Genomic DNA, 111,161 nt, shown 5'->3' with positions numbered 1-111,161 from the left:
CGAACAGTGCCCTGCGTGAACGGGCGGTGAGTCTCATGGTGAAACGCCTTTCGGACGAGGCATGAACGACAGGGAGGTCAGTGGCGCGCCGAGCCCGAGCGGGCCTTGTGCATCTCGTTGGCGACGGCCGCGACGAGCAGCACGGCGCCGACGGAGACCGGCTGGTAGTTGCTGGAGAAGTCCAGGAGGTTCAGCGCGTTGGCGACCACGCCGAGCAGCACCAGGCCGAGCGCGGTGCCGAGGACGGTGCCGTGCCCGCCGGCCAGCGAGGTGCCGCCGATGACCACCGCGGCGACCACGGCCAGTTGGAGCGAGAGCCCGGCCGTGCCGCCCGGGCTGGAGGAACCCAGGCGGGACAGCAGCATCAGGCCGGCGAGTCCGGAGAGGGTGCCGGTGAGGCCGTACAGGGTGAGCTTGCGGGCGGTGACGTTGATGCCGCTGAGACGGGCCACGTGCTCGTTGCCGCCGATGGCGAAGGCGTCCCGGCCGAACACGGTGAACCGCATGACGAGCGCCGTCACGGTCAGCACCAGGACGGCGACGATCAGCAGATACGGCACGCCGAGCACCTTGTCGTTGCCGAGCGCGGACATCCGGGCGCCGATGGAGAGGGTGGAGCCGTCGTGGACCAGGAGCGCGACGCCGTCGAGCAGGGTGGCCGAGGCCAGCGTCACGACGAACGGCGCCACGGCGGTGAAGGTCACCACCAGCCCGTTGACGAGTCCGACGGCGGTGCCGAGCAGCAGCGCGACGACGACGGCGTAGCCGGTGGGCCGGCCGTCGGCGAGCAGCCTCGCCGACACGGCGGCCGTGACGGCGACGTTGCTGCCCATCGAGAAGTCCATGCCGCCCGCGGTCATGAGCAGGGTGAGCCCCGCGGCGAGCACGGCGTTGACGCTCACCTGGCCGAGGATGTTGACGATGTTGCGGTCGGTGGCGAACGTCTCGCTCTGTACGGCGGTGAACACCACGACCAGGACGAGCACGGCGATCAGCCCGGCGTGCGGCAGATCGCGCACCCTGCCCGGGGTGAAGCGGGACGGGGGAACCTCGGGCGGGTCGGACACGCCGGGGGCATCGCCAAGTGTCTTTGCGCTCACTGCGGTTGACCTCCGAGGGCCGTGGCGACGAGTTCGTCGCGGGTGATGGCGGTGATGTCGTGTTCGGCGACCGTGCGGCCGGCGCTCACGACGACGACCCGGTCGGCCAGTCGCATGACCTCCTCGGCCGAGGAGGAGGCGAGCAGGACGGCCACTCCCCGGGAGGCGAGGTCGTCGAGGAGGGTGTGGATGTCGGCCATGGCCGCGATGTCCACGCCGTTGGTGGGGTCCTCCAGGAAGCACGCGGCCGGTGAGGTCTCCAGCCACTTGCCGAGCAGCACCTTCTGCTGGTTGCCGCCCGACAGCGCGCTCACCGGCGGGTTGCCGGACAGTGCCCTGACTCCGTAGCTGTGGCGCAACGGGGCGGCCCGGCGGGCGAGTCGGCCTCGGCGGTGCAGACGGCGGCGCGCGAACCGGTCGTCGGCGAGCATCAGGTTCTCGTCCAGCGACATGCCCGGGACCAGGCCCAGGGTGCGGCGGTCGCCGGTGACGCAGCGCAGGCCGCTGGCGAGCGAGGCCGGGACCCGGCCGAAGGGCACGGCCCTGCCGTCGACGTGCAGGGCGCCGGCCTCCGGGCGCCGCCGTCCGGAGAGCAGGTCGAACAGCCGGGACTGGGCGTCCCCGGCGGGCCCGAGGACGGCGACGATCTCGCCCCTGCGCACCTCGACGGTGAAGTCCCGGATGGCCCGGCCGTGACTCAACCCCCTGACGGCGAGGCCGACCTCGTCCTTCGGCAGGGGGCGTTCGGGGCGGGTGGAGACGACGTCCCGGCCGACCATGGCGCGCACGAGTCCCGCGTCGTCCAGCTCGGCGGCGGGCGCGCTCGTCACGACGGCGCCGTCCCGCAGGACGGTGAGGCGGTCGGCGACGGCCATGACCTCGTCGATGTAGTGCGAGATGTAGACGACGGCGACGCCCTCGTCGCGCAGGGTGCGCACCAGGGCGCGGATCCGGTGGGCGTCCTTGGCGCTCAGACACGCGGTCGGCTCGTCCAGGATCAGCACCCGGCCGCCGCGCCGCACCTCGCGGGCCACCTCGACCATGGTCTGCTCGGCGACGGTGAGCGAACCGGCGGCGCGCTCCACGTCGACGGCGATGCCCAGGGCGGCGAGAGCCGTGCGGGCCTCTTCCCTGACGGCCTTCCACCGCACGGCAGGCCCCCGCGTCGGCAGGTCGCCGAGCAGGATGTTCTCGGCGACGCTCAGGCCCATCGCCAGCTCGCGGCGCTGCGGCACCGAGGAGATGCCCAGCCGGCGCGCCCGGCGCACCGTCAGCCCGTGCTGCTCCCGCCCGTCGACCTCGATCGTGCCGGCGTCGGCCTGGTGGACGCCGGACAGCACCTGCACGAGGGTCGACTTGCCGGCGCCGTTCATGCCCATCAGGGCGTGGACCTCGCCGGAGTACAGGTGGAGGTCGACGCCTTTCAGCGCGGCCGCCCCGCCAAAGCTCTTGGTGACGCCCCGGGCGCGCAGTACGGCGGTCACGGCCGGTCGCCCTCGGGGGTCACGCGGCCGTGGCCGCGGATGTCGGGGAAGGGCGGCTCCTTGTCGGCCTGGAGGTCCACCTGGAAGGTGTTCAGGCACATGCCGAGCATGGTGAAGTTGCCGAGCGCGCCGATGGTGTCCACCAGGCCCTTGGGGCCGAAGTGCTCCAGCGCCGCCGCGAAGGTGGCGTCGGTGACGAAGTGCTCGTCGAGGATCTCCCGGCAGAACCGGTAGAAGACCTGGTCCGCCTCGTTGTCGAAGACCGCCTCGCGCTTCTCGGCGATCGCCTTCACGGCGGCCTGCGGGACGCCGGCCTCGACGGCCTGGTGCACATGGGCGTTCCAGGAGTACTGCGCGTCCCAGTTGCGGGCGGCCATCAGCAGGGTCAGCTCGCGCAGATGCCGGGGCAGCGAGCAGTCGAAGCGGGCGAACGCGCCGAGCGACTCGGCCCGTTCGCACATCTCCGGGCTGTGCAGCCAGACCCGGAAGGGACCGCGCACCGCGCCGCGGCGGCCGGCGATCCGCGCGGCCAGTTCCTGCTGCCGCGCATCCATTTCCTCTTCGTCGAGAACGGGGAGCCTCATCCGGCCGTTACCTGCCTTTTCTTTCCGGCGCATGACGGGCACGGGTCGTGAATCCGTGCGGTGCCAGGAAGGTACAGCCGTGTCCGAGAAGCTCACCCACCTCGGAGCGCAACGTAAAACTGCACGCCGGAGGCCCCCCATTCACCGGACGGCGACCTAACGTCGTCCGGCATGACCACCATCATCAAGGCCGCGTCCGTCCCCCTGCTCGACCGCGGCGGCGCGGTCGTGACGACACCGCTCGTCACCACCTCGTCGGCGAACGGGGAGAACCGGATCACCAGCGGGATGAGCGTCTACCCGGTCGGTTCCGGAGCCCCGCTGCACTCGCACAACTGCGACGAGCACGTGACGATCCTCGAGGGCGAGGCGGAGGTGTGGGTGGACGGCGAGACGACGAAGCTGCAGCAGTACGACACCACGTACGTGCCCTCCCCGGTTCCGCACCTGTTCCGCAACACCGGCGACCGCCCGCTGCGGATCCTGTGGGTGTACTCCTCGGGCCGGGTGACGCGCACGTTCACCGAGACCGGCCGGACGGTGGAACACCTGTCCGCCCAGGACCGGATGGGCTCCGACGACTGAGGAGGGGCCCGGACCGGCCGGGGACGGCCGTCAGCGCACCGACGCCCTGACCGCTTCCGCGACGACCGCGGCGACCGAGGCCGGTTGCGCGACGAGGAGAAGGTGCCCCGCGTCGGGCACGGTGACCGTGCGCAGGTGCGGGAAGGCCGAAAGGCCCTGTCGCTCCCCGGACCTCAGGCCGGTCCCGCCGCGGTCGCCGCGCACCACCCAGGCGGGCACCCGGACCCGCGCAGTCTCCGCGGTCGGCGAACCCCCCGCCACCGTCCCGGCGCGGGCCTGCGCCGGACACGCCGGACGCCGGCCCCCGCACCTCGTGCGGTGGCCGGCGTCCGTCCTCGCCCCCGGTGACTGCCGTGCGTCCGTTCGCTCAGTGGGCGCCCACCAGCTCCTGGTCGGCGCCGCGCGGAGTCTGCCGGGAGCTGCGGAGCGCGGCGATGCCGATGAAGACCATCGACGACAGGCCGGCGATCGCGAACGCGGTGAAGCCCCAGTCGCCGTTGTTCGAGGCGAGCAGCTGACCGCCGAGCCACGGACCGAAGACGGCGCCGAAGCGGCCCATGCCGGACGTCCAGCCGACGGCGGTGGCCCGGTTGTCCGCGTCGGAGCGGATGGAGACCGTGGCGTAGATCATCGTCTGGGCGCTGTTGAGGAAGACACCGGTGAAGAAGACGACGATCATCGTCACGCTCATCGGCATGTGGATGCTGAGCAGGAACACGCCGGCCGCGGTCAGCGCGAACCAGACGGCGGAGATGCGCGGGGCGCCGAACCGGTCCGCGGCGCGCCCGGCGACCAGCATGCCCACGATGCCGCCGAGGTTGAAGACGATCACGAAGGACAGGGCCGACCCCAGCTCGTAGCCCTCGGCGCGCATCAGCGTGGGCAGCCAGGTGGCGACGCCGTAGACGAGGAGCAGTCCGCCGAAGGAGGCCAGCCAGTACAGCAGGGTCTGGGTCCACTCACCGCCGCGGAAGAGGTTCTTCAGCGCGTTCCAGCGGTCGGCGGCGCCCTGCTTGCCGGACCTGTCGGCGGGCAGTTCGACGTCGTAGCGGGTGGCCAGCTCCTGGGCCTCTCCGGTACGGCCCTTGGCGACGAGGAAGCTCAGCGACTCGGGCAGCAGCTTGGCGAGCACCGGGGCGAAGAGCAGCGGGAGCACGCACACCCAGAACGCGGCCCGCCAGCCGACCGGGTCGATGAGCCACTTGGCGACGTAGGCGGAGAGGATGCCGCCTGCGTGGTGGGCGGTCATCAGCAGGCCGATGACGAGGGCGCCGCGGCCGCGCGGGGCGTAGTCGGAGACCATGCTGATCGCGGTGGGCAGCAGGCCGCCGAGGCCCACCCCCGCCAGGGTCCGGCCGAGGCCGAAGATCTCGACGCTGCCCGCCATCGCGCACACGCCGGAGGCCAGCGAGAAGAGGACCACGCAGCCGACCATCAGGTTCTTGCGCCCGATCCGGTCGGCGACGGTGCCCGCCGTGAGGGCGCCGATCAGCATGCCGAAGGTGGCGTAGCTGCCGAGGTCGCCGGCGGTGTCCGGAGTGAGGCCGAAGGTCTTCGTCTCCAGCAGGTGCGGCAGCACCGAGCCGTAGATGAACATGTCGAGGCCGTCGAAGAGCACGGCCAGCCAGCACAGACCGACGACCAGGAGGGCCAGTCTGCTGCCGCGGGCGGACAGAGCGGGGGAGGAGGACATCGTTGTTTTCCTCTCGTCCAGGAGACGTTTCCTGGAGGGGACTGGTGAAGAGGGCCGGCGCGGCTCGTGCGGCTGACCCGGTGTGCGCAAGACGCTAAGGATCAGCCCAGATAGAGTCAACACTTTTGTCAACAATCTCATCGACAATCCACTGATCCGCTGGTCCGATGCCCTGCGCACCCGGGCGACAGGGTCAGCTCACGGGCGGGGTGCCGTGCGTGTGGAACGACTCGATCGTCCGCAGACCCCAGGCCTGCCCCTTCTTGCGCTCCTCCTCGGTCCAGGTGACGAGCGGCCAGTCGGGGGCCAGGACGAGGCGCGTGAGCGGGTTGCACAGCTCGATGCGGTTGCCGCCGGGCTCGTAGACGTACAGGAAGAACGTCTGCTGGATGGCGTGCTTGTGCGGGCCGGTCTCGATGAACACGTTGCTGTCGATGGCCAGGTCGGCCGCCCGCAGGATGTCCTCGCGGGTGTCGGTCGCGAAGGCGATGTGGTGCAGCCGCCCGGAACTCCCGGTCCAGTCCGAGGTGTAGACGACGTCGTACGACTTGTTCGTGTACGTCAGCCAGCGCGCCGCGACCGTCCCCGTGTCGAGGCGGATCTGCTCGGTGGGGCGGGCGCCCAGCAGGTTCTGCTGGAACTCCGAGTTGGCGAGCACGTCGGCGGCGAGGAAGTTGATGTGGTCCAGGCGCCGTACGCCCACGCCCCGGTTGGGTTTGGCCTGCGGCTGGTTCTTCAGCGCCGGCCTCAGCTCGTCGGGCGCCCGGTAGTACTCGCTCTCCCAGTACAGGGCGTGCTCGTGGCCGTCCGGGTCGGTGGTGACGTACAGCTTGCCGAGGCCGGGTTCGTCCTCCGTCCAGTGACCGGTGCCGCCCGCCGCCTCGATCGCCGCGACCCGGCGCCGGAGGGCCTCCTCACCGGAGGTGCGCAGGGCCAGCCGGCCGAGGCCGGGTTCCGCGCGGGCGGTGAGCACCAGGCTGTGGTGCTCGTAGTCGTCGAAGGTCCGCAGGTAGACCGTGTCGCCGTCCTGACCGTTGACCGTGAGCCCCAGGTAGTCGGTGAAGAAGCCGACACTGGCGTCCAGGTCCGGGGTGAAGAGCTGGGCATGGCCGATGTGGGCGATGTCGCCGAGCGGCGGAGTCATCGTTGACCTCCAGGGGAGCGTGCGGGCAGGGGGGCCGTCTCGGCGGACCTGGGAAAGACGGTGCCGTCGAAGATCTTTCGGGCCGTACGCACCACGGCGGTACGGCGGGCGGAGGGCAGGCCGTCGGGGGTCGACCCGAGGCTGCTCTCGATGTCCAGGAACCCGGTGGGATGTTCTATGCGGACACGGTCGCTGCCGGCGTCGATCCTCGCCAGTTCCGCCCCCACACCGCCTTCGATCCGCAGGCCCGCCGCGACGCCGGCCGCGCCGAGCACCCCGATCGAGGGGTGGCAGCGCACCGGGATGAAGGTGCGGGTGGTGACCGCGCCGTCGCCGCGGGGCGCGGCGAGCAGCGTGACCTTGGGCACGGTGGCGTCCGAGACGTCGCCGAGGCCCATCAGCCGGCCCGCCGCCAGGCGGATCCTCCGGAGGCGGTCGGCGAGCGCGACGTCCTCCTCCAGGTCTCTGGGCAGCTCGTAGCCGGTGACCTCGAGCGAGGTGGCCGCGACGAGCACCGTCGGCATCCCGTTGTCCACACAGGTCACCGGCACACCGTCGATCTCGTCCCGGACGTTGCCCGTGGGCAGCAGCGCACCGGCGCCCGGCGGGAACTCGATCACCACGGGCGCGGCCGTCCCCGGCACCCCGGAGATCGAGGCGGCGCCGGTGTAGTCCACGCGGCCGCCCGGCGTCGGAAAGGTCGCCGTCGCGTAGTCGCCCGAGTTGACCATGCGGATCCGGACGGCGGTCTCCTCCTCCCCCGCGGCGACGAGCCCGCGCTCCACGGCGAACGGTCCGACACCGGCGAGGATGTTGCCGCAGTTCTGACGGTCGCTCACCTCCGGCCGGTCCACGGCGACCTGGAGGAAGAGGTAGTCGACGTCGGCCTGCGGGTCGGCTGACGGCGACACCACGGCCACCTTGCTGGTGAGCGGGTGCGCGCCGCCCAGGCCGTCGATCTGGCGCGCGTCCGGACTGCCCATGACCCGCAGCAACAGCGCGTCCCGCAGGGCCGGTTCGGCGGGGAGGTCGTCGGCGAGGAAGTAGGCGCCCCTGGAGGTGCCGCCCCGCATCAGCAGGCAGGGCAGCTCCTCGGGCAGGGAGGTCACGACGACTCCCCCGCGTACGCGTCGTACGTCTTGTACTCGACGCCGAGCCGCTTCAGGGTCTCCCGCAAACCGTAGCGGTCCAGGCCGAGTTCGCCGTCGAGGAAGGCGGCACGGGAGCGCGCCTCCTTGGCCTCGCGGGCCTCGGAGGCCGCCACGGTGGCACGGGCACGCTCACGGGGGACGACCACGACGCCGTCGTCGTCGGCGAGGATCACGTCGCCCGGACGGATCACCTGGCCGTCGATCGCGATCGGCACGTTGACCGAGCCGCCGGTGGCCTTCACGGTGCCCTGCGAGGACACGGCCCGCGACCAGGCCGCGAAGCCCATGTCCCGCAGCTCCTGGGTGTCGCGGATGCCCGCGTTGGTGATCACGCCCCGCACCCCGCGCCGCTGGAGCGCGGTCGCGAAGAGCTCACCGAACATGCCGTCGGTGGACGGCGAGGTGGTGGTGACGACCAGGATGTCGCCCTCGCCGCACTGCTCGACGGCGGCGTGGATCATGAGGTTGTCGCCGGGCCAGCTGAGCACGGTCACGGCGGTGCCGGCGACCCGTACGCCCTGCTGGATCGGGCGGATCCGCGGGCTCAGCAGGCCGGTGCGGCCCAGCGCCTCGCCGACGGTGGCCACGCCGAAGCCGGCCAGCGCGTCGACGTCCTTCAGCTCCGCCTTCGGCGGGTCGGTGACGATCACGCCGCTCACGCCAGCTCCTTCGCGATCTGCGGGTAGGGACGCATGTACGCCTCGGCCATGGTCTTGTGCGCCAGACCCAGGTTCGGGCCGGCGTTGCGCTTGAGCTGGACGCCCCGGCGCACGGCGAGGTCGGTGTAGTAGTCCCACAGGTGCTGCTGGGCGCCGAGGCACTCCATCGCCTTGCGTTTGGTCTCCCACACCTCGGTGATGTCGAGCAGCACCTCGGGCCTGAAGCCGCTCATCTCCGGCTGGTGGGGCTCGAAGTAGAAGACCGGCGGCGCGCCGATGATCTCGCCCTCGCCCGGGTAGCCGATGGCCTGGGCGAGCACCCTGGCCTCCAGCGCCATGCGGTTGGCGGCCGGGTGGTCGCCGTTGTACGGGTCCTCGGTCGGGTGCGTCAGCACCACGTCCGGCTGGGTGTCCCGGTAGACGGCGACGAGCCGGTCGGTCAGTTCGGCCGTGGCGACGAGCGGATAGTCGCCGGCGTCGAAGAAGCGGACCTCGGCGCCCAGCGTGGCGGCGGCGCGCTCGGCCTCGTCCCGGCGTATCGCCTTGATCTCGTCGAGCTTCCTGCCCTCGCGCCACGCCTTGGCGGACTCGCCGCGCTCGCCGAAGGTCAGGCACGCGATGGTGACCTTCTCCCCGCGGGAAGCGGCCAGGGCGATGGCGCCGCCCGCCCGCCACACGAAGTCGCCGGCGTGCGCGGTGACGACGAGGGTCGATCGTGGTGGGCTGGCGGGCGCGTTGGCCTGGGTCATTCTCAGATCTCCTTGGTGACAGGTGGGCGCCCGCCCCGCGCAGCCGTGATCAGTCGCGCAGCGCCTCGATCACGCTGGTGAGGTGGGCGCGGACGGCCGTCTCGGCCGCCTGGGGGTCCCTGGCCCGGATCGCTTCGATCATGGTCAGGTGCTCGTTCAGGGATTGCTGCGGCCTTCCGGGCCTCAGAGCCAGCTGAAAGCGGTGGCGCACCAGTTGGGCGTTCAGCCGCTCCAGCAGCTCCTGCGCGGTCCGCTGGTCGGAGAACTCCCGGATGCGGAGGTGCAGTTCGTGGTTGAGGTCGGAGTAGGTGACCGGCTCGCCGTCGGCGACTGCCTTGGTCATGGCCGTGCCGAGGTCGGTCAGCTCGATCAGCTGGTCGTCGCTGGCCGCGACGGCCGCCTTCGCCGCGCACAGTCCTTCGAGGACCATGCGGCACTCGGTGATGGCGACCGCTTCGTCCACGGTCACCACCCGCACCCGTGAGCCGCGGTTGCGGATCCGTTCGACGAGCCCCTGGGACTCCAGATCGATGAGTGCCGCGCGGATGCTGGCCCGTGTCACACCGAACTGCTCGGCGAGCTCGTTCTCCACCAGCCGCTGGGCCGGCGCCATGTCGCCGTGCAGGATCGCCTGCCGCAGCTGCGCGAGCGCATGCTGTTTGGCCTGCTCCCCGGTGCTCGGACGGGCTTCTTTCGGCATGGTTGCCCTCCCTGAGTGAGTGCCTGTCGAACCTAAATCTAGCGAAACAAGATTGTCAACAATTTTGTCCGCCGTATTGCGCGCGTGCTTCCGCCGCGCCATGTTCCCACCGAACGGGCACGGCGCGGACGGTGCGGGTTACTTGATCAGCGCGTTCGCCACGACCCACGATCACGGCGCAGGCGGTCACCAGCGGCCAGGCGGCGTCGTAGCGGCGGCTGCCGCGGGAGGTGTGCCCGTACTGGCTGAGCGCGGCGACCATCGAGCCGGCGAGGACGGCTCCATGGACACCGCCGAAGAGGAGAGCCTCACGCCTGTCGTACCGGCGCGGTTCGCGCGCCGGCGCCGTGCCGTCCGCCACGGGCTCCACGATCACCCCGCCCCGCAGGGGCCGCCCATCGTGACGAAGTGTCTTCCCGGCTGGGCCGGCAGTCCACAAGGTGTCCACGCCCGGCGGACGTACGGCCTCGCTAGGGTCGCCCCATGAGCACCGACAGCGGCCTCGACGGCCCCCCGCCCCACAGCTTCGTCGTCCACGTCCCCGACGCCGGCCTCGAACCCGAGCCACTCGACCCGGGGCAGATCGTCGCCGGCACCCCCGAGGTGACGGGCAAGGTGGTGTGGGAGTCGGCGGACGGGCGGCACATCAGGGGCATCTGGCAGATCACCCCGGGCGTCGTCACCGACACCGAGGCGGACGAGCTGTTCGTGGTGATCAGCGGGTCGGCCACCATCGAGGTCGAGGGCGGTCCCACGCTCGCGGTCGGCCCCGGCGACATGGCGGTGCTGCGCGCGGGCGACCGCACGACCTGGACGGTCCACGAGACGCTGCGGAAGGCCTACGCCGTCACGCTGTGACCGCGGGCGGGCGTGCCGTGGTGCCCCGGACCTCCAGGACCGGCGGGGCCAGCTGGACCCGTCCCTCTCCGCCCGGCTCCTCGATACGGTCGAGCAGACAGCGGGCGGCCCGGCGGCCGACCTCGTGACCGGCGCCGTCCACGGTCGTGAGCCACACATGGCGCAGCCGGGAGATGCCGGTGTTGTCGTAGCCGACCACGGACAGGTCACGCGGCACGCGCAGGCCCAGTTCCCCAGCCGCCGACAACACCCCCACCGCCGTCATGTCGTTGACGGCGAACACGGCCGTGGGCCGGTCGGCGCGGGCGAGCAGCCGCACCGTGGCCCGGTAGCCGCCCTCCTCGGTCATGTCCCCCGCCTCCACCAGCGCCACATGAGCCGGTCCCGCCGCCCGCATGGTCGCCTCGAAACCGCGCCGGCGCAGGTCGGCGACGGCACCGTAGCCCGTCAGATGGGCGATGCGTCGGTGGCCGAGTCCGACGAGGTGCTCGGTGACCAGGCGGGCGCCGTACTCGTCGTCGTTGGCCACCACGTCCACCCCGGCCGGCACCGGCTCCCGGGCCGCCGCGACGACGACCGGCATCCGGGCGGCGACGGTCTCCAGCGCCGCCGGGTCGGGCAGCGTGCCGACCACGACGAGTCCGTCCGCTCCCAGGTCCAGGAAGGGCCCCGCCGGGTCCTGACCGACGCGCCGGTGCAGCCGGGCGTCGCCCAGCAGCATGTGCAGGCCGCCGGCGTGCAGCAGCGAGTTGAGGCCGTCCAGCAGGTCCACGTACCAGGGGTTGCGCAGGTCGTGCAGCAGGACGCCGACCAGGGGCGTCCCGCCTTCCGGGCGAGGCCGGGGCTCGGGCAGGGCACGCCGCTCGCCGAGGCTGCGCGCGGCCTCGTTGGGCCGGTAGCCCAGCTCGCGCACGGCCCGCAGAACGGCCTCCCGCTTCTCGGCACGCACCTGGTCGGAGCCGCGCAGCACCAGGGAGACCAGCGACTTGGACACTCCGGCCCGGTCGGCGACGTCACGGATGGTCGGTGGTCTCATGATTGGACCGTTCCATGTGGCGTACCGGTTGTCAAAGGGTCGTCGGAGCCTTGACACCCTGGACAGACGGCCCGCAGGGTGGCCTGGTCAGCGGATGGAGCGGTCCAAGGAAGGGCTGTGGTGACTGCCATGGTGGACGGGCTGGGAGTGGCCGTCGTCGGGTTCGGCTGGATGGGCCGGGTGCACACCCAGGCGTACGCGCGCGTACGGCACCACTACCCGCGGCTGGCCCTGCGCCCGGTGCTGATGACCGTCGCCGAGGAGGTGCCCGGCCGGGCCGAGGCGGCCGCCGAGCAGTTCGGCTTCGCCTCCGCCACCCGGGACTGGCGCGAGGTGGCCGCCGACCCGCGCGTGCGGGCCGTCAGCATCACCGCGCCGAACTTCCTGCACCGCGAGATCGGTGTCGCGATGGCCGAGGCCGGCAAACACCTCTGGATCGAGAAGCCGGTGGGGCTCGCTGCCCCGGACGCCCGGGCGGTGGCGGACGCGGTGGCCGAGGCGGGCGTGCAGGGCGCGGTCGGCTTCAACTACCGCAACGCGCCCGCCGTGGAGAGGGCCCGCGACCTGATCGCCTCGGGGGAACTCGGCACCGTCACCCACGTCCGCATCCGCCTCTTCAGCGACTACGCGGCCCACCCCGACGGCGCCCTGACCTGGCGGTACGAGCGGGAGCGGGGCGGCAGCGGAGTACTGGGCGACCTGGCCTCGCACGGCGCCGACCTGGCCCGTTTCCTGCTCGGCGACATCACGTCCCTGACCGCCGACACGGCGGTCTTCGTCCCCGAGCGGGCCCGCCCGACGGGAGCGACGGCGGGCCACAGTCTCGCCGTCGGCGGCGAACTCGGCCCGGTCGAGAACGAGGACTACGTCAACTGCCTGCTGCGCTTCGCCTCCGGCGCCCGGGGCGTGCTGGAGGCCTGCCGGGTCTCGGTCGGTGAGCAGAACAACTACGGCTTCGAGGTGCACGGCACCGAGGGCGCCGTGTTCTGGGACTTCCGGCGGATGAACGAACTCGGCGTCAGCCTCGGCACCACGTACCAGGACCAACCCGTCAGCACGGTGTACGTCGGTCCGGGCGACGGCGAGTTCGGCGCCTTCCAGCCGGGCGCGGCGAACGCCATGGGGTACGACGACCTGAAGGTGGTGGAGGCCTACCGCTTCCTGCGCTCGGTCGCCGAGGGCACCCCCTACGGGGCGACGCTCGCGGACGCGGTGCACAGCGCGACCGTGCTGGAGGCGATGACACGCTCCGCGGAGAGCCGCTCCTGGGTGGACGTACACCCGTAGGGGTGGCGACAGGACCACCCCCGATCCGGTTCCCAGGCCCAGGGACGGTGCGCCCCGGGAACGGCAGGCTTCAGGGGTCGGCGGACACGTGCACGAGCACGCGGCCGCCGGCACCGGACCCGTCACACGGAGAACTCGGGGGATCCCCATGTCCGAAGCAGTCGCCCGTCGCCTGACCGGCCTCGCCGCCGTCGTCGCCGCGCTCGCCCTCATCGTGCAGGTGCCGCTGTACTTCATCCACTCGGGCCCGCCGCCGGACTCCAACGTGCTGTCCCGGCTGCTCGTCGGGATCGTCGCGCTCGCCTGCCTGGTCGTGTTCGTGACGGCGTTCCGGGAGCTGGTCGCACGCGTCGCCCCGGACCGTGCGTGGGCCGGCTCGATCGCCTTCGCCGCAGGCCTCGTCTACGCCACGGTCACCCTGGTCTCGATGGGGCTCGAGGCGGGCGCGGTCATCGCCGTCGACCACCCGATCGACCCGACCATCGACGTCAGTGGCACCTACATCCTCTACGGGTCGATCTCCCGTCTCATGCTGGCGCTCTTCCTGACCGCGCTGGGCCTCGCCGTCGGCCGCACCCGTCTGCTGCCGCGCTGGACCGGCCGCTCGGCGTACGTCCTGGCCGGGATGAACCTGGCCTTCGTGCCCTCGCTGTTCTTCGGCAACGACCCCGCGTTCTTCTACGCGGCGAACGGCTGGGGCACGACCGCCCTGATGGGCGCCGTCCTCAGCTACTGGCTGCTGGCCCTGGGCGTGTGCACCTACCGCAGCGCGGCGCGCTCCGCCCCGGCGGCCGGGACGCCGGCGCCGCGGCACTGAGAGGCCCGCGCAGCCCGCGTCCCGGCGGGCGGCCCGGCATCAGCCGGCCGCCTGCCGGGGCGGCATGTTGTAGGGGGTCACCACCTGGATCGCCGACGGCAGCGTGGGACCGGCCGGCGGCAGCGCGCCGTGCGCCCGCATCACGGTGTGGCAGGCCTCGCGCACGTCGTGGCGCAGGTCGTGGTGGAGAACGGCGGACAGCCGGTGCCCGCGCAGCAGCCGGGTGTTGTCGTGGTCGAGGTCGTGCGCGACGAACACGGCGCACTCACGGCCGAGGTCGGCGAAGGCGCGCAGGGTGGCGTCGTTGCCGCCGCCGATGGAGTAGACGGCGCGGATGTCCGGATCGCGTGCCAGCGCGGCGCGGACCAGCTCGTACTGGGTGACGTCCAGCCCCTGTCCCTCGGCGATCTCGACCAGCGTGCGCTCGGGATCGCGGGCCCGCATCACGCTGCGGAAACCCATCTCGCGCTCCTCCTCGTTACGGAAGAAGCCGCTGCTCAGACTGGTGAGCACATTGCCCGGACGGTCACCGAGCCACTGACCCATGAGGTAGGCGGCGGTCGCGCCGGCGGCCCGGTCGTCGATACCGACATAGGCGAGGCGGGCGCTGGCCGGCAGGTCGGTGACCAGGGTGACGACCGGGATCCCGGCGGCGACCAGCCGGCCGACGGCGGCGTTGATCTCGGGGACGTCCGGCGCCTTGAGGATGACCCCCTGCGAGCCGCGCCGGGCTATCCGGTCGAGGGTGGCGACCTGCTCCTGGACCGGTCCGGTCTCACGGAAGTGGAAGCGGGAGCGCAGGACGGCAGGGTGCAGCGACGGCAGTTCGGCCTCCAGGGCGGCCCGGACGGCGGTGCTGAACCGTTCCGGCGCCTGCATCACGATGTCGACCATGAAGGTGCGCCCGACGAGCCTGACCTGGGTGCGCTGCCGGTCCAGGTCGGCGATGGCGCGCCGGACCTCCTGCACGGTGGACTCCCGCACGCCTCCCCTGCTGTTGAGCACCCGGTCCACGGTGGCCTCGCTCAGACCGGCCTGACGTGCGATCTCCCGGATGGGGAACGGATGGCCCACGGAAAGCTCCCAGGGGATCTGCTTGAAGGGTTTTTGATGGTCGCCTGCTGGTTGTTCGACGGGTTTGTCAGGACAAGAATGGCAGCACCGAGCCGCCATTGCCATCGAAGGGACGACGATGTCCTTCACCTCCGTGCGAGGCCACACCTGGCTGACCGAGCAGGACTGCGACCTCGACACCTTCCGCCCGCTGGTCGAGCGCACCACCGACCTCGCGGACTTCCCGCACGCCTCGGCGGTGCAGGGGAACGTCCTCGTCTACGACAGCGACCGCCTGCGGGCCCCGGGGACGGCCCGCGCGGTCCGCGCCGAGCTGGTGCGGGCCCTGAGCGACGGGCCCGGAGTCGTCGTCTTCCGGGACGCCTTCCCCGATCCGGCGGTCGTCGACCGGGCCACCGCCGTCTTCGACGCGCTGATCGCCGAGCAGCACGCCTCGGGCACGACCGCCGGTGACCACTTCGCCCGGCCCGGCGCCAACGACCGCGTGTGGAACGCCCTGGAGAAGGCCGCCCTGCGGGACCCGGAGGCGTTCGCCGACTACTACGCCAACGACATCCTGGCGCTGGTCTCGCGGGCCTGGCTCGGCCCGGGCTACCAGATGACCTCCCAGGTCAACGTGGTCAACCCGGGCGGCGCGGCGCAGAGCGTGCACCGCGACTACCACCTCGGCTTCCTCTCCGACGAGCGGGCCGCCGCCTACCCGGCGCACGTCCACCGCCTGTCCCCCGTGCTCACGCTCCAGGGCGCCGTCGCGCACTGCGACATGCCCGTGGAGTCCGGGCCCACGCTGTACCTGCCGTACTCGCAGACCTACGAGCCCGGTTACCTCGCGTGGCGACGGCCCGAGTTCCAGGAGTACTTCGAGCAGCACCACGTCCAGCTGCCGCTGGCGAAGGGCGACGCCGCGTTCTTCAACCCGGCCGTCTTCCACGCCGCCGGCGCCAACCGCACCACCGGGGTGCGCAGGATGGCCAATCTGCTCCAGGTGTCCTCCGCCTTCGGGCGTGCGATGGAGACCGTGGACCGGGAGGCGGTGGCGAACGCCGTCTACCCGGTGCTGCTGGAGCGCCGGGCGCAGGGCGTGGGCGAGGAGTGGCTGGAGCATGTCGTCGCCGCGAGCGCCGAGGGCTACCCCTTCCCCACCAACCTCGACAGCGACCCGCCGGTCGACGGCCTCGCCCCGCCCGCGCAGGCGGACGTCCTACGGCGAGCGCTGCACGAGGAGTGGACCCCGCAGGCACTCCGGGACGAGCTGCGGGCCGGCGCCCTGCGGCGCACGAGCTGAAAGGACCTCCCTTCCATGGGACTTCTCGACGACAAGGTCGTCCTCGTCAACGGCGGCAGCCAGGGCGTCGGCGCGGCCGTCGCGCGGGCCGCGGTCCGCGAAGGGGCCCTGGTCGCCGTCACCGGGCGGCGGCCGGAGCCGGGCGAGGCCCTGGTGGCGGAGCTGACCGCCGCCGGCGGCAAGGCGCTCTTCGTCCGGGCCGACCTCTCCGAAGCCGGGCAGGCGAAGGGGGCGGTGGCCGAGACGGTGGCCTGGTACGGCCGTGTCGACTGTCTGGTGAACTCGGCGGGGCTGACCTCCCGGGGCACGCTGCTCGACACCACGCCCGAGCTGTTCGACCAGCACATCGCGATCAACCTCAAGGCGCCGTTCTTCGCCATGCAGGCGGCGGTCGCGGACATGCTGGCCCGCGAGGCGTCCGGCACGGTCGTCAACATCATCACCTCTTCGGCCCACGGCGGTCAGCCGTTTCTCGCGCCGTACGTCGCCGCCAAGGCCGGCCTGGTCGGTCTGACCCGCAACGCGGCGCACGCGCACCGCTACGACCGGGTCCGGATCAACGGACTCAACATCGGCTGGACGTCCACGGAGGGCGAGGATGCGACCCAGAAGGCCTTCCACGGCGCCGGGGACGACTGGCGCGAGCAGGCCGCCGCACGACTGCCGATGGGCAAGCTGGGCCAGCCGGACGAGATCGCCGACTTCGTGGTGTTCCTGCTGTCCGACCGGTCGGGCGTGGTCACCGGTTCGGTGATCGACTGGGACCAGAACGTCCTGGGCGGCCTGGACTGACGACAGGACCCTCCCTGACATCGAACGTCCCTGACATCGAACTCCCTGACATCCGAGCCCGCCCGGGCACCAGAGCCCGCCCGGGATCGGGACCCCGCCCAGGCACTCCGAGTCCCACCAGGCACCTCGGTACCCCCCAGGAACCCCGAGCCGTCCGGGCATCTGGATCCGGCCCAGGCACTCCGAGCCCGTCCGGCGATCGAGGACGAGCCCGGAGGGCGACGGGGCCTGGGGCGGAGCCCCAGCAACAGACAGCAACCACCACACCAGGAAAGCAGCGGAGCGCATGCGCATCGGAATCCTCGGCCTCGGCCGCATCGGCGCCTTCCACGCCGAGACCCTCTCCGGACTCGACGCCGTCTCGTCGCTCGTCGTGGCCGACCCCTTCGCGGAGGCCGCCAAGAACGCCGCCGAGCGGTTCGGCGCCGAGGTCGCGGACTCCGCCGAGGCGGTGCTGGCCGCCGGGGTGGACGGCGTCGTCGTCGCGGCGGCGACGGACGCCCACCCGGGCCTGATCCTGGCCGCCGTCGAGGCAGGCATCCCGGTCTTCTGCGAGAAGCCCGTCGCCAGGACCATGAGCGAGGGCGTGGAGGTGCTCCGGGCCGTCCAGGGCAGTGCCGTCCCCATCCAGATCGGCTACAACCGCCGCTTCGACGCGGGCTTCGTCGCCGCGCGGGCGGCCGTGACGGCGGGCGAGCTGGGCAAGCTGCACACGGTCCGTTCGACCACCCTCGACCCGGCCCCGCCGCCGGCCGCGTACGTCGCCGCCTCCGGGGGCATCTTCCGGGACTGTTCCGTGCACGACTTCGACATCATCCGCTGGGTCACGGGCCGCGAGGTGACGGAGGTGTACGCGGTGGGCGGCAACCGGGGCGCCGACTACATCAAGGAGGCGGGCGACGCCGACACCACCGGCGCCATCCTCACCCTGGACGACGGCACGATCGCAGTGGTCTCCAACTCCCGCCACAACGCCCGTGGTTACGACGTCCGGATGGAGATCCACGGCTTCACGGACTCGATCGCCGTCGGTCTGGAGGACAAGCTGCCGCTGCGCTCGGTGGAGCCCGGGGTGACCTTCCCGGCCGGTACCCCGCACGACTTCTTCATGGACCGCTTCACCGCCGCCTACCGCGCCGAACTCACCGCGTTCACCGAGGTGGTGGCCGGTACCCGCACCTCCCCCTGCACCGTCGAGGACGCCCTGGAGGCGGGCTGGATCGCGGAGGCGTGCACGCTGTCCCTGCACGAGCACCGGCCGGTGACGATCGCGGAGGTCCGCGCCTCCTGAGCCCGCTGCCGGACGCACCGCCACGTGAGGGGCGGGCGGGGAGACACTCCCCGCCCGCCCCTCACCGGTTTCGCGGCTTCACCGGTTCACAGGCCGTAGCGGACCGCGAACTCGTCCGGGTCGTAGGCGTCCCGGGCCGGGTCCCGCGGGACGGCCGGCCGCTCCTCGACCATGTCCTGCGGGCGTACCCGCTCGGGCAGCGCGCCGAACCGGGCCCGGCGCCGGACCTCCGCGGTGCCGGCCTGCTCTTCCTCCTGCATCTCACCCTCCCCGTCCACGACCGCACATACCTCGTACCGTCTGAACGTCCTCACCTGGCCGCTGGTTCCGCCGGCAGATTGAAGATGTGGTCCGGGGAGACGATCGTGGTGATCGCGTCGCCGAAGAGGGTGCTGGGCTCCTCGTTCTTGTAGTTGATGTCGGTGTTCAGCACGACGACGAGGGTCGCCCGCGCCGACGGCAGGTAGATGGTGAGGGACTCGTAGCCGGGCAGCGAGCCGTTGTGGCCGATCCACCCCTGCACGTTGAAGATGCCGAGACCGTATCCGGCGCCCGGAATGGGCGTCGCCGGTGTGATCAGACGCTGCTTCTGGGTGGCGGGGCTGATCATCCGCTCACCGTCGGGCAGCACGCCCGTGGCCACGGTGCGCGCCCAGACCCGCAGGTCCTCCAGCCGGGAGATCATCGCGCCGGCCGCCCAGCCCCAGGACGGGTCCCAGTCCGCGGTGTCCTCGACCTTCCCGGTCGCGGTCTGGTTCGTGTAGCCCTGGGAGTGCGGGGTCGGGAACTCGTTGCCGGTGGGGAACAGGGTGTGGTCCAGCCCCGCCGGGTCCAGGACGTGCTCCTGGATGTAGTCGTTGAGATGCTGACCGCTCATCTGCTCGACGACCAGGCCCAGCAGGATCAGGTTGGTGTTGCAGTAGTAGAACTTCTCCCCCGGCGGGAACAGCACGGGGTGCTTGAAGGAGTAGTCGAGCAGCTGCTGCGGGGTGAAGGGCCGCTGCGGGTCGGAGGTCAGGGCCTTGAAGAAGGCCTCGTCCTGCGAGTAGTTGAACAGCCCGCTGCGCATGCCGGCCAGCTGCCGCAGGGTGATCTTGTCGCCGTTCGGCACTCCGTCGATGTACTCGCCGATGGTGTCGTCGAGGCCGATCTTCCCCTCGTCGACCAGCTGGAGGACCGCGGTGACGGTGAACGTCTTGGTCTCGCTGCCGATACGCATGGAGAGACCGGGGTCCATCGCCCGCCCGGTGCTCTTGTCGGCGACGCCGAAGGACTTCACGTACTGGCCCTTGCCGGGCGTCCAGATGCCGACGCTGACGCCGGGGACGTTCGCCTGCTTCATGACCCGCTGCACGGCCTCGTCGACCTGCTGCTGCACGGCCGGGGTGAGTTCGACGACGCCGTCCCCGGACGAGGACGGGGAGGGTGGCTCGGTTCCGGTGGCGGCCGTGGGGGCCGAGGACGGCAGCGCCGTCGCCGCACCTCCCGCGGCCGGCACCACCAGCGCCCCGACAGCGGCGGCTACGACGATCCCCCGGCGCATGCGGATACACGGGTGTGTCATGGGCTCGCTCCTGTATGAGGAGGTTTCCGCCGCAGGCCCAGCCGCACCAGAGGGCACGGGCCGCATGCGGCCCAGCACCACCACGATACGAGCGCGGGCGCGCCGCCGCCTGTCGGCGACGGCGCGACGCGCCCGGTGACCGGGGGCCGCGGGCTCAGACCCCGCAGGAGCGCAACGACTTCCGGGTGCGCACCGCGAGGGGCAGCCGGTCCGGCTCGCACGCGCCCATGTCCTGCTCCACGGTCGCGGTCGCGGTCGCGGTCGCGGACGACTCGACGCCGAGCCGCTGCGCCGCTGCCCCGCGATCGCCACCGGCTCCAACTCCGCCACATCGGACGGACGTTCACACACCCCGCGCTGCATGACCGGGCCGGAGCTCTCGACGTGGTCCTCGGTGTCGATGTGCGAGTCGATGTGCGAGTCGATATGCGAGTCGGCGTGCGGCTGGACGAGGAGGTCCGGGCCGCGCGTTCAGGGCATCCTCTCCCCGGGATTCACCACGGGCGCGGTCAGGTCCTTCTCCTCCGGGAGCTCCTCGACGTCGACTCCCCGCACCTGCGCCAACTCGTGCTTGAGAGCGGCGAGTTCGGTGCCACCGGCCATGTGGTTGGTGAGCTCTTCGAGGCTGACCTGGTCGCGGGAGGCGGAGAGCTCCATGGTGCCCAGGCGCAGAACGCTGAAGTGGTCGCCGACCATGTAGGCGTGGTGCGGGTTGTGGGTGATGAAGATGACGCCGAGGCCGCGGTCGCGGGCGGCGGCGATGTACTTCAGCACGACGCCGGACTGCTTGACGCCGAGGGCGGCCGTCGGCTCGTCCAGGATGAGGACACGGGCCCCGAAGTGGACGGCGCGGGCGATGGCCACGCACTGGCGCTGGCCGCCCGACAGCGTCCCGATGGGCTGTTCGAGGTCGTCGAGGACGATGCCCATGTTGCGCAGTTCCTCGTCGGCGGTCTTCTTCATCCTGTCGATGTCGAGCCGGCGCACGGGCCAGGGACCCTTGGTGAGTTCCGAGCCGAGGAAGAAGTTGCGCCACACCGGCATCAGGGGCACCGTGGCCAGGTCCTGGTAGACGGTGGCGATCCCCTTGTCGAGGGCCTCGCGCGGAGTGGCGAAGCGCACCGGGGTGCCGTCGACGAGGAACTCGCCCTCGGTGTGCTGGTGCAGTCCCGAGACGATTTTGATGAGCGTCGACTTGCCGGCGCCGTTGTCACCGAGGACACAGGTCACCTGGCCGGGGCGGACGCCGAGATCGACCCCGTGCAGGGCCCGGATGTTGCCGTAGGACTTGCCCGCGTTGCGCAGTTCGACGAGTGGACTGACACCGTCCTGGGGGGCGGTGTCCGCGAGGACGGCGCCGTGTGTGCCGGTTCCGTTGGTGGTCATGGGGGTCACCTCCGGGTGGCCGTGCGCTGGACCCACAGATTGATCAGGACGGCGCCCAGGAGCATGACGCCGAGGAAGGCCTTGAACCAGTCGGGGTTCCAGCCCGCGTAGACGATGCCCTGCTGCACCATCCCGAACATGAACGCCCCGAAGACCGGGCCGATCGCCGAACCGGCGCCGCCGGTCAGCAGACAGCCGCCGATGACGGCCGCGGAGATGTAGATCAGCTCCTGGCCGACGCCCTCGCCGGACTGCACGGTGTTGAACGTGAACAGCTGGTGCATCCCGACGAACCAGGCCCCGAATCCGACCAGCATGAACAGCGAGATCTTGGTGAACGTCACGGGCACGCCGACCGCCCGGGCGCTCTCCTTGTTGCCGCCCACCGCGAAGATCCAGTTGCCGTACCTGGTCCGCAGCAGGACCCAGGTGGCGATGGCCGCGAAGACCAGCCAGTACACGATGGTGATCTTGACCTGGACACCGCCGACGTCGAAGGACGAGGCGAAGATCTTCTTCGCCTGGCCGAAGCCGTCCATGTCACTGATGTCGTCGGTGGCCACGTTGGTGGTGATCAGCTTGGTCACCGCCAGGTTGACACCCTGGAGGATCAGGAACGTGCCCAGCGTGATCAGGAAGCTCGGCAGCCCGGTCCTGACCACCATCCAGCCGTTGAGGAAACCGATCCCGAGGGAGACCAGCAGGGCGACGACGACACCGACCCACACGTTCATGGTGAGTTGGTAGCTGAGCATGGACGCGGTGAGCGCCGAGGTGATGACGGCGACACCGGCCGACAGGTCGAACTCGCCGCCGATCATCAGCAGCGCGACCGGCAGCGCCATGATCCCGATCGTCGACGACTGGTACAGGATGTTGGCCATCGAGCTGCCGTCGCGCACCGGCGGCGCCGCGATCAGGAAGAACACGTACACCGCGACCGCGCCGAGGAACACGCCCACCTCGGGCCGCGCCAACAGCCGCAGAGCCAGCGGGCGTTGCTTGGTCCGGCCGTCGCTCTCCTTGCGGCCGGGGGCCGGCGGTGTGGTCACCGCCGGCTCGGCATGGTGGGTCATGCTCATCACCGGGTGCCCTTCGCGGCGAACGAGGCGACCGCGTCGACGTTGGTCTTGTCCACGAAGGCCGGACCGGTCAGCACCGGCTGCTCGCCGCCGCCCATGTAGTTGCCGTTGTTCTTGTAGAGCCACAGGGAGTCGATCGCCAGGTAACCCTGGAGGTAGGGCTGCTGGTCGACGGCGAACGCGATCGTGCCCTTGTCGATGGCGCTCGTCAGGTCCTTGTTGAGGTCGAAGGTGGCGATCTTCGCCTTGCTGCCCGCGTCGGCCTTGGACTGCACCGCCGTCAGCGCGAACGGGGCGCCGAGGGTGACGATGTAGTCGATGGCCTTGTCCTGGCTCAGCTTGGCGGTGATCGTCGACTTCACGGACGGCATGTCGGTGCCGTTGACGTACAGGGTCTCCGTCGTCCCCGAGAACGTCTTCTTCACACCGGCACAGCGCTGGGTGAGGCCGATGTTGCCCTGCTCCTGGATGACACAGACGGCCTTCTTGGCGCCCTCGGAGTTGAGCCGGTTGCCGAGCGCCTCGCCGGCCACGGTCTCGTCCTGGCCGAAGAACTCCATCAGACCGAGGTTCTTCCACTCGCTGACACCGGAGTTGAGACCGACCACCGGTATCTTCGCGGTCTTCGCCTTGGCTATGACGTCCTTCAGCGCGTCCGGCTTGGCGAGGGTGACCGCGATGCCGTCGACCTTCTGGTCGATGGCGTTCTGGATCAGGGTGGCCTGGTTCCCGGCGTTCGGGTCGGCGGAGTAGACCAGCTTGACGTTGTCCTTGGCGGCGGCCGCCTCGGCGCCCTTGCGGACGATGTCCCAGAAGGTGTCGCCGGGCGACTGGTGGGTCACCAGGGCGACCGTCATCTGCGGGGTGCTCGCCTTGCCCGCGGAAGCGCCGTCCGCGCTCTCCTCGGACTTCTTGCCGCCGGAGTCGCTGGAGCAGCCTGCGAGGGTCAGGGCCACCGCCGCGGCCATGGCCACGACCGGGGCGATTCTGCTCGAGCGGAAGGGAGAAGAGCTGTCCATCTTTCCTGCACCTCACTGTGCGACGGAGAAAACGCCGGGAAATGGGAAGGCGATCGCGGGGATCCGGGGCCCGTTTCTCATCAGATTGGGGCCATGGGGCCGGATCCGCGACTGTTCAGGTGTCTCGGACCCGGCGTGCGCTGCTTGATGCCGGATCCAATCCCTTGACGGGCTCACTGTCAATACTTTGTTAAGACATCATTTCACGATCAGGTCCGAATGTAAGTACAAACTCTTGACATGTGGGTCCCCGGGACCTACACCTGGGAGACGCCAGGCCCCGATCACCATGGAGGAGCGTCGCACATGGCCGAGTCGGCCCAGCCACTGGACCTGATCACGGTGGGTGGAACCGGGATCGATCTCTACCCCTTGTGCCCGGACGTACCCCTCACCCGGACGGAGACGTTCGCGGTGCACCAGGGCAACAGGCGCACGGGGACCACCGTGGGACTCCTCGCATCCGGCTGATATCCGGCCGTTTGTCCGGCCGCCTGTCCGGCCGGTCCTGGCCGATCCTGCCGACGACGTCCGCCCGCTCCCCCGCTCGCTCGCCGACCCGACCCCACCGACCCGAGGAGGCGCCCGATGGCGAAGACCGGCGACCGATCCCGTGCCGTGCCCGGCTCCGCGCTCGCCCTGCTGCATTTCGCCCTGGACCGCACCAGCCCGGTGCCCCTCTACTACCAGCTCGCCCAGCAGCTGGAGGCGGCGATCGAACAGGGCGCGCTCGCCCCGGGCGATCTCCTCGGCAACGAGATCGACCTGTCGACCCGCCTCGGCCTGTCCCGCCCGACAGTCCGCCAGGCCATCCAGTCCCTGGTCGACAAGGGACTTCTGGTGCGCCGGCGGGGAGTCGGCACCCAGGTCGTGCACAGCCAGGTCAAACGGCCGCTGGAACTGAGCAGCCTCTACGACGACCTGGAGGCGGCCGGACAGGGGCCCACGACCCGTGTCGTACGCAACGAACACGTGCCGGCGACCGCTGACGTGGCCGCCGCGCTCGGCGTCCCCGAGGGCGGCGACGTCGTCCGCCTGGAACGGCTGCGCGCCACGCACGGACAGCCGGTCGCATTCCTGTGCAACCACCTGCCCGCAACGCTCCTGGACCTCGACACGGAACGCCTGGAGTCCACCGGCCTGTACCGGCTGCTGCGCTCGGCGGGCATCACCCTGCACAGCGCCCGCCAGACCATCGGTGCCCGCTCCGCCACCGCCGAAGAGGCGGGCCTCCTCGCCGAGAAGGAGGGGGCGGCCCTGCTGACCATGCAGCGCACGGCGTACGACGACACCGGCCGGCCGGTCGAGTACGGGACGCACGTCTACCGCGCGTCCCGGTACGCGTTCGACTTCCAGCTCCTGGTCAGATCCTGAAGGCCCTGAGAACCCTGGGGACCGGCAAGTGCCGCCGAGTACCGCGGGGACCTACCGCGGGGCCATGCGCAGGGCGCCGTCCATGCGGATGGTCTCGCCGTTGAGGTAGTCGTGGTCGACGATCGCCAGGGCCAGCCTGGCGTACTCCTCGGGCCGGGCCAGGCGGCGCGGGAAGGGCACGCCCTCGGCGAGCGAGGCGCGGAACTCGTCCGAGACCGTCGCCAGCATCGGCGTCTCCACGATCCCCGGGGCGATGGTGCACACCCGGATCCCGTACTGCGCGAGGTCGCGGGCGGCGGGCAGGGTCAGGCCGACGACCCCGCCCTTGGAGGACGAGTAGGCGGCCTGGCCGATCTGGCCGTCGTACGCGGCGATGGAGGCGGTGTTGACGATGACACCCCGCTGGCCGTTGGCGTCGGCCTCGGTCGCGGCGATGGCCTCCGAGGCGAGCGCGAGCACGTTGAAGGTGCCGATCAGGTTGATCTGGATCACCTTGGCGTACAGGCCCAGGTCGTGGACGCCCTTCTTGCCGAGGATCCGCGCGGACGGGCCGATCCCGGCGCAGTTGACGACCGTGCGCAGCGGGACACCGGAGCCCGCCGCGGTCGCGACGGCGGCGCCGACCTGCTCGGGGTCGGTGACGTCGGCGGGCACATAGGTCACGCCGGGCACCTCGGGCGCCTTGTCGATGCCGTCCTTGAGGTCGAGGGCGAAAACCTGGGCACCGCCCTCGGCGAGCGCCTTCGCGGTGGCCGCGCCGAGGCCGGACGCACCGCCGGTGACAAGGGCGGCGGTGTTCTCGAGCTGCATCATCACTCCTTGCCGAGGACGGTGAGCACACCGCCCTCGTCACGGTCCAGCGCACGGGAGATGATCATGCGCTGGATCTGGTTGGTTCCTTCGAAGATCTGCATGACCTTGGCCTCGCGCATGTAGCGCTCCACCGGGAAGTCGCGGGTGTATCCGTACCCCCCGAGGACCTGCACGGCGTCCGTGGTCACCTTCATGGCGTTGTCCGTGGCCACGAGTTTGGCGATCGACGCCTCCCGTGTGAAGGGCAGGCCGAGATCCTTCAACCGGGCGGCGGACAGCGCGGTGGCCCGCGCCGACTCGATGGCGGCGCCCATGTCGGCGAGCACGAACGCCAGTCCCTGGTGCTCGATGATCGGCTTGCCGAAGGTCTCCCGCTCCCGCGCGTAGCGCACCGCGTGGTCGAGGGCCCCCTGGGCCAGGCCGGTGGCGACGGCCGAGATGCCGAGGCGGCCGCAGTCGAGGGAGGCGAGAGCGATCTTCAGCCCCTGGCCCTCCTGACCGATCCGGCGCTCGACGGGCACCCGGACGTCCTCCAGCCGCATGGTCGCGGTCGCCGAGCCCGTCAGGCCCATCTTCCGCTCCGGCGGGTCGGCGCTGAGCCCCGGGGTGCCGGCCGGGACGAGGAAGCAGGAGATGCCGTGCGCGCGGTCGTCGGAGGTGCGGGCCATGACCGTGTAGAAGTCGGCGTAACCGCCGTGCGTGGTCCAGGCCTTGGTGCCGTTGAGCACGTACTCGTCGCCCTCGCGGACCGCGCGGGTGAGCATGGCCGCCGGGTCGGAACCGGCGTGCGGCTCGGACAGGCAGTACGCGCCGAGCAGCTCGCCGCCCAGCAGGTCCGGCAGCCACTCGCGCCGCTGTTCCTCGGTGCCGAAGCGGGCCAGCGGGAAGCAGGACAGGGCGTGCACGGAGATGCCCACCGCGACGCTCGACCAGACCGCGGCGACCTCCTCCAGCACCTGGAGGTAGACCTCGTACGGCTGGTCCGCCCCGCCGTCCTTCTCCGCGAAGGGCAGTCCGAGCAGGCCGCTGCGCCCGAGGGTGCGGAAGACGTCCCGGGGGAACGTCCCGTCCGCCTCCGCGTCGGCGACCCGGGGTGCGAGTTCCTTGGCGGCGAGGGTGCGCGTGAGCTGGATGAGCTCGACGGCTTCCTCGGTCGGCAGGGCACGAGTGGCAGGCATGGTGACCTCCACGTAGGAGTACCGGTGAGTACTGGGAATGATACTGGAGTGCGTACGAAAGTATCATCCAGAGTACGCCGGCGGGGCCGTCCATGGCATCCGAGGCATCCGGCGGCGACCGGAAAAGGGTCCGCGTCAGGAGGAGACGGCGTGCACGATGAGCGACGCGAGCTGTTCGTAGGCCTCCGCGTCGGTCAGCCCCGTCCGGGTCTTGAGCTCGCCCTGCTGGATCTGGCGCATGGTCGCGGCGGCGACCTCACCGACGAAGGCGGTGTTCACCTCGCGGAAGGCGCCGTCCGAGACGCCCTCGGCGATCAGCCGGCGCACCCGCTCCGCGGCCATCCGCGTGTTGGCCTCGTACACCTCGCGGGCGGGCGGGAAGTCCGCCACGTCGTCGAGGAACCGGCGCGAGAGCGGGCGCAGCTGTTCGGCCACGGCGGTCAGGTACGCGCGGACGCGGTCCGAGGGGTCGACGGTCTGCGCCACCCGCTTCTCGACCGCCTCGGTGGCCCCGCGAAAGTAGTGCTTGACCGCCTCCACGACCAGCCCCTGCTTGCTGCGGGCGAGCTGGTACAGGGTCGTCTTGGAGCAGCGCAGCCGCTCGGCGAGGTCGTCCAGGGTGAGGTCCGAGAACCCCTCCGCCGTCAGCAGCGCGACGAGACGTTCCAGCAGGTCGGCCTGTCTGGCGGTGCGGCGGGGGGACGGCATGATCCCAGCGTAGCCTCCCCGGTTACCGCCGGGTCGCCCAACGGGACGGCGCACGACCGGCGCCCGCCCGGCCCGCGGTCGCCGCCCGTTCGCCGCCCGTTCGTCAGTGGGCGGCGTCCAGCCGGGAGCGCTGGTCCGCGGTCAGCTCCAGGTCGACGGCGGCCAGGTTCTCCTCCAGTTGCGCCACCGAAGACGCCCCGGCCAGCGGCACGATCGGCGCCTCCCCGCCCAACTGCCAGGCCAGCACGACCTGGTTGACGCTCGCGCCGGTCTCGCGGGCGACCTCGCGCAGCACGGCGAGCCGGGCCGGGGTGCCCGGGTGGTCGTAGTCCGGCGGCAGGGGCTTGTCCCGCCGGGTGTAGGCGCCGGCGAGCAGCGGCGAGTAGGCGACCAGGGTGAGGCCGGGCTCGGCCCGCAGGTAGCCGAGGAGTTCGGGGCCGGCGTGCCCGAGGCTGCCGTCCGGGAAGAGTTCGCTGGGGACGTCGAACCGCGGGCGCAGATGACTGTGCTGGTACTGGAGCACCTCGTAACCGGGCACTCCCGCCGCGGCGGCGAGGGCGCGGGCCCGCTCCACCCGCCACATGGCCTGGTTGCTCACCCCGAGCAGGCCGGCCGTGCCCTCCGCGACGAGTTCCGCGAAGGCCTCGACGGTCTCGCGCTGCGGGACGGCGTGGTCGTCGATGTGGGCGTAGAGCAGGTCCAGCCGCTCGACGCCGAGCCTGTCCCGGCTGCGTTCGGCGGACTCGCGGACGACCTTCGCGGAAAGCCCCTCCGCGTTGTCGGTGTAGCTGGTGCCCGGCGCCAGCGGCCGGGCGCCCAGCTTGGTCGCGACGACGATCTCGTCGCCGACGCCCCGGCTGCGCCGCCACCGGCCGATCAGTTCCTCGCTCTGGCCGCCCTGGCCGCCGTCGACCCAGAAGGCGTAGTTGTCGGACGTGTCGACGAAGTTCCCGCCGGCCTCGACGTACCGGTCGAGGATCGCGAAGGACGTCTCCTCGTCCGTCACCGACCCGAAGAGCATCGCCCCGAGCGCGAGCACACTGACCTCGCGACGGGTGGCCGGGTCGGTGCCTATGGTGCGGTACCTCATGCTGGATCCTCCCGTTCGGCCGGTGTCCTCCGGCCCGAACGGGAGTCTTGCGCTTGAAGTGCGCTTCAGGGCAAGGGCTGTTTCCGGACCGCGAGACGGCCGATGGGAGCGGCAGGGCGCCCCGAACGCACCGAAGCCGCCTTCTCATCGAGAAAGCGGCTTCCGACCTGCCGTGAAGCTGGTCGGGACGACAGGATTTGAACCTGCGACCCCTTGACCCCCAGTCAAGTGCGCTACCAAGCTGCGCCACGTCCCGGTGCGCTTCGCACGGTGTTCGCCGTGTGATCGCGCGAACAGCACTTTACCCCACACCGGGCGGTGCGCCGTAGGGGGCCCGGGCGCGGGACAATCGCCGTATGGACCGTTTGGACAGCACAGGAGGCACGAGCGGCGGCCGGCCCGCCGGGCCCCGGGACCGGGACGGCGAGGGCCGGGCGCGCAACGCCCGGCCCCGGGACGGGCTCGGTCGGCCCCTGCCGTACGGCACGCCCGGTGTGGAGCGGCAGCCCGAGGGGGTCGTCCGCACCCCGGAGGCGACCGTCGTCGAGGCGCAGACCCTGCTGGACGCCGGGAAGCCGTTCCACGCGCACGAGGTCTTCGAGGACGCCTGGAAGTCGGGCCCCGAGTCGGAGCGCGCCCTGTGGCGCGGGCTCGCGCAGCTCGCGGTGGGCCTGACCCACGCCGCGCGGGGCAACCTCACCGGCGGGGCGCGGCTGCTGCGGCGCGGCGCCGGGGCGGTGCGGGAATGGGCGGCCGACGCGGGACAGGACCGGCCGTACGGGATGGATCTCGCCGCTCTGGCCCGCTGGGCGCGCGAGCTGGCGGACACCGTGGAGCGGACCGGCGCCTCCGTGGACGCGCGGGCCCGGGCGCCCCGGCTGCGCTGACCCGGCCCCGTCACTGTCGGTGGCGTACGGCAGACTCGGGGCGTGCGAAAGATTCATGTCATCGGTATCGGCGCGGGCGACCCCGACCAGCTGACCCTCCAGGCGGTCCGGGCGCTGCGCAGCACGGACGTGTTCTTCGTCCTGGACAAGGGCGAGGTGAAGAGCGACCTGACGCGGTTGCGTCACGACATGCTCGACACGCACCTGCCGGAGGGCGCCTACCGGGTGGTCGAGGCCCGCGATCCGGAGCGGGACCGCGGGGCCGGCGGCGCGGCCTACTCCCCCGCCGTCGGCGACTGGCGCAGCGCCCGCGCCGGGATCTACGAGCGCCTGATCACCGAGGAACTCGGCGAGGACCAGAGCGGCGCGTTCCTGGTCTGGGGCGACCCCGCGCTCTACGACAGCACGCTGGCCATCCTCCAGGAGGTGCTGGCCCGGGGCGCGGTGGCCTTCGAGTACGACGTGGTGCCCGGCATCAGCAGCGTCTCGGCGCTCGTCGCCCGGCACCGCACGGGTCTGAACCGGGTGGCGCGTCCGGTGCAGATCACCACGGGCCGGCGGCTCGCCGAGGGCTTCCCGGAGGGGGTGGACGACGTGGTGGTGATGCTGGACGCCCACCAGACCTTCCGGCAGTACGCCGATCAGGACGTCGACATCTACTGGGGCGCCTACATAGGCACCCCGGACGAGATCCTCGTCTCCGGTCCGATCGCCGAGGCCGGCCCCCGCATCGAGCGGCTGCGCGCCGAGGCGCGCGCCCGCAAGGGCTGGATCATGGACACCTACCTGCTGCGCCGCGACCCGGGCCGGGAGTAGCCTCCCCCGGGCGGCCCGGCCCCGCGTGCGCGGCGGGGGCGCCGGTGTGAACGTGACCTCGTGACCGTCACCGAGGAAGTCGCTCCGGCCGCAGCCCAGCCGCCCGTCCTTGACCCGCGTCGACGGAACATCGTCTTCGGGACGATCGTGCTGGGGATGCTGCTGGCGGCGCTGGACCAGACGATCGTCGGCACGGCGCTGCCGACGATCGTGTCGGACCTCGGCGGGGCCGCGCACATGTCGTGGGTGGTCACCGCGTACCTTCTCGCGGAGACCGTCGCGACCGTGCTGGTCGGCAAGTTCGGTGACCTGTTCGGCCGCAAGGTGGTCTTCCAGGTCTCGGCGATCGTGTTCATCACGGGATCGTTCCTGTGCGGCCTGGCGACCGACATGTCGCTGCTGATCGCCTGGCGGGCCATGCAGGGCGTCGGCGCGGGCGGCCTGATGGTGACGGCGATGGCGCTGATCGCCGACGTCATCCCGCTGCGCGAGCGGGGCAAGTACCAGGGCGCCATCGGGGCCGTGTTCGGCGTGGCCACCGTCATCGGACCGCTCCTCGGCGGGCTGTTCACCGACCATCTGTCCTGGCGGTGGGCGTTCTACGTCAACGTGCCGATCGCGATCGTCGTCGTCTTCGCGGCCGCCCGCACCATCCCGGTGGTGAAGTCGGCCGTCCGGCCGGTCATCGACTACCTGGGGATCGCGCTGGTCGCGGTCGGCGCGAGCGCGCTGATCCTGGCGACGAGCTGGGGCGGCAACGAGTACGCATGGGACTCGGGCGTCATCATCGGCCTGTTCGCGGGCGGTGCCGTCGCCCTCGCCCTGTTCTGCCGGGTCGAGACGCGAGCGCGGCAACCGATGCTTCCCATGCGGCTGTTCGGCAACCCGGTCTTCTCCGTCTGCTCGATCCTCAGTTTCGTCGTGGGCTTCGCGATGCTCGGCGCGCTGACCTATCTGCCGACCTACCTCCAGTACGTCGACGGCGACTCCGCCACGGTCTCGGGCGTGCGCACGCTGCCCATGGTGCTCGGTCTGCTCATCGCGTCGGTCTTCAGCGGCAACGTGGTCAGCAAGACCGGGCGGTACCGGCTGTTCCCGATCGTCGGCTCGGTGGTGATGGGCGCCGGCCTCTATCTGATGTCCCTCATGGGTCCCGGCACGGGGGCCTGGCTGGAATCGCTGTACATGTTCGTGCTCGGCACCGGCATCGGCCTGTCCATGCAGGTGCTGACGATCGCCGTGCAGAACACCGTCGAGTACGCCGACCTGGGCACCGCCACCTCCGGGGTCACCTTCTTCCGCACCCTCGGCAGTTCCTTCGGCACGGCCGTCTTCGGCACCCTGTACACCAACTCCCTCGCCCCGAACCTGAAGGAGGGCATCGGGGCGGCGACGTCGGCGGCGGCGGGCAGCGTCGACTCGGCGACCATCGCCGCGGCGGCGACCAGCCCGGAGGGCCTGCACCGGCTGCCCCCGGCCGTCGCCGACCCGATCGTGCACGCCTACGCGGACACCATCCAGACGGTGTTCCTGTGGACGGTGCCGGTCGCGGCCGTCGGCTTCGTCGTCGCCCTGTTCCTGAAGCAGGTCGAGCTGCGCGACAGCGCGCGGCTGAGCTCCACCGACATGGGAGAGGGGTTCGGCCAGCCGTCCGGCGCGGACTCGCGACGGGTGCTGGAGGCCTCCGTCGCGAAGATCATCGGTGGTACCGACGCGGACACCGCGCGCCGGATCGTCGAGGGCTCCGACACCCGTCTCGACGTGGCCGGGGCCTGGGCGGTGATGCAGGTCGAGCTGTTCACCCGGATGGTCGGCCACACGAGCCTCGGACTCGTCGCCGCCCGTCGGCAGCTGCCGCCGGAGGTGCTGCTGCCGGTGTTCGACCGCATGGTCGACGAGGGCTATCTGACCCGCCACGGGTCCCTGCTGTCCCACACGGCGGCAGGCACCCGCGAGGCCGGGGTGATCACCCGTGCGTGGGGCGAGTGGCTGGAGGAGCGGGTGGCCCGGGACATCGGCCGCCCGGCGGGCGGGGACCTGCGGGCGGCGGTGGACACCATCGCCAAGCGGCTCCTGGTCGAGGATCTCAACGAGGGTCTGGCCCGGCGCCGGCCCGCACCGGAGCCGGCGGCCGTCGCGGCGCCCTGAGGACCGGCTGCCCGGGCCGTACCGCTAGCGCAGCAGGAGCTGGAGGCCGCCCACCACGGTCGCCGCGATCACCAGCCGCTCGAAGAGCCGCTGGTCGATACGGGGCACGGCCCACCTGCCGAGCAGCGCGCCGGGGACGACGAACACGACGAGTGCCGCGTCCAGGAGGAGCGAGTCGGCGTCGATGAGTCCGAGGCCCGCGCTGAACGGGACCTTCGAGACGTTGACGATCAGGAAGAAGAACGCGGAGGTGCCGAGGAAGCCGAGTTTGCGGAAGCCGGCCGAGAGCAGGTACATCGACATCACCGGGCCGCCGGCGTTGGCGACCATGGTGGTGAAGCCGCCGAGGACCCCGTAGGAGCGGGCCTTGAGGCGGCCGGACCGGGTGACCACGGCGTCGGGTTCGTCGCCCGCGTCGGCCGTGCGGCGCCGCCGGACCGTGACACCCGCCATCAGCAACAGGATCGCGCCGATCGACGTGCGCACCAGCGCGTCGTCGGCCCGGATCAGGAACACCGTCCCGACGACCACGCCGGCCGCGACCGCCGGGAACAGCCGCCACAGCGTGGGCCAGTGGGCGTGCCGCCGGTAGGTGAGGACGGCGAGGACGTCGCCGGCGATCAGGATCGGCAGCAGGACGCCCGTGGAGGCACGGGCGGGCAGGATCGCCGCGAAGATCGCGAGGCTGACCGTGTTGGCCCCGCTGACGGCGGTCTTGGAGAAGCCGACGAGCAGGGCCGCGAGAGCCAGCGCCGCGAACTCCCAGCCGGTGATGTGCCACAGATTCATCGTGTTCATGCGGAGACCGATGCTACGCACGCCCACCGGACGGCCCGGATCCCGTCTCGCCTGGTGGTTGTTCCCGGCCGCCGGCGCCGGTGCCGTTCAGTGCCTCTCCACCAGTACCGCGCTGCCCTGTCCGACGCCCACGCACATCGTGGCCAGCCCGCGCTCCGCTCCCGTGCGGCGCATCCGGTGCAGGAGGGTGGTCAGGATGCGGGCGCCCGAGCAGCCCAGCGGGTGGCCGAGCGCGATCGCGCCGCCGCTGGGATTGACCAGGCCGGGGTCGATGCCGAGCTGGTCGACGCAGGCGAGCACCTGGGCGGCGAACGCCTCGTTGAACTCGGCCTCCTGGACGTCGTCGACGCTCCAGTCGGCCCGGGCCAGCGCCTTGCGGGTGGCCGGAACCGGTCCGATGCCCATCACGTCGGGGTGGACACCGGCGGAGGCGCCGGCGACGTAGCGGCCCAGCGACTCGAGACCCAGTTCGTTGAGCGCCTCCTCGCTGACCAGGAGGAGCCCGGCGGCGCCGTCGTTCATGGGTGAGGCGTTGCCGGCGGTGACCGTGCCGCCCTCGCGGAACACGGGCTTCAGCTTCGCGAGCTTCTCCGGTGAGGTGTCCTCGCGGATGCCCTCGTCGGCGTCGACGACCACGCCGTCCGGGCGCCGCACGGGCAGCAGTTCGTCGTCGAAGTGGCCGTCCTTGCGGGCCAGCGCCGCCCGTCGGTGGCTGCGCAGGGCGAACTCGTCCTGGCGTTCACGGGTGATGCCGTACCGGGTGGCGACCTCCTCGGCGGTCTCCCCCATGGCCAGCATCCCGTGCAGGTCCTCCATGGCGGGGTTGACCAGGCGCCAGCCGAGCCGGGTGTCGACGGTCTCGACGCGGTGCGGGAGGGCCTCGTCGGGGCGGGCCAGTACGAAGGGGGCGCGGCTCATCGACTCGGAGCCGCCGGCCAGCACGATGTCGGCCTCGCCCGCGGCGATCGTGCGGGCCGCGGTCGTCACGGCCTCGAGCCCGGAGGCGCACAGCCGGTTCACGGTGGCGCCGGGCACGGTCGCGGGCAGGCCGGCCAGCAGCGCGGCCATCCGGGCGACGTTGCGGTTGTCCTCGCCCGCCTGGTTGGCGGCGCCCCAGTAGACGTCGTCGATACGGGCCGGGTCGAGCGCGGGCACCTCGGCGACCAGGCCTCGGATGACGGTCGCGGCGAGATCGTCGGGCCGTACGGAGGACAGGGCCCCGCGCAGTCTGCCGACGGGGGTGCGGCGGGCGGCCGCGAAGTGGACGGGACGCACGTCAGGACTCCTTGATTAGCACTGCTAGTTTTCGACTATAGTCCCCGGTCCGATCCCCTGGGAAGATGCCCGGACGCCTTCGCCGACGCAGCAGGAGGAGCGATGACCGAACACGTCCTGAGCGGGACCCGCGGCGCGATCGCCGTACACGGGTGGTCCCCTCCGCGGCCCCGCTGCCTCGCTCTGGTGGTGCACGGCTACGGCGAGCACGCAGGCCGCTACGGGGAACTCGCCGACGTCCTCACCGGGCACGGCGCCGCCGTCTTCGCCCCCGACCACATGGGGCACGGCAGGTCGGCGGGCGAACGCGTGGCGATCGAGGACTTCGAGGACGTGGTCACCGATCTGCACGCCGTGGCGCGACTCGCCCGGGCCGCACACCCGCGCCTGCCCCTGGTCGTCATCGGACACTCCATGGGCGGCCTGATCGCGGCCCGGTACGCCCAGCGGTACGGGGACACGCTCGCCGCGCTCGTGCTGTCGGGGCCGGTGATCGGCGGCTGGGAGCTGCCCGGACGGCTGCTGGCGCACGAGGAGATCCCCGCCGTCCCCGTCTCGCCGGCCGCCCTCTCCCGCGACCCGGCGGTGGGCGCGGCCTACGCGGCGGACGAACTGGTCTGGCACGGGCCGATGAAGCGGCCGACGCTGGAGGCGTTCGTACGGACCCTGGAGACCGTGACCGAGGGCGGCGACATCGGCACGCTGCCTCTGCTGTGGCTGCACGGGGACGACGACCGGCTGGTTCCGCTGCCCGGCAGCCGGACCGGCGTCGAGCGGCTGAGCGGCGGCGCGGCGACCGAGCGGATCTACCCGGGAGCCCGGCACGAGGTGTTCCACGAGACGAACCGCGGCGAGGTGTTCGCGGACGTGACGCGCTTCCTGGACAGTGTGCTCACCGCCTGAGACGGAAGGCGGATGCGGCTGTTTGCGGTGGTGTGACCGGGGCACCCGCGCCTGCATGGAGTGGTTGCGCAGTGCCGCCTGTGTGGGCGAGGACCCCGAGCTGTTCTTCCCCGTGGGCACGAGCGGACCCGCCCTGCGTGACGTCGCGGCGGCCAAACGCGTCTGCGCCCGCTGCACGGTGCGTGCCGAGTGTCTCTCCTACGCGTTCGCGATCGGACAGACCTCGGGCGTGTGGGGCGGGACCGGCGAGGAGGAACGCGCGGAACTGCTCCGTACCGCCAGACACGACGCGACGACAAGGAGCACCGCATGACTGTCGTGAAGAGCCCTCTGCCCGAACCGGCCCGCCAGGTCACCTTCGACGCGTTGCAGACCACCCTCGTGGACCTTCTCGGCCTGTCCCTGATCGGGAAGCAGGCGCACTGGAACATCGTGGGACCCCGGTTCCGCTCGATCCACCTGCAGCTCGACGAGGTGGTCTCGACGGCCCGTTCGTACGCCGACACGGTCGCGGAGCGCGCGGCGGCGCTGGGACTGCCGCCCGACGGCCGCCCGGAGACGATCGCCTCGGCGTTCACCCTGCCCTCGCCGAAGGACGGCTGGGTGCGCGACGAGGACGTCGTCCAGGTGATCGCGGAGACGCTGGGAGCGGCCATCACGCGGCTGCGGGAGCGGATCACGGCGACCGAGGAGGCGGACCCGGTCACCCAGGACCTGCTGATCGGCATCACCGCCGAGCTGGAGAAGCAGCGGTGGATGTTCGAGGCGGAGAACTGGCCGCGCGAACAGTGATCCACGGAAGGAGCGAGGGAACGTCATGACCGACGCACTCGAACTCGACGCGCTGTGGGAGGACTTCCACCGCGTGGTGAACATGACCTCGCAGGAGCTGGCCGCCTGGCTGCGGGTACGCGACGCCGACGAGAACGCCGAGCCGCTGCCCGAGGAGGCGGGGACCCCCACCGGGCAGCATGTGCTGGCGATCCTGCAGAAGCGGCGCACCGACCTGACCGACGACGACGTCCGGGTGATGTACAGGGTCGTGGACACCGTCGACGCGCAGGCGGACCCGGAGAACGAACCCGGCGCCGGGGACACCCGCGGACGCCACCGTCTGATGACGATCGGCCACGATCCGCTCAAGCCCTGAGCCCTGCGCGGGCCGCCGCGCCTCAGCCGGTGAGCCGGGAGAGCGCCGCCGACACCAGGGTGCGCACTCCCGGCACCAGCACGGACAGGTCCGGCGCGAACAGCGGACTGTGGTTTCCCGGCACGCCCGCGACCTTCTCCCGCACGTCCTCCCCCGGCGCAGCCTCCCACAGGGGCGCCGGGGTCGAGGTCACGTACCAGTAGTCGTACGGCACGCCCGCCGGGGCGAGCAGGGAGAAGTCCTCGCTGCCCAGCGCCTGCCCGAAGTCGAACACCGTGTCCGCGCCGAAGAGTTCACGGTGCGCCGCGGCGATCTCCGCGTCCAGGGCGGCGTCGTTGACCGTGTTGGGACAGCCGGAGCGGACCGTGACCCCGGGCGGGACCGGGCAGCCCGCGGCGGCGCACTCCCCCTCGACCACCCGCCGGATCACGGCGAGGACCCGCTCGCGCACCCGGGTGTCCCGGGTGCGCACGTTCAGTCCGAGCAGCGCCTCGGCGGGGATGATGTTGGAACTCGTGCCGGCGTGGAAACTCCCCACCGTCACCACGACCGACTCGCCGGCGGCCACCTCGCGCGCGACCACGGTCTGGAGCCTGGTCACGACGTACGCGGCCGTGACCACCGGGTCGACCGTCGACTCGGGCCGCGAACCATGGCCGCCGACCCCGTGCACGACGACGTCGATGTCGTCCGAGGCCGACAGCGTCAGGCCGGGCGTGTGCGGATAGGACCCGGCGAGCCCCGGCGCCACATGCTGGCCGAAGAGCACGTCCGGGCGTGGGAAACGGGCGTGGATCCCGTCCGCGACCATCGCCGCCGCACCGCCCCCGGCCTCCTCCGCGGGCTGCCCGACCACCACCAGCGTCCCGGACCAGACCTCGCGGGCGGCGGCGAGCGCCTCGGCGGCCGCCGCCAGCCAGGTGACGTGCAGGTCGTGGCCGCAGGCGTGCATCAGCCCGTCGACGGTCGAGGCGTACGGCAACCCGGTCGCCTCCCGCACGGGCAGCGCGTCCATGTCCCCCCGCAGCCACACCACCGGCCCGTCGCCGTTCGCGAGCACCGCGACGACGCCGGTGCGGGCCACCCCCTCCGTCACCTCGAACCCCGCCGCGCGCAGCCGCAGGGCCAGCTTCGCGGCGGTGCGGTGTTCCTGGAAGGACAGCTCGGGGTGGCGGTGCAGGTCCTGGTAGAAATCCGCCAGCCGGCCGGGTTCGAGTCCCGACGTGATCTCACGGGCCAGGCGGGCGACGACGGCCGGTTCGCTCATACCGTGCAGCCTAGGAGAGCGGTGCCGCCGACCGCAGCCGACGGGCGCGATCGGTCGAGCGGTCGAGGAGCCCCAAATGCCGACGGCACGGGCACGTGCACGTGCGGCCCGGCCGGTGGCCCGGGACCGTCCGGCGATCAGAGGTCGAGCAGGCGTGTGACGGTGCGCAGCACACCGTTGTCGTTGTTGGAGGGCGCGAGGTGGCGGGCCCGGCGGACAACCTCCGGGTGGGCGTTGGCCATGGCGAACGACCAGTCGGCGGCGTCCAGCATCTCCAGGTCGTTGAGGTAGTCGCCGAACACCATGGTCTGCGCGGGCGTGATGCCCAGCTCCCGCTGGAGGGCGCGCAGCGCGGCACCCTTGTTCGCGGTGCGGTTCATGACGTCGACCCAGTGCTCGCCGGAGACGACGACCTGGTGGGTCCGCGCGAACGGGGCGAGGGCCGGGGCGGTGGTCCGCTCGGCGGACCCGAAGTCGAAGAGGGCGACCTTGATGATGTCGTCGTCGACGGCGGTGACGTCCTCGACGACCCGGTGGCGCACGTAGTAGCGGCCCACCTCGGCCAGGAACGCCTCGTCGGCCCGCTCGACGTACGCGGACCGCTTCCCGCAGACGACGGCGCCCACGTCGGCGCCGTCGGCCGTGAGGCCCCGTACGGTCTCCCTCACTCGCGCGACCACTCCCGGCGCCAGCGGATCGGAGCTCAGTTCCTCGCCGTCGCGCACCACATAGGTGCCGTTCTCCGCTATGAACACCATCCCCTCGGCGACCTCGGCGAACTCCGCGGCCAGGGTGGCGTACTGGCGTCCGCTCGCCGGGGTGAACAGCACCCCGCGCTCCCGCAGCCGGGCCAGCGTCTCCCACAGCCCCTCGGGCACCTTCTTGTCGTCGTCGAGCAGCGTGCCGTCCATGTCGGTGACGACCAGCCGGATGTCGACGGGACCCGCCGGGGACGCGGTCGGGCGGGGGGCGTGCGAGTAGGGCATGGCCTGCTTCCTGTACGGGATCACCGGATTTTCACCCTACCGGGGACAACGGTGATCATCCGGCGGCACAATGGCGGACGCAGGCCCGTGACACGGGCAGGACGTGAGAAGGGGCGGTCGGGTGAGCGGGTCGGCACGGCTGGACACCAGCGTCGCGCACAACGCGCGGGTGTGGAACTACTGGATCGGCGGCAAGGACAACTACGAGGTCGACCAGCGGGTGGGCGAGCACGTCGCCGGGATGTTCCCGCTGATCCGGGAGATCGCGCGGGCGGACCGCTGGTTCCTGGGCCAGACGGTGCGGTTCCTCGCCGAGGAGCGGGGGGTACGGCAGTTCCTCGACGTCGGCACCGGACTGCCGACGGCCGACAACACCCACGAGATCGCGCAGCGCGTGGCGCCCGGGTCGCGGATCGTGTACGTCGACAACGACCCCATCGTGCTGGCGCACGCCCGGACGCTGCTGACCGGCACCGCCGAGGGCGTCACCGACTACATCGACGCCGATGTGCACGACCCGGCCCAGATCCTCGAACGCGCGGCGGGCACCCTGGACTTCACCCGCCCGGTCGCGGTGATGATGCTGGGCATCCTGAACTTCGTCCTGGACTTCGAGGCGGCCCGGGACATCGTCCGCAAGGTCATGGCCGACGTCCCCTCCGGCAGCTACCTCGTGCTGACGCACCCGACCCACGACAGCGAGGTGGGCGGCGAGGGCCAGATCCCGGCGATGAAGTTCTGGAACGAGAACGCCACCCCGCCGATCACCGCCCGCGGCGGCGCCGAGATCGCCGCCTTCTTCGAGGGCCTGGAGCTGCTGGAGCCCGGCCTCGTGTCCTGCTCGCGCTGGCGCGGCGAGGCCGACTCCCTCGCGGTGGTGCCGCAGTACGGCGCGGTGGCCGTGAAACCCTGACGCACGTACGGCACGCGACGGACGTACCGACCGTGGAGGACGTATGACCACCCTTGCCGATCCCGTCCCCGGCGGGCGCCCCGGAGAGGTCGAGCGTGCCGACGCGCTCGGCGGCGAACTGGCGGCGAGAGGCGTCCACGGGATCGTCCTGGCCTATGTCGACACGGCGGGCATCGGCCGGGTGAAGACGATCCCCACGGCCGGGCTGGCCTCGGCGGCGGCCTGGGGCGTCGGGATGTCGCCGGTGTTCGACACCTTCCTGGCGAACGACCACATCGTCGCGACCGACGTGCTGGGCTCCCCCGACGGCGATCTGCGTCTGTACCCGGACCTCGACCGGCTGGTGGCCCTCGCCGCGCAGCCCGGCTGGGCCTGGGCGCCGGTCGACCGCGTCACCCAGGACGGGGAGCGGCACCCCGGCTGCTCCCGCACCTTCCTGCGCCGCGTCGTCGCGGACGCGGCCCGCGGACACGGTCTCGCCTTCAAGGCGGGCATCGAGATCGAGTGGTCGGTAGGCCTCGACTCGGCGCCCGAGGGGGAGTTCGTCCCGGCGGCCACGGGACCGGCGTACGGCGCGACCCGGCAGGTCGAGCTGAGCGAGTACACCGCCGAACTGCTGGCCGCGTGCGCGGCGCAGGGCGTGGACGTCGACCAGCTCCACCCGGAGTACGCGCCCGGCCAGTTCGAGATCTCCGTGGGCGCGCTCGACCCGGTGGCGGCGGCCGACCGCAGCGTCCTCGTCCGCCAGACGATCCGCGCGCTGGCCCGGCGCCACGGCCTGCGGGTGTCCTTCTCCCCCGCCGTCGTGGCGGAAGGGGTCGGCAACGGCGGGCACATCCATCTCTCCGCCTGGCGCGACGGCACGAACCTGCACGCGGGCGGGGCGCGGCGGCACGGCATGACGGCCGAGGCGGAGGCGTTCACGGCCGGAGTGCTGGCCCGGCTTCCGGCCCTCACGGCGGTGACCGCGCCCAGCCCGGCGAGCCGTCTGCGCCTCAAGCCGTCGCAGTGGGCCGGGGTGTTCACCGCCTGGGGCCTGGAGACCCGCGAGTGCGCGCTGCGTCTGGTGCGCGGCACGGCGGGGCGGCGCGCGGAGCAGGCGAATCTTGAGGTCAAGCCGGTCGATCTGGCCGCCAACCCGTACCTCGCCCTCGGCTGTGTGATCGCCGCCGGGCTGGCCGGGCTCGCGACCGGCGCCGTCCTGCCCGAGGAGACGGAAGGGGATCCGGCCCGGCTCGGCGCCGTGGAGGCCGCCGCCCGGGGCGTGCGCCGGCTGCCGGCCTCGCTCGCCGGGTCCCTCGCCGAGTTCCGCCGGGACGAGGTGCTGCGGACCGCGCTCGGCCCGGTCCTCGCCGACGCGGTGAGCGCCGTACGGCAGGGCGAGATCGACGCCGTCGACGGGCTCGACGACGAGCGGGTGGCCGCGGCCTACCGCTGGAAGTACTGACATGACCGGCGGACCGGTCCACGAGGCCCTCGCCGAGCTGGACCTGGTGGACCATCACTGCCACGGTGTCGTCCTCGACCCGCTGGACCGGCCGGCCTTCGAGGCGCTGCTCACCGAGGGCGACCGATGGCCCGGCGTCTCGCCCTTCGACACTCCCGCCGGGGTGGCCGTACGCCGCCACTGCGCGCCGCTGCTCGATCTGGAGCGGCACGCCCCGGCCGACGTCTACCTGGCCCGGCGGGCCGAGCTGGGCCCGCGGGAGGTGAACCGGCGGTTCCTCACCGCCGCCCGGACCGGCGTGTTCTGTGTCGACACCGGGTTCGCCCCGCACCGCGTCACGACGCCCGCCGAGCTGGCCGGGGCTGCCGGTGCCCGCCGACCGGCGGTCGCCCACGAGGTCGTCCGGCTGGAGGCCGTCGCGGAGGACGTGGCCGCGCGGGGCGTCGAGCCCGACGGGTACGCCGACGCGTTCCGGGCCGCCGCCCTGGACGCGGTACGGCGGCCGGGGGTGGTGGCGGTCAAGTCGGTGGCCGCCTACCGGACCGGCTTCGACCTCGACCCGGCCCGGCCCACGGACGCCGAGGTCACCCGGGCCGCACGGCGCTGGAGGGCGGACGGCGGACGGCTGGCGGACCCGGTGCTGGTCCGGCACCTGCTGTGGACGGCCGTCGACCTGGGGCTCCCCCTGCAACTGCACACCGGCTTCGGCGACAACGACATCCGGCTGCACCGGGTGGACCCGAGCCGTCTCACGGACTGGCTGCACCTGACGGCGGGCACGATCCCGGTGATGCTCCTGCACTGCTGGCCCTACCAGCGCCAAGCCGCCTATCTGGCCGCGGTGTTCGAGCAGGTCTACCTGGACGTGGGGCTCACGCTGCATCATGTGGGTCCCCCACGAGCGCGGGCGGTGCTGGAGGAGGCGTTGGAGATCACACCGTTCCGCAAACTGCTCTACAGCTCGGACGCCTATGGTGTGGCGGAGTTCTACGGGCTCGGCGCGCTGGCGTTCCGCAGGGGACTGGGAGATCTGCTCCAGGACCGGGTGGACGCCGACGAACTGAGCCTGCCCGACGCGCTGCGCCTGGCACGCTGGGCCGGAGCGGACAATGCCCGCCGGGTCTACCGGCTTCCCGACGGACACTGAAAGTATGATCAAGCAATGTCTGACTTGACCGAAACCACGCCGGGTTGGCTGAGCTCCGACGAGCTCGAGATGGCGCGCGCCCGTATGCCGATCCTGTACGTCGAGGCCGTGCCCGTGCGCGTCGACGACAGCGGCGAAGTCACCAGCGTCGGCCTGCTGCTGCGGATGGGACCGGACGGCAATGTCAGCCGCACGCTGGTCTCCGGCCGGGTTCTGCACCACGAGCGCGTCCGGGACGCCCTGTTGCGCCACCTGGAGAAGGACCTGGGCCCGGTGGCGCTGCCCCGGGTGCCCACCTCGCTCCAGCCGTTCACGGTGGCGGAGTACTTCCCCACGCAGGGCGTCACCCCGTACCACGACCCCCGTCAGCACGCGGTGTCGCTGGCCTACATCGTGCCGGTGACCGGCGACTGCCGTCCTCGCCAGGACGCACTCGACCTGGTGTGGTTCAGCCCGCAGGAGGCCGCCTCGCTCGCGGTGCAGAGCGAGATGCCGGGCGGGCACGGGTTCCTGCTGCGGCAGGCGCTGGCCCACGTCGGCCTCTCGGCCTCCTGAGCGTGACACCCGCGCCGTCCGGCCGTCGCGCCCTGGTGGGCGCCGCGCGCAGTCGTCCCTGCACGCTGGTGGTGTGCAGGGGCTGCTGCTGCGGCGACGCCGGCAAAAACCCCGGCTACGACCACGGCTGGCAGCTGGAGCGGCTGCGGGCGGCCGCCGCCGACTCGGCCGGCGCCTTCGAGGTCCGTACGACGGACTGCCTCGGCCCCTGCGACCGGGCCAACGTCATCGTGGTCCAGCCCTCGGCCGACGGGCGCCGGGCCGGCGGCCGGGCCACCTGGGTGGGCTTCGCCATGGACGACGACTGCACGGACGAGATCCTGAGCTGGGCGGCGGCGGGCGGCCCGGGCATCGCGGCGCCGCCGGTCACGCTGGAACTGCAGTTCATCAGCCCGCCTCGGGAGCAGCGGGTACGCGGCCGACGTTGACCCCGCCGCGGGTCGGCCGGCGCTCCCACCGGGCCGGACGAGGGCGGGGCGGCCCGCTCGTCGGTGTCATGGCCCTGGGCACGATCGTGTCCGGGGCGACCGGGCCGATCCGCCAGGTCCTCGAGGCCGCCGCCCCGGGCAGCGCGCCGTACCGGTCCTTCTCGCTCCCGCCCGGCCGGAGGGGGCAGAGCAGCTGCGGGGCTGCGCCGGCTGCGGGCTCGCCGTCTCGGTGAGCGGATCGGCCGGCCCGGCGCGGGAAACGACGAAGGCCGCTTCCACACTTTCGTGGAAACGACCTTCCGACCTGCGATGAAGCCGGTCGGGACGACAGGATTTGAACCTGCGACCCCTTGACCCCCAGTCAAGTGCGCTACCAAGCTGCGCCACGTCCCGTTGCCTGCCTGACCTGGGGTTTCCCCTGGCCGAACACGCATGGAAACCATACCGCACTCGGGTCGATGGTCGCGCACCCGTTTCCCGTGCCCCGACCGCCCGGAGCCGTCAGACCCCCGGGCCGGCGCCCAGTTCCGGGTACGCCTCGAGCAGCCGCGTCGGGGCCGCCTGCCGCCAGGAGTCGGCGAGGATGTCGCGCAGCTCGTCCTCGTCCTCCAGGGCGGCGAGGCGGGCCCGCACCCAGGCGAACTGGGCTTCGTGGTCGGCGATCCAGAACTTCCCGGGCTCGGCGAGCACCAGTTCGTCGCGCTCCTCCTTGGGACAGCGCACGGCGAGGGAGGTCTCCTCCTCGGGCAGTGTGGCGAACATCTTCCCCGCGACCCGGAAAGTGGGCATGCTCCACGAGATCTTCTCCGTGGTGTCCGGCAGGGACAGGGCGATACGGCGTACGTCTTCGGCGTCCGGCATGCTGCGCACCGTAGCCGCTGCCACTGACAGTCACCCGGCGGCGATGTGTCTGTAGTACAGGGTGGTCGGGCGCAGGGTCCCGGCCGGGTCGGCCGCGTAGTCCGGGATCACCCCGGCCCTGGTCCACCCGGCGGTGCAGTACAGGTGCTCGGCGGGGCTGTCGGTCTCGGTGTCCAGGTGCAGCAGGGTGATGCCGGCCGCCGCCGCGCTCTCCTCGGCGGCGGTCAGGAGGGTGCGGCCGAGGCCCTTCCCGCGGGCGTCCCGGTGCACGATCAGCTTGACGAGCTCGGCGCGATGGCGGCTGTTGGGCTTGTCGGGAAAGGCCAGACCGACGGTGCCGACGAGACGGTCCCCGTCCGCCGCCGTCCAGACCGCGAGCCGCCCGGCGGCCACGCCCTCCGCGCGCTCCCTCCACCAGGCCTCGGCCGCCGCCCGGGCCAGCGGGGCGAGGAAGCCGAGCGAGGCGCCGTCGTCCACCGCGTCGATCAGCAGGTCGGCCAACTCCCCCGCGCGGGCCCGCAGCAGGGGGGCGTCGAGTCGGGTGACGGTCATGGCAGCACCACCGCCAGCACGTACCGCACGCCCTCCTCGCCCGCGCACCGGAACCGGGTCGGCCCCCACACCCGCAGGCGCAGACAGTCCCCGGGACCAAGGTGGTGTGCGGTGTTCTCGGCCGTCACCTCGAGGGCGCCCTCCAGCACCCAGATGTGCTGTTCCAGGCCCGCCACGGGCGGCAGGTCGTAGGCGATGTCGGCGCCCACGGCGAGCCGCCCCTCGACCAGTTCGCCGCGCAGCGCGGGGTGCGGCGGCGAAACGGAGCGCCGGACGAACCCGGAGGCCCGGTCCTCCCAGACGGACTGCTCGGCGGCGCGCACCAGCGGCGCGGGCTCCGCCTCCACCTCGCTGAGCAGCCGGGACATGGTCCGCCCGTAGACATGGCACAGCCGGTTGAGCAGCGCGGCGGTCGGACTGGTCTCGGCCCGTTCGGCCCGCGACAACGTGGACCGGCTCACCCCGCTGCGTTCCGCCAACTCCCCCAGCGACCAACCGCGTTCGGCCCGCAAGGCGGCCAGCCGCCCGGCGATCCGCACGTCGACGGGGTCCGGCGACCCGGCCGCCTCCGCTCCGTTCGTCCCGTGTCTCACATCCGGCTCGTGTCTCATATCAGGGACGATATCCCGGATATGAGACGGCACGGTTACGGAAGGCTCACACCCGGGCGGCCTCGCCGAGCGCCTCCAGCACCGGCCGGATCAGCGGATGCGCCTCCGCTCCCCGGCGGACGGCCGCGAACACCCTCCGGGTCGGCGCCACTCCGTCCACGGGCCGTACGACCACCCCCGTGAGATCCATGCCGCGCAGCGCCGAACGCGGCACGAGCGCCACGCCCGCGCCGGCCGAGGCCAGCGCGACAACCGCGCGGAAGTCGTCCGAGGAGTGCTCCAGACGAGGCTGGAACCCGGCGTTCTCGCAGGCCAGAACGACCACGTCATGGCAGGGGTTGCCCGGGTAGGGGCCGATCCAGGGGTCCTTGGCCAGTTCGGCGAGCGGGACCTCGGGGGCGTCGGCGAGGCGGTGGCCGACCGGGACGACGGCGTCGAAGGGCTCGGCGTAGAGCGAGACGTGCGCGAGCCTCGGATCGTCGGCGGCCGGGGCGCCGCGGTACTCGACGGCCACCGCGACGTCGACCTGCCGGTCGAGCACCATCGGCAGACTGGCGTCGCCCTCGGCGTCCTGGACGCGGATCCGGATCCCCGGGGCGGTACCGGCCAGCCGGGCCACCGCGGGCGCCACGACCAGGGCGATCCCCGTCGCGAAGGCGGCGACCGTCACCGTGCCGGCCGCTCCGGAGCTGTAGGCGGCCAGTTCCGCCTCGGCCCGCTCCAGCTGGGCCAGGACGGCGTTGGTGTGGCCGAGCAGGATCTCGCCGGCCGGGGTGAGCCGTACGCCCTTGGCGCTGCGCTCGACCAGCCGGTGGCCGGTCTCCTGCTCCAGGGCCGTCAGCTGCTGGGAGACGGCGGACGGGGTGAGATACAGCGCGGCGGCAGCCGCGGTCACCGTGCGGTGGTCGGCCACCGCACGGAGGATGTGGAGCCGCCGCGCTTCGATCATGGATCGATTATCGCAATGTGTCCGGGCCGCTCGAACCGCCTCCGGCCCTGGCCTCCTGCCACGCCCGGCCCGCTCCGGCCGGGACCGCGCCCGGCAAGGACGGCGACCGACTCGGACCGCATCCGCGCAGGCCGCGTCCGCGCAGGCCGCGTCCGCGCAGGCCGCGTCCGACCAGCCCGCTCCGGCTCAGGCCGCTTCCGGCTCAGGCCCTGCCTGTTTCGGCACGCATCCGGTTCAGCCCACCGTCGGCGCAGGCCCGCAGCCGACCACCCGCCGTCGGCTCGAGCCGCCGCCGGACCCCGCACACATCCAACCCGGCCCACCGTCGGCGCAGGCCCGCACCCGACCGACCGCCCGCCCTCGTCTCAAGCCGCCGTCAGGCCCGGCACGCATCCAAGCCAGCACGCATTCAGCCGGCCCGCCGTCGGCTCGAGCCACCGTCGGGACTCACTCGCCGTCAAGCTGGCCCGCCGTCAAGCTGGCCCGCCGTCGGACTCAGGCCGCTTCCAGCTCGGTCCGGGCCGCGACGAAGGCGTCGACCGCGCGGTTGACGTCGTCCGTGGAGTGCGCGGCGGACAGCTGGACCCGGATGCGGGCGCGGTCCTGCGGGACCACCGGGTAGGAGAAGCCGATCACGTACACCCCGCGCTCCAGGAGCAGCTCGGCCATCCGGCCCGCCTTCGCCGCGTCGCCGATCATCACGGGCGCGATGGCGTGGTCCCCGGGCAGGATGTCGAAACCCTCGTCCGTCATCCGGCGGCGGAACAGCGCGGTGTTCTCGGCGAGCCGCACCCGCAGGTCGTCGGCCGACTCCAGCAGGTCGAGGACCTTCAGCGAGGCGGCGGCGATGACCGGCGCGAGGGTGTTGGAGAAGAGGTAGGGACGGGAGCGCTGGCGGAGCAGGGCGACGATCTCGGCCCGGGCCGCCACGTAGCCGCCCGACGCGCCGCCCAGCGCCTTGCCCAGGGTGCCGGTGATGATGTCGACTCGGTCCATCACCCCGTGCAGCTCGGGCGTGCCACGGCCGCCCGGACCGACGAAGCCGACCGCGTGCGAGTCGTCGACCATGACCATGGCGTCGTAACGCTCGGCCAGGTCGCAGATCTCGGCGAGGGGCGCCACATAACCGTCCATGGAGAAGACGCCGTCGGTGACGACCAGTCGGCGCCGCGCGTCGGACGCGTCCTTCAACTGCCGCTCCAGGTCGGCCAGATCACGGTTGGCGTAGCGGAACCGGCGGGCCTTGGACAGCCGGATGCCGTCGATGATCGAGGCGTGGTTGAGAGCGTCGGAGATCACCGCGTCCTCGGGGCCGAGGAGCGTCTCGAAAACCCCGCCGTTGGCGTCGAAGCAGGAGGAGTACAGGATCGTGTCCTCCTGGCCGAGAAAGGCCGAGAGACGCGCCTCCAGTTCCTTGTGCACCTCCTGCGTCCCGCAGATGAAGCGCACCGACGCCATGCCGTAGCCCCAGCGGTCGAGGGCCTCGTGGGCGGCGGCGACGACCTCGGGGTGATCGGCGAGGCCGAGGTAGTTGTTGGCGCAGAAGTTGAGGACCTCGCCGGGACGGCCGCCCGCGGTGACGGCGACCGTCGCCGACTGCGGGCTGCCGATGACCCGCTCGGGCTTGTGCAGACCGGCGGCGCGGATCTCGTCGAGGGTGGTGCGCAGATCGTCGCGCACGGAGTCGAACATCAGGAAGCTCCTAAGAAACGCAGGAAACGCGAGAAACGCGGGTGTCTTACGCGGTCCAGTCGAGGATGACCTTGCCGCCGCGGCCGCTCGCCGCGTCGGCGAAGGCCGCCTCGAAGTCGCGGTAGCCGTACCGGCCGGTGATCACGGGGGCGAGGTCGAGGCCACCCTCCAGCAGCACCGACATCGCGTACCAGGTCTCGAACATCTCGCGGCCGTAGATCCCCTTGATGGTGATCATCGAGGTCACGATGCGGGCCCAGTCGACGGGGAACTCCTCGGCGGGCAACCCCAGCATCGCGATCCGGCCGCCGTGCGTCATGTTGGCGATCATGTCGCGCAGCGCCGCGGGCCGGCCGGACATCTCCAGGCCGATGTCGAAGCCCTCGCGCAGCCCCAGCTCACGCTGCCCGTCGGCGATGGACGCCTGCGACACGTTCAGCGCGAGGCTCGCACCGATCTTGCGGGCCAGCTCCAGCCGCTCCTCGCTGACGTCGGTGACGACGACGTTGCGGGCGCCCGCGTGCCGGGCGACGGCCGCGGCCATGAGCCCGATCGGTCCGGCGCCGGTGATCAGGACGTCCTCGCCGACGAGCGGGAAGGACAGCGCGGTGTGCACGGCGTTGCCGAACGGGTCGAAGATCGCCGCGATGTCGAGGTCCACCGGCACCCGGTGCACCCACACGTTGGCCGCGGGCAGGGCGACGTACTCCGCGAAGGCGCCGTCACGGCCGACGCCGAGCCCGACGGTGGCCCGGCACAGATGGCGGCGTCCGGCGAGACAGTTGCGGCACTTGCCGCAGACGAGGTGTCCCTCGCCGCTGACCCGGTCCCCCACCTGGATGTCGGCGACGTCGCGGCCGGTGCCGACGACCTCGCCGACGAACTCGTGGCCCAGCACGAGCGGCGTGCGGATGGTCTGCTGGGCCCAGCCGTCCCAGGACCGGATGTGCAGATCGGTGCCGCAGATGCCGGTGCGCAGCACCCTGATCAGCACGTCGCCGGGCCCGACGGCCGGCTCGGGGACGTCCGCGAGCCACAGCCCGGGCTCCGCCTTCTCCTTGACCAGCGCCTTCACGCTACGGCTCCTGTGGTGAGGGCCCGGGCGCGAGCAGCCCGAAGGGCCCCGCATCCGGGAAGACATGTGGATTCGCCCAGCAATCTGCCGCACTTCACCCGGCCCGGTCCATCGAGCTTTTCTTAAGCGCCGCCACAGCTCTGCTTCACACGGCCGGCCCGGTTCGCCCGGACCGGCTTCCCGCACACCACGGTGGGGCGTGCCACCCTGGACCGCAACCCCCGCAAGGCCGGCCGACTGACGTGGAGTCTTCGATGACCACAGCACGGGACCTGATGCTCGTCGCGATGGACGTGGTGCCCGCGCGTCCCGTCGGGCAGGGCGAACTGTCGCTCGCCCTCGCGGGCGCCGAGGTGATCGATCTCGTCGAAACCGGAGCGGTCGCCCTCGACGGCGATCTCCTCGTGCCCGACCCGGCACCGGCACGGGCACCGGCACCGGACGATCGCCTCCTGGCCGAGGCCGCGGCGTCACTCGTTCGGACGGCGCCGTTCGAGTCGGCCGAGGACTGGCTGTGGCGCCGCGGCAGCGGCCTGGCCGCGGCCTACTCCGCCCGGCTCGAGGCGGACGGGCTGGTCGGACGGCCACGCCGCGGCCGGCTGCCCTTCCGGTCCGCGGGGACGGAGCCGCTCGACTCGTCGGCCCGTCGGCAGGCCACCGGCCGCTGGCAGGCGGACGAGCCCGTCCTCGCCGCGCTGGCCGCCGCCGTCGGTCTGCGCGAGGAGCCCGCCGACGGCTTCCCGGACCTCCCCGGCGACACGGTCGTGACGGTCCTGGCGGCGGTCGGCGACGCGGTGGCGGAACTCGAGGCCGTACGACAGCGTCGGTCCATCGAGGACGCGGCCTTCGACAACATCTGGCGGGCCCCCTGACCGGCGCGCCTCACGGCGCCGGGAACCCGTCGGTCTCCCGTCGCTGAAGGTGTCCGGCGAGTTCGGCGGCCGTCGACTTGATGGTCTCCAGGCCCGCCTTCCCCCAGGTCCTGGGCGTGAGGTCGGCGACACACACCGTGCCCAGCACCATGCCGCTCGTGTCGATGAGCGGGGCGCCCAGGTAGGAGCGGATGCCGTATTCGTCGACGACCGGATTGCCCGCGAAGCGCGGGTAGTCCCCCACGTCCTCCAGCACCAGCGCCTTGCGCCGCGCCACGACGTGCGGGCAGTAGCCGTACTCGCGGGGCAGCCGGCGGCCCACCTCGGGCTTGCCGCCGCGTGCGGCCCGGCCGCCCTGCGGGGTGTGCAGCCCGGCGAAGAACTGCCGCTCCTCGTCGAGGAAGTTGACCATGGCGTACGGCGCTCCGGCCACCTCCGCCAGGCGGTCCGCGAAGGCGTCCAGGGCGGGTTCCGGCTGCGCCCCGAGGCCGAGTCGGCGCAGCCTGCGGGCGCGGGCGGGGGCTTCCCTGTCCTCCGGGGTGAGCAGCAGACGACCGGCCGGGCGCGGCGGGTCGTAGCTCATGACCGGGTTCCGTCGCTGTGGACGTACGTCATATGCGGCTCCGGGGCGTTGGGTGCGGGGATCACATGTGGGCGCCGCGGCTCGGCTGGGGTGCGGCCGGTGCGTGGGCGATGAGGTGTTTGACGAGGGTGAGCAGGGTCTGGACACCGGACGCGGAGATACGCGCGTCGCAGCGCACGACGGGCACGTCCGGCGAGAGGTCGATGGCGGCGCGCACCTCCTCGGGGTTGTAGCGGTGGGAGCCGTCGAACTCGTTGATGGCGATGATGAAGGCGAGTCCGCGTTCCTCGAAGAAGTCGACGGCCGCGAAGCACTCCTCGAGGCGTCGGGTGTCGGCGAGGATGACCGCGCCGAGGGCGCCCTCGGACAGTTCGTCCCACATGAACCAGAACCGCTCCTGGCCGGGCGTGCCGAACAGGTAGAGCACGTGGTTCGGGTCGAGGGTGATGCGGCCGAAGTCCATGGCGACGGTCGTCTCGACCTTGTTCTCGATGCCGTCGAGGTTGTCGGTGGCGGCACTGACGGTGGTGAGCAGCTCCTCGGTGCTGAGGGGCGCGATCTCGCTCACGGCGCCGACGAAGGTCGTCTTGCCGACCCCGAAACCGCCCGCGACCAGGATCTTCAGCGCCGTGGGAAAGGGGTCCGAGCCGCCGCCGTCATGGGCGCCGCGCTCACGGTGCTCGTGGTGCTCGTCGCACTCAGAGCTGTCGTCGTAGTCCATCGAGCACTGCCTCCAGAAGGGCCCGGTCGGTGGGGATGTGGTGGTACTCGGGGGGTTTGGTGGTCAGGGCCCCGCAGTCGAGGAGGTCCGAGAGCAGCACCTTGGTGACCGCGGCCGGCAGCTTCAGCTGGGCCGCGATCTCGGCCACCGACACGGGCGCGCGGGTCAGCTGGAGCGCGGTCGCGTGTTCGGGACCGAGGTAGCCGAGCGGGGTGGCCCCGGTGGCCATCACCTGCGACATGAGGTCCAGGGCGACGCTGGGCTTGGTCCGGCCGCCGCTGACCGTGAACGGGCGCACCAGCCGCCCGGCCGCGTCATCGAGCCAGGGCCCGTCGCCGGCCGCCGCCACGCTCAAGGCCCCATCACCGACGGTTCGACGGCGTGCTGCCGGGGCGCGGTCATGAGATACGGCCGGACGCTCTTGACGAGCATCGACATCTCGTAACCGAGCACGGCCGCGTCGGCCTCCCGGCCGGCGAGCACCGCGAGACACGCGCCCGAACCGGCGGTGGTGACGAACAGCAGCGTCGAGTCGAGTTCGACGACGACCTGCCGCACGTCCCCGCCGTCCGCGAACCGGACGCCGGCGCTGCGGCCGAGGGAGTACAGGCCGGAGGCCAGGGCGGCCATGTGGTCGGCGCTGTCGGGGTCGAGGCCGTGGACCGACTTCACCAGCCCGTCGCAGGAGAGCAGCACCGCGCTCAGGGTGTGCGGCACGCGCTGCACGAGGCCGCTCATCAGCCAGTCGAGATCGGATACCTGGCCGGTCGGCGCGTCGCTCGCCATGGTGGATCGACTCCTTGGGGTACGAAGGTCTGCGGGAGCGCTGGGGGTGGGGGTGACCGTGCTCATCCGGCCGGTGCGCTCCCGTCGTGCCGGGCGGTGGATCGTTCGGGACCGGGCAGGTCCAGCCCGTCACGCGCGCCGTACGCCTCGGGCGGCGCGGCGGCGGGCGTGGGGCGCGCCTGCGGTATGCGGGACGGGTGCGGCGGTCGGGCCTCTGAGTCGACGTCGACGGGGAGCGGCACCAGCCGGCCCGCTTCCGCGCCCCCTTCGGCGCCGTCGGCGTCTCCACCGTGGCCCCGGGGCCTGCGGTCGTGGTCCGAGGCCGGGTGGGCAGCGGGGTCGAGCGGGGCTTCGAACGGAGCGGGCGGGCGGTACGGAGCCGGGTCCAGGACGTCCGCCTCCAGGCTCTGCTGGGCCTCGGCCAGGCCGATGCCGCGCTGGAAGGCCGCCATCAGGCCGGGGTCGTGACCGGCGGGCTGGTCGGAGTCCTGGCGCGGGGCCGGGCCGCCACGCAGCTGGGGCACGATGTGTTCCTGGGCGCGGCGGCGGGGCAGTTGGGGCTTGCCCATGGTGCCGCGCACGGCGCCGACGCGCGGGACGGGCGCGATGCCCGCGTGCTCCTCGACGACCGGCCGGTCGCCTCGCCGGATGCCGGGTACGGCCTCGGCCGGGTTGGGCCGTGCCGTACGAGCACCGCGGACGGGCAGCGGCGCCGGTGCGCCCGGCCGCTGCGGGACCGGCTCGGCGGGGACGGGGTACGGGGGCGTCGCGGCGGCACGGGCGGGGCCGGTCGGCTGACCCTGCGGGGGCGGGGTGATCGCAGGCGTTCCCGAGCCGGGCGTGTCCTGCGCCGGGGACGGGGCCGGGGTACGGCCCGCGCCCGGGATGTCCCACGACTCCGGCGAGCCGGGGGCCGGGGCGCCGCCCTGTGCCCGCGCCGGGCCCAACGACCGCCCGGCGCCGTCGGTGTCCCGCCCCGGGGACGGCGACGGGGAGCTGCCGGGCGCGTCCTGCGGGTACCCGAAGCCCGTCGGCAGACCCGGGCCCGTGGCGTACCCCCGCGGGTCGTGCGGCTGCGCCGGATCGGGCGTCCGGGCGGTGCGGGGCTGCGGGGCGGGCGGCAGGGGCGGCCGTACCGGGCCGGCCGGGGCGGGGGGTGCGGCGGGCGCGAGGGGCAGGCCGGCGCCGTCGGTGTCCGGTCCTCGCGACTCCGCCCCGGGGACCCCCGGCGTGGTGCCCAGCAGCGCCTGCGGCACGACGAGCACGGCCTGCACGCCGCCGTAGATGTTGTTCTGGAGACGGACCCGGATGCCGTGCCGCCGGGCCAGCTGGGAGACGACGAACAGGCCGATGCGGCCGTCGGCGAGCAGCCGGCCGACGTTGACCTGGTCGGGATCGGCGAGCAGGGCGTTCATCCTGCTCTGCTCCTCGACGGGCATACCGAGGCCGCGGTCCTCGACCTCGACGGCGAGTCCCGAGGTGACGAGGTTGGCGCGCAGCAGCACCTGGGTGTGCGGGGCGGAGAACACCGTGGCGTTCTCGACGAGTTCGGCGAGCAGGTGGATGACGTCGGCGACGGCGTGACCGCGCAGTTCGCCGTCGATGGGCGGGACGAGTTTGACCCGTGCGTACTGCTCGACCTCGGCGATGGCGGAGCGCAGCACCTCGGTCATGGAGACCGGGTTGCTCCACTGCCGCCGGGAGACGGCCCCGCCGAGGACGGCGAGGTTCTCGGCGTGCCGGCGGATGCGGGTGGCGAGGTGGTCGACATGGAAGAGGCCCTTGAGGAGATCGGGGTCCTCGATCGCGTTCTCCAGCTCGTCGAGGATCGAGATCTCGCGGTGCACCAGGGACTGAAGGCGCCGCGCGAGATTGACGAAGACCTCCAGTTTCTGTTCGCTGCCGGCCTGGCTGGACAACTGCGCGGCCTGGACGACGGCGGTGACGGCCCCGTCGTGGGCCCGGGCCAGGTCGGCGGCGAGCAGCTCGAAGTCGTCGGCGTCGCCGGGCGGTCCACCGCGCGGCGTGCGGCGGGGCGGGGCCTCGCCGCGGCGCAGCGCCTCGATGACGGCGCGCAGGTCGGCCTCACCGCGCGCGCTGCTGCGTCGCAGGGCCGTGACCCGGTCGCCGACCGAGCGGGCGGCGCGGTCCGCGGCCACGGCGGCGATCACGATGCCGACGCCGGTCACGGCGACGGCGCCGGCCAGGACGGCCCACAAGGTCACGCCGGGCCGGACCCCGGTGGAGCGCACGGTGAACAGGACGACCGCGCAGGCGCTGAGGGCGACCGCGGTCGGCGGGAGCACGGCGAGCCGCAGCAGCTGGGGCCGTATGTGTGTCTCGGCCGGCGCGGGTGCGGGGCGGGCGACCGGCCGCCCGTGCCGCCCGCCCTCACGGCGGTCGGCGCGTGTGGCGGGTGCGCGGAGGTGAGACATCGGTGTCCTCGTACTGGTCCGTCGAGTCTGACTGTCGGTCGGGGGAGCCGAAGATTTCGGCCCGGTGCCGCCCGACGGCCACTCACAGTAGTCGGCAAGGTGTCAGGTGCGGTGGGCAGTTGACAAAGTCACCCAGCGAGCGTCCCGCTCTGGTATGAGGCTTCGTACGACAGACCGATAAGGCCGGGCCTCCCGGGGAACAACCTGGAAAGACGCCGATCAGACCTGGTCAGGAGTGGTCCGGAAACGACTGTGCGGGCCGGGGAGCTTTTCGCTCCCCGGCCCGCACAGTCGGACGTCTCCCGCCCCCGGTCAGCCCGCCGGAACCGCCTCCGGCGCATCGCCACCCTCGATGACACCCTGACTTTCGTCACTGTCGGTATCGGCTTTGGCCTTGGTTACCGTGGCGATCAGGGGCTGCCATCCGGCGGCCGGAGCGAGTGCCACCTCCCGCCACCACGGCTCGCCCGGGACGGTCTCGGCGGCGGGCTCGAAGGGCTCGCCGGGGCGGGGCAGGGCGGCCCGCGCCCCGGCGGCCCGCGCGGCGGCCAGGGTGCCCTCCCCCGGGTCGGTCCACGCGTGGGTGGCGAGGTTGAAGGTGCCCCAGTGGATCGGCAGCATCACTCCGCCGGGACCGCCCTGGAGGTCCAGGTGGGCCCGCATGCCCTCCTCGGGTGTCATGTGGATGTCGGGCCAGAAGTCCGAGTACGCCCCGATCTGGATCATGGTCGCGTCGAACGGGCCGTGATCCGCGCCGATGTCCTTGAATCCCTCGAAGTAGCCGGTGTCTCCGCTGTGGTAGATCCGGTGCTCCTCGCCGGCGACCACCCAGGAGGCCCACAGCGTGTGCTGCGTGTTGCGCAGACCGCGGCCGCAGAAGTGCCGGGCCGGGGTGGCGGTCAGGGTGAGCCCGCCGACCTTGGTCGCCTCGTGCCAGTCCAGCTCGCGCAGCCGGTCCGCGGACACACCCCAGTGCTCGAGGTGGGCGCCGACGCCGAGCGGCACGGCGAACAGGGTGTCCGTGTCCGCGAGCGCCCTGATCGTGGGCAGGTCCAGGTGGTCGTAGTGGTCGTGGGAGATGACGACGACGTCGACCGGGCCCAGCGCGGCCAGCGGCAGCGGGACCGGGTGCAGCCGCTTGGGTCCGGCGAAGGGGATGGGGGAGCAGCGCTCGCCCCACACGGGATCGAACAGGACGCGCTGCCCGTCGATCTCCGCGAGCACGCTGGAGTGGCCCATCCAGGTCAGCCGCAGCCCGGTCGTCGGCGGCTCGGCGAGGTCGGCGAGGGTGGTGGGGTGCACCGGTACGGTGCCCGCGGGCGCGCGGCGGGGGCGCTGCTCCTTGTCGAAGAAGACCTTGGCGAAGTCGAGCGTGGAGCCCGAGGGGCGGGTCCGCGCCGTGCCGCCGGGGTTCTGGAACACCCCGTCCTTGAAGTGCGGCGATCTGCGGATGCGCGCCAGGCGCTCGCCGCTCGGATCCGCGCCGAAGGCCGCGGGCTGTAGAGCGCGGAGCCCGGAGCTCAGGGAACGGAAACCGGACACGGTACCTCCAGGTGGAGTCGCTGAGGCATTCCATTATGGTCGTCCGCTCCGACAACGCCGGGGTCGCCCCGGTCACATCGGCCGCGCGCCCGCTTTGACAGGGTGCCCGCACCCTTTCGATACTGACCCGCTGTTCAGTAGCAGTCGTTCGCGGCCATCCGTGCCCGCCGGTCGAGGAGTCCGTATGACCGCCCCCTTCCTTTCGCTCACCTGGACCGACCACGTCACCGGGCGCCAGGGACACCTGGTCGTCGACCGGCTCGTGCGCGGTGTGTGCAGCGGCGGTCTGCGGATGCGGGCGGGCTGCACCCTGGAGGAGGTGACCGGGCTCGCCCGCGGCATGAGCCTCAAGGAGGCGCTGCACTACGACCCCGAGGCCCGCTACGTCCCCCTGGGCGGAGCCAAGGGCGGCATCGACTGCGATCCCCGGGACCCGGAGGCGTACGGACTGCTGGTGCGCTACCTGCGGGCGGTGCGGCCGTACGTGGAGAGCTGCTGGACCATGGGCGAGGATCTCGGGCTGACCCAGGACCTGGTGGACCGGGCGGCCGCCGAGGCGGGACTGGTGTCGTCCGTGCAGGCGGTCTACCCGCTGCTGGAGGACGAGTCCGCCGCCCGCGAACGGCTCGCCGCCGCCTTCGCCGTCGAGGTGGACGGCATCGGCCTGGACGAGCTGGTCGGCGGCTGCGGGGTCGCCGAGTCCGTGCTGACCGCCCTGGACCGGGCCGAGGTGGCGTACACGGGGACGCGGGTCGCCCTTCAGGGGTTCGGCACCATGGGCGGGGCCACCGCGCGCTTCCTCACCCGCGCGGGGCTGGCGGTCGTGGCCGTCGCCGACGCCAAGGGCACGATCGCCCACCCGGCCGGTCTCGACGTGGAGGCGCTGCTCGCCGCGCGGGACGCGCACGGCACCGTGGACCGCGCCGCGCTGCGCCCCGGAGATCTCGAGCTGCCGGACGACGCCTGGCTGTCGGTGGAGGCGGAGGTGCTGGTGCCGGCCGCCGTGTCGTACGCCATCGGGATCGAGGAGCAGGAGCGGATCGGCGCCCGGTGGATCGTCGAGGCGGCCAACATGCCCGTCCTGCCGGAGGCGGAGAAGCTGCTGCACGCGCGCGGGGTGAGCGTGCTGCCGGACGTCGTCGTCAACTCCGGGACGAACGCCTGGTGGTGGTGGACGCTGTTCGGCGACATCGGCGCGGACGCGGCAGAGGCCTTCGCGTACACGCGCAGCTCCCTGCGCGCCCTGGTGGACCTGGTGCTGGCCCGCGCCGAGGCGGACGGCACGACGCCCCGGGCCGCCGCGCACACGATCGCCGAGCGGCGGCTGCCGGTGATCGCCGAACGCTTCGGGCGGTACCGGCCCGCTCCGTGAGCGTCCGCCGCCACGGACCGGTCCGGCGGCGCGGACGCCGACGGACTAGGGTGACGACGTGGTGAGGGTCCGGTTGAGTGTGGCCGAGCGGCGCGAGGAGCTGCTGCGGGCGGCCATCGAGCAGATCGAGGCGCGGGGCGTGGCGGCGGTCAGGATCGCCGACGTGGCCGCGGCCCTCGGTGTGAGCAACGCGCTGGTGCTCTACCACTTCTCCACGAAGGAGAAGCTCGTCGCCGACGCGTTCGCCTACGCGGCCGAGGGCGACCTCGCGCGACTGCGCAAACTGGTCGGCCGCCGCACCACCGCACTGCGCCGGCTGCGGTCGGCGGTGCGCTGGTACGCGCCCACGGGACAGGCCAAGGGCTGGCGGCTGTGGATCGAGGGCTGGGCGGTGTCGCTGCGCGAGCCCGCGCTGCGGGAGGTCGCACGCGATCTCGACAAGGAGTGGAAGGCGGCGCTCGCCGAGGTGATAGCGGAGGGCGTGGCCGGGGGCGAGTTCCGGTGCCCGGACCCGGCCGGCACGGCCCTGCGCCTGACGGCCCTGCTCGACGGACTCGCCGTACAGCTGACGTCCTACGCGGGCACGGTGTCCCGGGCCCGGGCCCAGGAGTGGGTCGACGAGGCGCTGGCCCGGGAACTCGGGCTGAGCCCCGGAACGTTGAGCGCCCAGGAGCGCTGACCGTTCTCCCGACCGAGGCGCTCCGGCACCCGGCCCGACCAGTGCCCCTCCAGCCGACGGCTCGCGGCCCAGCGCGCACACCGCCGTCACCGTCGCCGTCGCACCACCGTCGCCGTCGCCGTCGCCGTCGCAACGGTCCCGCCCGGCACCACCGGCACACCACCCGAACCGGCGCCGGGTTTCAGCGGCCGACGGACGCCGGACGCCTCACCCCGCCCCCCGACCTGAACCCACCGGCACGCTCCAACCGATGGCTGGTTCCACTCAGTTCAGCTCGTACACCGCCGTCACCGTCGCCGTCGCACGGATCTCGCCCGGCGCGACGGGCACCCCGCCGAGGCCGGCGCCGGGGGTGTCGGCCATCGACGGCGCGGGGCCCGGGGAGCTGGACGCGTCCTCGCTGAGCGAGACGAGCCGGCCCAGGCGACGGCCGCTGAGGCGGGCGTACTGCTCGGCCTTGGCGTGGGCGTCGGCGTGGGCGGCCTCGCGCGCACCGGCCCGCAGCGGGGCGGGGTCGGCGACGTCGAAGGCCACGAAGCCGATCCGCGCGGCGTCGCCGGCGGCGTCGGTGACCGCCTGCACCACCGCGCCGACCTTCGCCACCTCACGCACCTTCACGGAGAAGGACTGCGCGGCCTGGTAGCCCGTCAGACGGGCGGCGCCGCCCGTGTGGTCGTAGACGGCGTCGAGGGAGATCCTCTCCGTCCTGATGTCCCGGTCGGCGACGCCCTGGGCGCGGACGGCGGCCAACACCGCGGCGGCCGCCTTGTTCTGGGCGTCCAGCGCGGACTGCGAGGTCTTGGCGGAGGTCTCGACACCGGCGCCGACGACCGCGAGGTCGGGCGATGCGCTCGCGCTGCCCTCGCCGGTCACCGTGAGGGTGGCGGGGCTGTCCGGTGCGAGCGGACGGGCCACCGCCCCGGGGTGGGCGGGCAGCGCGGCCGCCGTGGGCGCGGCGAGTGCGGGGACGGCCAGCGCGAGCAGGGAGACGAGGGCCGCGGCGACGGGCGTACGGGGAAAGGGCATGGGGGGCCGGTCCTTGGAGGTGTCGGGCGGTGCCAGGTGCGGGTGCGGTCATCCCAGCATCCGCACCTGGCACCGCCCGGGCACCACTCCCGTGCGATCACCTCACTGGTGGAGCGGCCGTCCGTGGTTCGTCCACGGCCGGCCGCGTGCCACCGGTCGGCGGTTCAGGCCACGGCCGCGATCCGCAGCCTGATGTCGTCCGCCGACAACGCGCCCTTGGCGATCACATGGTCGCCGGAGGACTCCCCGCGCAGCCGGCGTCCGATCCACGGCACCAGGTACTCGCGCGCCCAGTGGACGTCGTCGCGCCGCACCTCCAGGGTGCCGCGCGGCGGGAGCGGCGGCCACGGCTGCTCCGGGTCGGCCGGCACCTCGATGCCGAGGGCCTGTCCCCCGCGCAGCGCCACGCGCGTGTGCCCCTCCGGGGAGAGGTGGAGCCGGTCGCCGTCCCAGGCCCTGCGGTCCTGGATGGACTTCAGGGACCACAGGTCGAGCACCGGACAGCCGTAGCGGTCGGCCACGGCACGGACGTGCCCGTTGTAGGTGGCGATCTTGCCGCGCAGATGCTTGAGCACGGGAACGCCACGGGTGTCGAAGCCGGTCGTCACCATGACGGTGCCGGCTGCTGCGGTCAGGGCCGAGATCGCACGCTCGAAACGCTCGGCGACCTCGTCCGGGTCGGTACCGGGACGAAGGATGTCGTTGCCGCCCGCACAGAAGGAGACCAGGTCCGGGGCGAGTTCCACCGCCCTGGGGAGTTGGTCCTCCATGATCTGGTCGAGCAGCTTCCCGCGGACCGCGAGGTTGGTGTACCTGAAGTCGCCCTCGGGCCGCCGGTCCGCGAGGAGCACCGCGAAGCGGTCCGCCCAGCCGACGAACGCCCCGTCGGGGCCGGGGTCGCCGACGCCCTCGGTGAAGCTGTCCCCCACCGCCACGTACGACCCGATCACTGATCTGTTGTCACTCTTCGAATCGTCTGCCACAGCAGCTCATCATTCACCTTCGAATGTGACCTACGCGATCGTAGGAAGGGGTTGACGGGCGGTGAGATAGGACACCCTTAAAGAGTTTGTCAATCAGGGAATAAGGGACCACGCCCGGAAGTCGTTGATCCGGAAATGGCTCCAGGTGGTGCGGAAGGCGAAGTGCCCACCCGTGTAGGGCTCCGGGTCGGTGAGGTCGAAGACGAGCCGCCCGTTGTTCCACCAGCGGACGACCGAACCGTCGGAGACGATCCGCACATGGTTCGGCTCGTTGGCGACGAGCAACGGCTCGGTGTAGTCGTAGATCAGCGGACGCACCCCCGCCTCGCCGACGTAGCGGCGCAGCCGGGTCGTGGTGTTGGTGTTGGCGCCGTAGCCGACGTAGTACGTCTTGAGGTGGTCGTACTCGGCGAGGGCGCCGCCGCGCGGGGTGGCGAAGAGGTCCTCCGGAGAGCGGACGTCGACGGCGTTGAAGAAGTTGTTGAGGTCGGAGACGCGGTCGTTGACCCCGCCCGCGGAGACGGGCGTCGCGACGTACTCGAGGACGTACGGCCCTTCGAGCGGCCGCTTGAACCAGATCGTCGCCCCGGCGGGCACATCGACCTCCAGGGTCCCGCGGGAGGCGGTGACCGTCCCGCCCTTCTCCAGTTCGACGGCCCACTGGCGCAGGCCGTGGCGGAAGTCGTCGTGGGCGATCGGGCGGCGGTGGCGGGTCCGGGCGCTCGCGGCGGTCGCGGCGGTCGCCGGAGCCAGGGCGGCCAGCGCGGCGCCGGCGGCGAGGGTTGCGAAAGCCCTGCGGGTGGTCGTCATGTCGGTCGGCTCCTTCAGTGGGCGGGGGTGGTGAGGCGCGGCGCGGGGACACGACGGGTCTCGGTGCCGAGGTAGTAGTCGGTGTAGGTGGACTGGAGGTAGCCGCGGACGGTCCAGCCGAGGCGGTACGCGGGGTTCTGCGCGAGCGTGTAGACGCGGGTGTCGGTCGGGACGGTGCTGGTGTAGAGGCGCAGGGCGGTGTGGTCGGCGGTCTCGGCGAGGATCTCCTCACGCCAGTCGCCGACGAGGTCGCCGTAGAACGGGGTGGCGTTGCGGGCCCCGGAGACGACGCCGGCCGGGTCGAAGACGGTCGCGCTGCTCTCGGTCGCCGGGTCCCACTTCTCGACGCGGGTGAAGTCGAGAAGCTCCGACGCCTTGTCGCCGTCCCACCAGATGCGGAAGTTGACGCTGGGGGTGGTGGTGGAGATCTTGCCGTCCTGGACGTTGAAGACGCCCGCGCCGGGCCGGGTCACGTCGGCGGTGGACGTCCAGTACTCGTAGCCGCGGTGGCCGGGGTCGATGTCCGCGGCGTTCCCGCGACCGGTGTCGAGGTCCGCGTCGCTCACCGGGCTCGTCGGGTGCGAGCCGGTCACCAGCCGCTCGCCGGTGTCGGCGTCGTAGTAGTACCAGGGGAAGGCGGAGACGATGCCCAGCTCGGACTGCTGGATGGCGAAGCCCTCCAGGCCGGGCCGGTCGGGGTCGAGGTCGGCGATGTCGAAGCGGTCGCCGTGGATGGCGCCGTCGACGACGTAGCGCAGCGTGCCGTCGCCGTTCACGACGTAGTTGCCGTCGGCGATCTCGTCCCTGCCGTCCCCGTCGACGTCGACGGTGCGGATCTGGTGGAAGCTGGTCGCGCCGGTCGCCGGGTCCACGACGTACTTCCAACGGCGGCTGAGATCCGTGCCGTCGAAGTCCCAGGTCTGGAACAGGACGCGGAACGAGCCGCGCTTGGCTCCGACCCGGGTGACCAGCTTGGTGACCAGACTGGGGTGTTCGCCGTCGAGGTAGGCGATGCCGAAGTGGCCGCCGGAGGGGCCGTCGGCCACGAAGTCGTCGGGGACGGGCTGCCGGGTCCGCTCGGCGCCGGTCGCTCCGTCGATCACCGAAACGAACTGGTTCGCGGGCGAGGCGGCGGTGACCTGTGAGCCGTCGGCGAAGGTGGTCCCGGCGGCGGTGTGCGCCAGCACCTCGGCGCGGCCGTCGGCGTCGAGGTCGTAGACGGTGACGTTGTCGTCGTTGCGGTAGCCGCCGATCGCGGTGGAACCGCTGATCGCGGCGGGCGCGGGGTCGTTGGCGCCGTTCCCGCCGACCTGGGTGTACGAGCCGGGGCCCAGATCGACCCGCCACAGGCGCTCACCGGTGAGCGTGTAGGCCTCCAGCAGGTCGGGCCTGTCACGAGTTCCGGACAGTCGGCTGACGACGAGCTCGTAGCGTCCGTCGCCGTCGAGGTCACCCGGCCAGGCGTGCTGCACGGTGTAGCCGTCGGCGCCGGCCAGCGGGATCTCGGCGTAGCCGTCGGTGAAGCGCAGAGCCGCCGGACTCGGTTTCTGCACCCGCCCGTCGACGACGGCGCGGACGGTGTACGTCCCCGTCCCCGGGCTGTCGTCCTGATAGGTCGTCGACTTGCGTATCGGATCCCGGTTGAGCCGGCGTCCGTTCTTGTAGACGTTGAAGGCGAGGGCGTCGCCGTGCCGGGCGTATTCCGTGCCGAGCAGCCGCCAGCTGAGGAAGGTCCCTCCGCCGGAGGGAGTGGCGACCAGGCCGCGGTCGAGGTTCTCGACGATCCGGCGCGGGATGCCGGTGGCGTGCCCGGCGGGCGCGGAGACGAGCCCGGCCAGCAGGGTGACGGCGGTGACGGCGGCCGCGGCCGCGGCGCCCTTGATGACGATGCGTCGGTCGACGCCGGACACAGGACCTCCGAAGAGCTGTAGAAAGCGCTTGCTCACTGACGGAGATCACTGTGGCCCCACTCTGTCCCGCCTGTCGACGGAACACGAAGGGATGCCACACGAACGCAATAGAACGATCATGAACGCGCAAACTCCAACATCGCCCCGCCCCTCCCCGGGCATGCCGAAGGCCGAACCCGGGGGATCAGGGTCCGGCCTTCGGCCGCGTGTCAGGCGGGAGGTCGTCGCAGTCGGAGGGGTCAGCCGACGGAGACGCCGTGCGCGCGGAGGTACGCGATCGGGTCGACGTCGGAGCCGTAGTCCGGCGTGGTGCGGATCTCGAAGTGCAGGTGCGGACCGGTCACGTTGCCGGTCGCACCGGAGAGGCCGACCTGCTGGCCCGCGGTCACGGTCTGGCCTGCCGAGACGGAGAGCTGGGACAGGTGGGCGTACTGGGCGTAGTAGCCGTCGGCGAGCTTGACGACGACCTGGTTGCCGTACGCGCCGTCCCAGCCCGCGGAGACGACGGTGCCGGCGCCCACGGCCTTGAGGGTGGTGCCGGTCGGGACGACGAAGTCGGTGCCGGTGTGGTAGCCGCTGGACCACATGCTGCCGGCCGTGTGGTACGCCGTGCCGACGGTGGCGCCCGCCACCGGCAGCGTGTAACCGCTGGAGGTGCCGGTGCCGCTCTCGGCGGCCTGGGTGACCGCCTTCGAGGAGGACGAACCGGACGAAGAGGAGGAAGAGGACGACGACTTGGTTCCGGACGCCTTCGACTTCGACGAGGAGGACGAGGACGACGAGCCGGAGGACGAACCGGTGCTGCCGGTCGCGGCCTTCTTGCCGATCGAGAGCTTCAGCCCCGGGTGGATCAGCGACGGGTCGCTGCCGACGGCCTGACGGTTGTCCTGGTACAGCCTCTGCCAGCCGCCGCTGACGTTCTGCTCGTCGGCGATCTTCGACAGGTAGTCGCCGGAGCGCACGGTGTAGGACTCGGCGGTCGTGGCGGTGGCCGTCTTCTGCGCCACCGGCACCGACTGCACGGCCTTCTCCGCAACGGTCTGGGAAGCCGACTGGGCGACGGACTGAGCGGGGGCCGCGTGGGCGCCGGCGGCGCCTATGAGCGGAAGGGCGAGCGCGGCGCCGCCCGTTCCGGCGACGGCGATGGAACGGGCGAAGCGCTGGGTCTTCGGACGGCGGTGCTTACCCTTCGCGGGCATGGCGAATTCCTCTCCGGCGCCTGCGAGGTGAGCTGTCGGGTGCGGGCTGGAGATGCCCGGCCGCGCCGAGGCGCGGCTTTACCCCAAAGCCTGTTCCGGAGACCGGAACAGGCGGTTGTACCTGTGGGTCCCCCGCTCCTGCCAGGTACGGGTGAGTGTGCGGGCTCCGGGCGGTGGCAGGATTCGGCGTCCGTCCGGATTGGTGTGGAACGTAAGCGACCAGGACGCACAGGGACAAGCAGAGGTTGCGCTGTCGACTCCTTTCTCTTGATCCCTTGTGAGAATTCCCGGTCACACGGCGTGACGCGAAGAGCCCGCTTCGCGCCAAGCCCCCTTGCAAAGGGCGCGAATTACGTGGGCATGACGAGCCACGCAGGGTCACGGATATGACGCTGCTCACGTGACAGCTCTCCAGGTTCCTTTATTCCAGAGCGAGTTGGAACGAAGGAACCAATTCGGACAGAAACCTCAGATACGACGCAGGCGGATAACCGTCGCATCAAGGTCGCCCCGGAGGTCGGCGCGCAGCCCGTGATGCAGCAGGACCGCCCCCCGGTGGACTTCGCCCGTTTCACGGCATTCGTACGATGCCGTCGGGTCGAGTCCGCGCAGCCGCAGCGGCGGTACGGGCTCCCCGAACCGCTGTGCCTGGAGCCAGGCGAGGACGACGCTGTCGTCACCGCGCACGTACTGGACGGCGCTCAGTCCGCCCGCCGGGGGCCGCAGCCGGTAGAGGTCGCCCTGCTGCACAAGGGACCGGATCTCCTTGTAGAGGTCCACCCACCGGCGCGCCTCGGCGAGCTCTTCCTCGCTCCACTCGGAGAGGTCCCCGCCGACGCCGAGCACGCCGGCCATGGCACTCACGAACCGGAAGCGCAGGGTGCTGACCCGGCCGTTGAGCTGGGTGTTGGGGCTGTCGGTGACCCACGCCGCCATGACCCGGGCGGGGTGGATCTGGCTGAAGCCGTGCTGGATGTCGAGCCGGTCGAGCGGATCGGTGTTGTCGGAGGTCCACACCTGGTCGGTGCGGCTCATGATCCCGAGATCGATGCGCCCGCCACCCCCGGAGCAGGACTCGAAGGCGACCCCGGGGTGAGCCGCCCGCAACCGGTCCACCAGCGCGTACAGGGCCCGGACGTGGTCCACCCAGAGACGCTGCGGGTAGGGGTCGTCCGGCCACCCGGCGTCGGTGAAGCAGCGGTTGAAGTCCCACTTCACATAGTCCACGGGCGCGCTGGAGAGGAGGCCGTGGAGCTGCTCCCAGAGGTACTCCTGGACGTCCTCGCGCGCGAGGTTCAGTACGAGCTGATTGCGGAACTCCGTCCGCTTTCGTCCGGATTGGAACTGCACCCAGTCGGGGTGGGCCCGGTACAGGTCGCTGTCCGGGTTGACCATCTCGGGCTCGACCCAGATGCCGAACTGCATGCCGAGATCGTGCACCGTGTCGGCGAGGGGCTTCAGCCCGTTCGGGAACCGCTCCCGGTTGGGCCCCCAGTCGCCGAGCCCGGCGTGGTCGCCGGTGCGCGCCCCGAACCAGCCGTCGTCGACGACGAAGAGCTCCACTCCGATCGCCGCGGCCCGCCGGGCGAGCGCGACCTGCTGTTCCTCGGAGATGTCGAAGTAGGTGGCCTCCCAGGAGTTGAACAGCACCGGCCGGTCCTGTCCGGCGTCCGGGACGACGTACGCGCGCTGGTAGGCGTGCCAGGTGCGGCTCGCCCCGCCGAAGCCGGCATCGCTCCACAGACCCGCGAAGACGGGCGTGGTGAACGACTCCCCCGTGGCCAGCCGCAGCAGACCCGAGTCGTCGTACCCGGCGCCCCCGGTGATCTGCACGCGCGCGTCCGGGAGTTGGGCGACGGCGATCCGCCAGGAGCCCGACCAGCCGAGGGCGCAGCCGTAGACCTCGCCGCGCTCCTCGGTCGCGTCGGTGTCCAGAGCGACCCAGGGCAGGTGCTGGTGCCCGGTGTGGCCGCGGCGGCTGCCGATGACCTGCTCGCCGTAGGTGAGGGGGGACCGGGTGAGCCGGGACTCGGCGGCCCAGCGGCCGTGCAGCTGCGACAGCCGCCAGTCGTCGCGCTCGGGCAGCGTCCAGGTCGCGGAGTCGGCGCGCAGCAGCTCCAGTGGTCGCCCGCCCTCGTTGCGCAGGGTCGTCCAGCGCTCGACGACATCGCCCCGCATCCGGTAGTGCAGGGTGATGGCCAGCCCGGCGTCCCGGAACCGCAGGCGCAGCTCGTCGCCGTCGGCCTCGAAGTCCTCGTAGGACCACTCGGTGCCGCGCCGCTCGTCGGTGCGCACGGACAGCGCGGGCCGCACGAAGCGGGGGCCGCCCTCGACCGGGTACTCCTCCCGGCCGTCGAGCGGGGACTCGAAGGACGCCCCGCGCTGCGACGGCGGGAGGACGGCGAGCGCCTCGGCGTCCGCGAGCGCGATGCCCGGGCCCCAGTGCAGGTGGACCAGCTCGTCGGCCTCGGTGAGGTGGAGGGCGTAGCTGCTCGTCGGCCCCGAAAGGAGCCAGGTGCGGCCGTTGTCGGCGATCTCGGGCATCAAACCCCCACTGATTCGAACAGGTGCGATCAAGCATCAACATCATCGAATGCGGTCGGCCCGTCGGGCAACTTTCCGGGACAACTTCTCACCTGGGCAGACGTCGGGAGTGCCGCCCTGCGGACGACCCGTTGCCCGAGGAATCCATGTCGTATCGTCGAGGAGATGTCCCGTCGGCCACCACGAGCCGCGCCGACGGAGACGACAGGGAGGGACGCCCCGTGACGCAGCAGATCCCGTCGACCGAGCCCGAGCTGGCCGGTGTCCGCAACTTCCGGGATGTGGGCGGTCTGCCGACCGTCGACGGCCGACGCGTGCGGCACGGCGTGCTGTTCCGCAGCGGCCATCTCGCGCACGCGACCGACGAGGACGCCGCGTTCCTCTCCGGTCTAGGCCTGCACACGGTCTTCGACTTCCGCAACGCCGCGGACCAGAAGCTGGAGGGCCCGGACGTCGAACTGCCGGGCGTGCGCAATGTGAACCTGCCGCTGTCGGACCCGGCGGACGGCTCCGAGTTCTGGAAGATGGTCCGCGACGGCGAGATCGACCAGCTGCGCGGGATCCTCGGCGACGGCAAGGCCGCGGGCCGGATGATCGCCTCCTACCGCTCGATCATCAAGGACCGGACGGCCGAGCACGCGCGGGTGCTGCACTCCCTCGCCGAGGACAGCGTCCCGGCCCTCATGCACTGCGCGGCGGGCAAGGACCGCGCAGGCCTGTCCATCGCGGTGACGCTGCTCGCCCTCGGCGTGGAGCGCGAGGCGATCCTCGCCGACTACCTGGAGTCCAACGCCAAGCACCGCCGTTACCGGGTGCGCCGCAGCGCCACCTCCGCCGAGGCCTACTCCCCCGAGGTCATGGAGCTGCTCAGCCCGCTCTTCGACGCGCGTGCGGAGTACCTCACCGCCGCGTTCGAGACCATCGAGGAGACCTGGGGCAGCGTCGACGCCTACTTGGAGCAGGGTCTCGGCCTCTCTCCCGGCACCCGCGAGCTGCTGCGGGACCGGCTGCTCGACTGAGCCGCCGCTGCGGAGCGTGCTACTGGTTGGCCCCCACCTCGAACAGCAGCCAGAGGAACGCCGCGAAGACGTGCCCCACCGCGATGTAGATGATCAGCCGGATCCAGAGGGTGCGGGGGAACTTCTCCTCGATGTCCTTCATGGCGTCTCTCCGATGTGCGAAGCGGTCGGGCCCAGGCACAGCGTGGCCGTGGGGCTCTGGAGCAGGGTGTGGACGAAGAGCAGCTCGACCCCGTCGTCGTCCTGTGCCGCGATGCGGTGCGGGGTCAGCGAGTCGAAGTGCGCGCTGTCGCCGGGCCCGAGCAGCTCGGTGGTGTCCCCGAGGCGCAGCCGCAGCCGTCCGCGCAGGACGTGCAGCCACTCCTCCCCGGGGTGCACGCGGACGACGTCTCCCTGGGCGCCGTACGGGACGTGGACGCGCAGAGCCTGCATCCCGCGCCCGGAGGCGCCCGCCTGCCAGTAGGTCCAGCCGCCCGCGCGGGTCGGCTCCATGCCGGCGGCGCGGACGACGGCGTCCCGGTCGGCGGACGTCTCGCCGAGCAGCTCCGAGACCGTCGTACCGTAGATGCGGGCGAGCGCGAGCAGCATCGGCAGCGAGGGCTGGCGCTGCCCGGTCTCCAGACGGGAGAGATGGGCGGGCGACAGCCCGGCGGCGCGGGCGGCCGCCTCCAGGGTGAGGGCGGCCCGGCGGCGCAGGGCGCGCAGTCGGGGGGCGACGGCGGGAAGAGCCCCGGCTTCTTCCGCCGGCTCCTCGGACTCGGACGAGGTCATGCCCTCATTGCACGCCAGAATTGCCTCAGCGGCAAACTTGTTGCCTCAGAGGCAAAATCGGTCCGAGGGGCGCGGGCGGTCGTCCTGACCGCCCGCGCTTCCCGGCTCAGCGGTTGGCCACCGCCTGCTTCACCAGCGTCCTGCCGAAGTCCCACATCAGCCCGCCGCCGCTGTGCGCGTCGTCCATCACGGCGGTGAAGGCGTCGACGAACCGGTCCGCCTCCCGCTCACCGACGGTCAGCGGCGGGATCAGCTTGATCACCTCGAGGTGGTCGCCGGAGACCTGGGTGAGGATCCGGTGCCGCTGGAGCAGCGGCACCACCACCATCTGCGCGAAGAGTCCCTTGCGGGCCGCCTGGAGCAGGGCCCACCGGCTGCGCAGCTTCAACGATGTGGGCCTGCCGAACTCGATGCCGATCATCAGGCCCCGGCCGCGCACGTCGGCCAGCAGCTCGTACTTGTCGACCAGTGCCGCCAGCCGGGACCTGAGCAGGTCGCCGGTGGCCCGCGCGTTGGCCACGATCTGCTCGTTCTCCAGCACGGACAGCACCGCGAGCCCGGCCGCCATGGCCTGCGCGTTGGATCCGAAGCTCGCCGAGTGCACGAGCACCCGGTCCATCGACGAGTAGACCTTCTTGAAGATCCAGTCCTTGCCGAGCGTGGCGCCGACCGGCACATAGCCCCCGGACAGCGCCTTGGCCACGCACACCAGGTCCGGCTCGACACCGTCCTCGTGCTGGTAGGCGTAGAAGTCCCCGGTCCGGCCGAGTCCCGTCTGCACCTCGTCCGCGATCAGCAGCGCCTTGTGCCGGTGCAGCAGCTCCTGCGCGGCGCGCAGATAGCCGGGCGGCGCCTCGTGCACCCCCTTGCCCTGGATCGGTTCGACGATGAGGGCGGCGACGTCCCCCTTCTTCAACTCACCGGCAAGGGCGTCGAGATCACCGAGCGGGACCGCCGTGTCGGCCAGCAGGGGCGCGAACCCGTCCCGGAATCCCGATTCGCCGTTCACCGACAGCGCGCCCGTGGTGAGCCCGTGGAAGGCGTGGTCGCAGTACAGGACCCTGGGCCTGCCGGTCGCGTACCGGGCGAACTTCAGCGCCGTCTCCACCGCCTCGGTGCCGCTGTTGCCGAAGAACACCCGGTCCAGGTGCGGACTGTGGGCGAGCAGTTTCTCGGCCAGCAGCCCGGGCAGCGGCTGGCAGTCGAAGCGGGTCAGATCGGCGAGCTGCGCGTCGAGGACGTCGTGCAGCGCCTTGCGGACGACGGGGTGGTGCCGGCCCAGCCCCATCACCCCGAACCCGGCGAGCATGTCGAGGTAGTCGTTCCCGTCCGCGTCCCAGAAGTACGCGCCCTCACCGCGCACGTAGACCTTGTCGAAGCCGATGGTGTGCAGCATCCGAGGCAGCTGGTGGTTGAGGTATCTGCCGTGCAGCTCGTAGCGCTCGGCTCCGCGCTCGGCGAGGAGGGCGCCGAGGTCGAACTCCGTGGTCATTCCGCTTTCTCCTTGACTGGGCCCGTCACCGCGGCGGCGTCGGCCCGGACGCCCCCGACGGCCAGGCTCGCGCTGATCCGGCCGGCCACCTCCACCGGGGTGAGGCCGATGTCGGCGAGCACCTCGCCGCGCTTGGCGTGCGCGAGGAACTGCTCCGGGATCCCGAACCGCCGTACGGGCACGTCGACCTCGGCGTCGCCCAGGGCCAGCGCCACCGCCGATCCGACGCCCGCGGCCCGGCTGTTGTCCTCGACGACGGCCACCAGCCGGTGCCCGGCGGCGAGGCCGGGCAGGGCCGGGTCGACGGGCTTCACCCAGCGGGGATCGACGACCGTGCAGGCGACGCCCCGGGCCTCCAGCAGCTCGGCGGCCTGCAGACACACCGGCGCCATCACGCCGACGGCCACCAGCAGCACCTGCGCGCACTCGCCGCGGTGCAGCACGTCCATGCCGCCCACCCGGCCGACGGCCGGCACCTCCGGTCCCACCGACTCCTTCGGGAAGCGGACCAGGGTCGGCGCGTCGTCCACCGCGACCGCCTCCCGCAGCTGCGCGCGCAGCTGCTCGGCGTCGCGGGGGGCCGCGATGCGCAGCCCCGGGACGACCTGGAGCACGGACATGTCCCACATGCCGTTGTGCGACGCCCCGTCCACGCCGGTGACGCCCGCCCGGTCCAGCACGAACGTGACCCCGCAGCGGTGCAGGGCCACATCCATCAGCAGCTGGTCGAAGGCCCGGTTGAGGAAGGTGGCGTAGACGGCGACGACCGGATGCAGGCCTCCGGTCGCCATCCCTGCCGCGCTCACGGCCGCGTGCTGTTCGGCTATGCCGACGTCCCACACGCGGTCCGGGAAGCGCTCGGCGAACCTCCCGAGCCCCACCGGGTGGAGCATCGCCGCGGTGATCGCCACCACGTCGTCGCGTTCCTCGCCGATCCGCACGATCTCGTCGCCGAAGACGGACGTCCAGGACGGCCCGCCGGCGGGGGCGAGGGGCACACAGGTGAGGGGGTCCATCGCGCCGACGGTGTGGAAGTGGTCCTCCTCGTGCGCGAGAGCGGGCTCGTAGCCGCGGCCCTTCTCGGTCAGACAGTGCACCAGCACCGGCCCGTGGAAGCGCTTGGCCCGCCGCAGCGCGGACTCGACGGCCTCGATGTCGTGCCCGTCGATGGGACCGACGTACTTCAGGCCGAGGTCCTCGAACATGCCCTGCGGCGCGAACGCGTCCTTGAAGCCCTTCTTCGCGCCGTGCAGCGACTCGTAGACCGTGTGGCCGACCACCGGGGTGCGCAGCAGGACGTCCTTCCCCCAGGCCAGCACCTTCTCGTAGCCGTCGGTCGTGCGCAGGGTCGCCAGGTGGTTGGCGAGTCCGCCGATGGTCGGCGCGTACGAGCGCTCGTTGTCGTTGACGACGATGATCAGCGGCCGGTCCTTGGCGGCCGCGATGTTGTTCAGCGCCTCCCAGGCCATGCCGCCGGTGAGCGCGCCGTCGCCGATGACGGCGACCACATGGCCCTTCTCCCCCTGCACCTGGCGGGCCTTGGCGAGGCCGTCGGCCCAGCCGAGGGATGTGGAGGCGTGGCTGTTCTCGATGATGTCGTGCTCGGACTCCTCACGGGAGGGGTAGCCGGACAGGCCGCCCTTGCCGCGCAGCTTGGAGAAGTCCTGACGCCCGGTCAGCAGCTTGTGGACATAACTCTGGTGGCCGGTGTCCCACAGCACGCGGTCGACCGGCGACTCGAAGACGCGGTGGAGTGCGACGGTCAGTTCGACCACGCCCAGGTTCGGCCCCAGATGTCCGCCGGTCCTGGCGACCGCGTGCACCAGGAACTCTCTGATCTCTTCGCACAGTTCACCGAGTTCCGCCTCGGACAGCGCCTTCAGGTCGCGTGGTTGCCGGATGTTCTCCAGGATCGTCACGTCGGGCCCCCTTCGGTCCGTGCTGTTCAACTCACGGTGACGGCCGGCTCCCCCGCCGCGACGCCGTCCTCTTCCATCTGCTCGGCGAGCTTCATGGCCTCCTCGATGAGGGTCTCCACGATCTTCGACTCGGGGACGGTCTTGATGACCTCGCCCTTCACGAAGATCTGGCCCTTGCCGTTGCCGGAGGCGACGCCGAGGTCGGCCTCGCGGGCCTCGCCGGGGCCGTTGACGACACAGCCCATGACGGCGACGCGCAACGGGACCTCCATGCCCGTGAGCCCCGCCGTGACCTCTTCGGCCAGCTTGTACACGTCGACCTGGGCCCGCCCGCAGGACGGGCAGGAGACGATCTCCAGACCGCGCTGCCTGAGGTTGAGGGACTCCAGGATCTGGTTGCCGACCTTGACCTCCTCCACCGGAGGAGCCGAGAGGGAGACCCGGATCGTGTCGCCGATGCCCTGGGACAGCAGGGCGCCGAAGGCGACCGCCGACTTGATCGTGCCCTGGAACGCCGGGCCCGCCTCCGTCACCCCGAGGTGCAGCGGATAGTCGCTCTGCGCGGCGAGCTGCCGGTACGCCTCGATCATGATCACCGGGTCGTTGTGCTTGACCGAGATCTTGATGTCACGGAAGTCGTGCTCCTCGAAGAGGGACGCCTCCCACAGCGCGGACTCGACGAGCGCCTCGGGAGTCGCCCTGCCGTACTTCTGGAGCAGCCGCCGGTCCAGCGAGCCGGCGTTGACGCCGATCCGGATCGGCGTGCCGTGCTCCTTCGCCGCCTTCGCGATCTCCTTGACCTTGTCGTCGAACTGCTTGATGTTGCCCGGGTTCACCCGGACCGCCGCACAGCCCGCCTCGATCGCGGCGAACACGTACTTCGGCTGGAAGTGGATGTCGGCGATGACCGGGATCTGCGACTTGCGGGCGATCGTCGCGAGCGCGTCCGCGTCGTCCTGCGTGGGGCAGGCCACCCGCACGATCTGACAGCCGGACGCGGTGAGCTCCGCGATCTGCTGAAGCGTCGCGCCGATGTCGGAGGTACGGGTCGTCGTCATCGACTGCACCGACACCGGGGCGTCTCCGCCGACCGCCACGGATCCGACCTGGATCTGCCGGCTCTTACGGCGCTCGGCAACCGGCCGGACCGGCATCGCGGGAACACCCAGGGACACGGCACTCATGCCGTCACGCCCGGTTTCCGTTGACGGTCTCCCGCATGGCGCGCAGAGACTCCTTCAGCGAGCCCATGGTGGCGAGGACGGCGGTCGGCTCGTAGCCGCAGTGCGCCATGCAGTTGGCGCAGCGCGGGTCCTTGCCCCGGCCGTACTTGTCCCAGTCCGTCTCCTCGATCAGCTCGCGGTACGTCGGCACATAGCCGTCGCTCATCAGGTAGCAGGGCCGCTGCCAGCCGAACAGCGAGTAGTTGGGGATCGCCCACGCCGTGCACGGGAAGTCGGCCTTGCCCTCGAGGAAGTCGAGGAACAGGGGTGAGTGGTTGAGCCGCCAGCGGCGCCGGTTGCCGCCCGAGAAGGCCTTCTTGAACAGCTCGCGGGTCTGCTCCACGCCGAGGAAGTGCTCCTGGTCGGGAGCCTTCTCGTAGGCGTAGGCGGGCGAGATCATCATCTCGTCGACCTTGAGGTCGTCGTTGAGGTAGTTGAGCACCTCGATGATGGTCTGCGGGGTGTCGGTGTTGAAGAAGGTCGAGTTGGTGGTCACCCGGAAGCCGTGCCGCTTGGCCTCCTTGATGGCCGCCACGGCCTCGTCGAACACGCCCTCCTTGGCCACCGACTCGTCGTGCCGCTCCCGCAGCCCGTCGATGTGCACGGCGAAGGCGAAGTAGGGAGAGGGGGTGAACTTGTCCAGCTTCTTTCGCAGCAGCATGGCGTTGGTGCAGAGGAAGACGTACTTCCTCTTGGCCACCAACTGCCGCACGATCTCGTCGATCTGAGGATGCATCAGGGGCTCACCGCCCGCGATGGACACCATCGGCGCACCGGACTCCAGCACCGCGCCGACGGCCTGGGCGACCGGCATGCGCTGTTTGAGCACTCCCGCCGGATGCTGGATCTTGCCGCAGCCCTCGCACTTGAGGTTGCAGGCGAAGAGGGGCTCCAGCTCGACGATGAGCGGGAACTTGTCCCGCTTGCGGAGCTTCTGTTCGACCAGGTATGTAGCGACCTTGATGGACTGGCGCAGGGGCATGGCCATGCGGCTCACCTCCGGGGGAGCAGAACATTACGGTGCCATTCGAAAAAAGCAGGCAGAACCGAGCGAAGAACGCGGAAGGCCGATATTCCACCGCGCACCGTGCCGATCCGGACAAGCTCATGTTCAGGAGCGTCCACGACCACTCGGACGGCCGCAACCGGGCGCGGCTCCGCGCGCACGGCGCTCAGGAGCGTGGCCGCCGACTCCATGTCGAGGGCGATTGCGCCGGTCGCCAGCAGGTCGGCCCGTTCATGACCGCGAACGACGTGGTCGGAGCCGGTGAGGGGGCCGGTGTGGACCGTTCGCCCGGGCAGGGTGCGGGCGAGTTCCTTGACGAGCAGTTCGGTGCCGACGCAGGGCACACTGCCGCGCGGGTCGCGGGTCTCCTCGGCGACGACCAGGTCACCGGGGTGCATCCCCGGGGCGAGGCCGGCGCAGAAGCCCGTGGCCAGTACGGCCGCCCCCGCGAACACCGGGTCGGCCAGGACGCGGGTGACGGATCGCTCCGCCGCCTTGGGTCCCATGCCCGTGCGCAGGACGGTGACCGGCCCGTCGGCTCCGCCGCGGTCGCCCATGCGCAGGGCGAGGTGCTCGATGCCGAGGGCGCAGGCGATCAGCAGCGGGGACGGGACGGACTGCGTGCTCATCAGCTCCCCTTGGCCTCGGCGGAAGCCGCGTGCTGGGCGGGCTGTTTGGCGGGCTGCTTGCCGAACGGCTCGCCGTGGACGTACCGGCCGAGCGCGGTCAGCGGGAAGACCTGCCGGTAGAGGTGGTAGTTGATCGAGAAGTCCCAGGGGAAGCCGGTCCCGGTGAAGTGGGGCTCGTCCCAGGAGCCGTCCTCGCGCTGGGTCTGCGCCAGCCAGGCGACGCCGCGCTCGACGGCCTTGGAGTCCCTTTCGCCGGCCGCCAGCAGCGCCATCAGCGCCCAGGCCGTCTGGGAGGCCGTCGAGGCGCCCCGGCCGCTCCACCGGGTGGCGTCCTGGTAGGAGCGCAGGTCCTCGCCCCAGCCGCCGTCGTCGTTCTGCACCCGCTCCAGCCAGGCGACCGCCCGTCTGATCGCGGGGTGCCGCGCGGGCAGACCGGCCGCGGTGAGGGCGGGTACCACCGACCCCGTGCCGTAGACGTAGTTGACGCCCCAGCGCCCGAACCACGAGCCGTCCGGCTCCTGTTCGGCCAGCAGCCACTCGATCCCGCGCCGGGTGCGCGGGTCGTGCGAGAGCCCCTCGATCGCCAGCATCTCGACGACGTGCGCGGTGACGTCGGCGGACGGCGGGTCGATGACCTCGCCGAAGTCGCAGAAGGGCATCCGGTTGGGGAACGGGCTGGTGTTGTCGACGTCGAAGGCCCCCCAGCCCCCGTTCTTCGACTGCATCCCGAGGTTCCAGCGCACCCCGCGCGCGATGGCCCGGTCCATCCGCTCCGGATCGTGGTGCTTGACCCTGCGCAGCGCGAGGACGACCTCGGCGGTGTCGTCGATGTCCGGGTAGTTGTCGTTGTGGAACTCGAACGCCCAGCCGCCGGGCGGAAGTTGGGGCCTGCTGACCGACCAGTCGCCCGGTCGGACGACCTGCTCGCCGAGCATCCAGTCGGCGGCCTTGACCAGTTGGGGGTGGTCGGCGGGAAGTCCCGCGTCGGCGAGGGCGATCGTCGCCAGGCAGGTGTCCCACACCGGCGACTGACAGGCCTCGATCATCCGCGCGCCGTCCTCGCGCCACACGGTGTAGCGGTCAAGGGACTCGAGGCCCGCCCGCATCACCGGGTGCTGGAGGTCGTAGCCGAGCAGGTGCAGGGCGATCAGCGAGTACACGGCCGGCGGCTGGATGCCGCCCCAGGCGCCGTCGTTCTCCTGCCGCTCGATGATCCAGCGGGCGGCGGAGCCGAGGGCGGCTCCGCGCAGCCTGCGCACCGCGACCGACCGGTAGCCGCGCACCACCTTGTCGAGCCGCTGGAAGAGCCCGTCCCAGCTGTTCACCGGGGCGAGGGGCTGGGCCGGGGCGGGGTTCGCGGGGTCGACGTGCAGCTCGTCGAGCGGGAACGGCGCCGGGCGCACCGGGCGCTTCGCCGACACGACGGTGAGCGGCACGATCGTCTGCCGTGCCCAGCAGCCGAAGTTGTAGATGCTCAGCGGGAACCACTTGGGGAAGAACAGCAGCTCCGGCGGGAGTTCGGGCAGGTCCTCCCACTTCCACCAGCCGAACAGCGCCAGCCAGATCCGGGTGAAGACCCGGGCGGCGGCGATGCCCCCCTGCTCGCGGATCCATGCGGAGGCCAGGCGCATGTGGGGTGCCTCGGGGGCGTCGCCAGCCAGCCGCAGGGCGACATACGCCTCGACGGTGGCGGAGAGGTCGGGCGGACCGCCGTAGAAGGTGGCCCACGTACCGTCCTCGCGCTGTTCGCCGCGGACGAAGAGCGCGGCGGCCCGGGTCGTGGCCTCGTCGCGGATGCCCAGGAACTGACGCAGCAGCAGGTCCTCGGCGTCCATCGTGACGTTGGTCTCGAGGTCGCCCTTCCACCAGCCCTCGGCGTCCTGCTGGGCGAGCAGGAAGTCGGTGGCGCGTTGCATGGCGCTCGCGGCGGCTTCTTGTACCCCGGCCGCCACGGGGATGGTGATGTCGGTTTCGCTGGCCGCGGCAGCGCGGGGCGGCAGAGCCCCGGTGCTTCCGTCGGTCGTCGCTGTCATGGCTTCCCCTTCGTGCAGTGTGCATGGCGTTGCGTCTGCTGTGGGTCCGCCGTCGGCCGGTGCTCTCTCCTCGCACACCGGCCGGCGACTACGCGAGGGCTATTCGACCGATAGGGATCATCTCTTTCGTACGACGACGAAGTCGGCGAGCGCCGTGAAGCTTTCCCGCACCTGCTCGGGCATGTCCACGGCGTTCAGGGCCTCCAGGGCGACGGCGTGCTGACGGCGCGCCTCCCCGGCGGTCCAGTCACGGCCGCCCGCCTCCTCGATCAGGGCGGCGCGGGCGGCGAACTCCCCCTCGGAGAAGGTCTCGAAGTCGCTGCTCTTGGCGTCGGCGGCGAGGATCTCCCCGAGCCGTTCGGAGGCGGAGCCGTCCGCCGCGAGCGCGGCCACCACCGGCAGGGACTTCTTGCGCTGGCGCAGGTCGCTCCAGGTCTGCTTGCCGGTGGCGTCCGGGTCGCCCCAGATGCCGAGCAGGTCGTCCACGGCCTGGAAGGCGAGGCCGAGGTGGTAGCCGTACTTCTCCAGGGCGTCGGCGGTGCGCCGGTCCGCCCCGCCGAGCACGGCGCCGATGGAACTGGCGCAGGCCAGCAGGGCGCCGGTCTTGTTGCCCTCCATCTCCAGGCACTCCTCGACGCTGACCCGGTCGCGGTGCTCGTAGGAGATGTCCTGGGCCTGGCCGTCGATGAGGGCCCGGGTGGCGACCGTCAGGCGGTGGGTCGCCCGGGCCGCTTCGACCGTGCCGAGTTCGAGGAGGATCTCGCCCGCGAGGGCGAACAGGGCGTCGCCGACCAGGATGGCCTGGGCGGGGCCGTGCACCTTCCAGACGGTGTCCCGGTGCCTGCGCTGCTCGTCGCCGTCCATCAGGTCGTCGTGCAGGAGCGAGAAGTTGTGGACCAGTTCGACGGCGACCGCGCCGGGCACGCCGACCTCGGGAGCGGCCCCGGTGACCCCCGCGGAGAGCACCGCGAGGGCGGGACGCACGGCCTTGCCGCCGTCGCCGTCGGTCGGGTTGCCCTGGGCGTCGATCCAGCCGAAGTGGTAGGCGGCGACCGTGTCCATGGGCGGTGCCAGACGGTCGACGGCCGCCCGCAGCACCGGTGTGGCCAGGGTGCGGCCGCGCTCCAGGAGCGCGGTCACGTCCACCGCGGTCCTCCGAGCGGCCGGCGTGGCCGGGGGCACAGTGGGCACTGTTTCTCCTCTTGTTGCGGTGCCGGAGAGGGTGCGGGGGTGTGCCGAGCCGTGCTGATCGAGCATCAGGCCGCCTCCTCGAACTCGAAGAGGTGGCGGGGGCGGGGCCGGCCCAGGGCGCTCAGCGCGGCGTCCGCCGCGCTCACACCGCTGCGGACCGCACTCTCCATGGTCGCGGGCCACCCGGTGGCGGTCCACGCTCCGGCCAGGTACAGGCCGGGGGATCTGGTACGGGCGCCGGGCCGAAGGCGCCCGACGCCGGGGGTGGGGGCGAACGTCGCCGTGCGCTCCCGGGTCACGAAGAAGTCCCGCACCTGTGCGCCGCGCGTGCCCGGCAGCAGCCGCCGGAGTTCGGGCAGGTAGCGCTCGCGCAGCGCGGCCACGGGTTCGTCGATCTCGTCCTGGGCCGCGGACTGGGACAGGGCGAGGTACTGGCCCTCGCGCAGCCCGGAGGCGGCGGTGCGGTCGAAGACCCACTGCACGGGCGTGCCGAGCGCCGCGAAGAAGGGTCTGTCGAGCACCTTGCGGTCGTAGACGACGTGCACGTTGAGGATGGGCGCGGTGCCGATCTCCAGCAGCCGCCCCGGGTCGTCCAGCGCCCCGGCCGGGAGCAGGTCGTAGGCCTCGCGCTGCGGTACGGCGAGGACGACCGTGTCCGCGTGGAGCGTCTCGCCGGGAACCTGAACGCTCCACGTCCCGTCTCCCTCGGGAGCGAGAGAGGTGACGCGCGTACGGACCTCGGTACGCACACCCGCGGAGTCGAGCGCCTTGCGGGCGAGCCGGTCGTGCAGGTCGCCCAGCGGGACATGCGCCCAGCCGATGTCGGCGGCGCCGGGCTCGGACAGCAGGCCGGTCTTGAACACCATCGCGGCGAGTCCCAGCGAGGAGTCGCCCGCGACCGCGTTGAGGGTGGCGACGCCGACCAGGTCCCAGAGTGCCTCGACGGCGCGTGCCGACTGGCCGTGCGCGGTCAGCCAGCTGCCGAAGTCCTGCGCGTCCAGCCGCGGATCGGCGAGGTCGAGCCCCTTGAGCGCGAGCGCGGCACGTCCCACCCTGGCGCGTTCGGCGAGCGAGAGATGCGGATACGTGGCGAGGCTGCGCCCCAGGTGCAGGGGGACGGGCAGCGCGTCGCGCCGCAGTCTGCCGAGCCGCCGCCCCTCGGGCCGGGCGACATCGACGACGGGCACGTCGAGACGATCCTGCAGGGGCGCCAGCGCGCTGCCCTCGATGCGTTCGAGGAACCAGCGGTAGGCGGTGCAGCAACGCAGGTACACGTGCTGTCCGTTGTCCACGGTCAGTTCGCCGCGCCGGAAGGAGAAGGCCAGGCCGCCGAGCCGGGGCCGGCCTTCGAGCAGGGTGACGCGGACGCCCGCATCGGCGAGCGCGAGGGCGGTGGTCACCCCGGCGAGCCCTCCCCCGACGACGACGGCCGTGCGCCCCGAGGGGCCGGACGCTCCGGAGGCGTCCGCCAGTTGCTCGTCGTTCATCCTGCGCCCTCCCGTGCGGACCGGCCATGGTGTTTGAACTCTGCACCGCTGGCCGTCGCAGTCAGGGACGCCGCGCCGCACCGGAGGGTTGCGTGCCGCTTTTCGCCGGTGGAATCGCCTTGGCCCACCTCGTCACCGGTCGTGTCCATCAGGGGTGCCTCCTGACGGTCCGCCGCGACACGTGCCGGGCGTCCAGACCCGACAGCCCGCGTACGGCCACATAGGCCTTCTCCCGTCCGGGCAGCGAGACCCGGCCGCGCAGGACGGCCTCGGGGTCGCGCTCGATGCGGTCGAGGAGCCGTCGGTAGATGCCCGCCATGGCGGCGACGCAGGCGCCGCTGCGCCGGTCGAGCAGCGGGAGCAGCCGGTAGCCCTCGGCGAACAGGGCGCGGGCCCGCCGTACCTCGAAGTGCACGAGCCCCGCGAAGTCGGAGCCCTCCGGCGGCTTCGGCCCGTCGAAGCCCGCCGAGCAGCCGAACTTCGCGAGATCGTCGGCCGGCAGATAGGTGCGGCCGCCTTCAGCGTCCTCACGGACATCTCGGAGGATGTTGGTGAGTTGGAGCGCGAGCCCGAGCGTGTCGGCGTACTCCGGCGCGCGCTCGGCGCCGCGCGCCCCCGGTTCGGTGCCGAACACGCCGAGCGAGAGCCGCCCGATGGCGCCCGCCACACAGCGGCAATACGCCTTCAGGTCGTCCCAGGTCTCGTAGGTCTCGCCGCGTACGTCCATCAGCACGCCGTCGATCAGCTCGTCCAGGCCGCGCAGCGGGATGGGGAAGGTCCGCGCCGTGTGCGCGAGGGCGACCGCCACGGGGTCGGTGTCGTCCTCCTCGACCTCGCCCGCGCGGACCCGGGCGAGCAGCGCCCGGGTCTCCTCGAGCCTGGCGGTCTTGACCTCACCGTCCAGCGCTCCGTCGCCGATGTCGTCGACGCGGCGCGAGAAGGCGTACAGCGCCGACATCGCGCGGCGCTTGGACGTGGGCAGCAGCCGGATGCCGTACGCGAAGTTACGGGCCTGCTGTCCGGTGACGGTCTCGCAGTAGCTGTAGGCGGCGAGTACCGGCGCGGACACCTGCGGTGACGACTCCACGGCCCGGATCATCCCTTTCCTCGCAGGGTCACGCCCACCTCGCGCAGCAGCCGGAGCCTGCCGGGCTTGGGCGGGCCGGGAAGTACGTCGTACCCCGCGGCGGCGATCGCCTCGATCGTCGCCCTTCCCCCCGCCACGAACCCCGCGAGCAGCAGCCTCAGCCTGCCGTGAACGCTACCCACCAGAGGGGCGCCTTCATTCAGCAGACCGCGGGCGCGTTCCGCCTCGTACGCGACCAGCGCGCGCACCGACGCGCCCGCGGTCCCCGTGGCCAGATCCGATTCCCTGACGTGAAAGCGCCTCATGTCCGCCGCGGGCAGATAGACACGGTCGCGGCCGAGGTCCTCGGCCACGTCCTGGAGGTGTTCGACGATCTGCAGCGCGGTGCAGATCGCGTCGGAGCGGCGGATCCGCTCGGGGGTGGCGGAGCCGGTGACGGCGAGGACCAGGCGGCCGACGGGATTGGCGGACAGCTCGCAGTAGGCGAGCAGGTCGTCGTAGGTCTCGTAGCGCGTGACCAGCTGGTCCTGGCGGTTGGCGGCGATCAGGCCGAGGAAGGGCTCGGGGGTGAGCGAGCGGCGGCGGACGGTCGGCTGGAGACGGCGCAGCAGGGGGTGCCGGGGCGGGCCGTCGGATCCGCCGAAGACACGACGCAGATCGGCCTCGAAGGCGTCCAGCAGGGTGAGGCGGTCCTCCGCGGCGGTGGCCGACACGCCGAGCAGCCGGGCGTCCGCGCCACCGGGGGCGAGGTCGCCGTCGCCGATGTCGTCGACGAGCCGGGCGAAGCCGTACACCGCCATCAGGTCGTCGCGCCATGCCCTGGGCAGGAAGAAGGGGGCCACCGGGAAGTTCTCGTCCGCGGCCTTGTCGAGCGTGCCGCGCTCCGGGTCGCCGATGCTCGGCACGGCGGACGCCGTCATCGCCGACCGCCCGGGGCGGGGACGGCACGGCTCGCGTCGAGCTGGGGAGTTTCCGTAGCCATCGCCGTCACATCTCCCGTTCTACACTGCTGACCCAATACACACTATTTCGGACACGCCGCCCGACCGCCCGCGCGGCGGCCCCGACGGCGGGCACTGCGCGTTTTCGCCCCACTTGGCGCGATTCGGGGGCCGGTCCAGCTTACGTTGTACAACGCGACACGGTTCGCGGGGGTGTTCTGGACATCACAACAACGCACCGATCGGCGTCAAGATTCCTGACTTGCACCGGAGTTGACGCTTCCTTTGCAGACGCAGGGCCCCACCGGACAGTTCCGGCGGGGCCCTGGCCGAATCGCCCTACTTGCCCGAGAACTTCTCGTACTCCCGCAGAACCTCTTCGGTCGGGCCGTCCAGCCGGAGTTCGCCGCGTTCCAGCCAGAGCACACGGTCGCAGGTGTCCCTGATCGACTTGTTGCTGTGGCTCACCAGGAACACGGTGCCGGCGTGCTCGCGCAGCTCCCGGATGCGTTCCTCGGAACGCCCCCGGAACTTCGCGTCGCCGGTGGCCAGCGCCTCGTCGATCATCAGGACGTCGTGGTCCTTGGCGGCGGCGATGGAGAAGCGCAGCCGGGCCTGCATGCCCGAGGAGTAGGTGCGCATCGGCAGGGTGATGAAGTCGCCCTTCTCGTTGATGCCGGAGAAGTCGACGATCTCCTGGTAGCGCTCCTTGATCTGCTCACGGGACATGCCCATCGCGAGCCCGCCGAGGGTGACGTTCCGCTCGCCGGTGAGGTCGTTCATCAGGGCCGCGTTGACGCCGAGCAGCGAGGGCTGGCCGTCGGTGTAGACCTTGCCGCTCTCCGGCGGCAGCAGACCGGCGATGGCGCGCAGCAGCGTGGACTTGCCCGAGCCGTTGGAGCCGATCAGGCCGATGGCCTCGCCGCGGTGGGCGACGAAGGAGACACCGCGCACGGCGTGCACCTTGCGCACCCCGCGGGCCGAGTCGTCGGAGCCCCGCCTGACGATGCGGCTGAGCGCCGCGGTGGCGCTGCCCTTGCCGGACTTGGCGCCGTTGACGCGGTAGACGATGTGGACCTCGTCGGCGATGACGGTGGGGATGCGTTGTCCCGACAGCGGCTCAGCCACGGCCGTACCTCTCCTCCGCCTGCCAGAAGTACACGAAGCCGCCGAGGGCGACGAGGACGGCCCAGCCGCCGGCGACCGCCCAGACGTGCGCGGGAAGGTTCTCGGCGCCGTACTCCTCGATGAGCGCGAAGCGCATCAGGTCCATGTAGATGGCGGCCGGGTTCCACTGCAGGATGTTGGCCACCCACTGCGGCTTGTCCGCGAGGAAGACGGGGATGGAGAACATCACGCCGGACGCGTACATCCAGGTCCGCATCACGAACGGCATCAGCTGCGCCAGGTCCGGGGTCTTCGCGCCGGCCCGGGCGAAGATGAGCGCCAGGCCGGAGTTGAAGCAGAACTGGAGGACGAGCACCGGGACGATCAGCGCCCAGGAGGCGTCCGGGTAGCTGCCGAAGCCGATCACGACCAGGAACAGCACCAGCATCGAGTACAGCAGTTGCTGGAGCTGCTGCAGGGCGAACGAGATCGGCAGTGAGGCACGCGGGAAGTGCAGGGCGCGGACCAGGCCGAGGTTGCCCGAGATCGCCCGTACGCCGGTCATCACCGAGCTCTGCGTGAAGGTGAACACGAAGACGCCCGTGACGAGGAAGGGGATGTACACCTCCTTCGACATCCCCCGGCCGGCATTGAGCAGCAGGCCGAAGATCATGAAGTACACGGCCGCGTTCAGCAGCGGCGTGGCCACCTGCCACAGCTGGCCGAGCTTGGCCTGGCTGTACTGGGAGGCCAGTTTCGCCCGGGAGAACGCCATGATGAAGTGCCGGCGCCCCCAGAGCTGCCGGACGTACTCCCGCAGCGGAGGCCGGGCGCCGCTCACGGCCAGCCCGTACTTGGCGGCCAGCTGTGCCGCCGTGAGGCCCTCGTCGGGCGACGGAGGCGCAGTCACCACGACTCCGACGTCATGCGTTGTCTCACTCACAGGTAGGAAACTTTCGTCTTCGGGATGCGCAGCCTTGACGAGGCCGGCATGAGCCGGGGGGCCCGCGGTACGGCCCGGGGTGCCCTCAGGGACGAGCTTGTCAGATCACCGGGGGCCGGCCCAGTCGGGTCAGCCGCCACACCGTACGCCACTTCATGGGCCTACGAGGTCCGCACGGAGTGCTCCAGCCTTCCCGGAAACCGCCGAACCACGCCTTCAGCGCGGACCCCGAGGGGCGGCGCGCCAGGGTGAGCAGCAGCCAGACCCCGAGATAGACGGGGACCAGCGGAGCGGGAAGGTTGCGCCGGGCCAGCCAGACCCGGTTGCGGGCGACCATGCGGTGGTACACCGCGTGCCGCGAGGGCGCGGTCGTCGGGTGGTACAGCACCATGTCGGACCGGTAGTCGATCATCCAGCCCGCGTCGAGGGCCCGCCATGCCAGGTCGGTCTCCTCGTGGGCGTAGAAGAACTCGTCGGGGAGTCCGCCCACCTCCGCGAAGACCTTGGTGCGCACCGCGTTGGCGCCCCCGAGGAACGTGGTGACCCGGGAGGAGCGCATCGGGTCGGAGGCGCGCAGCCGGGGTACGTGGCGGCGCTGGGTGACCCCGGTCTCCGGGTCGGCGATCCGGAAGCTGACGATGCCCAGCTTCGGGTCGGCCTCGAAGGCCCGGCGGCACAGCTCGGCCGTGTCGTGGTGGGCCAGCAGGCCGTCGTCGTCCAGGAACAGCAGGATGTCGACGTCCCGGCCGCTGGGGCCGAAGGCCTCGATGCCGACGTTGCGGCCGCCGGGGATGCCGAGGTTCTCGGGCAGTTCGACGGTCCTGACGCCCTCGGGGACGTCCGGTACGGGCGAGCCGTTGCCGACCACGACCACCTCGACCCGGTCGCCGTCCTGCTTGGCGATCGAGTCCAGCAGGGCGCGCAGCTCGTCGGGGCGGTTGCCCATGGTGATGACGACCGCGCCGACCTTCGCGGGCGCGCTCACTTCAGCCTGCTCGACGCGAGGATGGACACCAGGTGCAGCAGGGTCTGGAGCAGCGCGACGCCGGCCAGCACGGCCACACCGAGCCGGGTGAAGAACAGGTCGCCGCGCATCTGGTCGACGACCGCCAGGACCAGGATCAGCACAGACGCCTCGATGCCGAGGATCAGCCGGTGGAACTGGAGCGCCGAGGCCGCCCGGCGGGCCAGCGCCATCCCGGAGGAGCGCGGTTCGGACGCCGACTCCTTGACCGGCGGCAGACCGCCCTGGTGCCGGGCGACGCCGACGAGGTCGGTCTCGGCCTTGATCAGGATCGCGCCGAGCGCGGCCAGCGTGCCGAGAAAGGCCCAGAGCCAGTCGACGCGCCCGCTGCCCCACGGGTCGGCGGCGCGCAGGCCGAAGCCGACCAGGACGGCGGCGTCGGTGAGATACGCGCCGACCCGGTCCAGGTAGACCCCGCCGAGCGAGTACTGCTTCTTCCAGCGGGCGATCTCGCCGTCGACGCAGTCCAGCAGCAGGTACATCTGGACGCACACCACGCCGAGCACGGCGCCCGCGATCCCCGGCACCAGCAGGGCCGGGGCCGCGAGCACGCCGAAGACGGTCATCAGGTACGTGAGCTGGTTGGGCGTGACCCTGGTGTTCACCAGGTAGCGGTCGACCCGCAGGGACACCTCACGCATGTAGAGGCGCCCCATCCAGTGCTCACCGCTGCGCCGGTCCTTCACCCCCGGAGGGTGGACGACCGGTCTGAGTTCAGCTACCGATGGCCTTGACATAGTCGGCGTAGATGTCCTTGATCTGTTCGGTCTTGAGGTCGAGGTGTTCGAGGATCGTGTAGCGGCCGGGCCGGGTCTCGGGAGCGAACTCCACGACACGGACGAACTCGTCCACCGTGAAGCCGATCTCCTCGGGCAGGACCGGAAGTCCGTGGCGTCGGAGCACCTGGGCCATGTGGGCCGACTCCTCGTGGGCTCCGCGCAGGAACATCGCGAAGGTCGCGCCGAGTCCGCACTGCTCGCCGTGGGCGGCCGCCCGCTTGGGGAAGAGCAGGTCGAAGGCGTGGTTGATCTCGTGGCACGCGCCGGAGGACGGGCGGGAGTCGCCCGACACCGACATCGCGACACCGCTGAGCACCAGCGCCTCGGCCAGCACCTGGAGGAAGCCGGTGTCCCCGATGCCGCCCGGGTGGCGCAGCACCGCCTCGCCGGCCTGCCGGGCGATCGCGGCGGCGAGGCCGTCGATCTTCTCGCCCTTGATCCGGTTGGCGAGCTCCCAGTCCGCGATGGCGGAGATGTTGGAGACGGCGTCACCGATGCCGGCCCGCACATAGCGGACCGGGGCCTCGCGGATGACGTCCAGGTCGATCACGACGGCGATCGGATTGGGCACCCCGTAGGAGCCGCGGCCCGCGTCGTTGTCGAGGGTGGCGACCGGCGAGCACAGGCCGTCGTGCGCGAGGTTCGTGGGTACGGCGACGAGCGGGAGGCCCACCCGCGCCGCGGCGAACTTCGCACAGTCGATGATCTTGCCGCCGCCCAGGCCGACGACCGCGTCGAAGTGGCCGGCCTTTATGTCGGTGGCCAGCTGGACGGCGTCGTCGAGGGTCCCGCCGCCGACCTCGTACCAGGTGGCGCCGGGCAGGGCCGGGGTGAGGCGCTCGCGCAGCCGGGCGCCCGAACCGCCGCTGACGGCGATCGCGAGCTTGCCCGAGTGCGAGATGCGCTCGTCGGCGAGGACCCCGACCAGGTCGTCGAGGGCACCCGGGCGGATGTCCACGACGACCGGTGAGGGGATCAGCCGGGTCAGTACTGGCACGCGATCTCCCGTCCACGGGCGAGATCGTCGTGGTTGTCGATCTCGACCCACTTGACGTCGCCGATCGGCGCCACGTCGATACGGAAGCCCCGGTTCACCAGCTCCTGGTACCCGTGCTCGTAGAACTGCTGCGGGTCGGTCTCCCACACGGTCTTGAGGGCGTCGGCCAGTTCGGGGGCGGCGTCGCCCTCGATGAGGGTGACGCCGATGTACTCGCCGGTGGCCTCGGCCGGGTCCATCAGCTTGGTGATCTTCGTCATGCCCTTCCCCGGGTCGACGACGACCTTCATCTCCTCGTCCGCGAGGGACTTGACGGTGTCGAGCGCGAGGATGATCCTCCTGCCCTCACCGCGGGCGGCCAGCAGCGTCTTCTCGACGGAGACGGGGTGGACGGTGTCGCCGTTGGCGAGGATCACGCCGTCCTTGAGGGCGTCACGCCCGCACCACAGCGAGTAGGCGTTGTTCCACTCCTCGGCCTTGTCGTTGTCGATGAGGGTGAGCTTGACGCCGTACTTCGCCTCCAGCGCCGCCTTGCGCTCGTACACGGCCTCCTTGCGGTAGCCGACGATGACCGCGACCTCGGTCAGACCGATCTCGGCGAAGTTGCCGAGCGTCAGGTCCAGCACCGTGGGCTCGCCCTCTATACCCGCGGGCCCCACCGGCACCAGCGCCTTGGGCAGGCTGTCGGTGTAGGGGCGCAGACGCCGTCCGGCGCCGGCCGCCAGCACGAGGCCGATCATGCGGGTTCTCCTTCATCGTGTACGGACGGGGCGCCTGCCCGGTGGGCGGCGACCCAGAAGCGGATGCTCTCGAAGAGCACCACCACGGCGACGACCACGGCGAGGACCGTGAGCGCGACCGTGAACTGCGAGGCGGTGAGCAGCACGGCCAGCACGCAGACGAGCAGCGTGCGCCCGTCCTGCCCCCCGATGGCGCGCACCAGCCAGGCCGGCGGCGCTCCGGCGTTGCCGCGGATGCGGTACACCGTGTCGTAGTGATGGTAGGCGACGGCGGCGACGAGCCCGAAAGCCGCCGGAAGCGCTCCGTCCGCATCGGCCCGGGCCGCGAGGACGAGGACGGTGCAGTACTCGCCGGCCCGGAAGAGCGGCGGGACCAGCCAGTCGAGGGCGCCCTTGAGGGGACGCAGGACGGCGTCGGCGGAGAGCAGGACGTACAGGACGGCGGCCAGCAGGAGCGAGAAGCCCGGCCCGTCGAGCGAGGCCGCGAGGACCAGCAGCAGGACGCCGACGACCGCGCCGAGCGGCGCCGGAATCCGGATGCCGGCGGGGAGCGTGCGGACCAGGAGTCCGGTGAGCGGGCCGTTGTCGGCGAGGTCCGCCAGGGCCTGGGCCGCGCGGTCCGTCCGGCTGGCCTTGCGGGTCAGTGAGCGCAGGACCCGGCCCGCCGTGGTGTAGGCCGCCGCGAACGCGCAGCCGACGAGCAGCGCGTAGAAGGTGATGCGGGGGGTGGTGGCAGCGGTGAGAACGGCGATCATGGCCCATCGTTCACCGATGGGCAGGACTATCATCCGCCGCACCCAGACCGTCCAGCCGACACTGTCCAGCTTGTCGGAGAGGGCGGCGGTGGGGCTGGTGTTGGCGGTGGCGTCGTGGTTGGCCTCGTTGAAGGAGAAGTCCACGACGTGCCGGCAGGTCTGCAGGACCATCGCGCCCAGCGCGAGGGCCCACACGTCGTCGCCGCCCCGGGCCGCGCCGAGCGCGAGGCCCGCGTAGTAGGCGTACTCCTTGGCCCGGTCGAAGGTGGCGTCGAGCCAGGCGCCGAGCGTGGAGTACTGCAGGGAGTAGCGGGCGAGCTGGCCGTCGGTGCAGTCCAGGACGAAGGACGCGATCAGCAGGACGCCGGCCGCGACGAACCCGCCCCGGGTGCCGGTGGCCGCGCAGGCCGCCGCGATCAGCGCGGTGATCAGCGAGGCGGTGGTGACCTGGTTGGGGGTGAGGCCGCGGCGTGCGCACCAGCGGGCCAGGTAGCGCGAGTAGGGACTGATGCAGTACGTCGTGAAGAAGCCGTCGCGGGCCTTCACGGCGGACTTCAGACGGACGGCCTCGTCGTCGACGGCGGCGACGGCCTGCCGTGCCTCGTTGCGGGCCTGCGGATCGGCGGGCACCTCCGCGACCAGACTGCCCAGCTCGGGGCGGTGCACGTCGACGCCGTCGGCGTCGAGGGCGGCGACGACCCGGTCGGCGAGGCTGTCGAGGTCCCCCGCGCTCGACTTCGTTCGCGCGGGAGCGCCCCCGTGCGCGGCGCCGCCGCTCGCCGAGTTCTCCCGGGCCATCGCGCGGGTCAGGGCCTGGCGGCCGGCCGGCTGCGCGGTCACCGCGCCCGGGATCGCGCCGAGCGGGAAGCGGGGGTCGGTGAGACCGAGGCGCAGCGCGTGCTCGTGACCCACGAAGCGGGCGTCCACGACGGCGACGCGCCGGTCACCGGGGACGGCGGCGAGGAGGGCCTCGGCTTCACCGGCGTCGGAGGCGGTCCGGACGTCGAAGCCGAGGGACCGCAGGTCGCCCTCGATCGACGATCCGGGGACCGGCGAGCCGGTGAGGATGGCGGTCGACAACCGAACTCACTCCCTGGGTCCGGCGCGTTCACGCCGGTCATGTACACGATGGAGGCGCCCCTTGGCCGCACCGGCGACTTCACCGGTGGTCGCGCCAGGCGGGCGGCATGTCGGCAGAGGCTATCGGATGCCGGGAACGCCGTGTTCACCGCCCGTTCAGGCACGATCGACGCGATCCGGCAGCACCACTCGAACCGGCTCGAACCGGCCTTTGCCGAGATCATCATCGGTGATCGGCGGCCCGGGCGACAAACCGTGCCCCCAGGAGCCGACATCCGGGACATTGCCCACCGCGTCCCGGCGCGCCCCTGCCGGTCGCCGCCCGCCGACGTCGGCACGACGGGGCTCGTCCCCGGCGGCACAGCGGCACATGGCGGACACAGGGGCCGGACCCACGGGGCCGCAGGGCGCCCGTGGCGGGCCACGGGCGGGGACCGGGGCGCGGTTCTGGACGACCGCTCGACCGCCGGTGGGGCGCCGGCATCGAGCGGCGGCTGAGGCTGCCCTGACCTGGGATTCGTTTCCGCAGGTCAGGGCACATGACAACGGTGTTCAGTGCCGCGTTGCCGGATACCCCCCACCCGTAGTTCACTGTGATCGCGGGGCAGAACGCCAGGGCCCACGACGGACCACAGAAGGGCTGCTTCCATGGGGGCTGGGCACGACCACGGCCATACCCACACGCACGTGCCGACGACCGCCACGGCCGCGGCGGCGTACCGGGGCAGACTGCGCGTCGCACTGGCGATCACGCTCGCCGTCATGGTCGTCGAGATCGTCGGCGGACTGCTCGCGGACTCCCTGGCGCTGATCGCGGACGCCGCGCACATGGCGACGGACGCGCTGGGTCTCGGCATGGCGCTGCTCGCGATCCACTTCGCCAACCGGCCGCCGAGCGCGACCCGCACCTTCGGGCTGGCGCGCGCCGAGATCCTGGCCGCCCTCGCCAACTGCCTGCTGCTGCTCGTGGTCGGCGGCTACGTCCTGTACGAGGCGGTCCAGCGGTTCTTCACCCCCGCCGCCACCGAGGGCGGGCTGATGATCTGGTTCGGCGCGTTCGGTCTGGTCGCCAACATGATCTCGATGTCGCTGCTGATGCGGGGCCAGTCGGAGAGTCTGAACGTGCGCGGGGCGTTCCTGGAGGTGGCGGCCGACGCGCTGGGATCGGTGGCGGTGCTGATCTCCGCGGTGGTGATCCTGGCCACCGGCTGGCAGGCCGCCGACCCGGTCGCCTCGCTCGTCATCGGCCTGATGATCGTGCCGCGCACCCTGAAGCTGCTGCGCGAGACGCTCGACGTGCTGCTGGAGTCGGCTCCCAAGGACGTCGACATGGCGGACGTGCGGTCCCACATCCTCGCGCTGGACGGGGTGGAGGACGTCCACGATCTGCACGCGTGGACCATCACCTCCGGGATGCCGGTGCTGTCGGCGCACGTGGTGGTGCGCTCGGACGTCCTGAACGCGATCGGCCACGAGAAGATGCTGCACGAGCTCCAGGGCTGCCTGGGCCATCACTTCGACGTGGAGCACTGCACCTTCCAGCTGGAGCCGAGCGGGCACGCCGAGCACGAGGCGCGGCTCTGTCACTGACCGTGGAAGGCCGTGGACGGCTGCGGCTCCGGGGGATCCGCACAGACGTTCCGGACGGTTCCGCGCCCCCGGCGCCGGGCAAGATCACCTGCCGGGCCCCTCGCCGTGCGCGGGACATGCGCGCTTTCGCGTGAAGTGCCGGGAGTGCCGGACGCGTACGGCAGACTGGGGACGCGAGGACCGATGCTAAGGATGGGTATGCCGATCACACCTGCCACCGCGACACACACGTCGTCGAACGGCACCGCGGACGCGATCTTGCTGGAGCTGGTCGACGAGAACGGCGTCACGATCGGCACCGCGGAGAAGCTGGCCGCCCATCAGCCTCCGGGGCAGCTGCACCGCGCGTTCTCCGTGTTCCTCTTCGACGAGCGGGGCCGGCTGCTGCTCCAGCAGCGGGCGCTCGGCAAGTACCACTCCCCCGGTGTGTGGTCCAACACCTGCTGCGGTCACCCCTACCCCGGTGAGGCGCCGTTCGCGGCGGCCGCGCGGCGCACCTTCGAGGAGCTCGGCGTCTCCCCGTCGCTGCTCGGCGAGGCGGGCACGGTCCGCTACAACCACCCGGACCCGGAGTCGGGCCTGGTGGAGCAGGAGTACAACCACCTGTTCGTCGGGCTGGTGCAGTCCGCGCTGCGGCCGGACGCGGAGGAGGTGGGCGACACGGCCTTCGTGACGCCCGCCGAGCTGGCGGAACGGCACGCCGGGGACCCGTTCTCCTCCTGGTTCATGACCGTGCTGGACGCGGCGCGCCCGGCGGTCAGGGAGCTGACGGGGCCGTCGGCCGGCTGGTGACTCTCAGGACACCCGTACGGGCTTGAGCGGCAGGGCGGCCCAGATCACCTTGCCGCCGCCCGACGTGTGCTCCACGTCGCAGACCCCGCCCGCCTCCCGGGTGATCTCGCGCACCAGCAGCAGTCCCCGGCCGCCCGTGCGAGCGTGGTCGGCCTCCAGGGCGGTCGGGCGGTAGGGGTGGTTGTCCTCCACCGACACGCGCACCCACTCGGCCCCGACGGCGACCTCCACGGCGAGCACCGGCGACAGCACCGCCGCGTGCCGGACGGCGTTGGTGACCAGCTCGGAGACGATCAGCAGGAGCCCCTGGGCCAGGTCGTCGCCGACCGGTACTCCCTGGCGGTACAGCAGGTCCCGCACGGCGTGTCGTGCCTGCGGGACCGAGGCGTCGACGGCGGACGCGGTGAACCGCCAGACGCCTTCGTAGGGCAGCGGCCGGGGCTCGGCCTCCGCAGCGGATTCGCAGGGTTCGCCCTCGGTCCCCGCCGGGCGTGGGTCGGGCCCGCGCCCTTGATCGTCCATCGTCCGGTCGCCACCCTCGCGCTCGATTGTCACCACATGGGAAGTGTTGGTTCCGAGGCGCCCCCCTCCGGATGACTGAACAGAAGTCAGCAGTTATCGAGCGTTTCCGACCGGCCGAGGATGAGGAAGTCGACCGCAGGACCGTTTCCGTCCTGTCCACGCCGACTTCACGCACTCTTCGGGTTGTACGGGTTCGGCGGCCCGCTCCTCCCTCCTGGCCGCCCCCGGGCCTCTCCGGTCCGCTCCGGTTCCCTCGGGCGCCGGTGTCGCGCCTCTCACATCCACGGCGACGATCATGCGGACGAGCCGGTGGCTAGCATCCGGGGCATGGAGCCCGATCTGCTGCACGGCGTCACCGACGCCGTCGCCACCGTCGTCCTGCACCACCCGGCGAAACGCAACGCCATGACGGCCGCGATGTGGGCGGCGCTGCCCCCGTTGCTCGACACCCTGGCCGCCGACCCGGCGGTGCGGGCGCTGGTGCTGACCGGGGCGGGGGGCACCTTCTGCGCGGGGGCCGACATCTCCACGCTCCTGGGGTCGCCGCAGGAGGCCCAGGAGCTGGCCGGGCGAGCCGAGGAGGCCCTGGCGGCGTTCCCGAAGCCGACCCTGGCCGCGATCCGGGGGCACTGCGTCGGCGGTGGCGCCCAGCTCGCCGCGGCGTGCGACCTGCGGTTCGCCGAGGACGGCGCGCGGTTCGGGGTGACGCCGGCGAAGCTCGGGATCGTCTATCCGTCCGGCGCCACCCGGCGCCTGGTGTCCCTGGTGGGTCCGGCCACCGCCAAGTACCTGCTCTTCTCGGGTGAGTTGATCGACACCGAGCGGGCGCTGCGCACGGGTCTGGTCGACGAGGTGCTGCCCGTGGACGGACTCGACGAGCGGATCGCGGAGTTCACCCGGGTGCTGGTGTCCCGCTCGGGACTGACGCAGGCCGCCGCGAAGGAGTTCGCGAACGGCCGCACGGACCGGGACGCCCACTGGAGCGCACAGGCGCGCGGCAGCGGCGACACCGGGGAGGGCGTCGCCGCGTTCCTCGAGCGCAGGGAGCCGCGCTTCACCTGGACTACGTCAGTATGAACCGGCTGCGGGCCCGCAGCTTCTCCACCAGGTGGGGCGGCGCCTTGTGCGGGGCGCCCGCATCGTAGGGCGGCTGCGGGTCGTACTCCGTGCCCAGCTGAACGGCCCGGGCATGGTCGTCGCCCGCGATCCGGCCGAGCAGGGCGAGCCCCATGTCGATGCCGGACGAGACGCCGGCCGCGGTGACGTACTTGCCGTCGAAGACGACGCGTTCGCCGGTCGCCTCGACGCCGAACGCCCCGAGCTGCCAGAGGGCCAGCCAGTGGGAGGTGGCCCGGCGGCCTTCGAGGAGGCCCGCGGCGGCGAGCAGCAGGGAGCCCGAGCACACGGACGTCGTCCAGGTGCTGGTGGCGTCGGCCTGCCGGAGCCAGTCGAGCAGGGGCGCGTGGTCCATCAGGGCGCTCTGGCCGGGGCCCCCGGAGACGACCACGACGTCGGGGGCGGGGACCTCGGCCAGCGCCCGGTCGGCGGTGACGGCCAGGAAGCCGGTCTCCGTGCGGACGGGCCCCCTCTCCTCGGCCACGAAGACGGTCTCCGCGCCCGGGGCGCGGGAGAGCATCTCGTACGGGCCCACGACGTCCAGGGCGGTGAAGCGGTCGTAGACGACGACGGCGATCTGCATGGGTTCCTCTCGCTGGGCTCACAGGGCTTCAGTGGACGGGCGCGGGACGGAACCGTCGGCGGTACTCCGCGGGGGGCGTCCCGAGCGCCTTGACGAAGGCGCGCCGCATGGCCTCGGGGGTGCCGTATCCGCTGGCCCGGGAGATCTCCTCGACGCCGTCCGCCGTGTCCTCCAGCAGGCGGCGGGCGTGCTCCAGGCGGACCCGGTCGACATAGCGGCCGGGCGTCACGCCGGTCTCGTCGCGGAAGGCGCGGGCGAAGTGACGCGGGGAGAGCAGGGCGCGGGCGGCGAGCGACTCCACGCTCAGGTCGGCGCCGGGATGCTCGGTGATCCACTGCTGGACCTCCCGCAGAGGCGCCCGCTCGGCCGTCTGGGCGGCCAGCTGCGCGCTGAACTGGGCCTGGTTCCCGGGCCTGCGCAGGAAGACGACCAGGTGACGGGCGATGGTCAGCGCCGCGTCGCGGCCGAGGTCCGCCTCGACCAGGGCGAGGGCCAGGTCGATGCCGGAGGTGACGCCGGCCGAGGTGTGGACGTGCCCGTCCCGGACGAAGATCGGGTCAGGGTCGACCCGGACGCGCCGGGTGATCGCGGGCGAGCCGGTCGCAGTACGCCCAGTGGGTCGTCGCCCGGCGGCCGTCCAGCAGACCCGCGGCGGCGAGCAGCATCGCGCCGGTGCAGACCGAGACGAGGCGCTCCGCGCGCGGGGCGTTGACGCGCAGCCAGTCCGTCAGCGGCGCGGCGTCCGGGCGGCGGGTGCCCCGGCCGCCGGGGACGAGCAGCGTGTGCGGCTCACGCACGCGCGTGAGCGCCTCGTCCGCCAGAAGGGTCAGCCCGCTGGAGGTGCGCACCGGAGCGCCGTCCAGGGAGGCCGTGCGGATCCGGTAGGTCCCCGGGGTGTGCCGCTCGGCCCCCGCGAAGACCTCCACGGGGCCTGTCACGTCGAGGCTCTGGACGCCGTCGAAGAGCACGACGAGAACGGTGTGGACGGTTCGCTGGGCCATGCCGACGATTCTTCGCGGGCGGGGCACGGGGCGGCAATGACGGGTTCCCCACCTTTCCTGCCACGGCTCGTCGGCATGGCCGGCCGATCTCGAGGTACCCGGATCGTCCCGGCCGGAGCGGCCGGGCGACGAGGAACGAAAGGGGAAGCTCGTGTTCCGTGCGATCGCAGACGTGCTGCGGCAGATCGGTGGCGCCATCGCCACCGTGGTGACGCTGCCCTTCCGGGCACTGGCCCGGCTCTTCGGCGGGGCCTCGGGCTCCAGCAGGAGCCGCAGGGCCTGAGGACCGCGCCCTGATCCCCGAGTGTCGGTGTCACCTGCCACAATTGCCGCGCAACCTCAGTGGAGAAGGCGGTACGGGATCGTGACGACACCCGGGTCCATCGAAGTAGGGTCCATCGAAAGCAGGATCGCCGAGGAACTCGGCGTACGGCAGCGGCAGGTGAAGGCCGCCGTGGAGCTGCTCGACGGCGGCTCGACGGTGCCTTTCATCGCCCGCTACCGCAAGGAAGCGACCGAGATGCTCGACGACGCGCAGCTGCGCACGCTCGAGGAGCGGCTGCGCTATCTGCGGGAGCTGGAGGAGCGGCGGACGGCGATCCTCGAGTCGGTGAGCGAGCAGGGCAAGCTCACCGACGCGCTGCGGGCGCGGATCCTCGGCGCCGAGACCAAGGCGCGGCTGGAGGACATCTACCTGCCGTACAAGCCCAAGCGGCGCACCAAGGCGCAGATCGCGCGCGAGGCGGGTCTCGAACCGCTCGCCGAGGGACTGCTCGGCGACCCGACGGTCGATCCGCTCGCGGCGGCCGCCGCGTTCGTCGACGCCGACAAGGGCGTCGCCGATCCGCAGGCCGCGCTGGACGGAGCGCGGGCGATCCTCACCGAGCGGTTCTCGGAGGACGCCGACCTCATCGGGGAACTGCGCGAGCGCATGTGGAAGCGCGGGCGGCTGGCCGCCAAGGTGCGCGACGGCAAGGAGGAGGCGGGCGCGAAGTTCGCCGACTACTTCGACTTCGCCGAGCCGTTCACCGCACTGCCCTCGCACCGCGTTCTGGCGATGCTGCGCGGCGAGAAGGAGGAGGTCCTCGACCTCGTCCTGGAGCCGGAGGAGCCCTCGGAGCAGCCCGGCCCCTCGTCCTACGAGGGCATGGTCGCCGCCCGGTTCGCCATCGCGGACCGCGGCCGGCCGGGCGACAAGTGGCTGGCGGACACGGTCCGCTGGGCCTGGCGGACCCGCATCCTCGTCCACCTCGGCATCGACCTGCGGCTGCGGCTGCGGACGACCGCCGAGGACGAGGCCGTCGACGTCTTCGCCGCCAACCTCCGTGACCTGCTGCTCGCCGCCCCGGCCGGCACGCGCGCGACGCTGGGCCTGGACCCCGGCTTCCGCACGGGCGTGAAGGTCGCCGTCGTCGACGCGACCGGCAAGGTCGTCGCCACGGACGTGATCCACCCGCACGTCCCGGCGAACAAGTGGGACGAGGCGATCGCCAGGCTCGCACGGCTGGCGAAGGAGCACACGGTCGACCTGATCGCCATCGGCAACGGCACGGCGTCCCGCGAGACCGACAAACTCGCCGGTGAACTCATCACCAGGCACCCGGAGTTGAAGCTCACCAAGGTGATGGTGTCCGAGGCGGGCGCCTCCGTGTACTCGGCCTCCGCCTTCGCCTCCCAGGAGCTGCCCGACATGGACGTGTCGCTGCGCGGCGCCGTGTCGATCGCGCGTCGGCTGCAGGACCCGCTCGCCGAACTGGTGAAGATCGACCCGAAGTCGATCGGCGTCGGCCAGTACCAGCACGACCTGTCCGAGGTGAAGCTGTCGCGTTCACTGGACGCGGTGGTCGAGGACTGTGTGAACGGCGTGGGCGTGGACGTCAACACGGCCTCGGCGCGGCTCCTCTCGCGGGTGTCCGGCATCTCCACCGGACTCGCCGAGAACATCGTGGCGCACCGGGACGCCAACGGGCCCTTCACCTCCCGTTCCGAGCTCAAGAAGGTCGCCCGGCTCGGTCCGAAGGCGTACGAGCAGTGCGCGGGCTTCCTGCGCATCCGCGGCGGCAGCGACCCGCTGGACTCCTCCAGCGTGCACCCGGAGGCGTACCCGGTGGTGCGGCGCATGGTGAAGACCTCCGGCCAGGATGTGGCGTCCCTCATCGGCAACACGGGCGTCCTGCGCTCGCTGCGGCCGACCGACTTCGTGGACGAGACGTTCGGCCTGCCGACCGTCACGGACATCCTCAGGGAGCTGGAGAAGCCCGGGCGCGACCCCCGGCCCGCCTTCAGGACGGCCACCTTCAAGGAGGGCGTGGAGAAGATCTCCGACCTGTCCTCCGGGATGATCCTGGAGGGGGTCGTGACGAACGTGGCGGCCTTCGGGGCGTTCATCGACGTCGGTGTCCACCAGGACGGTCTGGCGCATGTGTCCGCGCTGTCGAAGACGTTCGTCAAGGACCCGAGGGAGGTCGTCAAGCCGGGTGACATCGTCAAGGTGAAGGTCCTCGACATCGACATCCCGCGCAAGCGGATCTCGCTGACGCTCCGGCTGGACGACGAGGCGGCTCCGCAGGGTGATCAGGGCCGGTCCGCCGCCGGGGGCCGGCCTCAGCGGAGCGGTGGGCGGCCGCCGCAACAGCGCCGGCAGAGCGGTCGGCGCGGCGAAGGCGAAGGCACCGGCGGTGGCGGTGGCGGTTCGCGCCAGGCTCCCCCGCCGGGGAACAGCGCGATGGCCGACGCACTGCGCCGGGCGGGCCTCGTCGACCCCAAGAAGGGCAGGCGCTGACAGCTGCCCACCACCGGGGCCCGGTCCGCCGGGCCCCGGCAGCGCCGACGGGCAAGCCCGGCGGGGCCTCGCGGACTCCGCCTCAGCGCTCGGTCACCTTGCCGTCCGCGACCTCCAGGCGACGCGTGACATGCACCGCGTCCAGCATGCGCCGGTCGTGGGTGACCAGGAGCAGCGTGCCCTCGTAGGCGTCGAGGGCCGACTCCAGCTGCTCGATGGCCGGCAGGTCGAGGTGGTTCGTCGGCTCGTCGAGGACGAGGAGGTTCACGCCCCGCCCCTGGAGCAGCGCGAGGGCGGCGCGGGTGCGTTCGCCGGGTGACAGGGTGGCCGCCGAGCGCGTGACGTGGTCCGACTTCAGGCCGAACTTGGCCAGCAGGGTGCGCACCTCGGCCGGTTCGGTGTCGGGCACGGCCGCGCGGAACGCGTCCAGCAGGGACTCGGAGCCGTGGAACAGCTGCCTGGCCTGGTCGACCTCGCCGACCAGGACGCCCGAGCCCAGCGTGGCCTGTCCGGCGTCCAGCGGGACCCGGCCGAGGAGCGCGCCGAGGAGGGTCGACTTGCCCGCGCCGTTCGCGCCGGTCACCGCGACCCGGTCGGCCCAGTCGATCTGCAGGGACACCGGCCCGAAGGTGAAGTCGCCACGCCGGACCTCGGCCTCGCGCAGGGTGGCGACCACCGCGCCGGAGCGCGGCGCGGAAGCGATCTCCATGCGCAGCTCCCACTCCTTGCGCGGCTCGTCCACGGTCTCGAGGCGCTCGATCATGCGCTGGGTCTGCCGGGCCTTCGCGGCCTGCTTCTCACTGGCCTCGCTGCGGAACTTGCGGCCGATCTTGTCGTTGTCGTTGCCCGCCTTGCGGCGCGCGTTCTTCACGCCCTTGTCCATCCAGGAGCGCTGGGTCTGCGCGCGGTCCTGGAGGGCCGCCTTCTTGTCGGCGTACTCCTCGAAGTCCTCACGGGCGTGCCGGCGTGCCACGTCCCGCTCCTCCAGGTAGGCGTCGTAGCCGCCGCCGTAGAGGTTGATCTGCTGCTGGGCGAGGTCGAGTTCGAGGACCTTGGTGACCGTGCGGGTGAGGAACTCGCGGTCGTGGCTGACGACGACGGTCCCGGCGCGCAGACCCTTCACGAAGCGCTCCAGGCGCTCGAGACCGTCGAGGTCGAGGTCGTTGGTCGGCTCGTCGAGGAGGAAGACGTCGTAGCGCGAGAGGAGGAGGGAGGCGAGGCCCGCGCGGGCGGCCTGTCCGCCGGACAGGGACGTCATCGGCTGGTCGAGGCCGACTCCGAGGCCGAGCGAGTCGGTGACCTCCTCGGCGCGCTCGTCGAGGTCGGCGCCGCCGAGGTCGAGCCAGCGCTCGAGGCTCGTCGCGTAGGCGTCGTCGGCGCCGGGCGCCCCGTCGACGAGGGCCTGGGTGGCCTCGTCCATGGTGCGCTGGGCCTCGGCGACGCCGGTGCGGCGGGCGAGGAAGTCCCGCACGCTCTCGCCGGGGCGGCGCTCCGGTTCCTGGGGCAGATGGCCGACGGTCGCGGTCGGCGGGGAGAGCCTGCGCTCGCCCTGCTCGGGCGTGGTGAGCCCGGCGAGCAGCTTCAGCAGGGTGGACTTGCCCGCGCCGTTGGCGCCGACCAGCCCGATCACGTCCCCGGGGGCGACGACGAGGTCGAGCCCGGAGAAGAGCGAGTGGTCGCCGTGGCCGGCGGCGAGGTTCTTGGCGACGAGGGTGGCAGTCATCAGGTCGTAGATCCTAGTGGTCGTCGCCGGGTGCGGTCGCGTCGGTTCCCCCGCGATCTCGCTGTCCGGGCGTGCGGTCGGCTACCGTCCGGACGTGGACACTCGGTGGAACGGCGATGTGATCGTGGTCGGCGGCGGGGTCATCGGGCTGGCGACGGCCGTCGTGCTCGCCGAGCGTGGCCTGCGGGTCCGGGTCTGGACGCGCGATCCGGTCGAACGGACCACGTCGGCCGTGGCCGGCGCCTTGTGGTGGCCGTACCACATCGAGCCGATGGCCTCGGCGCGGGCGTGGGCGCTGCGTTCGCTGGAGGTCTACGAGCAGCTCGCCGAGCGGCCCGGGGAGACCGGTGTACGCCTGGTCGACGGGATACTGGGCGAGACGGACCTGGACGAGGTCGCGGGCTGGGCCGCCGAGCGGCTGGCGGGGCTGCGCCGGACGACGGCGCGCGAGTACGGCCTGGGCGCCGGCGTACGGGCCCGGCTGCCGCTGATCGACATGTCGACCTATCTGCCCTGGCTCCGCCGCAGGCTGTTGCGCGCGGGCGGCACCGTGGAGGAGCGCACGGTGTCCGACCTGGCGGAGGCCGAGGCGCCGGTGGTGGTCAACTGCACGGGTCTGGACGCCGGGCGGCTGGCGGCGGACCCGTCGGTGCGGCCCGTGCGGGGGCAGCTCGTCGTCGTGGAGAACCCCGGCGTCGACACCTGGCTCGTCTCCACCGGCCCGGACGGCGAGATCGCCTACCTCTTCCCGCACGGCGGCCGGCTGCTGCTGGGCGGTACGGCACAGGACGACGTGTGGTCGCTCGAGCCGGATCCGACGGTGGCCGAGGCGATCGTGCGGCGCTGCGCGGCCCTGCGGCCGGAGGTCGCCGGGGCGCGGATCCTGGAGCACCGGGTGGGCCTGCGGCCGGTCCGGGGCACGGTGCGGCTGGAGCGGGCGGAGCTGCCGGACGGGCGGACGGTGGTGCACCACTACGGACACGGCGGGGCGGGCGTGACGGTGGCCTGGGGGTGCGCGGAGGAGGCGGCCGGGCTGGTGCTTCCGGCCGCCTCCTGACCGCGCTGCGGTGTGCGCGAGGGCGTTACGGGATCCGGTGTCCGCGGTGCGGTGTCCGTACGCCGTCCAGGGGCCGGGCGTCGGGGGTGGCCGCCGCCGACGCGCGGGTGGCGCGGGCGAAGGCGTCGGCGCCTCCGACGAACGGGACCCGGGCCGAGGTGCGGGACAGGTCCAGGGTGAGGGTGGGGGTGTCGGCGGGCGGGTCGATGAGGTCCCGGTCGGTGCCCGCGACGATCAGTGCGAGCCGGTGACCGGCCGGGACGACATGGTCGGTGGCCGCCAGGTCGAGGGTGAGGGTGTAGGCCCGGCCCGGGGTGAGCGGGACGCCCTTGCCGGGGTCGGCGTAGGTGCCGAGATCGGCCCAGCCGCGGCTGACGACCGTCCGGTCGACGTCGGCCGTCCTCGCCGCCGTCTCCTTGAAGCAGGCGCTGTCGCCCGTGCTGCTCGCGCCCCAGCAGGTGCGGTCGGTGAGCGTGCTGATGCCCTCACCGCTCGCCGCGTAGTCGCGGATGGTGTCGGGGCCGACGTCGACGAGGACGGCGCTCAGGTGGGCCGTCGCGGTGGTGGGCGTGGCGGTGACGGTGACCCGGGAAGAGCCGGACAGGCGCAGGTCACGGGTGAGTGCTCCGGTGACGAAGGCCGCCTTGTCGGGGGTCGGGGTGTCGATCTGCCCGGCCCACTCGGTCTCGCTGAGCCGCGGGTCGTCGGTGAAGGCGGCGGTGCCCGTGCCCTGGCGCAGCCCGAGGGTGCCGACGCCGGGCCGGTCGCCGGTGGAGGGGCGCAGGACGGCGGTCCGGGTGCCGTGCGGCGGCCAGACGGTGGAGGTGGCCCACTGGTCGGGGTGGCGTTCGATGTCGGCCATCGGCTCGCGGTCCACGCCGTTGTCGTAGCCGAGGAGTTCGTGGTCGAACCAGCGGTGCAGGGTGTCCACCCAGGCGGCGCGGCGGAAGTCGAAGGGGTCGACGTGGCCGGTCTGGGACAGCCAGATCTTGCGCTCGACCCCGTTCTTCGCGAGGGCGTCCCACCACTGTCCGAGGTGCTTGGTGCGCACGTTGAGGTCCTGGAGGCCGTGGACGAGGAAGACGCTCGCCTTGATCCGGCGTGCGTCCTCGACGTAGTCGCGCTCGCTCCACAGCGACGTCAGGTCGCCGGTGCGCGGGGCCTCGGCGACGAGTTCCTGCTGGACGGCGGCGCACTCGGCGCGGGCTTCGGGGCTGTCGACGTAGTCGGCGAGCCAGTCGGGCCCGGAGTCGTAGAGGGGGGCGCCCTGGGCGAAGTAGTAGTCGTACCAGGAGGAGATGGCGGCGATCGGGACGATGGTCTTCAGGCCCTTCACGCCGGTGGCGGCCACGCCGTTGGCTATGGTGCCGTCCCAGCTCTTGCCGATCATGCCGGTTTGGCCGTTGGTCCAGTCCGCCTCGGCGGTCGTGGCGCCGGTGCGGGTGGTGTACGCCCTGGCACGGCCGTTCAGCCAGTCGACGACGGCCTTGGCGGACTGGATGTCGGAGCGTCCGCCGACGTCGGCGCAGCCGTCGGAGCGGTTGGTGCCGGCCAGGTCGACGCCGACGAAGGCATAGCCGCGCGGCACGAAGTAGTTGTCGTAGAAGAGCGGCATCCGCACGACGTTTCCGGCGGCGTCGTACGTCTTGCGCTGGCTCTCGTTGCCCCGGCCGCAGCAGGAGTAGTAGGGGCTGGCGTCCATGATGACGGGCACCTTGCGGCCCCGCGCGGCGGGTTCGCGGGGGCGGACGATGTCGACGGCGACGCGGTCCGCCTTCCCGTCGCGGTCGCCGTCGAGTCCGGTGTCCACCCAGACGGCCTCCCGGATCGCGTTCTCGTAGGAGTGCACGGGCAGGCTCTCGCGCGGGGCGCTGTGGGCCGCGGTCGGGGTGAGGAAGGCGGCCACCAGGAGGGTGATGGCGGCGGTCGCGAGCGGTCTCCAGATCGTGAAGCGCATGCGTGTCGACATGCGCGGGACGGTACCCGGGTCAACTCCGGTGCAGAAGAGGGCGCCTGTGGGTCCGCCGTGGCCGGAACACGCCCCCGCGCAGGGGGCCGACCATGACGGCCGAATGGCGATCGTGTGACAGGCGCGGCGGTGGGCAGGTCCTGGGACACAGGGAGTCAATAGGCTCCGAACGGACCACGTGAACCCACGATTTGGAGCTTTCGTGCACCGCAGAATCATCGCGCCGGGCGCACTCGCTGCCGCGTCCGTTTTGCTGGCGATCCCGGCATCGGCCGCGAGCGCCTCCCCCGGCGCCCCGGGCATCGGCGACCCCTACTACCCGGCGTACGGCAACGGCGGATACGACGTCTCCCACTACGACCTGCGGCTGAAGTACCAGCCCGCGACGGACCAGTTGGAGGGGACCGCGACGATCCTGGCGAAGACCACACAGGATCTGTCCCGGTTCGATCTGGACTTCCTGCTCGACGTGAGCGAGGTTCGGGTCAACGGCGCCGTGGCGGCGTTCACGACCTCGGGCGAGCACGAGCTGGAGATCACGCCCAGGACGCCGCTGGCGAAGGGCGCGACGGTCACGGTCGTGGTGCGCTACAGCGGGATCCCGTCGTCGAAGCAGGCGTACGGCTTCACCAGTTGGCACCGCACCGCGGACGGCGGTGTCGGCGCCAACGAGCCGGAGGCGGCCTGGTGGTGGTTCCCCGGCAACGACCACCCGCTCGACAAGGCCACCTACGACGTCTCGGTGCTGGTGCCCGACGGCTCGCAGGCCATCTCCAACGGGACGCTCCAGTCGACGAGTTCACGACTGGGCTGGACCCGCTACAACTGGCGTTCCAACAAGCCGCAGGCCACCTATCTGGCCACCCTCGCCGTCGGGAAATTCGACCTCACGACCGGGACGACCGAGAGCGGAATTCCGGTCGTGAACGCCTACAGCAAGGACCTGGGCGACAACGCCGGTGCGGCGCGGGCGAGCATCGAGCGGACCGGGGAGATCGCCGACTGGCTCAGCGGCTACTTCGGGCCCTACCCCTTCGACGCGCTCGGCGGGTACGTGCCGAACACGAACACCGGATACGCGCTGGAGACGCAGACCCGGCCCTTCTACAGCCCCCGGCAGTTCGCGAGCGGTTCCAACGTCTCCGTGGTGGTGCACGAGCTGGCGCACCAGTGGTACGGCGACTTCGTGTCCGTGGCGGGGTGGAAGGACATCTGGCTGAACGAGGGGTTCGCCCGGTACGCGCAGTGGCTGTGGTCCGAGCACGAGGGCGAGGGCACGGCGCAGGAACTCGCGGACTACGTGTACGCCTCGCACCCGGCCGACGACGCGTTCTGGACGGTGAAGCCCGGTGACCCCGGCGCGGCGAACCAGTTCGACATCGCCGTCTACGACCGGGGCGCACTGGCGGTGCAGGCGCTGCGGAACGAGATCGGCGACGACGCCTTCTTCGCCCTCCTGAAGGGCTGGCCGAAGAAGCACGCGTACGGCAACGCGAGCGTCGCCGACTTCCGGAACTACGCCGAGCAGCTCTCCGGGAAGGAACTGGGCTCCCTGTTCGACACCTGGCTGTTCGAGCCTGCGAAGCCGGCCGTACCCGCGGCGCGGACGGCTGCGATCGCGAAGGTGCCGGCCGCTCCCGCGCAGCCGAAGTCCTGGAAGAGGATCGCGGCGACGAACGACGTGCACGAGCACTGAGTCCCGTCGCCGCTCGCGGCGACGGCTCACGCCGGACGCCCGCCTGACTGCCCGCCCGCCTGACTGACTGCCTGACGGAGGGCACTTGGCCCGGGGCCGGCGCTACCGCCCGGTGGCCGCCCGGGCCAGGAGTGCGTCGCGCGACAGAGCGGCGCTCTCCGTGGCCGGCACCGTGCAGGCGTACGCCCCGGCCAGCGCGCCGTACTCGGCGCACCGTCTCGGCGGCTCACCGCCGAGACGGCCGAAGAGGAAGGCGGACGCGAAGGCGTCTCCCGCGCCGTTGGAGTCGACCACCGGGCCGGGCGGGGCGGCGGCCGGGACGTGGGTCAGCTCGCCGTCGGCGAGCAGGTAGGCGCCCTCGGCCCCGGCCGTGGCGACGACCACCTCCGCACGGCCCCGCTCGGCGATGCGCCGCATGGTCGCCCGCGGGTCGGTCAGGGCGGTCGCGGAGACGAAGACGACGTCCGCCTCGTAGGCGAAGGCCTCGTGGTACGGGTTCTCCCCGTCCCAGTTGTGCAGATCGGTGGAGATGCCGGCCCCCGCCTCGCGCAGTACCGGCAGGGCGTCGGCACAGGGGTGGGTGATGGACACGTGCGCGTGGCGGCTCGCGGCGGCCAGGGTCCGCAGGGTGTCCTCGGGAAAGCGGTCGGCCGGGCGCCCGCGGCTGTTGTCGTACAGCGACAGCCGCCGCCCGTCCGGGCCGACCAGGTTGACCGCCCGCTTGGTCCCGGCGGGCTGCGGGATGACGGTGAGGGCGATGCCCTTGTCCCGGTGCAGGGCGCGGACCAGATCTCCCTCGGGATCCTCGCCCAGGAAGTCGAGGTGGTGGGTGCGCAGCCCGAGGGCGGCGAGGCCCAGGGCGACGAAGTCACCGGTCTGTCCGGCGCGGGGGCGGATGCCCCTGTCGATCATGTAGCTGTCGGCGTACGGGAGCGGCAGCTCCGGTACGTACACGATCGTGTCCACACCCGCCCCGCCCAGGACCAGGACGTCGATGTCCTCGGCGTGCTCGCCGCTCCCGGCGCTCGTGCTCTCGGTGGTCTCGTCGGCGCGCATGGGCGCTACCCCTCCCCGTGGTCGTACACCGTCACCGCTACGCCCCGCTCGACCAGCCGCCCGATGACGAGCGGTTCGACGCGGGACCAGGTGCCGCCGGCCAGACCGCAGCCTATCCGGGGCATGTGCACGGACGCTCCGAGTTCGAGGGCGTGGCCGGCGAGGCGGGCCAGGGCGGTGTCGATGGCGGGGTAGCGGACGGGGACGCCCTTGCTGCCCGTCCGGGTACCGCGCTGACCGATCATGTTGGCGACCCAGACGTCGGGCCTCACCCGCACGAGCTGGAGCGCGCCCAGGCCGAAGTCGTTCGAGGCGCGCTCGCGGTGCCAGGCACGGTAGGCGGCCTCCGGCTCCGGCCAGCGGCGGGACAGCGCCAGGACGAAGCCCTTCCCCCATCCCCCGAGGTCGTTGCAGACATGGGCGATCACCTTGCCGCCCTTCACCGACGGAACGGTGGCGTCACTCCGGACGTAAGTGATCTCCGACATGCCGCCACCGTAGGCGAGGCCACTGACAGTGACCCCGGTCGTGGCCCGCGGCTCCCGGGCGGGCGCACAGACCAGGGCGGCGGTGTCCCGCAGGCACCGCGATCACGCGGCGGTCCTCGTCGCAGCGCGTCGCTGCTCACACGCCGCCCACCGGGGGCAACCGGTTTCACCGCACCGGTGTGACAGCGATACTGCTGCACATGACGATCGAGACCGAGGAGCCGGCCCTCACGGTCGACGAGCTGGCCGCCCGCGCGGGGGTCACGGTACGGACCGTGCGCTTCTACGGCACCAAGGGTCTGCTGCCCCCGCCGGTCATCGGTCCGCGCCGGGTGGGGCACTACGGCCCCGGGCATCTCGCCCGCCTCGCGCTGATCGAGGAGCTGCGCCGGCAGGGCCTGACGCTGGCGGCGATCGAGCGCTATCTGGACCGGCTGCCGCCCGGGCTCGACGCCCATGACCTCGCCGTGCACCGGGCCGTGGTGGCCTCGTGGGCGCCGGACGCGGTGGAGACGGTGCCGCGGGGGGAGCTCCGGCAGCGGGCCGGGCGGGAGCTCAGCGAGGAGGACGTGGACCGGCTCGCCGCGATGGGCGTGCTGGAAGCCGGTGGCGAAGCGCCGGCCGACGAGGACGCGTACCGCGTCGACGCGGGGCTGCTGCGACTGGGGGTGCGGCTCCTCGACGTGCCGCTGTCGCCGGCGGCGATCCTCGCGGCCCGGACCGTCCTCCTGGACCACGCGCGCGCCGCGGCCCACGAGCTGTCACGGCTGCTGCGCGAGGAGATGCCGGAGCGCGACGCGCAGGCGGTGAGGTCGCTGTCGGCGCACATGCAGCCGCTGGTCGTCCAGGCGCTGCTGACGGCCTTCCAGCGGTCCCTGACCCAGGAGTTGCGGGAGTGGCTCGGGGAGCCGCCGGTGGACGGCTCCCCGTGACGGCCCGCCCGCTCAGCGCCCGTCCGTGAAGGTCTCCCCCCGCTCCGCCTTCTCCACCAGCAGCGCGGGCGGGGTGAAGCGGTCGCCGTAGCGTTCGGCGAGCTGACGCGCGCGTGCCACGAACCCGGGGAGCCCGGTTCCCTCCCCGGGGCCGCCCTCGTAGCCGTTGATGTACTGGAGGACCCCGCCGGTCCAGCCGGGGAAGCCGATGCCGAACAGGGAGCCGATGTTGGCGTCCGCGACGGACGTCAGCACCCCCTCCTCGAGCAGCTTGACGGTGTCGAGTGCCTCGGCGAAGAGCATGCGTTCCTGCATGTCCCGGAAGGGGATCTCGGCGTCCGCGCGCGTGAAGTGCTCGCGCAGGCCCGGCCACAGCCCGACCCGCCTGCCGTCCTCGCCGTACTCGTAGAAGCCGGCGCCGCCGCTGCGGCCGGTGCGGCCGAACTCGTCGACCATGCGGTCGATGACGGCCTCGGCGGGGTGGCCGGGCCACACGCCGCCCGCTTCCTCCACGGCCCTCCTGGACTCGTTGCGGATCTTGCGCGGGAGGGTGAGCGTGAGTTCGTCCATCAGGGACAGGACCTTGGCCGGGTATCCCGCCTGGGCCGCCGCCTGCTCCACGGACGCGGGCTCGATGCCCTCGCCGACCATGGCGACGCCCTCGTTGATGAAGTGACCGATCACCCGTGAGGTGAAGAAGCCGCGCGAGTCGTTGACGACGATCGGCGTCTTCTTGATCTGCCGGACCAGGTCGAAGGCGCGCGCGAGCGCCTCCTCGCCGGTGCGCTCACCCTTGATGATCTCGACGAGCGGCATCTTGTCCACGGGCGAGAAGAAGTGCAGCCCGATGAAGTCGTCCTGGCGCTCGACGCCTTCGGCGAGGGCGGTGATCGGCAGGGTGGAGGTGTTGGAGCACAGCAGGGCGTCGGGGGCGACGACCTGCTCGATCTCCTGGAACACCTTGTGCTTGAGGGAGGTGTCCTCGAAGACGGCCTCGATCACCGCGTCGCAGCCGGCCAGGTCCTGGGGGTCGGCGGTGGGCGTGATCCGGGCGAGCAGCGCGTCCGCCTTCTCCTGGGTCGTACGGCCCCGCGAGACGGCCTTGGCGCACAGCTTCTCGGAGTAGGCCCTGCCCTTGAGGGCGGCTTCCAGGGAGACGTCCTTCAGGACGACGTCGATCCCCGCGCGGGCGCACGAGTAGGCGATGCCCGCGCCCATCATCCCGGCGCCCAGGACGGCCACCTTGCGGACCTGGCGGGGTGCGACGCCCTGGGGGCGGCTGACGCCGGAGTTGACGGCCTGGAGGTCGAAGAAGAAGGCCTGGATCATGTTCTTCGACGTCTGTCCGGCGGCCAGTTCGACGAAGTAGCGGGCCTCGATGACCTGGGCGGTCTCGAAGTCCACCTGGGCGCCCTCGACGGCCGCCGCGAGGATGTTGCGCGGCGCCGGGTAGGGGGCGCCGTTGGTCTCCTTGCGCAGGCTGGCCGGGAAGGCGGGCAGGTTGGCGGCGAACCGGGGATTCGACGGGGTGCCGCCCGGGATCCGGTAGCCCGGCCTGTCCCAGGGCTGCTGCGACTGCGGGTTCGCGTCGATGAAGGCGCGGGCCTTGGCGAGCAGGTCCTCGGGGCTGCCGGCGACCTCGTCGACCAGGCCGTTCTCCAGGGCTCGCCGCGGGCTGTACTGGGTGCCCTTGAGGAGGACCTTGAGGAGGGCGTCGGTGATGCCCAGCAGCCGGACGGTACGCACGACACCGCCGCCGCCGGGGAGCAGGCCGAGGGTGACCTCGGGGCAGCCGATCTTGGAGCCCGGGGCGTCCAGGGCGACGCGGTGGTGACAGGCGAGGGCCAGCTCGTAGCCGCCGCCGAGGGCCGCGCCGTTCAGGGCGGCGACGACCGGCTTGCCGAGGGTCTCGATGCGGCGGAGGTTGCGCTTGATCTCCAGTCCGCCGTCCAGCAGTTCCTGGGCCGTCCCGGGGGTGACGCGGATGAGGTCGCGCAGGTCGCCGCCGGCGAAGAACGTCTTCTTCGCGGAGGTGAGGATGACGCCCCGGACGGAGTCCTTCTCGGCCTCCAGACGGTCGGTGACCGCGGCGAGGGAGGCGCGGAAGGCCGCGTTCATGGTGTTCGCGGACTGGTCGGGGTCGTCGAGGACGAGGGTGACGAGGCCGGTGCGGTCCTGTTCCCAGCGGATGGTGGTGCTCTGTGTCATGACGGGCTCTCCGTAGAAGTCTCTGGGTTCCGCTGGGGTGGTCAGACGCGCTCGACGATGGTGGCGATGCCCATGCCGCCGCCGACGCAGAGGGTGGCGAGGCCGTAGCGCTTGTCCTGGCGCTCCAGTTCGTCGACGAGGGAGCCGAGGATCATCGCGCCGGTAGCGCCGAGCGGGTGACCGAGGGCGATGGCGCCGCCGTTGACGTTGACCTTGTCCAGGGACAGGCCCATGTCCTTGACGAACCGCAGGACGACCGCCGCGAACGCTTCGTTGATCTCGACGAGGTCGATGTCGCCGATGGTCAGGCCGGCCTTGGCCAGGGCCTTGCGGGTGGCGGGAGCGGGGCCGGTGAGCATGATCGTCGGCTCGGAGCCGGAGACGGCGGCGGAGACGATCCGCGCGCGGGGGGTGAGGCCGTGCCGCTCGCCCACCTCCTTGGAGCCGATCGCGACCAGGGAGGCGCCGTCGACGATGCCGGAGGAGTTGCCCGCGTGGTGGACGTGGTCGATCTTCTCCACCCAGTGGTACTTCTGGAGCGCCACCGCGTCGAAGCCGCCCAGCTCGCCGATGTCGGCGAAGGACGGCTTCAGCCTGCCGAGCGACTCGGCGGTGGTGCCGGGACGCGGGTGCTCGTCGTGGTCGAGGACGACGAGGCCGCTGCGGTCCTTCACCGGCACCACGGAGCGGTCGAAGCGGCCCTCCTTCCAGGCCGTCGCCGCCCGCTCCTGCGACAGCGCCGCGTACTCGTCGACGTCACGGCGGGAGAAGCCCTCGATGGTGGCGATGAGGTCGGCGCCGATGCCCTGCGGCACGAAGTTGACGCCAAGGTTGGTCATCGGGTCGTTGAACCAGGCGCCGCCGTCGGAGGCCATCGGCACCCGGGACATCGACTCCACCCCGCCCGCCAGAACGAGGTCCTCCCAGCCGGAACGGACCTTCATCGCGGCCAGGTTGACGGCCTCCAGACCGGAGGCGCAGAAGCGGTTCTCCTGCACGCCCGCCACGGTGTCCGGCAGTCCGGCCGCGATGGCCGCGATGCGCGCGATGTCGGAGCCCTGGTCGCCCACGGGGCCCACGACGCCGAGCACGATGTCGTCGATGGCGGCCGGGTCGAGGCCGGGGAAGCGGCTTCGGAGCTCGTGGATGAGGCCGACGACGAGATCGATGGGCTTCGTGCCGTGCAGGGCGCCGTTCGCCTTGCCGCGCCCGCGCGGGGTGCGGATCGCGTCGTACACGTACGCTTCGGTGCTCACTGGTAAGCCTTTCGGGAGGGTGGGCCGTGCGGGGCGGGGTCAGTCGCCCAGGTGCGGGAAGTCCTTCACAGGGGTCGTCACGGTGCTCGTCGCGGGGTACGCGCGGTGATCTTCGCGTGCGCCTCCTCGGAGGTCGCGGCCGCGGTCTCGGCCGGCGTTCTCACCGGGTCCGTCACGAGTTCCGGCACGTCCCAGTCACGGGCCACCTCGCGTGTGTCGGCGCCGGGCCGCGCGGGCCCGGTGCGGACGGCCGTGGGCGTCGCGGAGAAGCGGGGCGCGGGGGCCGGCTGGGTGATGCCTGCGTGGTCGGTGAAGGTGCCGCGCGCCGCGAGATGCGGGTGGCGCGGCGCCTCGCGCAGCGACAGCACGGGCGCCACACACGCGTCGGAGCCCTCGAAGACGACCGTCCACTCGTCCCGGCTGCGGGACCGGAAGCGCGCGGCGACGGCCTCGCGCAGCTCTCCCCACCGCGTCCAGTCCCTGCGGGCATCACGGAGGTCCTCGAGGCCGAGGAGATCCACGAACGCGTCGTAGAACTGCGGCTCCAGGGCGCCGACGGCCATGTACCCGCCGTCGGCGGTCTCGTAGGTGCCGTAGTACGGGCAGCCGCCGTCGAGCAAATTGGCGGCGCGCCGGTCCTGCCAGCTGCCGGCCGAGAGCATGCCGTGGATCATCGCGGAGAGATGCGCGGTGCCGTCGACGATGGCCGCGTCGACGACCTGCCCGGTGCCGCTCGCGCGCGCGTGGTGCAGGGCGGCGAGGACGCCCACGACGAGGTAGAGGGAGCCTCCCGCGTAGTCCCCCAGCAGGTTGGCGGGGACGGGCGGCGGCCGGTCCGCGGCGCCGATCATGCCGAGCGCGCCGGTGACGGCGATGTAGGAGACGTCGTGGCCCGCGCGGTCGGCGAGCGGACCGTCCTGGCCCCAGCCGGTCATCCGGCCGTAGACCAGACGGGGGTTGCGGGCGTGGCAGTCGCCGGGGCCGACGCCGAGCCGCTCGGCGACGCCCGGCCGGTTGCCCTCGATGAGCACGTCGGCGCGGGCGGCGAGATCGAGCACGCGCGCGGGGCCGTCCGGCGCCTTGAGGTCGACGATCACCGAGCGCTTGTTGCGGTTGGTGATGTCGTGGGCGGGATCGATGGCCAGAGCGGAGCCGCCGGGACGGTCCACCCGGACGACGTCGGCGCCGAGGTCGGCCAGCAGCATGCACGCGAAGGGCCCGGGGCCGATCCCGGCGAGTTCCACCACGCGCACGCCCTCCAGCGGACCGTGCCCGGTCGTCCGTCCCGTCGTCATCCAGCCCCCTTGCTGTGACACAACCGATGTAACACCAATGATGCTACGAACGTGTTCCACTGGACACAAGAGGTGAGCGAGCAAGCGCTTAGACACATGAGGGGCACCTGCCGTCGGCCTCCGCACTCCTCACGCTAGCCTCAGCCTCCGACAGCGGCGCGGGCTGCACGACGACGAAGGGATGTCATGAGCAGGCTGAAAAGGTCCGACCGTCCGTACGACATCGTGCTTTTCGGGGCCACCGGTTTCGTGGGAACGCTCACCGCCGAGTACCTCGCCGCCCACGCGCCCGCCGATCTGCGCTGGGCGGTCGCCGGCCGGGACGGCAAGCGGCTGGAGCGGTTGCGCGAGCGGCTCGGCGGGGAGGTGGGGGTGGTGCGGGCCGACGTCTCGGACCCGGCCTCCCTGCGCGCCCTCGCCGAGCACGCGCGCGTGGTGGCCACGACG

At 72.1% G+C, this 111,161-nt stretch carries 108 protein-coding genes, 2 tRNA genes, 2 pseudogenes and 1 riboswitch (2 of these 113 only partly in view); of the genes and pseudogenes, 34 read left to right on the top strand and 78 right to left on the bottom strand.

The window, feature by feature from the left end:
* The 4 genes in view from QF030_RS34540 to QF030_RS34525 are tightly spaced (at most 40 nt apart) and all read right to left on the bottom strand, a layout consistent with a single transcriptional unit that may run on beyond the window.
* Positions 1-37, bottom strand: partial view of a sugar ABC transporter substrate-binding protein gene (locus tag QF030_RS34540; RefSeq protein WP_307166476.1) — the 5' end (the start) only. Its footprint begins 911 nt before the window's first position; 37 of the gene's 948 nt are visible here — the first part of the coding sequence; the start codon lies at positions 35-37; the stop codon falls past the left edge of the window.
* A gap of 40 nt (positions 38-77) precedes the next feature.
* A complete protein-coding gene (locus QF030_RS34535) occupies positions 78-1,067 on the bottom strand; it encodes an ABC transporter permease (RefSeq protein WP_307166475.1) in 990 nt (329 codons plus the stop codon).
* A gap of 29 nt (positions 1,068-1,096) precedes the next feature.
* Entirely contained in the window at positions 1,097-2,584 is a 1,488-nt protein-coding gene (locus QF030_RS34530) for a sugar ABC transporter ATP-binding protein (RefSeq protein ID WP_307166474.1), read from the bottom strand.
* Positions 2,581-3,138, bottom strand: a complete 558-nt coding sequence (locus QF030_RS34525; RefSeq protein WP_307167796.1) for a carboxymuconolactone decarboxylase family protein — start codon at positions 3,136-3,138, stop codon at positions 2,581-2,583. The genes QF030_RS34530 and QF030_RS34525 overlap by 4 nt, the downstream gene beginning before the upstream one ends.
* Positions 3,139-3,339: 201 nt before the next feature.
* On the opposite strand from QF030_RS34525, the gene QF030_RS34520 reads away from it, so the two are divergent.
* Positions 3,340-3,753, top strand: a complete 414-nt coding sequence (locus QF030_RS34520; protein WP_307166473.1) for a cupin domain-containing protein — start codon at positions 3,340-3,342, stop codon at positions 3,751-3,753.
* Positions 3,754-3,783: 30 nt separating this feature from the next.
* On the opposite strand, the gene QF030_RS34515 is transcribed toward QF030_RS34520, so the two are convergent.
* From QF030_RS34515 to QF030_RS40685, 8 genes are all read right to left on the bottom strand, one after another.
* The gene (locus QF030_RS34515) at positions 3,784-3,960 is read right to left on the bottom strand and encodes a hypothetical protein (protein WP_307166472.1); all 177 of its coding nucleotides are present in this window, start codon (positions 3,958-3,960) and stop codon (positions 3,784-3,786) included.
* A gap of 160 nt (positions 3,961-4,120) precedes the next feature.
* Positions 4,121-5,446: an MFS transporter gene (locus QF030_RS34510; RefSeq protein ID WP_307166471.1), complete on the bottom strand. Its 1,326-nt coding sequence runs from the start codon at positions 5,444-5,446 to the stop codon at positions 4,121-4,123.
* Positions 5,447-5,639: 193 nt separating this feature from the next.
* Entirely contained in the window at positions 5,640-6,590 is a 951-nt protein-coding gene (locus QF030_RS34505) for a VOC family protein (RefSeq protein WP_307166470.1), read from the bottom strand.
* On the bottom strand, positions 6,587-7,699 hold the full coding sequence (locus QF030_RS34500; RefSeq protein WP_373428847.1) for a 4-oxalomesaconate tautomerase: 1,113 nt from the start codon (positions 7,697-7,699) through the stop codon (positions 6,587-6,589). The genes QF030_RS34505 and QF030_RS34500 overlap by 4 nt, the downstream gene beginning before the upstream one ends.
* A complete protein-coding gene (locus tag QF030_RS34495) occupies positions 7,696-8,400 on the bottom strand; it encodes a 4-carboxy-4-hydroxy-2-oxoadipate aldolase/oxaloacetate decarboxylase (RefSeq protein ID WP_307166469.1) in 705 nt (234 codons plus the stop codon). The genes QF030_RS34500 and QF030_RS34495 overlap by 4 nt, the downstream gene beginning before the upstream one ends.
* Entirely contained in the window at positions 8,397-9,149 is a 753-nt protein-coding gene (locus QF030_RS34490) for a PIG-L deacetylase family protein (protein WP_307166468.1), read from the bottom strand. The genes QF030_RS34495 and QF030_RS34490 overlap by 4 nt, the downstream gene beginning before the upstream one ends.
* A 49-nt stretch (positions 9,150-9,198) precedes the next feature.
* The gene (locus tag QF030_RS34485) at positions 9,199-9,849 is read right to left on the bottom strand and encodes a GntR family transcriptional regulator (protein WP_307166467.1); all 651 of its coding nucleotides are present in this window, start codon (positions 9,847-9,849) and stop codon (positions 9,199-9,201) included.
* Between the two features lie 55 nt (positions 9,850-9,904).
* Entirely contained in the window at positions 9,905-10,210 is a 306-nt protein-coding gene (locus QF030_RS40685) for a hypothetical protein (protein WP_373428846.1), read from the bottom strand.
* 122 nt (positions 10,211-10,332) lie between these two features.
* Here QF030_RS40685 and QF030_RS34475 point away from each other — a divergent pair, with 122 nt between their 5' ends.
* Positions 10,333-10,707: a cupin domain-containing protein gene (locus QF030_RS34475; RefSeq protein ID WP_307166466.1), complete on the top strand. Its 375-nt coding sequence runs from the start codon at positions 10,333-10,335 to the stop codon at positions 10,705-10,707.
* Here QF030_RS34475 and QF030_RS34470 read toward each other — a convergent pair.
* Positions 10,697-11,743: a LacI family DNA-binding transcriptional regulator gene (locus QF030_RS34470; RefSeq protein ID WP_307166465.1), complete on the bottom strand. Its 1,047-nt coding sequence runs from the start codon at positions 11,741-11,743 to the stop codon at positions 10,697-10,699. The genes QF030_RS34475 and QF030_RS34470 overlap by 11 nt on opposite strands.
* Positions 11,744-11,872: 129 nt before the next feature.
* On the opposite strand from QF030_RS34470, the gene QF030_RS34465 reads away from it, so the two are divergent.
* Together QF030_RS34465 and QF030_RS34460 are read left to right on the top strand one after the other, a co-directional pair.
* Positions 11,873-13,030, top strand: a complete 1,158-nt coding sequence (locus QF030_RS34465) for a Gfo/Idh/MocA family protein (protein WP_307167794.1) — start codon at positions 11,873-11,875, stop codon at positions 13,028-13,030.
* A 148-nt stretch (positions 13,031-13,178) separates the two neighbouring features.
* Positions 13,179-13,847, top strand: coding sequence for a hypothetical protein (locus QF030_RS34460; RefSeq protein WP_307166464.1), 669 nt, complete (start codon positions 13,179-13,181; stop codon positions 13,845-13,847).
* A 39-nt stretch (positions 13,848-13,886) separates the two neighbouring features.
* On the opposite strand, the gene QF030_RS34455 is transcribed toward QF030_RS34460, so the two are convergent.
* Positions 13,887-14,921 carry a LacI family DNA-binding transcriptional regulator gene (locus QF030_RS34455; protein ID WP_307166463.1) on the bottom strand — a complete coding sequence of 345 codons (1,035 nt, stop codon included), beginning with the start codon at positions 14,919-14,921 and terminating at the stop codon, positions 13,887-13,889.
* A 118-nt stretch (positions 14,922-15,039) separates the two neighbouring features.
* Between QF030_RS34455 and QF030_RS34450 the strand changes: the two genes are divergently transcribed.
* The 3 genes from QF030_RS34450 (at position 15,040) to QF030_RS34440 (ending at position 18,289) form a co-directional block, all read left to right on the top strand.
* On the top strand, positions 15,040-16,206 hold the full coding sequence (locus tag QF030_RS34450) for a phytanoyl-CoA dioxygenase family protein (protein ID WP_307166462.1): 1,167 nt from the start codon (positions 15,040-15,042) through the stop codon (positions 16,204-16,206).
* Positions 16,207-16,221: 15 nt separating this feature from the next.
* Positions 16,222-16,998 (top strand): SDR family oxidoreductase, encoded by a 777-nt coding sequence (locus tag QF030_RS34445; protein WP_307166461.1) that lies wholly within the window; start codon positions 16,222-16,224, stop codon positions 16,996-16,998.
* A gap of 286 nt (positions 16,999-17,284) precedes the next feature.
* Positions 17,285-18,289 (top strand): Gfo/Idh/MocA family protein, encoded by a 1,005-nt coding sequence (locus QF030_RS34440; protein WP_307166460.1) that lies wholly within the window; start codon positions 17,285-17,287, stop codon positions 18,287-18,289.
* An 86-nt stretch (positions 18,290-18,375) separates the two neighbouring features.
* Here QF030_RS34440 and QF030_RS34435 read toward each other — a convergent pair whose 3' ends face one another.
* The 6 genes and pseudogenes from QF030_RS34435 to QF030_RS34410 all read right to left on the bottom strand — a co-directional run bounded on the left by QF030_RS34435 (position 18,376) and on the right by QF030_RS34410 (position 23,340).
* Positions 18,376-18,549 (bottom strand): hypothetical protein, encoded by a 174-nt coding sequence (locus QF030_RS34435; protein ID WP_307166459.1) that lies wholly within the window; start codon positions 18,547-18,549, stop codon positions 18,376-18,378.
* A 50-nt stretch (positions 18,550-18,599) separates the two neighbouring features.
* Complete coding sequence (locus tag QF030_RS34430) at positions 18,600-19,853, bottom strand: serine hydrolase domain-containing protein (protein WP_307166458.1); 1,254 nt, start codon at positions 19,851-19,853, stop codon at positions 18,600-18,602.
* A gap of 154 nt (positions 19,854-20,007) precedes the next feature.
* Positions 20,008-20,324 (bottom strand): annotated as a pseudogene (locus QF030_RS34425) (hypothetical protein); the annotation flags it as partial.
* On the bottom strand, positions 20,325-21,239 hold the full coding sequence (locus QF030_RS34420; protein WP_307166457.1) for an ATP-binding cassette domain-containing protein: 915 nt from the start codon (positions 21,237-21,239) through the stop codon (positions 20,325-20,327).
* Between the two features lie 5 nt (positions 21,240-21,244).
* Positions 21,245-22,321 (bottom strand): ABC transporter permease, encoded by a 1,077-nt coding sequence (locus tag QF030_RS34415; RefSeq protein ID WP_307166456.1) that lies wholly within the window; start codon positions 22,319-22,321, stop codon positions 21,245-21,247.
* On the bottom strand, positions 22,321-23,340 hold the full coding sequence (locus tag QF030_RS34410) for a sugar ABC transporter substrate-binding protein (RefSeq protein ID WP_307166455.1): 1,020 nt from the start codon (positions 23,338-23,340) through the stop codon (positions 22,321-22,323). Before QF030_RS34410 ends, QF030_RS34415 begins: the two co-directional genes overlap by 1 nt.
* Before the next feature lie 306 nt (positions 23,341-23,646).
* Here QF030_RS34410 and QF030_RS40680 point away from each other — a divergent pair, with 306 nt between their 5' ends.
* Positions 23,647-23,811, top strand: a complete 165-nt coding sequence (locus QF030_RS40680) for a hypothetical protein (RefSeq protein ID WP_373428844.1) — start codon at positions 23,647-23,649, stop codon at positions 23,809-23,811.
* A gap of 117 nt (positions 23,812-23,928) precedes the next feature.
* Positions 23,929-24,714 carry a GntR family transcriptional regulator gene (locus QF030_RS34400; protein WP_307166454.1) on the top strand — a complete coding sequence of 262 codons (786 nt, stop codon included), beginning with the start codon at positions 23,929-23,931 and terminating at the stop codon, positions 24,712-24,714.
* Between the two features lie 51 nt (positions 24,715-24,765).
* Here the strand turns inward: QF030_RS34400 and QF030_RS34395 are convergent, their stop codons facing one another.
* The 5 genes from QF030_RS34395 to QF030_RS34375 form a co-directional block, all read right to left on the bottom strand.
* Positions 24,766-25,524 (bottom strand): SDR family NAD(P)-dependent oxidoreductase, encoded by a 759-nt coding sequence (locus QF030_RS34395; RefSeq protein WP_307167793.1) that lies wholly within the window; start codon positions 25,522-25,524, stop codon positions 24,766-24,768.
* Between the two features lie 2 nt (positions 25,525-25,526).
* Complete coding sequence (locus QF030_RS34390) at positions 25,527-26,705, bottom strand: acyl-CoA dehydrogenase family protein (RefSeq protein WP_307166453.1); 1,179 nt, start codon at positions 26,703-26,705, stop codon at positions 25,527-25,529.
* 135 nt (positions 26,706-26,840) lie between these two features.
* Positions 26,841-27,413 (bottom strand): TetR/AcrR family transcriptional regulator, encoded by a 573-nt coding sequence (locus tag QF030_RS34385; protein ID WP_307166452.1) that lies wholly within the window; start codon positions 27,411-27,413, stop codon positions 26,841-26,843.
* A gap of 103 nt (positions 27,414-27,516) precedes the next feature.
* The gene (locus QF030_RS34380) at positions 27,517-28,503 is read right to left on the bottom strand and encodes an aldo/keto reductase (protein WP_307166451.1); all 987 of its coding nucleotides are present in this window, start codon (positions 28,501-28,503) and stop codon (positions 27,517-27,519) included.
* A gap of 179 nt (positions 28,504-28,682) precedes the next feature.
* A tRNA-Pro gene (locus QF030_RS34375) sits at positions 28,683-28,759 on the bottom strand.
* 100 nt (positions 28,760-28,859) lie between these two features.
* Between QF030_RS34375 and QF030_RS34370 the strand changes: the two genes are divergently transcribed.
* Genes QF030_RS34370 through QF030_RS34360 form a run of 3 tightly spaced genes read left to right on the top strand, consistent with a single transcriptional unit; the run spans position 28,860 to position 32,354 of the window.
* The gene (locus QF030_RS34370) at positions 28,860-29,390 is read left to right on the top strand and encodes a DUF309 domain-containing protein (protein ID WP_307166450.1); all 531 of its coding nucleotides are present in this window, start codon (positions 28,860-28,862) and stop codon (positions 29,388-29,390) included.
* A gap of 42 nt (positions 29,391-29,432) precedes the next feature.
* Positions 29,433-30,206, top strand: coding sequence for a precorrin-6A synthase (deacetylating) (gene cobF, locus QF030_RS34365; protein WP_307166449.1), 774 nt, complete (start codon positions 29,433-29,435; stop codon positions 30,204-30,206).
* Positions 30,207-30,266: 60 nt separating this feature from the next.
* Complete coding sequence (locus tag QF030_RS34360) at positions 30,267-32,354, top strand: MDR family MFS transporter (RefSeq protein WP_307166448.1); 2,088 nt, start codon at positions 30,267-30,269, stop codon at positions 32,352-32,354.
* Between the two features lie 24 nt (positions 32,355-32,378).
* Here the strand turns inward: QF030_RS34360 and QF030_RS34355 are convergent, their stop codons facing one another.
* Positions 32,379-33,152, bottom strand: a complete 774-nt coding sequence (locus QF030_RS34355) for a sulfite exporter TauE/SafE family protein (RefSeq protein WP_307166447.1) — start codon at positions 33,150-33,152, stop codon at positions 32,379-32,381.
* An 87-nt stretch (positions 33,153-33,239) separates the two neighbouring features.
* Positions 33,240-34,427 (bottom strand): thiolase family protein, encoded by a 1,188-nt coding sequence (locus QF030_RS34350; protein ID WP_307166446.1) that lies wholly within the window; start codon positions 34,425-34,427, stop codon positions 33,240-33,242.
* Positions 34,428-34,529: 102 nt separating this feature from the next.
* On the opposite strand from QF030_RS34350, the gene QF030_RS34345 reads away from it, so the two are divergent.
* From QF030_RS34345 to QF030_RS34330, 4 genes are read left to right on the top strand one after another with little or no spacing between them, the layout of a single operon-like run.
* Positions 34,530-35,330, top strand: coding sequence for an alpha/beta hydrolase (locus tag QF030_RS34345; protein WP_307166445.1), 801 nt, complete (start codon positions 34,530-34,532; stop codon positions 35,328-35,330).
* Positions 35,331-35,385: 55 nt separating this feature from the next.
* The gene (locus tag QF030_RS34340) at positions 35,386-35,643 is read left to right on the top strand and encodes a WhiB family transcriptional regulator (protein WP_307166444.1); all 258 of its coding nucleotides are present in this window, start codon (positions 35,386-35,388) and stop codon (positions 35,641-35,643) included.
* Complete coding sequence (locus QF030_RS34335) at positions 35,640-36,122, top strand: Dps family protein (RefSeq protein ID WP_307166443.1); 483 nt, start codon at positions 35,640-35,642, stop codon at positions 36,120-36,122. The genes QF030_RS34340 and QF030_RS34335 overlap by 4 nt, the downstream gene beginning before the upstream one ends.
* A 25-nt stretch (positions 36,123-36,147) precedes the next feature.
* Positions 36,148-36,480 (top strand): DUF3140 domain-containing protein, encoded by a 333-nt coding sequence (locus QF030_RS34330; RefSeq protein ID WP_307166442.1) that lies wholly within the window; start codon positions 36,148-36,150, stop codon positions 36,478-36,480.
* Positions 36,481-36,502: 22 nt separating this feature from the next.
* Here QF030_RS34330 and QF030_RS34325 read toward each other — a convergent pair whose 3' ends face one another.
* Together QF030_RS34325 and QF030_RS34320 are read right to left on the bottom strand one after the other, a co-directional pair.
* Entirely contained in the window at positions 36,503-37,747 is a 1,245-nt protein-coding gene (locus tag QF030_RS34325; protein ID WP_307166441.1) for an amidohydrolase, read from the bottom strand.
* A gap of 137 nt (positions 37,748-37,884) precedes the next feature.
* The gene (locus QF030_RS34320) at positions 37,885-38,733 is read right to left on the bottom strand and encodes a Cof-type HAD-IIB family hydrolase (RefSeq protein ID WP_307167792.1); all 849 of its coding nucleotides are present in this window, start codon (positions 38,731-38,733) and stop codon (positions 37,885-37,887) included.
* A gap of 121 nt (positions 38,734-38,854) precedes the next feature.
* On the opposite strand from QF030_RS34320, the gene QF030_RS34315 reads away from it, so the two are divergent.
* Genes QF030_RS34315 through QF030_RS34295 form a run of 5 tightly spaced genes read left to right on the top strand, consistent with a single transcriptional unit; the run spans position 38,855 to position 43,223 of the window.
* Positions 38,855-39,646: an SAM-dependent methyltransferase gene (locus QF030_RS34315; RefSeq protein ID WP_307166440.1), complete on the top strand. Its 792-nt coding sequence runs from the start codon at positions 38,855-38,857 to the stop codon at positions 39,644-39,646.
* A gap of 43 nt (positions 39,647-39,689) precedes the next feature.
* Positions 39,690-41,093: a glutamine synthetase family protein gene (locus QF030_RS34310; RefSeq protein ID WP_307166439.1), complete on the top strand. Its 1,404-nt coding sequence runs from the start codon at positions 39,690-39,692 to the stop codon at positions 41,091-41,093.
* Position 41,094: 1 nt separating this feature from the next.
* Positions 41,095-42,240 (top strand): amidohydrolase family protein, encoded by a 1,146-nt coding sequence (locus QF030_RS34305; RefSeq protein ID WP_307166438.1) that lies wholly within the window; start codon positions 41,095-41,097, stop codon positions 42,238-42,240.
* A gap of 15 nt (positions 42,241-42,255) precedes the next feature.
* Positions 42,256-42,795, top strand: a complete 540-nt coding sequence (locus tag QF030_RS34300) for an NUDIX hydrolase family protein (RefSeq protein WP_107085148.1) — start codon at positions 42,256-42,258, stop codon at positions 42,793-42,795.
* Positions 42,792-43,223 carry a (2Fe-2S) ferredoxin domain-containing protein gene (locus QF030_RS34295; protein ID WP_373428935.1) on the top strand — a complete coding sequence of 144 codons (432 nt, stop codon included), beginning with the start codon at positions 42,792-42,794 and terminating at the stop codon, positions 43,221-43,223. Before QF030_RS34300 ends, QF030_RS34295 begins: the two co-directional genes overlap by 4 nt.
* Positions 43,224-43,542: 319 nt before the next feature.
* Here the strand turns inward: QF030_RS34295 and QF030_RS34290 are convergent.
* From QF030_RS34290 to tdh, 7 genes are all read right to left on the bottom strand, one after another.
* A tRNA-Pro gene (locus QF030_RS34290) sits at positions 43,543-43,616 on the bottom strand.
* 108 nt (positions 43,617-43,724) lie between these two features.
* Positions 43,725-44,084 carry an MmcQ/YjbR family DNA-binding protein gene (locus QF030_RS34285; protein WP_307166436.1) on the bottom strand — a complete coding sequence of 120 codons (360 nt, stop codon included), beginning with the start codon at positions 44,082-44,084 and terminating at the stop codon, positions 43,725-43,727.
* Positions 44,085-44,114: 30 nt separating this feature from the next.
* On the bottom strand, positions 44,115-44,636 hold the full coding sequence (locus tag QF030_RS34280) for a GNAT family N-acetyltransferase (protein ID WP_307166435.1): 522 nt from the start codon (positions 44,634-44,636) through the stop codon (positions 44,115-44,117).
* Positions 44,633-45,247, bottom strand: coding sequence for a helix-turn-helix domain-containing protein (locus QF030_RS34275; RefSeq protein ID WP_307166434.1), 615 nt, complete (start codon positions 45,245-45,247; stop codon positions 44,633-44,635). Before QF030_RS34275 ends, QF030_RS34280 begins: the two co-directional genes overlap by 4 nt.
* 46 nt (positions 45,248-45,293) lie before the next feature.
* Positions 45,294-46,196, bottom strand: coding sequence for a LysR family transcriptional regulator (locus QF030_RS34270; protein ID WP_307166433.1), 903 nt, complete (start codon positions 46,194-46,196; stop codon positions 45,294-45,296).
* A 495-nt stretch (positions 46,197-46,691) separates the two neighbouring features.
* On the bottom strand, positions 46,692-47,888 hold the full coding sequence (locus QF030_RS34265; protein ID WP_307166432.1) for a glycine C-acetyltransferase: 1,197 nt from the start codon (positions 47,886-47,888) through the stop codon (positions 46,692-46,694).
* 46 nt (positions 47,889-47,934) lie between these two features.
* Positions 47,935-48,963, bottom strand: coding sequence for an L-threonine 3-dehydrogenase (tdh, locus tag QF030_RS34260; protein ID WP_307166431.1), 1,029 nt, complete (start codon positions 48,961-48,963; stop codon positions 47,935-47,937).
* Between the two features lie 254 nt (positions 48,964-49,217).
* On the opposite strand from tdh, the gene QF030_RS34255 reads away from it, so the two are divergent.
* Positions 49,218-49,835: a GPP34 family phosphoprotein gene (locus QF030_RS34255; RefSeq protein ID WP_307166430.1), complete on the top strand. Its 618-nt coding sequence runs from the start codon at positions 49,218-49,220 to the stop codon at positions 49,833-49,835.
* A gap of 10 nt (positions 49,836-49,845) precedes the next feature.
* Here the strand turns inward: QF030_RS34255 and QF030_RS34250 are convergent, their stop codons facing one another.
* From QF030_RS34250 to QF030_RS34225, 6 genes are all read right to left on the bottom strand, one after another.
* The gene (locus tag QF030_RS34250; protein ID WP_307166429.1) at positions 49,846-50,418 is read right to left on the bottom strand and encodes a GAF domain-containing protein; all 573 of its coding nucleotides are present in this window, start codon (positions 50,416-50,418) and stop codon (positions 49,846-49,848) included.
* 61 nt (positions 50,419-50,479) lie between these two features.
* Positions 50,480-51,139, bottom strand: a complete 660-nt coding sequence (locus QF030_RS34245; RefSeq protein WP_307166428.1) for a GTP-binding protein — start codon at positions 51,137-51,139, stop codon at positions 50,480-50,482.
* Positions 51,117-51,488 carry a DUF742 domain-containing protein gene (locus QF030_RS34240; protein ID WP_307167791.1) on the bottom strand — a complete coding sequence of 124 codons (372 nt, stop codon included), beginning with the start codon at positions 51,486-51,488 and terminating at the stop codon, positions 51,117-51,119. The genes QF030_RS34245 and QF030_RS34240 overlap by 23 nt, the downstream gene beginning before the upstream one ends.
* Before the next feature lie 2 nt (positions 51,489-51,490).
* A complete protein-coding gene (locus tag QF030_RS34235; protein WP_307166427.1) occupies positions 51,491-51,925 on the bottom strand; it encodes a roadblock/LC7 domain-containing protein in 435 nt (144 codons plus the stop codon).
* A 62-nt stretch (positions 51,926-51,987) separates the two neighbouring features.
* Positions 51,988-54,360: a sensor histidine kinase gene (locus QF030_RS34230; protein ID WP_307166426.1), complete on the bottom strand. Its 2,373-nt coding sequence runs from the start codon at positions 54,358-54,360 to the stop codon at positions 51,988-51,990.
* A gap of 312 nt (positions 54,361-54,672) precedes the next feature.
* On the bottom strand, positions 54,673-55,902 hold the full coding sequence (locus QF030_RS34225) for an MBL fold metallo-hydrolase (RefSeq protein ID WP_307166425.1): 1,230 nt from the start codon (positions 55,900-55,902) through the stop codon (positions 54,673-54,675).
* A gap of 184 nt (positions 55,903-56,086) precedes the next feature.
* Between QF030_RS34225 and QF030_RS34220 the strand changes: the two genes are divergently transcribed.
* Positions 56,087-57,274, top strand: coding sequence for a Glu/Leu/Phe/Val dehydrogenase dimerization domain-containing protein (locus QF030_RS34220; RefSeq protein ID WP_307166424.1), 1,188 nt, complete (start codon positions 56,087-56,089; stop codon positions 57,272-57,274).
* 58 nt (positions 57,275-57,332) lie between these two features.
* Positions 57,333-57,953 carry a TetR/AcrR family transcriptional regulator gene (locus QF030_RS34215; protein WP_307166423.1) on the top strand — a complete coding sequence of 207 codons (621 nt, stop codon included), beginning with the start codon at positions 57,333-57,335 and terminating at the stop codon, positions 57,951-57,953.
* A 264-nt stretch (positions 57,954-58,217) separates the two neighbouring features.
* Here QF030_RS34215 and QF030_RS34210 read toward each other — a convergent pair whose 3' ends face one another.
* The 6 genes from QF030_RS34210 to QF030_RS34185 all read right to left on the bottom strand — a co-directional run bounded on the left by QF030_RS34210 (position 58,218) and on the right by QF030_RS34185 (position 66,425).
* Positions 58,218-58,979, bottom strand: coding sequence for an SIMPL domain-containing protein (locus QF030_RS34210; protein ID WP_307166422.1), 762 nt, complete (start codon positions 58,977-58,979; stop codon positions 58,218-58,220).
* A 164-nt stretch (positions 58,980-59,143) separates the two neighbouring features.
* Entirely contained in the window at positions 59,144-59,929 is a 786-nt protein-coding gene (locus QF030_RS34205; protein WP_307167790.1) for an SGNH/GDSL hydrolase family protein, read from the bottom strand.
* A gap of 126 nt (positions 59,930-60,055) precedes the next feature.
* Positions 60,056-60,772 carry a DUF6250 domain-containing protein gene (locus tag QF030_RS34200; RefSeq protein ID WP_307166421.1) on the bottom strand — a complete coding sequence of 239 codons (717 nt, stop codon included), beginning with the start codon at positions 60,770-60,772 and terminating at the stop codon, positions 60,056-60,058.
* 14 nt (positions 60,773-60,786) lie between these two features.
* Entirely contained in the window at positions 60,787-62,682 is a 1,896-nt protein-coding gene (locus QF030_RS34195) for a rhamnogalacturonan lyase family protein (RefSeq protein ID WP_307166420.1), read from the bottom strand.
* A gap of 239 nt (positions 62,683-62,921) precedes the next feature.
* A complete protein-coding gene (locus QF030_RS34190) occupies positions 62,922-63,881 on the bottom strand; it encodes a M23 family metallopeptidase (RefSeq protein WP_307166419.1) in 960 nt (319 codons plus the stop codon).
* A 4-nt stretch (positions 63,882-63,885) separates the two neighbouring features.
* Positions 63,886-64,045: riboswitch (cyclic di-AMP (ydaO/yuaA leader) on the bottom strand.
* A gap of 304 nt (positions 64,046-64,349) precedes the next feature.
* On the bottom strand, positions 64,350-66,425 hold the full coding sequence (locus tag QF030_RS34185; protein WP_307166418.1) for an alpha-galactosidase: 2,076 nt from the start codon (positions 66,423-66,425) through the stop codon (positions 64,350-64,352).
* A gap of 221 nt (positions 66,426-66,646) precedes the next feature.
* On the opposite strand from QF030_RS34185, the gene QF030_RS34180 reads away from it, so the two are divergent.
* Entirely contained in the window at positions 66,647-67,444 is a 798-nt protein-coding gene (locus tag QF030_RS34180) for a tyrosine-protein phosphatase (protein WP_307166417.1), read from the top strand.
* A gap of 19 nt (positions 67,445-67,463) precedes the next feature.
* Here QF030_RS34180 and QF030_RS34175 read toward each other — a convergent pair whose 3' ends face one another.
* The 20 genes from QF030_RS34175 to QF030_RS34085 all read right to left on the bottom strand — a co-directional run bounded on the left by QF030_RS34175 (position 67,464) and on the right by QF030_RS34085 (position 88,648).
* Positions 67,464-67,586, bottom strand: a complete 123-nt coding sequence (locus QF030_RS34175) for a DUF6126 family protein (protein WP_020129477.1) — start codon at positions 67,584-67,586, stop codon at positions 67,464-67,466.
* Positions 67,583-68,215 (bottom strand): helix-turn-helix domain-containing protein, encoded by a 633-nt coding sequence (locus QF030_RS34170; RefSeq protein ID WP_307166416.1) that lies wholly within the window; start codon positions 68,213-68,215, stop codon positions 67,583-67,585. The genes QF030_RS34175 and QF030_RS34170 overlap by 4 nt, the downstream gene beginning before the upstream one ends.
* Positions 68,216-68,321: 106 nt before the next feature.
* Positions 68,322-69,707, bottom strand: coding sequence for an aspartate aminotransferase family protein (locus QF030_RS34165; RefSeq protein WP_307166415.1), 1,386 nt, complete (start codon positions 69,705-69,707; stop codon positions 68,322-68,324).
* Complete coding sequence (gene dxs, locus QF030_RS34160) at positions 69,704-71,626, bottom strand: 1-deoxy-D-xylulose-5-phosphate synthase (RefSeq protein ID WP_307166414.1); 1,923 nt, start codon at positions 71,624-71,626, stop codon at positions 69,704-69,706. The genes QF030_RS34165 and dxs overlap by 4 nt, the downstream gene beginning before the upstream one ends.
* 26 nt (positions 71,627-71,652) lie before the next feature.
* Positions 71,653-72,810, bottom strand: coding sequence for a flavodoxin-dependent (E)-4-hydroxy-3-methylbut-2-enyl-diphosphate synthase (gene ispG, locus QF030_RS34155; RefSeq protein ID WP_307166413.1), 1,158 nt, complete (start codon positions 72,808-72,810; stop codon positions 71,653-71,655).
* A gap of 4 nt (positions 72,811-72,814) precedes the next feature.
* Positions 72,815-73,837: an adenosyl-hopene transferase HpnH gene (gene hpnH / locus QF030_RS34150; RefSeq protein ID WP_307166412.1), complete on the bottom strand. Its 1,023-nt coding sequence runs from the start codon at positions 73,835-73,837 to the stop codon at positions 72,815-72,817.
* Positions 73,838-73,842: 5 nt separating this feature from the next.
* Positions 73,843-74,484, bottom strand: coding sequence for a phosphorylase family protein (locus tag QF030_RS34145; RefSeq protein WP_171400713.1), 642 nt, complete (start codon positions 74,482-74,484; stop codon positions 73,843-73,845).
* The gene (shc, locus tag QF030_RS34140) at positions 74,484-76,517 is read right to left on the bottom strand and encodes a squalene--hopene cyclase (protein ID WP_307166411.1); all 2,034 of its coding nucleotides are present in this window, start codon (positions 76,515-76,517) and stop codon (positions 74,484-74,486) included. The genes QF030_RS34145 and shc overlap by 1 nt, the downstream gene beginning before the upstream one ends.
* A 117-nt stretch (positions 76,518-76,634) precedes the next feature.
* Positions 76,635-77,663, bottom strand: coding sequence for a polyprenyl synthetase family protein (locus QF030_RS34135; RefSeq protein WP_307167789.1), 1,029 nt, complete (start codon positions 77,661-77,663; stop codon positions 76,635-76,637).
* Positions 77,664-77,773: 110 nt separating this feature from the next.
* Positions 77,774-79,195 (bottom strand): hydroxysqualene dehydroxylase HpnE, encoded by a 1,422-nt coding sequence (gene hpnE / locus QF030_RS34130; protein ID WP_307166410.1) that lies wholly within the window; start codon positions 79,193-79,195, stop codon positions 77,774-77,776.
* Positions 79,192-79,344, bottom strand: coding sequence for a DUF6380 family protein (locus QF030_RS40675; RefSeq protein ID WP_373428843.1), 153 nt, complete (start codon positions 79,342-79,344; stop codon positions 79,192-79,194). Before QF030_RS40675 ends, hpnE begins: the two co-directional genes overlap by 4 nt.
* Positions 79,344-80,294, bottom strand: a complete 951-nt coding sequence (gene hpnD, locus QF030_RS34125; RefSeq protein ID WP_307166409.1) for a presqualene diphosphate synthase HpnD — start codon at positions 80,292-80,294, stop codon at positions 79,344-79,346. The genes QF030_RS40675 and hpnD overlap by 1 nt, the downstream gene beginning before the upstream one ends.
* On the bottom strand, positions 80,291-81,202 hold the full coding sequence (hpnC, locus tag QF030_RS34120; protein WP_307166408.1) for a squalene synthase HpnC: 912 nt from the start codon (positions 81,200-81,202) through the stop codon (positions 80,291-80,293). The genes hpnD and hpnC overlap by 4 nt, the downstream gene beginning before the upstream one ends.
* A gap of 360 nt (positions 81,203-81,562) precedes the next feature.
* On the bottom strand, positions 81,563-82,351 hold the full coding sequence (locus QF030_RS34115; RefSeq protein ID WP_307166407.1) for an ABC transporter ATP-binding protein: 789 nt from the start codon (positions 82,349-82,351) through the stop codon (positions 81,563-81,565).
* Positions 82,344-83,273: an ABC transporter permease gene (locus tag QF030_RS34110; protein WP_307166406.1), complete on the bottom strand. Its 930-nt coding sequence runs from the start codon at positions 83,271-83,273 to the stop codon at positions 82,344-82,346. Before QF030_RS34110 ends, QF030_RS34115 begins: the two co-directional genes overlap by 8 nt.
* Before the next feature lie 100 nt (positions 83,274-83,373).
* Positions 83,374-84,258, bottom strand: a complete 885-nt coding sequence (locus QF030_RS34105; RefSeq protein ID WP_307166405.1) for a glycosyltransferase family 2 protein — start codon at positions 84,256-84,258, stop codon at positions 83,374-83,376.
* Positions 84,255-85,034 (bottom strand): CDP-alcohol phosphatidyltransferase family protein, encoded by a 780-nt coding sequence (locus tag QF030_RS34100; RefSeq protein ID WP_307166404.1) that lies wholly within the window; start codon positions 85,032-85,034, stop codon positions 84,255-84,257. Before QF030_RS34100 ends, QF030_RS34105 begins: the two co-directional genes overlap by 4 nt.
* Positions 85,012-86,073, bottom strand: a complete 1,062-nt coding sequence (locus tag QF030_RS34095) for an iron-containing alcohol dehydrogenase family protein (protein WP_307166403.1) — start codon at positions 86,071-86,073, stop codon at positions 85,012-85,014. Before QF030_RS34095 ends, QF030_RS34100 begins: the two co-directional genes overlap by 23 nt.
* Entirely contained in the window at positions 86,061-86,813 is a 753-nt protein-coding gene (locus QF030_RS34090) for a phosphocholine cytidylyltransferase family protein (protein WP_307166402.1), read from the bottom strand. The genes QF030_RS34095 and QF030_RS34090 overlap by 13 nt, the downstream gene beginning before the upstream one ends.
* Positions 86,810-88,648, bottom strand: a complete 1,839-nt coding sequence (locus QF030_RS34085; protein ID WP_307166401.1) for a DUF5941 domain-containing protein — start codon at positions 88,646-88,648, stop codon at positions 86,810-86,812. Before QF030_RS34085 ends, QF030_RS34090 begins: the two co-directional genes overlap by 4 nt.
* A gap of 648 nt (positions 88,649-89,296) precedes the next feature.
* Between QF030_RS34085 and QF030_RS34080 the strand changes: the two genes are divergently transcribed.
* Both QF030_RS34080 and idi read left to right on the top strand, forming a co-directional pair.
* A complete protein-coding gene (locus tag QF030_RS34080; RefSeq protein ID WP_307166400.1) occupies positions 89,297-90,238 on the top strand; it encodes a cation diffusion facilitator family transporter in 942 nt (313 codons plus the stop codon).
* 198 nt (positions 90,239-90,436) lie between these two features.
* Positions 90,437-91,030, top strand: coding sequence for an isopentenyl-diphosphate Delta-isomerase (gene idi / locus QF030_RS34075; RefSeq protein ID WP_307166399.1), 594 nt, complete (start codon positions 90,437-90,439; stop codon positions 91,028-91,030).
* A 3-nt stretch (positions 91,031-91,033) separates the two neighbouring features.
* On the opposite strand, the gene QF030_RS34070 is transcribed toward idi, so the two are convergent.
* On the bottom strand, positions 91,034-91,552 hold the full coding sequence (locus QF030_RS34070; RefSeq protein WP_307167788.1) for an ATP-binding protein: 519 nt from the start codon (positions 91,550-91,552) through the stop codon (positions 91,034-91,036).
* A 327-nt stretch (positions 91,553-91,879) separates the two neighbouring features.
* Between QF030_RS34070 and QF030_RS34065 the strand changes: the two genes are divergently transcribed.
* Positions 91,880-92,629 carry an enoyl-CoA hydratase/isomerase family protein gene (locus QF030_RS34065; protein ID WP_307166398.1) on the top strand — a complete coding sequence of 250 codons (750 nt, stop codon included), beginning with the start codon at positions 91,880-91,882 and terminating at the stop codon, positions 92,627-92,629.
* On the opposite strand, the gene QF030_RS34060 is transcribed toward QF030_RS34065, so the two are convergent.
* Entirely contained in the window at positions 92,616-93,251 is a 636-nt protein-coding gene (locus QF030_RS34060) for a DJ-1/PfpI family protein (protein WP_307166397.1), read from the bottom strand. The genes QF030_RS34065 and QF030_RS34060 overlap by 14 nt on opposite strands.
* 28 nt (positions 93,252-93,279) lie before the next feature.
* A pseudogene (locus QF030_RS34055) lies at positions 93,280-94,252 on the bottom strand (GlxA family transcriptional regulator).
* 151 nt (positions 94,253-94,403) lie between these two features.
* On the opposite strand from QF030_RS34055, the gene QF030_RS34050 reads away from it, so the two are divergent.
* Together QF030_RS34050 and QF030_RS34045 are read left to right on the top strand one after the other, a co-directional pair.
* A complete protein-coding gene (locus tag QF030_RS34050; RefSeq protein WP_253268063.1) occupies positions 94,404-94,535 on the top strand; it encodes an LPFR motif small protein in 132 nt (43 codons plus the stop codon).
* A gap of 81 nt (positions 94,536-94,616) precedes the next feature.
* Positions 94,617-97,034, top strand: a complete 2,418-nt coding sequence (locus QF030_RS34045; protein ID WP_307166396.1) for a Tex family protein — start codon at positions 94,617-94,619, stop codon at positions 97,032-97,034.
* Positions 97,035-97,116: 82 nt separating this feature from the next.
* Here the strand turns inward: QF030_RS34045 and QF030_RS34040 are convergent, their stop codons facing one another.
* Complete coding sequence (locus QF030_RS34040) at positions 97,117-98,757, bottom strand: ABC-F family ATP-binding cassette domain-containing protein (protein ID WP_307166395.1); 1,641 nt, start codon at positions 98,755-98,757, stop codon at positions 97,117-97,119.
* A 94-nt stretch (positions 98,758-98,851) separates the two neighbouring features.
* Between QF030_RS34040 and QF030_RS34035 the strand changes: the two genes are divergently transcribed.
* Complete coding sequence (locus QF030_RS34035; protein ID WP_307166394.1) at positions 98,852-99,814, top strand: NAD(P)/FAD-dependent oxidoreductase; 963 nt, start codon at positions 98,852-98,854, stop codon at positions 99,812-99,814.
* 25 nt (positions 99,815-99,839) lie between these two features.
* Here QF030_RS34035 and QF030_RS34030 read toward each other — a convergent pair whose 3' ends face one another.
* Positions 99,840-101,783: a Xaa-Pro dipeptidyl-peptidase gene (locus QF030_RS34030; protein ID WP_307166393.1), complete on the bottom strand. Its 1,944-nt coding sequence runs from the start codon at positions 101,781-101,783 to the stop codon at positions 99,840-99,842.
* A gap of 202 nt (positions 101,784-101,985) precedes the next feature.
* Between QF030_RS34030 and QF030_RS34025 the strand changes: the two genes are divergently transcribed.
* Entirely contained in the window at positions 101,986-103,479 is a 1,494-nt protein-coding gene (locus tag QF030_RS34025; protein WP_307166392.1) for a M1 family metallopeptidase, read from the top strand.
* Positions 103,480-103,581: 102 nt separating this feature from the next.
* Here the strand turns inward: QF030_RS34025 and QF030_RS34020 are convergent, their stop codons facing one another.
* Positions 103,582-104,535: an adenosine kinase gene (locus QF030_RS34020; RefSeq protein WP_307166391.1), complete on the bottom strand. Its 954-nt coding sequence runs from the start codon at positions 104,533-104,535 to the stop codon at positions 103,582-103,584.
* A gap of 5 nt (positions 104,536-104,540) precedes the next feature.
* A complete protein-coding gene (locus QF030_RS34015) occupies positions 104,541-105,023 on the bottom strand; it encodes a macro domain-containing protein (RefSeq protein ID WP_307166390.1) in 483 nt (160 codons plus the stop codon).
* A gap of 200 nt (positions 105,024-105,223) precedes the next feature.
* On the opposite strand from QF030_RS34015, the gene QF030_RS34010 reads away from it, so the two are divergent.
* Entirely contained in the window at positions 105,224-105,955 is a 732-nt protein-coding gene (locus QF030_RS34010) for a MerR family transcriptional regulator (protein WP_307166389.1), read from the top strand.
* A 12-nt stretch (positions 105,956-105,967) separates the two neighbouring features.
* On the opposite strand, the gene QF030_RS34005 is transcribed toward QF030_RS34010, so the two are convergent.
* From QF030_RS34005 to QF030_RS33995, 3 genes are all read right to left on the bottom strand, one after another.
* Complete coding sequence (locus QF030_RS34005; protein WP_307166388.1) at positions 105,968-108,163, bottom strand: 3-hydroxyacyl-CoA dehydrogenase NAD-binding domain-containing protein; 2,196 nt, start codon at positions 108,161-108,163, stop codon at positions 105,968-105,970.
* A 41-nt stretch (positions 108,164-108,204) separates the two neighbouring features.
* Entirely contained in the window at positions 108,205-109,419 is a 1,215-nt protein-coding gene (locus tag QF030_RS34000) for an acetyl-CoA C-acetyltransferase (RefSeq protein ID WP_307166387.1), read from the bottom strand.
* 77 nt (positions 109,420-109,496) lie between these two features.
* Positions 109,497-110,714 carry a CaiB/BaiF CoA transferase family protein gene (locus QF030_RS33995; protein ID WP_307166386.1) on the bottom strand — a complete coding sequence of 406 codons (1,218 nt, stop codon included), beginning with the start codon at positions 110,712-110,714 and terminating at the stop codon, positions 109,497-109,499.
* 186 nt (positions 110,715-110,900) lie between these two features.
* On the opposite strand from QF030_RS33995, the gene QF030_RS33990 reads away from it, so the two are divergent.
* Positions 110,901-111,161: the 5' portion of a saccharopine dehydrogenase family protein gene (locus QF030_RS33990; RefSeq protein ID WP_307166385.1), read on the top strand. 912 nt of this gene lie beyond the right edge of the window; the window shows 261 of its 1,173 coding nt (coding positions 1-261); its start codon is at positions 110,901-110,903; its stop codon lies beyond the right edge, outside the window.

This window comes from Streptomyces rishiriensis (assembly GCF_030815485.1).
In the GTDB taxonomy this organism is placed as follows: Bacteria; Actinomycetota; Actinomycetes; order Streptomycetales; family Streptomycetaceae; genus Streptomyces; species Streptomyces rishiriensis_A.
This window is presented reverse-complemented; position numbering and strand designations above follow the sequence as displayed.

Excerpts from the sequence above, each read along its gene's own strand:
- QF030_RS34525 (WP_307167796.1), bottom strand. The coding sequence starts at position 3,138 with ATGGATGCGCGGCAGCAGGAACTGGCCGCGCGGATCGCCGGCCGCCGC.
- QF030_RS34520 (WP_307166473.1), top strand. The coding sequence starts at position 3,340 with ATGACCACCATCATCAAGGCCGCGTCCGTCCCCCTGCTCGACCGCGGC.
- QF030_RS34510 (WP_307166471.1), bottom strand. The coding sequence starts at position 5,446 with ATGTCCTCCTCCCCCGCTCTGTCCGCCCGCGGCAGCAGACTGGCCCTC.
- QF030_RS34505 (WP_307166470.1), bottom strand. The coding sequence starts at position 6,590 with ATGACTCCGCCGCTCGGCGACATCGCCCACATCGGCCATGCCCAGCTC.
- QF030_RS34490 (WP_307166468.1), bottom strand. The coding sequence starts at position 9,149 with ATGACCCAGGCCAACGCGCCCGCCAGCCCACCACGATCGACCCTCGTC.
- QF030_RS34485 (WP_307166467.1), bottom strand. The coding sequence starts at position 9,849 with ATGCCGAAAGAAGCCCGTCCGAGCACCGGGGAGCAGGCCAAACAGCAT.
- QF030_RS34475 (WP_307166466.1), top strand. The coding sequence starts at position 10,333 with ATGAGCACCGACAGCGGCCTCGACGGCCCCCCGCCCCACAGCTTCGTC.
- QF030_RS34470 (WP_307166465.1), bottom strand. The coding sequence starts at position 11,743 with ATGAGACCACCGACCATCCGTGACGTCGCCGACCGGGCCGGAGTGTCC.
- QF030_RS34465 (WP_307167794.1), top strand. The coding sequence starts at position 11,873 with ATGGTGGACGGGCTGGGAGTGGCCGTCGTCGGGTTCGGCTGGATGGGC.
- QF030_RS34460 (WP_307166464.1), top strand. The coding sequence starts at position 13,179 with ATGTCCGAAGCAGTCGCCCGTCGCCTGACCGGCCTCGCCGCCGTCGTC.
- QF030_RS34450 (WP_307166462.1), top strand. The coding sequence starts at position 15,040 with ATGTCCTTCACCTCCGTGCGAGGCCACACCTGGCTGACCGAGCAGGAC.
- QF030_RS34445 (WP_307166461.1), top strand. The coding sequence starts at position 16,222 with ATGGGACTTCTCGACGACAAGGTCGTCCTCGTCAACGGCGGCAGCCAG.
- QF030_RS34440 (WP_307166460.1), top strand. The coding sequence starts at position 17,285 with ATGCGCATCGGAATCCTCGGCCTCGGCCGCATCGGCGCCTTCCACGCC.
- QF030_RS34435 (WP_307166459.1), bottom strand. The coding sequence starts at position 18,549 with ATGCAGGAGGAAGAGCAGGCCGGCACCGCGGAGGTCCGGCGCCGGGCC.
- QF030_RS34430 (WP_307166458.1), bottom strand. The coding sequence starts at position 19,853 with ATGACACACCCGTGTATCCGCATGCGCCGGGGGATCGTCGTAGCCGCC.
- QF030_RS34420 (WP_307166457.1), bottom strand. The coding sequence starts at position 21,239 with ATGACCACCAACGGAACCGGCACACACGGCGCCGTCCTCGCGGACACC.
- QF030_RS34415 (WP_307166456.1), bottom strand. The coding sequence starts at position 22,321 with ATGAGCATGACCCACCATGCCGAGCCGGCGGTGACCACACCGCCGGCC.
- QF030_RS34410 (WP_307166455.1), bottom strand. The coding sequence starts at position 23,340 with ATGGACAGCTCTTCTCCCTTCCGCTCGAGCAGAATCGCCCCGGTCGTG.
- QF030_RS40680 (WP_373428844.1), top strand. The coding sequence starts at position 23,647 with ATGGCCGAGTCGGCCCAGCCACTGGACCTGATCACGGTGGGTGGAACC.
- QF030_RS34400 (WP_307166454.1), top strand. The coding sequence starts at position 23,929 with ATGGCGAAGACCGGCGACCGATCCCGTGCCGTGCCCGGCTCCGCGCTC.
- QF030_RS34395 (WP_307167793.1), bottom strand. The coding sequence starts at position 25,524 with ATGCAGCTCGAGAACACCGCCGCCCTTGTCACCGGCGGTGCGTCCGGC.
- QF030_RS34390 (WP_307166453.1), bottom strand. The coding sequence starts at position 26,705 with ATGCCTGCCACTCGTGCCCTGCCGACCGAGGAAGCCGTCGAGCTCATC.
- QF030_RS34385 (WP_307166452.1), bottom strand. The coding sequence starts at position 27,413 with ATGCCGTCCCCCCGCCGCACCGCCAGACAGGCCGACCTGCTGGAACGT.
- QF030_RS34380 (WP_307166451.1), bottom strand. The coding sequence starts at position 28,503 with ATGAGGTACCGCACCATAGGCACCGACCCGGCCACCCGTCGCGAGGTC.
- QF030_RS34370 (WP_307166450.1), top strand. The coding sequence starts at position 28,860 with ATGGACCGTTTGGACAGCACAGGAGGCACGAGCGGCGGCCGGCCCGCC.
- QF030_RS34355 (WP_307166447.1), bottom strand. The coding sequence starts at position 33,152 with ATGAACACGATGAATCTGTGGCACATCACCGGCTGGGAGTTCGCGGCG.
- QF030_RS34345 (WP_307166445.1), top strand. The coding sequence starts at position 34,530 with ATGACCGAACACGTCCTGAGCGGGACCCGCGGCGCGATCGCCGTACAC.
- QF030_RS34340 (WP_307166444.1), top strand. The coding sequence starts at position 35,386 with ATGGAGTGGTTGCGCAGTGCCGCCTGTGTGGGCGAGGACCCCGAGCTG.
- QF030_RS34335 (WP_307166443.1), top strand. The coding sequence starts at position 35,640 with ATGACTGTCGTGAAGAGCCCTCTGCCCGAACCGGCCCGCCAGGTCACC.
- QF030_RS34330 (WP_307166442.1), top strand. The coding sequence starts at position 36,148 with ATGACCGACGCACTCGAACTCGACGCGCTGTGGGAGGACTTCCACCGC.
- QF030_RS34325 (WP_307166441.1), bottom strand. The coding sequence starts at position 37,747 with ATGAGCGAACCGGCCGTCGTCGCCCGCCTGGCCCGTGAGATCACGTCG.
- QF030_RS34320 (WP_307167792.1), bottom strand. The coding sequence starts at position 38,733 with ATGCCCTACTCGCACGCCCCCCGCCCGACCGCGTCCCCGGCGGGTCCC.
- QF030_RS34310 (WP_307166439.1), top strand. The coding sequence starts at position 39,690 with ATGACCACCCTTGCCGATCCCGTCCCCGGCGGGCGCCCCGGAGAGGTC.
- QF030_RS34305 (WP_307166438.1), top strand. The coding sequence starts at position 41,095 with ATGACCGGCGGACCGGTCCACGAGGCCCTCGCCGAGCTGGACCTGGTG.
- QF030_RS34300 (WP_107085148.1), top strand. The coding sequence starts at position 42,256 with ATGTCTGACTTGACCGAAACCACGCCGGGTTGGCTGAGCTCCGACGAG.
- QF030_RS34285 (WP_307166436.1), bottom strand. The coding sequence starts at position 44,084 with ATGCCGGACGCCGAAGACGTACGCCGTATCGCCCTGTCCCTGCCGGAC.
- QF030_RS34280 (WP_307166435.1), bottom strand. The coding sequence starts at position 44,636 with ATGACCGTCACCCGACTCGACGCCCCCCTGCTGCGGGCCCGCGCGGGG.
- QF030_RS34275 (WP_307166434.1), bottom strand. The coding sequence starts at position 45,247 with ATGAGACACGAGCCGGATGTGAGACACGGGACGAACGGAGCGGAGGCG.
- QF030_RS34270 (WP_307166433.1), bottom strand. The coding sequence starts at position 46,196 with ATGATCGAAGCGCGGCGGCTCCACATCCTCCGTGCGGTGGCCGACCAC.
- QF030_RS34265 (WP_307166432.1), bottom strand. The coding sequence starts at position 47,888 with ATGTTCGACTCCGTGCGCGACGATCTGCGCACCACCCTCGACGAGATC.
- QF030_RS34255 (WP_307166430.1), top strand. The coding sequence starts at position 49,218 with ATGACCACAGCACGGGACCTGATGCTCGTCGCGATGGACGTGGTGCCC.
- QF030_RS34250 (WP_307166429.1), bottom strand. The coding sequence starts at position 50,418 with ATGAGCTACGACCCGCCGCGCCCGGCCGGTCGTCTGCTGCTCACCCCG.
- QF030_RS34245 (WP_307166428.1), bottom strand. The coding sequence starts at position 51,139 with ATGGACTACGACGACAGCTCTGAGTGCGACGAGCACCACGAGCACCGT.
- QF030_RS34235 (WP_307166427.1), bottom strand. The coding sequence starts at position 51,925 with ATGGCGAGCGACGCGCCGACCGGCCAGGTATCCGATCTCGACTGGCTG.
- QF030_RS34230 (WP_307166426.1), bottom strand. The coding sequence starts at position 54,360 with ATGTCTCACCTCCGCGCACCCGCCACACGCGCCGACCGCCGTGAGGGC.
- QF030_RS34220 (WP_307166424.1), top strand. The coding sequence starts at position 56,087 with ATGACCGCCCCCTTCCTTTCGCTCACCTGGACCGACCACGTCACCGGG.
- QF030_RS34210 (WP_307166422.1), bottom strand. The coding sequence starts at position 58,979 with ATGCCCTTTCCCCGTACGCCCGTCGCCGCGGCCCTCGTCTCCCTGCTC.
- QF030_RS34200 (WP_307166421.1), bottom strand. The coding sequence starts at position 60,772 with ATGACGACCACCCGCAGGGCTTTCGCAACCCTCGCCGCCGGCGCCGCG.
- QF030_RS34190 (WP_307166419.1), bottom strand. The coding sequence starts at position 63,881 with ATGCCCGCGAAGGGTAAGCACCGCCGTCCGAAGACCCAGCGCTTCGCC.
- QF030_RS34185 (WP_307166418.1), bottom strand. The coding sequence starts at position 66,425 with ATGCCCGAGATCGCCGACAACGGCCGCACCTGGCTCCTTTCGGGGCCG.
- QF030_RS34175 (WP_020129477.1), bottom strand. The coding sequence starts at position 67,586 with ATGAAGGACATCGAGGAGAAGTTCCCCCGCACCCTCTGGATCCGGCTG.
- QF030_RS34170 (WP_307166416.1), bottom strand. The coding sequence starts at position 68,215 with ATGACCTCGTCCGAGTCCGAGGAGCCGGCGGAAGAAGCCGGGGCTCTT.
- QF030_RS34165 (WP_307166415.1), bottom strand. The coding sequence starts at position 69,707 with ATGACCACGGAGTTCGACCTCGGCGCCCTCCTCGCCGAGCGCGGAGCC.
- ispG (WP_307166413.1), bottom strand. The coding sequence starts at position 72,810 with ATGAGTGCCGTGTCCCTGGGTGTTCCCGCGATGCCGGTCCGGCCGGTT.
- hpnH (WP_307166412.1), bottom strand. The coding sequence starts at position 73,837 with ATGGCCATGCCCCTGCGCCAGTCCATCAAGGTCGCTACATACCTGGTC.
- QF030_RS34145 (WP_171400713.1), bottom strand. The coding sequence starts at position 74,484 with ATGAGCACGCAGTCCGTCCCGTCCCCGCTGCTGATCGCCTGCGCCCTC.
- shc (WP_307166411.1), bottom strand. The coding sequence starts at position 76,517 with ATGACAGCGACGACCGACGGAAGCACCGGGGCTCTGCCGCCCCGCGCT.
- hpnE (WP_307166410.1), bottom strand. The coding sequence starts at position 79,195 with ATGAACGACGAGCAACTGGCGGACGCCTCCGGAGCGTCCGGCCCCTCG.
- QF030_RS40675 (WP_373428843.1), bottom strand. The coding sequence starts at position 79,344 with ATGGACACGACCGGTGACGAGGTGGGCCAAGGCGATTCCACCGGCGAA.
- hpnD (WP_307166409.1), bottom strand. The coding sequence starts at position 80,294 with ATGATCCGGGCCGTGGAGTCGTCACCGCAGGTGTCCGCGCCGGTACTC.
- hpnC (WP_307166408.1), bottom strand. The coding sequence starts at position 81,202 with ATGACGGCGTCCGCCGTGCCGAGCATCGGCGACCCGGAGCGCGGCACG.
- QF030_RS34100 (WP_307166404.1), bottom strand. The coding sequence starts at position 85,034 with ATGTCAAGGCCATCGGTAGCTGAACTCAGACCGGTCGTCCACCCTCCG.
- QF030_RS34090 (WP_307166402.1), bottom strand. The coding sequence starts at position 86,813 with ATGATCGGCCTCGTGCTGGCGGCCGGCGCCGGACGGCGTCTGCGCCCC.
- QF030_RS34080 (WP_307166400.1), top strand. The coding sequence starts at position 89,297 with ATGGGGGCTGGGCACGACCACGGCCATACCCACACGCACGTGCCGACG.
- idi (WP_307166399.1), top strand. The coding sequence starts at position 90,437 with ATGCCGATCACACCTGCCACCGCGACACACACGTCGTCGAACGGCACC.
- QF030_RS34070 (WP_307167788.1), bottom strand. The coding sequence starts at position 91,552 with ATGGACGATCAAGGGCGCGGGCCCGACCCACGCCCGGCGGGGACCGAG.
- QF030_RS34065 (WP_307166398.1), top strand. The coding sequence starts at position 91,880 with ATGGAGCCCGATCTGCTGCACGGCGTCACCGACGCCGTCGCCACCGTC.
- QF030_RS34060 (WP_307166397.1), bottom strand. The coding sequence starts at position 93,251 with ATGCAGATCGCCGTCGTCGTCTACGACCGCTTCACCGCCCTGGACGTC.
- QF030_RS34040 (WP_307166395.1), bottom strand. The coding sequence starts at position 98,757 with ATGACTGCCACCCTCGTCGCCAAGAACCTCGCCGCCGGCCACGGCGAC.
- QF030_RS34030 (WP_307166393.1), bottom strand. The coding sequence starts at position 101,783 with ATGTCGACACGCATGCGCTTCACGATCTGGAGACCGCTCGCGACCGCC.
- QF030_RS34020 (WP_307166391.1), bottom strand. The coding sequence starts at position 104,535 with ATGCGCGCCGACGAGACCACCGAGAGCACGAGCGCCGGGAGCGGCGAG.
- QF030_RS34015 (WP_307166390.1), bottom strand. The coding sequence starts at position 105,023 with ATGTCGGAGATCACTTACGTCCGGAGTGACGCCACCGTTCCGTCGGTG.
- QF030_RS34010 (WP_307166389.1), top strand. The coding sequence starts at position 105,224 with ATGACGATCGAGACCGAGGAGCCGGCCCTCACGGTCGACGAGCTGGCC.
- QF030_RS34005 (WP_307166388.1), bottom strand. The coding sequence starts at position 108,163 with ATGACACAGAGCACCACCATCCGCTGGGAACAGGACCGCACCGGCCTC.
- QF030_RS33995 (WP_307166386.1), bottom strand. The coding sequence starts at position 110,714 with ATGACGACGGGACGGACGACCGGGCACGGTCCGCTGGAGGGCGTGCGC.